Origin of the sequence: Actinacidiphila acidipaludis, assembly GCF_019890725.1 — a bacterium.
Taxonomy (GTDB): domain Bacteria; phylum Actinomycetota; class Actinomycetes; order Streptomycetales; family Streptomycetaceae; genus Actinacidiphila; species Actinacidiphila acidipaludis.
The window spans coordinates 1-86,938 of the sequence record NZ_JAINZZ010000030.1 but is presented as its reverse complement, the minus strand read 5'-3'; the positions used below and the strand labels follow the sequence as shown (position 1 = coordinate 86,938).

Here is an 86,938-nt window from a genome sequence, read left to right as displayed (position 1 = left end):
CACCGTACCCGATCCCCCGACCGATTCATAATCGGCCCCATCGAATTGAATTTCGGCGCACCAAAAAACAACCCGATGATCGGGAAGACGTAGGGTAGTGGGTGGCCGCTCGTTCGGCGGGGGCTGGTGTGAACCTGTCCCACCGTTTCAGCGGCTCGATCTACATTACGCAGGAGCGGTGGCCGAGTCAAGCTCGACCGCCGCTCAAACGTGGATTTCCGGCCGCGTCCGCTGCCGGCAGGGTCCGCTGGGCTCAGCCGGCGGTGAGTTCGACCGCACCGAGGTTGCGCTTGCCCCGCCGCAGCACCAGCCAGCGGCCGTGCAGCAGGTCGGATGCGGCGGGTACCGCGTCCTCGCTCTCCACCTTGGCGTTGTTGAGGTAGGCCCCGCCCTCCTTGATGGTGCGGCGGGCGGCCGACTTGCTGGGGACCAGCTCGGTGGCGGCCAACAGGTCGGCGACCGGCGCCAGTTCGCTGACCTGCGCCTTCGGCAGCTCGCTCAGGGCGGCCGCCAGCGTGCGCTCGTCCAGCTCGGCGAGGTCGCCCTGGCCGAAAAGTGCTCTGGACGCGGCGACGACCGCCGCACACTGGTCGGCGCCGTGCACCAGCGTTGTCAGCTCCTCCGCGAGCGCGCGCTGCGCCGCGCGGGCCTGCGGGCGCTCGGCCGTCGAGCGCTCCAGCTCCTCGATCTCCTCGCGGGACTTGAAGCTGAAGATCCGGACGAAGTTCGAGATGTCACGGTCGTCGGCGTTCAGCCAGAACTGGTAGAAGGCGTACGGCGTGGTCATCTCGGGGTCGAGCCAGATCGCGCCGCCCTCGGTCTTGCCGAACTTGGTGCCGTCCGCCTTGGTGATCAGCGGGGTGGCCAGGGCGTGCACCGAGACGCCCTCGACGCGGTGGATCAGGTCGATGCCCGCGGTGAGGTTGCCCCACTGGTCGCTGCCGCCGGTCTGCATGGTGCAGCCGTGCCGCCGGTACAGCTCCAGGAAGTCCATGCCCTGCAGGATCTGGTAGCTGAACTCCGTGTAGCTGATGCCCTGGTCGGAGTTGAGCCGCCGGGACACCGCCTCCTTGGCGATCATCTTGTTCACCCGGAAGTGCTTGCCGATGTCGCGCAGGAACTCGATCGCCGACAGGCCCGACGTCCAGTCCAGGTTGTTGACCATGACAGCCGCGTTCGGCCCCTCGAAGGAGAGGAAGGGCTCGATCTGGGCGCGTACCCGGCCCACCCACTCGGCGACGACGGCGGGGTCGTTCAGCGTCCGCTCGGCGGTCGGCTTGGGGTCGCCGATCAGTCCGGTGGCGCCCCCGACCAGGCCCAGCGCCCGGTGTCCGGCCTGCTGGAGCCGGCGCAGGGTGAGGATCTGCACGAGGTTGCCGAGGTGGAGGCTGGGCGCGGTGGGGTCGAAGCCGCAATAGACCGTGACCGGGCCGTCCGCGAACGCCTTGCGCAGTGCGTCCTCGTCAGTGGATACGGCGATCAGCCCGCGCCACTGCAGCTCGTCGACGATGTCCGTCACGGTGTCGTGTCTCCTTGTACATCAGGGGTGGGTACAGCCTGGTCCGAGCCTACGCGGTCCCGGACCCCGGTCGCTCCCGGGTTTGGCCGCGCTTGCGGGGGGTGTGGGCGCGGTACGGGCTGACGGTGGGGTCGCCGTCGATCCAGTAGCGCCAGGGATGGGCCGCGCCCTCACCGCCGACGCCGGTGCGCGGGCCGGTGCGGACGGCATCAGGGGCGGCCGGGTTGCCGGTGAGCATGCGGAACGGCCCGGATCCGGCCGAGCAGGCGTCGGCGCCGTTGAGGGAGCGGTCCACCCGCAGGGCGGTGGCCAGCCGCGCGGGGCCCTGGGCGAGGTCGCTGTCCTTGCGGGAGGTGGGCCGGTGGACGCGGGCGAGGTCGGTGCCGGTGACGATCTCGCCGGCCCGGAGCAGCACCCCGCTGGGCCGTCCCTCGGGTCCGCACACCAGGTTCAGGCAGTACCACATGCCGTAGGTGAAGTAGACGTACGTGAATCCCGGCGGGCCGAACATCACGGCGTTGCGGTCGGTGCGGCCGCGGTAGGCGTGGGACCCCGGGTCGTTGGGGCCGTCGTACGCCTCGACCTCGGTGAGCCGCAGTTCGATCGGGCCGTCGTCGGTGTCCCGGACCAGGACGCGCCCGAGCAGGTCGGGGGCGATCTCCAGGACGGGCCGGTCGAAGAAGCTCCGGGGCAGGGGTGTCCTGTCGGGTGCGCTGATCACGGGGACCGAGCGTAGTGGAACCGCGTGGCCACGCCCCGCGTTCGTAGTGTTCACCGAGATCTGTGCGGGGAACGGCGAACCGAGAGGCAAGAGCATGGGGTTCAAGAAGCTGCTGGCGAGCCTGGGTGCGGGTGGGGCGTCGGTGGAGACCGAGCTCGCCCAGGCGGACGTGCTGCCCGGCGGCGTGGTCCACGGCGAGGTGCGGGTCGAGGGCGGCTCGGTCGAGCAGCGGATCCAGGGCCTGTCGGTGGGTCTGCAGGCCCGGGTCGAGGTGGAGCGGAAGGACGCCCAGGGCAACGACACCGAGTACCACCAGAACATCGAGTTCCACCGGCAGCAGATCGGCGGGGAGTTCGAGCTGCGGCCGGGGGCGGTGCACACCGTGCCGTTCACGTTGGAGATCCCGTGGGAGACGCCGGTGACCATGTTCCTGGGCCGTCATCTGACCGGGATGAACGTGGGGGTGACCACGGAGCTGCAGATCGCCCGGGCGGTGGACAAGGGCGACCTCGATCCGGTGAACGTGCATCCGCTGCCGGCGCAGGACGCTCTGCTGGACGCCTTCGGACGGCTCGGTTTCGCCTTCAAGGGCGCTGACCTGGAGAAGGGGCGGATCCACCACACCCGGCAGCGGCTGCCGTTCTACCAGGAGATCGAGTTCCGGGTGCCGGGCCGGTACCGCGGGCTCAGCGAGGTCGAGCTGACGTTCGTGGCGGACGGGAACGAGATGGACGTGGTGCTGGAGATGGACAAGAAGCCCGGGCTGTTCAGCACGGGCAGCGACACCCACCGGTCGTTCACGATGAGCCTGCACGCGTTCGAGCAGACGGACTGGGCCGGATATCTGCACCAGTGGCTCGCCGAGGTGGGCGGGAAGCGGAACTGGTTCTAGCGTCTAGGCTCGCAGTCGCAAGGCTTTGACGTGCGATCAGGAGGTGTCGAGGTGACCGAGCAACCGCGGCGGCCGCTCCCCCATGACTTCCACCCGCCGGTCCCGGCGTTCACGGTGGTCAGCGACGACGTGTCGCAGGGCGCGACGCTCAAGGACGATCAGGTGTTCGCGGCGGGCAACACCTCGCCGCAGCTTCGCTGGGAGGGCTTCCCGGCGGGGACCGGGAGCTTCGCGGTGACCTGCTACGACCCGGACGCGCCGACCGGCAGCGGCTTCTGGCACTGGACGGTGTTCGACATCCCGGCCTCCGTGACGGAGCTGCCGCGCGGCGCGGGTTCCGGGGACTTCGCCGGGCTGCCCGAGGGCGCGGTGCAGGTGCGGAACGACTACGGAACGCGGGACTTCGGCGGGGCGGCGCCGCCGCCCGGGGACGGCCCGCACCGGTATGTGTTCACGGTGTACGCGGTGGACCAGGAGAAGCTCGGCCCGGACGCGGACGCCTCACCGGCCGTGGTGGGCTTCAACCTGCGCTTCCACACCCTGGCCCGGGCCCAGCTCATCGGTGAGTACGAGGTGCCCGCGGGCGGCTGACGCCGGTGCGTGGTTAATCCGTTGCAGGGCGGTGCGGTGCGGCGCACAGTGGTGCGTGGCCCGGTGACCGGGCGGCCCCCGGAACATGCGCCCGGGCGGCTGCTGGTCCCGGGTGGCCGGCACCGCTGCGGCGGGGGCGGCGGTGCGTCGCGCGACGGGAGCCTTCCGTGCCCGCGTGGGCCGGCGGGCTCTGTCGCGTCCCGGCCGCCTGCCGGAGCCCTGGTCCGTCAACCGGGCGTCCGCGCCGGCTGACGCGCTCCGGGTGTCCGTCGCACGGGGGACGGCATCCGGAGCGCAGCCATGTTCGTTTTCACGCGGGGCCGCCGTACGGTCGTCGCCGTTCTCCTCCCGGGTCCTCTCGTTTCCCCCGGAACTTCGCCGGACTTTTTCCGGAATGCCGTGCCGCGCTCATGCGCCGTCCGCCGCGGGGAAATTGCGTTGTCCACCGAACAGCCCGCGGGCACAGTGGAGCCACTTCGCCCGCAGGGGGGCGATCGGGCCCGGGAGGTGGGCGGAGATGCGCGAGACGCTGGTGCTGAATGCGAGTTTCGAGCCGCTGTCGACGGTTTCGCTGCGGCGTGCCGTCGTCCTGGTGATGCAGGACAAGGCCGTGGTCGAGCAGGCGCATCCCGGGCTGCGGATCCGCGCGGCCGATGTCGAGGTCCCGGTGCCGCAGGTGATCCGGCTCAGCCGGTTCGTGCGGGTGCCGTTCCGACAACGGGCGCCGTGGTCGCGGCGGGGTGTGCTGGTGCGTGACCGGCACCGGTGCGCGTACTGCGGGCGGCGCGCGACGACCGTCGACCACGTGCAGCCCAAGTCCCGCGGGGGCGGCGACACCTGGCTGAACACGGTGGCGGCGTGCGCGGAGGACAACCAGCGCAAGGCGGACCGCACACCGGAGCAGGCGGGCATGCGGCTGCTGGTGCGGCCGTTCGAGCCGACGCCGGCGGACGCGCTGCTGCTGGCGCTGGGCGTCCGTGAGCGGGCGAACCTGCCGGAGTGGCTGGCCCTCCCGGCCTGACCGGCGGGGAGCAGGTTCCGGGCGGGCGGAACGTCCGTCGTTCCGTCCGCCCCTCACCTGAGGACGCCGACCGCGGACGCTACTTGAGGGCGAGCTGCACGATGGCGACGACGCCGACGACCACGATGAGGGCGCGCAGGGCGCTGGGCGGGAGGCGGCGGCCGACGCGGGCGCCGATCACGCCGCCGATGGTGGCGCCGGCGGCGACGAGCGCGACGGCCGCCCAGTCCATGTGCGCGACGAAGATGAAGACGAGGGCGGCGACGCCGTTGACTATCGCGGCGAGGACGTTCTTCAGTCCGTTGACGCGCTGCAGGCTCTCGTCGAGGAGCAGGCCCATCAGGGACAGGTAGATCACACCCTGAGCGGCGCCGAAGTAGCCGCCGTAGGCGCTGGCGATGAGCATCCCGGCCAGCAGGAGCGGGCCGCCGTCGGTGGGCGCGCCGCCGCCGTCCGCGTCCCGGCGGGCCTGCAGGATGCGGGCGAGCCGGGGCTGCAGGACCACGAGCACGAGCGCGGCGCCGATGAGCACGGGCACGATCGCGTCGAACGCCTTGGACGGCAGGGTGACCAGCAGCACCGCTCCGGCGACGCCGCCGATCAGGCACACCACGCCGAGGCGCAGCAGCCGGTGCCGCTGCCCCGCGAGTTCCTTGCGGTAGCCGATCGCTCCGGTCACCGAACCGGGCACCAGGCCCAGGGCGTTGGAGACGTTGGCGGTCACGGGCGGCAATCCGACGGCCAGCAGGACGGGGAAGGTGATCAGCGTCCCCGACCCGACGATGGTGTTGATCGTGCCCGCGCCCATGCCGGCCGCGAGAACGGCCACTGCTTCTGCTGGGGACATAGGGAATCTCCATGGTCGCTGTGCAGCCTCCCCGCCACCGGGGTCGAGGGGTGCGCAGTGATCATGTCAGCCGTACGGAGTCCTTGTCGACGGCGTCCGGCGCGTTCTTGCGCTCAGTCCTTGTCGAAGCGCGGCGACTCGCGGCGGGGCGCCGGCATGGCCGCCGAACCGCCGCCGCCGTTGCCGTTCCCGCCGCCCTGGCCGGGCACGCCCGGGATGTTGACGATGCCGCCCAGTCCCTTGAGGGCGTCGTTGAGCTCGCTGGGGATGATCCACAGCTTGTTGGCGTCGCCCTCGGCGATCTTCGGGAGCATCTGCAGGTACTGGTAGGCGAGCAGCTTCTGGTCCGGGTCGCCGGCGTGGATGGACTCGAAGACCGTGCGGATGGCCTGGGCCTCGCCCTCGGCGCGCAGGGCCGCGGCCTTGGCGTCACCTTCGGCGCGCAGGATGGAGGACTGCTTCTCGCCCTCCGCGGTGAGGATCTGCGACTGCCGGATGCCCTCGGCGGTGAGGATCGCGGCGCGCTTGTCGCGGTCGGCGCGCATCTGCTTCTCCATCGAGTCCTGGATGGAGGTGGGCGGTTCGATGGCCTTCAGCTCGACCCGGTTGACGCGGATGCCCCACTTGCCGGTGGCCTCGTCGAGGACGCCGCGCAGGGCCGCGTTGATCTCCTCGCGGGAGGTGAGGGTGCGTTCCAGGTCCATGCCGCCGATGATGTTGCGCAGTGTGGTGACGGTGAGCTGCTCGATGGCCTGGATGTAGCTGGCGACCTCGTAGGTCGCGGCCCGCGCGTCGGTGACCTGGTAGTAGATGACCGTGTCGATGTTCACCACCAGGTTGTCCTGGGTGATCACCGGCTGCGGCGGGAACGGCACGACCTGCTCGCGCAGGTCGATGCGGTTGCGGATGGTGTCGATGAACGGGACCACGATGTTCAGTCCGGCGCTCAGGGTCCTGGTGTACCGGCCGAACCGCTCCACGATCGCTGCGCTGGCCTGCGGGATCACCTGCACCGTCTTGATCAGCGCGATGAAGACGAGCACCACCAGGATGATGAGGACGATGATGATGGGCTGCATGGCCGCTCCCGCGCCGGTTGAGCCGGATCTGACACGTACGACGACATGATCAATTGTCGCAGACGGCTGGCGAGCCGCGCCCGGGGATCGGCGAATTCCCCTCGCGCGGCGGCCGGTTGCCCGCGGTCCCGCGCTACATGACGACGGCGGTCGCCCCGTCGATCTCCACCACGTCCACGTGCTGTCCGGGGTCGAAGACCTGGCCGCTCTCCAGTGCCCGGGCCGACCAGACCTCGCCGCCGAGCTTGATCCGGCCGCCGGCTCCGCCGTCCACCCGCTCCAGCACCACGGCCTGCCGGCCCTTGAGGGCGTCGACGCCGCTGCGCTGTTCGGGGCGCTGGCGGTTGCGGTAGGCGAGCGGGCGGACGAACACCAGCAGCGCCACCGACACCACGACGAAGACGATCACCTGCGCCACGATGCCGCCGCCGAGTCCCGCGGCGGCCGCGCCGGCCACCGCGCCGACCGCGAACATCCCGAATTCGGGCATTGCCGTGATCACCAGCGGGATGCCCAGTCCCACCGCGGCTATCAGCCACCACACCCATGCGTCCACGAGGTCAATCGTAGTCGCCAACTCCCCTGGTGGGGCAGGCCCTTTACGACAGGGGCAGCCCTGCGGCGGTCCAGCGGTCGCCGCGGCGCTCGACGACGAGCGGCAGGCCGAAGCAGACCGAGAGGTTGCGGGAGGTCAGTTCGTCGTCGATCGGGCCGGCGGCGACGACCTTGCCCTGACGGATCATCAGGACGTGGGTGAAGCCGGGGGCGATCTCCTCGACGTGGTGGGTGACCATGACCATGGAGGGCGCGATCGGATCGCGGGCCAGCCGGCCCAGGCGGCGCACCAGGTCCTCGCGGCCGCCGAGGTCGAGCCCGGCGGCGGGCTCGTCGAGCAGCAGCAGCTCGGGGTCCGACATCATCGCGCGGGCGATCAGGGTGCGCTTGCGCTCGCCCTCGGAGAGGGTGCCGAACTTCCGGTCCAGGAACTCGTTCATGCCCAGCCGGTCGAGGAAGGCGCGGGCGCGGTCCTCGTCGACCTTCTCGTAGCCCTCGTGCCAGGTGGCGGTCATCCCGTACGCCGCGGTGAGGACGGTCTCCAGCACGGTCTGCCGGCGCGGCATCTTCTCCGCCATGGCGGCGCCGGCCATGCCGATCCGCGGGCGCAGGTCGAAGACGTCGACGCCGCCGAGCTTGTCACCGAGGATCTGGACGGTGCCGGTGGTGGGGAAGACGTAGCTGGACGCGACGTTGAGCAGGGTGGTCTTGCCGGCTCCGTTGGGACCCAGGATGACCCAGCGCTCGCCCTCGGCCACCGACCACGAGACCTGGTCCACCAGAGCCCGTCCGTCGCGGACCACGGATACGTCCACCAGCTCCAGCACATCGCTCATGAGCGCGTTGTCTCCCATTGCAGTCTCGGCAGTCCGGTGTGCCCACGTCGGCACGGGCCAGAAGGAACCCCCGGGGAAAACTTACGCCACCGCGCACCACGTCCAGTCCATAGGCTGGGGGCATGCTTGATGAACCTCGCTCAGGTCGGCTGACGGCCTGGGGAAATGCCCTGCTTGCCGGACTTGCCGCACCGGATGACGTCGCCGGGCGGATCACGGCGGAGGACGCCGTCCACCGCATCGCCGGACTGCCCGGCGAGCACGCCCCGGTCGGTCTCACGCTGGGCCTCGGCCGCCTGCGGGCGCTGGGTGTGACGGGCCTGCGGCTGGCGCTGCCGGTGGCCGGGCACCCGCTGGGGCTGAGCGGGCCGCCGGAGTTCAACGCGCGGGCGATGGCGGCCGGTGAGGCGGTCGTCACCGTGGGGGCCGTGGCCCTGGGCCTGGTGCCGGACGTGCACGAGGCCGGGCCGGCGGGCGATCTCCATGTGGACGTCGAGTGGCAGTGCCTGCCGGTGCGGGACGCCCCGCCGGCCGACGTGCCCTCGCTGGGCGAGGCCGAGCGCGAGCTCGCCGAGGCGCTGCGGGACGCGACGGAGGCGCTGGCGAGCCTGGACGTGGCCGGTGCGGGCCCCGCGGCGCAGGCCGCGCTGGAGGCGTACCGTGCGCGGGCCGACCGGGGCCGCGAGGTGCTGGCCCCCGGGTATCCGCCGCGCGCGGTGCGGGTCCTGGAGCTCGCCCAGCGGGTGGCCGCGCTGGTGGCCATCGCCGCCGACGGGCACGGCGCGGCGGTCAGCGCCTCGCAGATCGCGGCGCGCTCGGAGCTGCTGCGGCCGGTGGAGCGGACCGCGCGGCGCGCGCAGGTGGCCGCGTACAACGCGTATGTCGAGGAGCGGGAGAAGGGCCGGCCCTGACGGCACCCGCAACGGGACTCCCTGAAGGAGCCCGCCCTTCCGGGAGAGCCGGGCCTCCCGGAGAGCCGGACCTGCCGGGCCCGGGGCGGCCCGGGCCCGGGATCGCGCGAGCGGCCGGGTCAGTGGACGCCGTTGCGGACCGCCCACAGGGCGGCCTGGGTGCGGTCGGCCAGGTCCAGCTTCATCAGGATGTTGGAGACGTGCGTCTTCACCGTCTTCTCGGACAGCACCAGGCTCCGTGCGATCTCCCGGTTGGACCGGCCGTCCGCGATCAGGCCCAGCACCTCGCGCTCCCGGTCGGTCAGCGTGCCCGCCCGGCCGCTGCCGGGTGATCCGTGGTCCTGGGAGAGCAGCGCGCCCGCGACCTCGGGCTGGAGCAGGACGTGTCCGGCGTGCACCGAGCGGATGGCGTCGGCGAGGGCGACCGGGTCGACGTCCTTGTAGACGTATCCGGCGGCGCCGGCCCGCAGCGCGGGGACGACGGTGCGCTGCTCGGTGAAGCTCGTCACGATCAGCACGCGCGCCTGGTTGCCGGCGTCGCGCAGCAGCTGCAGCGCCTCTATGCCGTCGGTGCCGGGCATCTTCACGTCCATGAGGATGACGTCGGGCCGCAGTTCCTGGGCGCGCTCGACGCCCTCGGCGCCGTCGCCCGCCTCGCCGACGACCTCGATGTCGCCCTGGACCTCGAGGAACGTGCGCAGGCCGCGACGCACCACCTGGTGGTCGTCGACCAGCAGGACGCGGATGACGTTGTCAGCCACCGGGCACCTCCATCTCGATGACGGTGCCCTTCCCGGGCTCCGATTCCACACTCAGCCGGCCGCCGACGCCGTCGGCGCGGTCCCGCATCGAGACCAGGCCCAGGTGCCGGCCCGCGCGCCGGACGGCCGTGGGGTCGAAGCCGCGGCCGTCGTCGCGGACCCGCAGCCGTGCGCCCTTGCCCTGTCCTTCGAGGGTGACGCTGACGGTCGCGGCGTGCGCGTGCCGCAGAGCGTTGTGCAGTGCCTCCTGGGCGACCCGCAGCAACGCCTCCTCCTGGGCGGCGGGCAGGGCGCGCACCGTGAAGGCGTGGAAGCTGACCCCGGCGCTGTGCACCCGGTCCAGCACCTCGGCCTGGGTGCGCAGGGTGGCGACCAGGCCGTCCTCGTCCAGCGCGGCGGGCCGCAGCTCCACCACCACCGCCCGCAGTTCGTCGGCGGCCTCCGCGGCGAGCGCGGCGACGTGCCGTATCTCCTCCTTGGCGCGGTCCGGGTGGCCGTCGACCAGGGCGGCGGCGGCCTGCGCGGTCAGCCGCAGCGAGAAGAGCTTCTGCGAGACCGCGTCGTGCAGCTCGTGCGCGATGCGGGCCCGCTCCCCCGCGAGCGTCAGCTCCCGGCTGCGTTCGTGCAGGCGGGCGTTGGTCAGGGCGATCGCGGCGTGGTCGGCGAGGATCCGCAGCAGGTCCTCGTCGTCCTGGGTGAAGCCGCAGACGCCGTCGGGGGGCCGGGTGCGGCACTGCTTGTTGGCCAGGAAGACGGCGCCGAGGATCTCGTCGCCGTCGGCGATCGGCATGCCGATGAAGTCCTTCATCACCGGGTGGGCGCGCGGCCAGCCGGCGAAGCTGTCGAAGTCGCGCACGTCGGCCAGGCGCTGCGGGGTGCCCTCGTGGAGCATGGCGGCCAGCACGCCGTGCTGGCGGGGCAGCGGCCCGATGGCCTTCCACTGCGCGTCGCTGACGCCGTCCACCACGAACTGGGCGAAGCCTCCGTGGTCGTCGGGCACGCCGAGAGCGGAGTACTCGGCGCCGAGCAGCTCACGGGCGGAGGCGACGATGGTCTGGAGCACCTCGCGCACCTCCAGCCGGCGGTTCATCGCCAGGACCGCGGCGCTGACCGCTTCGATTCCGCCTCTCGGCGTCCGGGGGGCCATACCCCCACCGTACCGGCGGCAGGTCACCGCACGTATGCGGCGTCGGACGGACCGTCCTCGTCCGTCGGACCTAGTCGGGGGCCTAGGCCCAAGTGCCCGCGCGACCTGGTGCGGCCGCCCGAGGCGCCGGGGCGTGCCGCGTTCCTACGGTGAGGCCAGGTGGCCCGGCGACGGTGCCGGGCACCGGGATGTGAGGCCGTGAGGCCGTGACAAGGAGGCGGATCATGCCGGTGGCGATCATCACGGGCGCGTCGCGGGGGCTGGGGCGGGCGCTGGCGGAGGGCCTGGCGGGCCGCGGCTGGGACCTCGTGCTCGACGGGCGGAACGCGGACGCGCTGCGGGCGGCCGTCGCGGAGCTGGAACGCGGGGCGCCGTCGGCGCGTGTCGAGGGACGTCCCGGGGACGTCACCGACCCCGGACACCGGGCGGAGCTGGCCGCGGCGGCCGGCGCGCTCGGCGGGGTGGACCTGCTGGTGAACAACGCCAGCGCGCTGGGCGCCGAGCCGCTGGTGCCGCTCGCCGAGCTGACCGACGAAGGTCTGCGCGAGGCGCTGGAGACCAACGTCACGGCGCCTCTGGCCCTGGTGCGCGCGGTGCTGCCGGCGCTGCGGGCGGCCGCGGGCGCGGTGGTCAACGTCAGCTCGGACGCCGCGGTGGAGCCGTACCCCACGTGGGGAGGGTACGGAGCCAGCAAGGCGGCCCTGGACCATCTGTCGGCGGTGCTGGCCGAGGAGGAGCCGGATGTGCGGGTGTGGTGGGTGGACCCGGGCGACCTGCGGACCGGCCTGTACGCGGCGGCGGTCCCGGACGACGCCGACTTCGCCGCGCGGCCGCTGCCCGAGGAGGTCGTGCCGGCCTTCCTGCGGCTGCTCGACGAGAAGGCCGCGAGCGGCCGCTACGTGGCGCCCGACCTGCTGGAGGCGCGATGACCGCGGTGATCACGTGCGAGACGTGCGACGAGCAGGCCGCGCGGGTGGACTCCGCGGGCCTCGGTGATCTGCGCCTGCCGCCGGAGCTGGTGGCCCGGGTCCCGGCGCCGCGGCGCGACGCGGTCCGGCTGCTGGTGGGCCGGCGGAGCGGCGGCGCGGTGACGCACCACGGCTTCCGTGAGCTGCCGCGGCTGCTGCGGGCCGGTGACGTCCTGGTGGTCAACACCTCGCGGACGCTGCCGGCGGCGGTCGACGGGCGGCTGCCGGGCGAGGACGTGGTGGTGCACTTCTCCACCCGCCGCGACGACGGCCGCTGGGTGGTGGAGGTGCGCACTCCCGACGGCCGGGGCTCCACCGTGCGCCGGGCGGGCGGTCCCGCGGGCGCGGTGATCCGGCTGCGCGGCGGCGCGGACCTGCGGCTGGAGACGCCGCTGGACGCCTCGGGTGACCGGCTCTGGGTGGCCGCGCCGTCCGTGCACGGCCTCCCCCGCTATCTGCACCGCCACGGCCGGCCCATCCGCTACTCCTACACCGAGCGCGACCAGCCGCTGTCGGCGTACCAGACGGTGTTCTCCACGGCCGCGCCCGACGGTGCGGGGTCGGCGGAGATGCCGAGCGCCGCGCGCCCCTTCACCTCCGCGCTGGTCACGGAGCTGGTCAGCAGGGGGGTGCAGGTCGCGCCGATCGTGCTGCACACCGGTGTGGCGTCCGCCGAGGCGCACGAGCCGCCGTACGCGGAGCCGTACACCGTGCCCGCGGCCACGGCCTGGCAGGTGAACGCGGCCCGCGCGGCGGGCGGCCGGGTGGTCGCCGTCGGCACCACGGCGGTCCGCGCCCTGGAGTCGGCAGCCGACCGGCGGGGCGTGGTGCGCCCGTCACATGGGTGGACGGAGCTGGTTGTGACCCCGGAGCGCGGGGTACGCGTGGTGGACGGACTGCTGACGGGGCTCCACGAACCGGAGGCCTCCCACCTGCTGATGCTGCGTGCGGTCTCCGGGGACGCGCTGCTGCGGGGCGTCTACGCCGAAGCCCTGCGGGAGCGGTACCTCTGGCACGAGTTCGGGGACGTCAACCTGCTGCTTCCCTGACATAAGAGGGGACTTGAGCGGGAACCGAAGGAAGTGCACGAACTGCGCACAATGTCCGATTCCCGGCTTTCCCACCGCTTTCCCCGTACTTTTCCCCTCTTCCCTTGCGTTCAGAAGCCTCTGAAAAAGCGTCACCTCCGGCACCCCCGTCGTCACCATGCGCGATAGCGGGGGTGCCGCCGTGTGACCTCACCTATAGGGCGTGGGTCACATACTAAGCCGCTTAGTGGAATATCCGTGCCCGGCCTCGGCGCGCTGACCGGCGGGATTCCCCGGGAAATCGCCCTCCGGCGTTCCCGTCCATCTACGAATGTCATTCGTAGAAATGCTCGTTGACCCCCGATTTGGGACCACCTAAAAATTCTCAGGTCCCGAACCGGAAGAGGTAACCAGCAATGCAGCTCCCCCAGATCCCCAAGATCGGCCGACTGTCGAAGAAGCACAAGATCACGGCGGCCGGCGCCGCCGCCGCGACCGCTGTCGTTCTCGCAGTGACCGGTCTGCAGGCGACCGGAGGGTCTTCGTCCGCTGCGGCCGTTGGTGACCCCACCGGCTACAAGGTCGCCACCGCCGACCAGACGAAGACGTCGTCCGCCCCGAAGACCGACTCCGCCTCCCAGAAGGCGCTGTCGGACCAGGCCGCCGCTCAGAAGAAGGCCGCTGCCGACGCCGCCGCCAAGAAGGCCGCCGCCGAGGCGCTGGCCAAGAAGAAGGCCGCTGCCGCCGAGGCCGCCAGGAAGACCGCCGAGCGCCGGGCCGCCGCCGAGGCCGCCGCCAAGCGGGCCGCCCACCAGGCCGCGGTCAAGCGCGCCGCCGAGAGGGCCGCCGCCAACCGCTCCACGCAGCGCGCGACGCTCAAGGTGGTCCCGGTGGCCGCCACCACCCCCGCCCCGGTCAAGACCTACACCAACGACCTGGACGGCTGGATCAAGCACTCGCTCGACATCATGGCCGCCGACCACATCCCCGGCAGCTACAACGGCATCTACCGCAACATCATCCGTGAGTCGAGCGGCAACCCGAACGCCATCAACCTGTGGGACTCGAACGCCGCCAAGGGCATTCCGTCCAAGGGCCTGCTCCAGGTGATCGACCCGACCTTCCAGGCGTACCACGTCGCCGGAACCTCGTGGAACATCTACGACCCGGTCGCGAACATCACCGCCGCGTGCAACTACGCGTACCACGTGTACGGTTCGATGGACAACGTGAACTCCGCCTACTGATCGGCCACCCATCTGCCACTGAGCGGCCACTGATCGGCCACTGATCGGCACGGAATTCACCGCACGCGTCAGCACGCGCGTCACCCATGCAAAAGGGCGGCGGGACACCATGTCCCACCGCCCTTTGCGCGTGCGGATTTCCGCTTTCCCGGCCCCTTCCGGGGCAGGGTCACGGCTACTTGCGCATGACCTCCGGCTCGTGCCGGCGCAGCAGGCGCGCGACGACGAACGCGCAGAGCACGCCGATCAGCAGCAGCACGCCGATGTCCAGCGTCCAGGTGCCGGCGGTGTGCTTCCACAGCGTGTCCACCGACTTGTGCGTCGGGTCCCACGGCAGCAGCACGTTGAGGTTCGCGGTGACGCCCGCGCCGGCCACCGCCCAGCGGGCCGGCATCAGCCACGACAGCTGCTCCACGCCGGGCTTCCCGTAGAGCTGGAAGAGTACGCCGGTGAAGACGATCTGCACGATGGCGAACATGACCAGCAGCGGCATGGTCTTCTCCGCGGTCTTCACCAGCGCGGAGATGATCAGCCCGACCATCATCGAGGTGAAGCCGAAGGCCATGATCACCAGCGCCATCTCGATGCCCGGATGGGCCTTGAGCACGACGCCCTCGGTGGGCATCGTGCGCGGCGCGAAGCCGATGCCGCAGATGATGGCGCCCTGCAGGGCGGTGATCAGCCCCAGCACGATGATCTTGGACATCAGGTAGGCGGAGCGGGACAGGCCGACCGCGCGTTCGCGCTCGTAGATCACCCGTTCCTTGATCAGCTCGCGGACGGAGTTGGCCGCGCCGGCGAAGCAGGCGCCCACCGCGAGGATCATCAGGATGGTGCCCGCGTCCTTGTTCTGGAGGTGGGCGCGCAGCGGACCGGGACCGAGGCCGCTGTCGGCCGGGATCAGCACGCTGACCACGCCCAGCACGGCGGGCAGCACCACCATCAGGCCGATGAAGCCCTTGTCGGAGATGATCACCGACAGATAGCGGCGGACCAGCGTCCACAGCTGTGAGCCCCAGCTCTGCGGCTTGGTCGGGCGGGCCGCCTGCTGCGGTATGTAGTGCGCCTGCTGCGGGGCGACGGAGTCCAGCTCGGCCGCGTACGTCTGGTAGTGCTGCGAGCCGCGCCAGCGACCGGACCAGTCGTAGTCCCGGTAGTTCTCGAACGCCGAGAACACGTCGGCCCAGGTCTCGTAGCCGAAGAAGGCCAGCGCCTCGTCCGGCGGCCCGAAGTAGGCCACGGAACCGCCGGGCGCCATGACCAGCAGCTTGTCGCAGAGCGCCAGTTCGGCCACCGAGTGGGTGACGACCAGCACCGTCCGGCCGTCGTCGGCGAGGCCGCGCAGCAGCTTCATGACGTCGCGGTCCATGCCCGGGTCCAGGCCGGAGGTGGGCTCGTCGAGGAAGATCAGCGACGGCTTGGTGAGCAGCTCGAGCGCCACCGACACCCGCTTGCGCTGACCACCGGAGAGCGAGGTGATCCGCTTGTCGGCGTGGATGTCCAGCTTGAGCTCGCGCAGCACCTCGTCGATCCGCGCCTCGCGCTCGGCGGGCGCGGTGTCGCCGGGGAAGCGGAGCTTGGCGGCGTACCGCAGGGCCGTCCTGACCTGGAGTTCCTTGTGCAGGATGTCGTCCTGCGGGACCAGGCCGATGCGCTGCCGGAGCTCGGCGAACTGCTTGTACAGGTTGCGGTTGTCGTACAGCACCTCGCCCTGGTCGGCCGGCCGGTAGCCGGTCAGCGCGCGCAGCAGCGTGGACTTGCCGGAGCCGGACGGGCCGATGACGCCGATCAGCGACTTCTCGGGCACCCCGAAGGAGACGTCCTTGAGGATCGTCTTCGTGGCCTTGCCCTGCGGCACCTGCACCGACAGACGGCGGGCGGAGAAGGAGACGGCGCCGTTGTCGACGAACTCCTCCAGCCGGTCCCCGACCAGCCGGAACGTGGAGTGGCCGACGCCGACGATGTCGTTCGGGCCGAGCAGGTGGCGCTGGATCGGCTGGCCGTTGACGTACGTGCCGTTGTGGCTGCCGAGGTCGACGATCTCGTAGCGGCCGTCGGGGTGCGCGCGGAACTCGGCGTGGTACCGGGAGACCTGCAGGTCGGAGACGACCAGCTCGTTCTCCAGGGCGCGGCCGATCTTCATCACGCGGCCCAGCGAGAGCTGGTGGAAAGTCGTCGGGCTGCGGTCGCTGTAGCCGGGTGCGCCGCCGGGCTGCTGCGGCGGCGGCTGCTGCATCTGCGGCTGCATCTGCTGCTGCTGCTGCGGGACCGGGGGCATGCCGTGCGGTGCCTGCGGGCCGCCCCAGCCGGGCTGCTGCTGCGGTACGGCCTGCGCGGGCGGCGCTCCCCACCCGCCGGCGCCCTGCTGCTGCGGTACCGCCTGCTGTTGCGGTACGGCCTGCGGCGGAGCCGCGTACGCGTGCGGCTGCTGGGCCGGAGCCTGGGCGGGCTGCCCCTGCGCCGGGGCGTAGGCCGGCTGCTGCTGGTGCGGCTGCGCGACCGGTGCGGCCTGCTGAGCCGGTGCGGCCTGAGCCGGTGTCGCCGCCTGCGTGGCGGTGAAGAGGAGCCGCGGGCCGTCCGTGGCGTTGCCGAGGTGGATCACCGACCCCGGGCCGACCTCGGTCTGCTGGACCCGCTGTCCCTGCACATAGGTGCCGTTGGTGCTGCCGAGATCCTCGAAGACCCAACTGCGGTCGCCGCGGCGGATGGTGGCGTGCCGCCACGAGACCCGGGCGTCTTCGAGAACAAGATCGCCCTGCGGGTCACGTCCCAGGCTGTACGAGCGGGACGCGTCGAGCGTCCAGGTCTTTCCGTTCAATTCGAGTACGAGTTCAGGCACCCCATGCCCCATTGGTTGTCCCCCGTGTAGTCCCCCTGCGGGGAGTCTAGGGATAGCGAACATCGGGAGGAACTATTGCAGGCCCCGGTCTCGTAACAGAAAGCCCCCTCGTGTGCGGGTTCCGTGTCCGGTGCGCGACAGCGCCGTCACACCCGCCCGGCCGGACTCCCCGGCGGTACGCGGGAATTGGCCGCGGTTACCGGAAATGCCCGTGACCTGGGGTGTCCGGCACGCGGGACGGATGACCGCCCGGACGCCCCGGCCGGTTAACGTGGGAGAACCATGGACATGGACGACGCCTCGCAGAGCCGGCCCCTCCGCCCCGGTGACGAGCCCGGAGCCGTACCGCCGGCCGACGTGCCCACCCTTCTGGTCAAGATCTTCGGCAAGGACCGGCCCGGCATCACCGCCGGCCTGTTCGACACGCTCGCCGCGTACACGGTGGACGTGATCGACATCGAGCAGGTCGTCACGCGGGGCCGGATCGTGCTCTGCGCGCTGGTGACCGCCCCGGCCCGCGGCGCCGAGGGCGACCTGCGGGCGACCGTGCACGGCTGGGCCGAGAGCATGAAGCTGCAGGCCGAGATCATCTCCGGCCGCGGCGACAACCGCCCGCGCGGTGAGGGCCGTTCGCATGTGACCGTCCTCGGCCAGCCGCTCACCGCGGAGTCCACGGCGGCCATAGCGGCACTGATCACCGGGGCCGGCGGCAACATCGACCGGATCTTCCGGCTCGCCAAGTACCCGGTGACGGCGGTGGAGTTCGCGGTTTCGGGCGCCGAGCCCGCGGTGCTGCGCTCGGCGCTGGCGCCGCAGGCCGCGGCCCGCGGCGTGGACGTGGCGGTGGTGCCGGCCGGGCTGCAGCGCCGGGCGCAGCGGCTGGTGGTGATGGACGTCGACTCCACGGTCATCCAGGACGAGGTCATCGAGCTGTTCGCGGCCCACGCGGGCTGCGAGGACGAGGTCGCCGAGGTGACGGCTGCGGCGATGCGCGGCGAGCTGGACTTCGAGCAGTCGCTGCACGCCCGGGTGGCCCTGCTGAAGGGTCTCGACGTCTCCGTCGTCGACAAGGTGCGCGCCGAGGTGCGGCTGACCCCGGGCGCCCGCACCCTGATCCGCACCCTCAAGCGCCTCGGCTACCAGGTGGGCGTGGTCTCCGGCGGATTCACGCAGGTGACCGACGACCTCAAGGAGCGGCTCGGCCTGGACTTCGCCGCCGCCAACACCCTGGAGGTCGCCGACGGGCGGCTGACCGGGCGGGTGACCGGGCCGATCGTGGACCGGGCAGGCAAGGCCCGGCTGCTGCGCGAGTTCGCCGCGCAGGCCGGGGTGCCGCTCAGCCAGACCGTGGCGGTCGGCGACGGCGCCAACGACCTGGACATGCTCAACGCCGCCGGGCTCGGGGTGGCCTTCAACGCCAAGCCGCTGGTACGCCAGGCCGCGGACACCGCGGTGAACGTGCCGTTCCTGGACACCGTGCTCTACCTGCTGGGGATCACCCGCGAGGAGGTCGAGGCGGCGGACGCGCTGGACGGCGTGCCGACCGGCGCCTGAGCCGGGCGCGACCCGGCCGGGGCACGCCCTGAGCCGGGTGGGATCTGAACCGGATGAGACCTGAACCGGGCGGCTCCGAGCCGGACGGCGGCGCGCGTCAGGCCTCGTGCGGCGCCCAGAACGCGGTGAGCCGGGCGACGCCGTGCTCGACGGACTTCCACGAGCCGTCGAAGGTCAGCACGGCGAACGCCGCCGTGGGAAAGCCGCGGGTCATCCGGGCGAGGGTGTCGCCCTCGGCCGAACCGGCCAGGGCGTCGGCGAGGGCGTGCATGCCGGGGTTGTGGCCGACCAGCAGAAGCGAGGACACCTCGTCGGACGTCTCGCCGACCAGTGCCAGCAGATCGCCGAGCGTGGCGTCGTACAGCCGCTCCTCGTAGACCGTCCTGGGCCGGTGCGTCATCTCGTGCGCGGCGAGTTTCCAGGTCTCACGGGTGCGGGTGGAGGTGGAGCACAGGGCGAGCTCGGGGCTGATGCCGTCGTCGACGAAACGGCGGCCCACGGCCGGGGCGTCCAGCCGGCCGCGGTCGGCCAGCGGCCGCTCGTGGTCCGGGACCTCGGGCCAGTCGGCCTTGGCGTGGCGGAGCAGAACGATGGTGCGGGGCGAATCGACGGTCATGCCCCTCAGCTTTCCAGAAAACCGGCGGTCAGGCGCGGGATGGCCGAAGGGCTGTGGACAACCGTCACAGCAGGTGGTGGAGGAGGCCGCCGATCGCTGCGGCGATGCGGCCGAAGGTGTCCGCACCGGGTGCGGCGCCCGAGGCGTCGGCGGACGCGGGGCCGCCGGCGATGAGGGCCAGCAGTGTCGCGAAGGCGATCGCGGGCAGGGCCACCGCCCACCACGGCAGCCGGGTCTGCACGGCGTTCTGCTGCCGCGTGCCGGTCCTGGCCGGCTGCTGCCGGGTGAACAGGTGCGGGGACTGCGTGGTCACGGTGACCGCCTCCGGGGAACCGTCGAAGTGCCGTATCTCTGAGTGCACTTCGACGCTACGGGGGCGCGCCGGCCGCTCCCATCCGGTCGTCCACCTACTTGACCCTGACCCTGACCCCCTAGGGATGGTGGGGTTGTCCCCACCCCGGCTTCGGGGTCGCCGGCCAGGGTGAGGCGGTCGCCGGGGTTCCGGCGAGGGGCGTCGCGGGTGCTCAGCCCATCCGGGCCGCGATGGTGGCGACGACCGCGACGATGGCGGGCACCCCCATCATCAGGCCGAAGATGATCAGCAGGCGCCGCTGGGGCTGCGGAGGATTCGGTTCGAGTACGGGCATGCGCTCAGTGTCGCACCGGACGCGGGGCGTTCGGCACCGGGGTCACAGTTCGTCCTCGATGTGCCGGTTCCGCCCGGCCAGGACGCCGCACACGACCTGGGGGACGACGAGCGCGAGCATCAGCGCGACGGGCACGCCCCAGCCGCCGCTGACCTGGTTGAGGGTACCGACCAGGATCGGGCCGGGGATGGAGATCAGATAGCCGGTGCTCTGTGCGAACGCCGACAGCCGCACCACACCGCCGCCGGTCCGCGAGCGCATCCCGATCATCGTCAGCACCAGCGGGAACGCGCAGTTGGCGACGCCGAGCAGCAGCGCCCAGATCCAGGGGGCGGCCGCGGGGGCGGCCCACAGCCCCGCGAAACCGGCGATCTGGAAGGCGCCGAGCACCACGACGATCGGCCCCTGGGAGCGCATCCGCGCGGCGAGCGGCGGCAGCACGAAGGACAGCGGCACGCCCATCACCATGGTGACGGCGAGCAGGACGCCCGCCTTGTCCGCGGAGATCCCGGCGTCCCGGAAGATCTGCGGCATCCAGCCCATGGTGACGTAGGCGGCAGTGCCCTGGAGGCCGAAGAAGCAGGCGAGCATCCAGGCGGTGCGGCTGCGGACGATGCTGCCGTGCTCGCCGCTGTCCTGCCGGTCGGCGGCCTGGTCACCGCCCTGCTCCCCGGCGGCGGGCTGGGGCCGGCGGACCCGGTGGACCGGCGTCGCCGAGCGGTCGCGGGCCAGCGGCAGCCAGGGGATGACGGCGACCGCCGCGAGGATCGCCCACACGCCCAGCCCCAGCCGCCAGCTCCCGCCCATGGCGTCGGTCAGCGGCACGGTGACGGCGGCGGCCACGGCGGTGCCCAGGGACAGGGCCATCGAGTAGACGCCCGTGACGGTGCCCACCCGGTCGGGGAAGTAGCGCTTGACGATCACCGGCATCAGCACGTTGGAGACGGCGATGCCCGCGAGGGCCAGGGCGCTGGCCGCCAGGAAGACCGGGGTGGTCCCGGCGAGCGGGCGCAGCAGGAGACCCGCGGTGATCGCCACCATGCCGGCCAGCACCACGGCTCCCGGGCCGTGGCGGCGGGCCAGCCGCGGCGCGGCGAAGCCGAACAGGGCGAAGCAGGCGGCGGGGACTGAGGTGAGCAGCCCGGCCGTGGTGCCGCTCATGCCGAGTCCGTCGCGCACCTCCTTGAGCAGCGCGCCCAGGCTCGTGATGGCCGGCCGCAGGTTGACCGCGGCCAGGACGAGCGCGACGACGACGAGGCGCCGCACCCAGGGGGCGACAGCCGCCTGGGGAGCGGCGGTCCCCGACGGCTCCGGGCCGGCGGTTTCCGCTGCCCGGCCGGAGGGAGGTGAGGAGGCGGCGGGCCGGGTGGCTTCCGGGTCGAGGGTGAGGGCTTCGTCGTCACGCATACCGACCATCATAGAATGATGGGATGAATCTCGAACCCCTGCCCCGGTCCGCGACGCTCGCCGACCGGGTGATCGCCCGCCTGCGGGCCGAGATCGCCTCGGGCGCCTGGCCGGTGGGCACCCGCATCCCCACCGAGCCGGAGCTGGTCGAACGGCTCGGCGTGGCCCGCAACACCGTGCGCGAGGCGGTGCGGGCGCTCGCCCACAACGGTCTGCTGGACATCCGGCAGGGCTCGGGCACCTATGTGGTGGCCACCAGCGAGCTGGCCGGTGTGATGCAGCGGCGCTTCGCGGACGCCGAGCCGCTGCACGTCGCGGAGCTGCGCGGCTCGCTGGAGGCGACGGCGGCGTCGCTGGCGGCGCAGCGCCGCACGGCGGCGGACCTGGCGCAGCTGGACACCCTGCTGGAACGGCGCGAGCACGCCTGGGAGTCCGGCGACACCGAGGCGTTCGTGCAGGCCGACGCGACACTGCACCTGGCGGTGGTGGCCGCCTCGCACAACTCGGTGCTCACCACGCTGTACGCGGACCTGGGCGAGGTGCTGCGCGACTACCTGCGGGCCGACATAGGCGGCGAGCTGCGTCCCGAGGACCACCTCGACCACGCCCGGCTGGTGGCCGCGATCCACGCGGGCGACGCGGACGCCGCCGCAGCCGAGGCCCGCGAGCACGCCTTCTTCTGCCGCTTCAGCAACGCGTAAGGGGCGCCCCACGAGGTGGGACGCCCCTTACCCGGGAAACCCGGGTCCCCGGGCAGGCGCCGGCTCAGGCGCCGATCGCGTGCAGACCGCCGTCGACGTGCACGATCTCGCCGGTGGTCTTGGGGAACCAGTCGGAGAGCAGGGCGACCACACCGCGGCCGGCCGGCTCCGGGTCGGACAGGTCCCACTCCAGCGGCGAGCGGTGGTTCCAGACGTCGGCCAGCTCGGTGAAGCCCGGGATCGACTTGGCGGCCATCGAGCCGATCGGGCCCGCGGAGACGAGGTTGCAGCGGATGTTCTGCTTGCCCAGGTCGCGCGCCAGGTAGCGGGAGGTGGCCTCCAGCGCGGCCTTCGCCGGGCCCATCCAGTCGTACTGCGGCCAGGCGTACTGCGCGTCGAAGGTCAGTCCGACGACCGAACCGCCGGAGTCGCCCGTCGCGTCGGGCGACGTCATCAGCGGAAGGCACGCCATGGTCAGCGACTTCAGCGAGTACGCGGAGACGTGCATCGCGGTGGCCACGGACTCGAACGGCGTGTTCAGGAAGTTGCCGCCGAGCGCGTCCTGCGGGGCGAAGCCGATGGAGTGGACCACGCCGTCGAGGCCGCCGAGCTCCTCGCGCACGATCTCGGCGAGGCCGTCCAGGTGCTCGGCGTTGGTGACGTCCAGCTCGACGACCTTGACCGGCTTGGGCAGCTTCTTGGCGATGCGCTGGGTCAGGGTCGGCCGCGGGAAGGCGGTGAGGATGATCTCCGCACCCTGCTCCTGGGCCAGCTTGGCGGTGTGGAAGGCGATGGAGGACTCCATCAGCACGCCGGTGATCAGGACGCGCTTGCCGTCGAGGATTCCGCTCATGGTGATCAGTGACCCATGCCCAATCCGCCGTCAACGGGGATGACGGCACCAGTGATGTACGAAGCGTCGTCGGAGGCGAGGAAGCGCACGGTGGCGGCGATCTCCTCCGGCTGGGCGTAACGGCCGAGCGGCACCTGGGCGACGATGCCCGCACGCTGCTCGTCGGTGAGCGCCCGGGTCATGTCGGTGTCCACGAATCCGGGGGCGACGACGTTGAAGGTGATGTTGCGCGAGCCCAGTTCGCGGGCCAGGGAGCGGGCGAAGCCCACCAGGCCGGCCTTGGAGGCGGCGTAGTTGGCCTGGCCGGCCGAGCCCAGCAGTCCGACGACGGAGGAGATCAGCACGACGCGGCCCTTCTTGGCCCGCAGCATGCCGCGGTTCGCGCGCTTGACCACGCGGAAGGTGCCGGTGAGGTTGGTCTCCAGGACGGACGTGAAGTCCTCCTCCGACATCCGCATCAGGAGCTGGTCGCGGGTGACGCCGGCGTTGGCGACGAGGACCTCGACGTTGCCGTGCGCCGCCTCGATCTCCTTGTACGCCTGCTCGACCTGCTCGGCGTCGGTGATGTCGCAGCGCACGGCGAGGACGCCGCGCGAGACGAGGTCGGCCGGGGGCTCACCCGACCGGTAGGTGATGGCGACCTTGTCGCCCGCGTCGGCGAACACGTGGGCGATGGCGAGGCCGATGCCCCGGTTTCCTCCGGTGACGAGAACCGAGCGGCTCAACGGATCACCCTCCCTGTAGACGTCTGGACGATAGGAAAACTATCGGTCCCGGCACCTTTACGGGGAATCGGCCTCGACAGGCTGACCAGCGGGTCCCTGTGGGTTTCCTACAGCCGCCGCGTCAGTCCCGGGCTCGCACGGCAGCCCTGCGGCGGCTCCAGAACAGCAGCCCGAGGGCCCCCGAGGCCAGCACCGCGCTGCCGGACAGGGCGGCCTCGAGGGTCGCGGTGGCGGGCCGGCCGGCGGCGGCGTCGCTGGTCGCGATGGTCTCGGTACCGCCGTGGCCGTGGTGGCTGACGGTGGACTTCGACTCGCCGGCGAGGATCTGCGCCTCGGTGGGCGCCTGGGGCGCGGCGGCCCGCGCCGCCGCGCCCGACTGGCCGAAGACGACATCCGCGCAGCCGTAGAACGCCTCCGGGCTGTCGGTGCGCTGCCACACCTGGTAGATCAACTGCCGGCCCGTCCTGGCCGGCAGGGTCGCGGTGAAGGTGTAGAAGCCGCTGGGCGCCGAGGCGACCGTGCTGTAGACCGCGATCGGGGTGTCGTCCAGGTCGGACCACTTCAGCGGCTTGGTCGGGTCGTAGCCCTGCTTGGTGATGTACAGCGTCATGGTGCCGCGGTGCGGGGCGGTGACCCGGAAGCTGACGCCGGTCTGGCCGGCGGCCACGGGCGTCGCGGGCCAGTCGGTCCTGGCCCAGTCCAGGGCGCGGTACTTGTCGCGGTTGGCCGAGCACAGGTGGCCGTCCGGGATGATCTGGCGGCTCTGGCCGTTGGCGTCGGCGATGTTGACCTCGTTCCAGTCGTACAGCGGCTGGGTGCCGCTGTCGGCCACGAGGTCCTTGCAGACCTGCGACTGCGGGTGCTCGGGGCCTTCCGCGTAGCAGGCGGCGATCCGGCTGACGGGGGTGTTCAGCGCGCCGTGGGCGCTGGCCGAGCCGGGGGTGAGGCCGGTGACGGCCAGGGCCGCGGCGCCGATGGCGCCGAGCGCGGCGGTGGTGCGACGTGCGGACATGTGGGGGGCTCCTTGTCGTGCGGGAGATGCTGCTCTGCGGACAAGAGAGGGCGGTTGCACGTGCTGTCGGGAGGGCGGTTGTCATGAGCATAGGGATTGGTCCAGACCAAACTCAAGAGGTGACGCGGGCTCAGGAACGCCCGCCCGCACGGCCGTCCGGGCCCAGGCGCGGACCCAGGCGCGGGCGGGAGGCGTGTCGTCCACAGGCCGGTGAGCGGGCGGCGGTTGTCCACAGGCCCGCGGGAATCCTCGCGCCCGGCGGCACCTGGTCGTGATTCACTGCGAGGACGCAGAGCGAAGGGGAGTCAGTCGTGCCTCATGAGGTCGATCAGTCGTTCCTGGCGTTGCCGTTGAGGGCACTCGCCGATGCCGCGCTGGCCCGCGCCCGGGCGCTGGGCGCCGAGCACGCGGACTTCCGGCTGGAGCGGGTGCGCAGCGCCGACTGGCGGCTGCGGGACGCACGCGTGGCGGGGAGTTCGGACACCACCGACCTCGGCTTCGCGGTCCGCGTGGTGCACGGCGGGGCCTGGGGGTTCGCGTCCGGCGTGGACCTGACGATGGACGCCGCCGCCAAGGTCGCCTCGCAGGCGGTGGCGATGGCGAAGCTCAGCGCCAAGGTGATCGCGGCCGCCGGGTCCGACGAGCGGGTGGAACTGGCCGACGAGCCGGTGCACGCCGACCGCACCTGGGTCTCCTCCTATGAGGTGAACCCGTTCGACGTGCCGGACGCCGAGAAGACCGCGCTGCTGGCGGAGTGGAGCAGCCGGCTGCTCGCCGCACAGGGCGTCTCGCACGCGGACGCCGCGCTGATGACCGTCCAGGAGAACAAGTTCTACGCCGACAGCGCCGGCACCACGACCACCCAGCAGCGGGTACGGCTGCACACCTCGCTCACCGCCGTCGCCGTCGACCCCGAGTCCGGCGAGTTCGACTCGATGCGCACCCTGGCGCCGCCCGTGGGCCGCGGCTGGGAGTACCTCACCGGCACCGGCTGGGACTGGGACGCCGAACTGGCCGGGATCCCGGAGCTGCTGGCGGAGAAGATGCGGGCGCCGTCGGTGGAGGCGGGCGCGTACGACCTGGTGGTCGACCCCTCGAACCTGTGGCTGACGATCCACGAGTCCATCGGCCACGCCACAGAACTGGACCGCGCGCTGGGCTACGAGGCGGCCTACGCCGGCACCTCCTTCGCGACCTTCGACCAGCTCGGCACCCTGAAGTACGGCTCCCCGCTGATGAACGTCACCGGCGACCGCACCGCTGAACACGGCCTGGCGACCGTCGGGTTCGACGACGAGGGCGTGGCCGCGCAGTCCTGGGACCTGGTCAGGGACGGCGTGCTGACCGGGTACCAGCTGGACCGGCGCATCGCCCGGCTCACCGGCTTCGAGCGGTCCAACGGCTGCGCGTTCGCCGACTCCCCCGGGCACGTCCCGGTGCAGCGCATGGCCAACGTCTCGCTGCGGCCCGACCCCGCGGGCCCCGGCACCGAGGGCCTGATCGGCGGAGTCGAGCGCGGCATCTACGTGGTCGGCGACCGGTCCTGGTCGATCGACATGCAGCGCTACAACTTCCAGTTCACCGGGCAGCGGTTCTTCCGCATCGAGAACGGCCGGCTGGCCGGACAGCTCAAGGACGTGGCCTACCAGGCCACGACCACGGACTTCTGGGGCTCCATGGAGGCCGTCGGCGGCCCCGAGACCTATGTGCTGGGCGGCGCCTTCAACTGCGGCAAGGCCCAGCCGGGCCAGGTCGCGGCCGTCAGCCACGGCTGCCCCTCGGCCCTGTTCCGGGGCGTCAGCATTCTCAACACCACGCAGGAGGCGGGACGATGACGAGCCGGACGAAGCCGCACGAGATCGTCGAGCGGGCCCTGGAGCTCTCCCGGGCGGACGGCTGCGTGGTCCTGGCCGACGAGGAGTCCAGTGCCAACCTGCGCTGGGCGGGCAACGCCCTGACGACCAACGGCGTCACCCGCGGCCGCACCCTGACCGTGATCGCCACGGTGGACGGCGCCCAGGGCACCGCCTCCGGCGTGGTCTCCCGCAGCGCGGTCACCGCCGACGACCTCGAACCCCTGGTCCGGGCGGCCGAGGCCGCGGCGCGCGACGCCGGGCCCGCCGAGGACGCCCAGCCGCTGGTGGGCGGGGCCGCACCGGCGGCGTCCTTCACCGAGGCGCCGGCCGAGACCTCCTCCGAGGTGTTCGCCGCGTTCGCGCCCGCCCTCGGTGAGGCGTTCGCCACCGCCCGGGCCGGCGGCCGCGAGCTGTACGGCTTCGCCTACCACGCGGTGACCTCGACGTACCTGGGCACCTCCACGGGCCTGCGGCTGCGCCACGACCAGCCCACCGGCACCCTGGAGCTGAACGCCAAGTCCACCGACCGGACCCGTTCGGCATGGGCCGGGGCGTCCACCCGGGACTTCACCGACGTCGACCCGCTGGCCATGGAGGGCGACCTGGCCCGGCAGCTCGGCTGGGCCGAGCGCCGCGTGGACCTGCCGGCCGGGCGCTACGAGACGCTGCTGCCGCCGTCCGCCGTGGCGGACCTGCTGATCTACCAGCTGTGGTCGTCCGGCGCGCGGGACGCGGCCGAGGGCCGCACCGTCTTCAGCAAGCCGGGCGGCGGGACGCGGATCGGGGAGAAGCTGACGCCCCTGCCGCTGACCCTGCGCAGCGACCCGGCGGAACCCGGCCTGGAGTGCGCGCCGTTCGTGATCGCCCACACCTCGGGCGACGACTCCTCGGTGTTCGACAACGGCCTGCCGGTCGGCCCGGTGGAGTGGATCCGCGAGGGCACCCTCCAGCAGCTCGCCAGCAGCCGCTACACCGCGGCTCTGACCGGGGTGCCGGTCGCCCCGTCCGGTGACAACCTGGTGCTGGACGGCGGAGGTGAGCGGTCCCTGGCGGACATGGTCGCGGACACCGAGCGCGGCCTGCTGCTGACCTGCCTGTGGTACATCCGCGAGGTCGACCCGGCGACGCTGCTGCTCACCGGGCTCACCCGGGACGGCGTCTACCTGGTGGAGAACGGCGAGGTCACCGGGGCGGTGAACAACTTCCGGTTCAACGAGTCACCGGTGGACGTGCTGGGCCGGGCCGTGGAGGCGGGCCGGACCGAGCGGACGCTGCCGCGGGAGTGGAGCGACTGGTTCACGCGGGCCGCGGCGCCGCCGCTGCGCGTCCCCGACTTCAACATGAGCTCGGTCAGCCAGGGGGTCTGACCGAGCGGACGAGGGGCCCGCGCGGGCCCGGGAAGTGGGGGGCATGCTCGACGAGAAGCGCACCGTGCGGATGTCGCGGTTCCTGTCCATGGTGCTGCGGCACCAGCCGGACAAGATCGGCATCACACTCGACGAGGGCGGCTGGGCCGACGTCGACGAGCTGATGGCGGCGTGCGGCCGTGCGGGGCGCCGCCTCACCCGCGCCGACCTGGACCACGTCGTCGCGACGAACGACAAGAAGCGGTTCGCCTTCTCCGAGGACGGCCGGCGGATCAGGGCCAGCCAGGGTCACTCCGTCGAGGTCGACCTGGGCCTGGTCCCCGCCGAGCCGCCGGGCGTGCTCTACCACGGCACGGCCGCCGCCACGCTCCCGCTGATCCTGCGGGAGGGGCTGCGGCCGATGTCCCGGCAGGACGTGCATCTGTCGGCCGACGCCGAGACGGCCGTGCGGGTGGGCTCACGGCACGGCCGGCCGGTGGTGCTGGAGGTGGACGCCGCCGGTCTGGTCGCCGCGGGCCACGTCTTCCGGGTCAGCGCCAACGGCGTGTGGCTCACCGACGGCGTTCCGCCCGGGTGGCTGCGAACGCTGCCGCGGTAGCGTCCCCGGCCGTCCGGTCGATCCCCGGATCCGCTGCCCCGCCGATGGCTCACCCCGCTCTGCTCCGCGGCCGGGGTCCGGCGTACCGTTGGTAGGGAGCCGGGCCGGGATGCTGTGACCGGCGATCGGCGGGTCCGGCAATCGAGCAGGCGGTGGGCGGAATGCGTAAGCAGGACGAGCCGGGGATCTACCGGATCACCGGGGCACGGACCGGCCTCACCGAGGACGTCCGGGGACGGCAGCGCCGCTACATCATCTCCATGTCCATCAGGACCGTGTCGGTGATCCTCACCGTGGTGCTGTGGAACGTGGAGCGGCCCCTGGCCTGGGCGACGCTCGTGCTGGGCGCGGTCCTCCCCTATGTGGCGGTGGTCGTCGCGAACGCCGGCCGGGAGAACACACCTCCGGCGATGCCGACCGTCGTCATCCCGCCGCCGGTCCGGCCGGCGCTGGAGGCCTCCCGGGTGGAGATGTCGGGCGAGCGGCGCGGCCAGGCGGCCGGACAGCCGGAGGCGGAACGCGGCGGGGAGCCGGAATCGGGACGTCCGGACGCCGACCAGCCGGAGCCGGAACGCTCCGCCTGACGGGCCTTGTCCCGCCCGCGCCGGGCCGGTGACCAGGCCGGTGACGGTGCCGCAGCGGGCCTCTGACGGACCCGCCGACCGCCGTTCCGAGGACCGCCTCGAACCTCAAGAAAAGCTCAGATCAATCATGGAGATACCTCTCCACGGCGGGGTACGCGCGTGACATACTGCGTAAGCGCTCCGCATCCCCCGTCGGAGCGACGGACCGACGCCGGGCGGCTCCCCCCGTGGCTGCCCGGCGTCGCCATGTCTGCCTCGGTCCGCCGCGGCCGACCGGGCCGCCCGGGTTCCGCCGGGGCCGTCCGCCTTCGGGGTGACCGGCCGGGCGTTGTTTACTGGGCCTCGTGAACGACGTGAACGCCCCGGACGACGAGACGCCGATCTGCTCCGCCAAGGACTGCCGTGCCCCCGCGGTGTGGGTCCTGGCGTGGAACAACCCCAAGCTGCACACCCCCGAGCGCCGCAAGACCTGGCTGGCGTGCGACGAGCACCGCGAGCATCTGTCCTCGTTCCTGGGGATGCGCGGCTTCCTCAAGGACGTGGTGACACTGCCGGAGTGGCAGGAGCGGGAGTCAGCCGCCGATCGCTGACATCGGGCGCTCGGGCTGCAGGAAAGCCGGGTCGTCGAGACCGGATCCGGCCTTCTTCCCCCACATCGCGGCCTTCCACAGCTCGGCGATCTCCGCGTCGCCCGCGTCCGAGCGCAGCGCGGTCCGCAGGTCGGACTCCTCGCGCGCGAACAGGCAGTTGCGCACCTGGCCGTCGGCGGTCAGCCGGGTCCGGTCGCAGGCCCGGCAGAACGGCCGGGTGACGGAGGCGATCACGCCGACCCGTCCCGGGCCGCCGTTCACCAGCCAGCGCTCCGCGGGCGCCGAGCCGCGCACCGTCTCCCCCTCCGGCGCCAGGTCGAACCGGCTCCGCAGGGCGGTGAGGATCTCGTCGGCGGTGACCATGCCGTCGCGCTGCCAGCCGTGCTGGGCGTCCAGCGGCATCTGCTCGATGAACCGCAGTTCGTAGGAGTGGTCGAGGGCCCACTGCAGCAGTTCGGGCGCCTCGTCGTCGTTGGTCCCGCGCATCAGCACGGTGTTGACCTTGATCGGGTCGAGTCCGGCGGCCCGCGCGGCGTCGAGGCCGGCGATGACGTCGTGATGGCGGTCGCGCCGGGTCAGCGTGCGGAAGACCTCCGGCCGCAGCGTGTCCAGGGAGACGTTGACCCGGTCCAGGCCCGCCGCACGCAGCGCCTGCGCGGTGCGCTGCAGGCCGAGGCCGTTGGTGGTCAGGGAGAGCTTCGGCCGCGGTTCCAGGGCGGCGCACCGCTCGACGATGCCGACCAGGCCGGGCCGGATCAGCGGTTCCCCGCCGGTGAAGCGCACGTCCTTCACGCCGAGCTCGGTGACCGCGATCCGCACCATCCGGACGATCTCGTCGTCGGTCAGCAGATCGGGCTTGGCCAGCCACTGCAGGCCCTCCTCGGGCATGCAGTAGGTGCACCGCAGGTTGCACCGGTCGGTGAGGGAGACGCGCAGGTCGGTTGCCACACGGCCATAGGTGTCGATGAGCACGGTCCGCCTCCCTCCGGTGCCCGAGGGCACCGCGTCGTCTCTCCCCTTCGTTCCACCCTAAACGGGTGACCGGTGTTCCGGCCCTGCCGACTGATCCGGGCGGATCGTGGTGGACGCCGGCAGCACCGGGCGGATCCCGGTGGATCCGGGTCGGGGATGCCCGCCGCAGCGTACGCGAAGACGGGCGCCGCGCAACAGTTTGTTGAAATCACGGGAGCTCGGTGGTGGCAGGGGCCGCCCACTCAGGGGCGGGTGGCGGCCCCGGCCACCACCGGGAAGTGCCTCCGCGCGCCCCCGGTCGTTGAACGGGTGTCAGCCCGTGCCCGCCCGATCGGGGTCCCGCCGTGACCGCCACTCCGCCGCCGTCCCAGCCGCCGCCCTCCGCCCCTCCCCCGCCCTCCGAACCGCCGGGCGGCGGGCCGGGAGGGCCGGGCCGCAGGCCCTTCGGGACTGTGGCGCTGCCGCACGCGGTGGCTCTGCCCGCTCCTCCGCCGGGCAGCCCGCGGCGGCCCCGGCCGCCGGAATGGACCGGCGACCGGGTCGACGTCCCGCTGCTGAGCGTCTCCGCCCTGCGGGCCGCCCGCGGGGACGGCTGAACCGCCGCTGCCGCGCGGGTGATCGGGCGTCAGGGCCTGACCAGTACCTTGAGCGCGGTGCGCTCGTCCATCGCCCGGTAGCCGTCCGGCACGCCGTCCAGTCCGACCGTCAGGTCGAAGACCGGCGCGGGGTCCACGCTGCCGTCGAGCACGCCGGGGAGCAGTTCGCCGATGTAGCTGCGGACGGGGGCGACACCGCCGCGCAGGGCGATGTTGCGGTCGAACATGTCGCCGAGGTCGAGCCCGGTGCCGCTGCCGTGCGGGACGCCGACGTAGCCGATCGCGCCGCCGTCGCGGGTGATGCCGACGGCGGTGCGCATCGACTGCTCGGTGCCGACCGCCTCGATGACGGCGTGCGCGCCCTGGCCGCCGGTGAGTTCGCGTACCGCGGCGACCGCCTCCTCGCCCCGGGCCGCGACCACGTCGGTGGCCCCGAAGGTCCGGGCGATGTCGGTGCGCACCTCGTGGCGGCCGAGGGCGATGATCCGCTCGGCGCCCAGCCGGCGCGCGGCCAGCACACCGCACAGGCCCACCGCGCCGTCGCCGACCACGGCCACGGTGCTGCCGGGCCGCACGCCCGCGCCGACCGCGGCGTGGTGTCCGGTGCCTAGTACGTCGGAGAGCGCCAGCAGGCCGGTCAGCAGGTGGTCGTCGGAGAGCGCCTCGGCAGGCAGCCTGACCAGGGTGGTGTCGGCGTACGGCACCCGCACCGCCTCGCCCTGGCCGCCGTCGGACGGGCCGTCGTCGCCGATCGAGCCCCAGAAGCCGCCGTTGACGCAGGAGGTGGTCAGGCCGTCGGCGCAGTAGCCGCAGACGCCGTCGGACCACACGAAGGGGGCGACGACCAGGTCACCGGCCCGCAGCCCGGTCACCTCGGCGCCGGTCTCCTCGACCACGCCCAGGAACTCGTGCCCGATCCGCTGCCCGGGCCTGCGCGCCGACTCCCCGCGGTACGCCCACAGGTCGCTGCCGCAGATGCAGGCCCGGACCACCCGGACCACCGCGTCGCCGGGCCGCCGGATCACCGGGTCCGGCACCTCCTCCACCCGGATGTCGTGGGGGGCCTGGATGACGGTGGCACGCATGAAGGGTCACTCCGTGGTGAGGGGCGGGGTGCGCGGCCGGTCGGCCGGCGCGTTCCCACCGTACGCGGCGGCGTCCCGCTCCGCGTTCCCCGGCACCCCCGGCTCCGCGGGCGTCTGCACCGCGCGGACCAGGCAGAACTGCGCGACCGCGTAGGTGAGCATGATCCACAGGTCGTGGGCGGGCGGTCGCGGCCAGTCCGCCAGGCCCGCGGCGATCATCCCGTCCGAGAGCAGGAACAGCAGACCGCCGGCCGCGCCGGTCCGGCCGAGGCCGAAGGCGCCGGCGGCCATCGCCGTGAGCAGCAGGCTGTAGACGGCCACCGGGACCCGCAGGCCGGCGTCCAGGCCGGGCCACAGCAGGACGACGAGCACCGCCCACACCACCGCGTACACCGCGCACCGGGCGCGGGCGCCGCGGAGGGCGCCGCGGGCGGCGAACAGCCGCAGGTAGCAGACGTGTCCGGCGGCGAAGCAGCCCATGCCCAGCAGGAACGCGACGGTGCCGCCGATCTCCAGCAGCACGTCGCCCGCCCAGCCGCAGGCGAGGGCTCCGAGCAGCAGTCGCGGGCCGCCGCGGGCGGCGGCGCAGGCCGCCAGCGCGGGGACGAGCAGCGGCTTGGTGGCCAGGCGCAGCGGGTCGATCCCGGCCCCGATCGCGACCAGGTGCAGCACGACGAGGGCCCAGAACACCCAGAGCGCGCGAACGGCCCGAGCGGCGCCGGGCGCACCGGCCACCCCGGTCGCCGTCCCCGGGTCGGTACGGGTCACGCCGCGGACCCGCGGGCGAGGGACCCGCCGTCCTGCACACCGGCCGCCGCGCCCGCGGGATCGGCCGCTCCCGCGGCACCGGCGCCGGCCGCTTCCGGAGCACCCGCGTCCGCGACTCCCGCCGCCGAGGCCGCGGCTGTCGCCGGAACCGCCTCGGGCCGCCACCCGGGTCCCAGCACGAGGTGCCGCGCCTTGTCCCCCCACCCGTCGGCCGCCGCCACGTCCCGGGCGATCGCGGCGTACTCGTGGGTGGCCACCCGCAGCGGGTTGTACGTGGTGATGTTCTTCGTCAGGCCGTACACCGGCCGCTCGGTCTCGGCCGTGAACGAGCCGAAGAGGCGGTCCCAGAGGATGAGGATCCCGCCGAAGTTGCGGTCCAGGTAGCCCCCCTGCGAGGCGTGGTGGACCCGGTGGTGCGAGGGGGTGTTGAGCACGAACTCCAGTGGCCGCGCCAGCTTGTCGACCCGCTCGGTGTGGATCCAGAACTGGTAGACGAGGTTGACCGAGGAACAGAAGGCCAGGGCCGCGGGGTGCACGCCGAGGGCGATCAGCGGCAGGTAGAACGGCCACGAGGTCAGGCTCGTCCAGGGCTGGCGCAGCGCCGTCGACAGGTTGAAGTTGCGGCTGGAGTGGTGCACGACGTGGCAGGCCCACAGGATGCGGATCACATGGTGGCCGCGGTGCGACCAGTAGTAGAAGAAGTCCTGCGCGAGCAGCATGAGCAGGACCGTCCACCAGTGCAGCGGAACGCGCAGCGGCGTGAGCGCGTACACCCCCGAGTAGATCGCCACGACCGGGATCTTCCACAGGGCGTCGGTGACCAGGCTGCCGAGCCCCATCGACAGGCTCGTCGCCGTGTCCCTGCCGGCGTACCCCGCGGCGTCCTCGTCGGGGTGAATCCGGTAGCTCACCATCTCCACGACGGTGAGCAGGACGAACGCGGGTATCGACCACAGCACGACATCGGGCAGTTGCGGCATGAGCGCACCATAAGGGCAGCCGAGCGGCGCCCGCTAGACGTTGTTACCGACTGGTATTCCGAGGAGCCGATGATCGCCTGTCGGCGGCGGCCCCTATCCTCGATGACCATGCTGGACGAACAGACCGAGCCTCCCCCCGCTTTGGGCGGCGGGCCGCTCCCGAGGGCGGGCGCTCCCGTGCCCGGAGCGGCCGGGCCCGCCGCGTGGCCGCAGGGGTACCCCGAGGGCTACGCGGTGGTCGACGTGGAGACCACCGGGCTCGGCCGGGACGACCGCATCGTGTCCGCCGCGGTCTACCAGCTCGACGCGCACGGCACCGTCCAGGACCACTGGTACTCGCCGGTGAACCCGCAGCGCGACCCGGGTCCGGTGTGGATCCACGGGCTGACGAGCGCGATGCTCGACGACGCCCCGCTGTTCCCGGAGATCGCCGACGCGCTCGCCGAACGCCTCGCGGGACGCGTGCTGGTGGCCCACAACGCGGTCTTCGACTGGTCGATGCTGGCCCGCGAGTACGCCCGCGCGCGGTCCGCCGCGCCGGTGGAGCACCGGCTGTGCACGATCGTGCTGTCCAAGGAGCTGGGGCTCCCGCTGGCCAACCACAAGCTGGCGTCGCTGGCCGCCCACTACGGCGTGGAGCAGCGCCGGGCCCACCACGCCCTGGACGACGCCCGGGTGCTGGCCGAGACCTTCCGGCCCAGCCTGCATCTGGCGGCGGCCGCGGAACTGCCGCTGCCGCTGCACGTGTGCCGTCCGCTCACCGAGTGGGTGGACGGTCCCGCGCCGGTGCCGGCCCCGCGGTACGGCCGGCTGTACGGATCGGGCCACCAGACCTGGCGGCCGGCCAGGAAGCGCCCGTCGTGCCCGTATCCCAACCCGGGCCGGCTGGAGCCGGACGGGCCGCTGGTGCAGGGCATGCGGGTGGCGTTCACCGGGGACACCGGCACCGACCGCGAACTGCTGGAGGACCGGGCGACGGAGGCGGGCCTGCACGTCGCGTCCTCGGTCAGCCGGCTGACCAGTGTGCTGGTCACCAACGACCCGGACTCCCCCACCACCAAGGCGGTCAGGGCCCGGCAGGTCGGCACCCCGGTGATCGACGAGCGGCGGTTCGCCGAGCTGCTCAAGGCCGTGCGGCCCGCGCCGGACGTCCACGGCTGACGGCGCCCCGGCGCCCCGATCCGGAAGCGGTCCGGCTATTCGGGTGGACCGGGGGCGACGCGCCCGGCCGCGCGTTGCCCGGCGGGGCCGCGGATCGCAGCCTGTGCCTCATGGCTCGATGTGAGGTTTGCGGAAACGACTATGCGATGAGCTTCGAGATCCGTGCCCAGGGCGCTGTGCACGTCTTCGACTGCTTCGAGTGCGCGATCCACCGGATGGCGCCGATCTGCGAGCACTGCCGGGTGCAGATCATCGGTCACGGCGTGGACGTCGACGGGCACTGGTACTGCAGCGCCCACTGCGCCAAGGCCGAGGGCGGCGGCGGCATCGTAGACCACGTCGGATCGGCGGCCGGCGCCTGACGGCACGCGGCGGCGACGGCGCCGCGGCGCCGTCGTGCCCCCGGTGCCGGTCCGGGCCCGGGGACGCCTTCCCCGGCTTCCCCGGCTTCGCCGACGTCGCCGACTTCCCCGACGCGCCGCCCGCTACCGGACCCCTCCGCGCGGACTGCCCGCGGCCGAGTTGTACCGTCGTGGGGTGTACCGCTTCCTGTTGTCCCGCCAGTGGGTGATCCTCACCCTTCTCGGCCTCGTGATGATCCCTGTGATGATCAGACTGGGCTTCTGGCAGCTGCACCGGCACGAACACCGGGTGGCGAACAACCGGATCATCGCGGCCGCGCTCAAGGCGACGCCCGTCCCGGTGGAGTCGGTGACCCACCCCGGCTTCAGCGTCCCGCACGAGGATCTCTACAAGGCCGTCTCCGCGCACGGCCACTTCGACACCGCGCACCAGGTGGTGGCCCGGCACCGCACCGCGGGCAACGGCGGGACCGACGACGAGGCCGGCGGCCAGCAGATCGGCTACCACGTCATCACGCCGTTCGTGCTGGACGACGGGCGCGCCGTGCTGGTCAACCGCGGCTGGATCGAGGGCCCGGACGACCCGACGAAGTTCCCGGTGATCCCCGCCCCGCCGTCCGGCGAGGTGACGGTCGTCGGCCGGCTGCGCCCGGACGAGACCACCGCGGCCACCGGCATCCGCGACCGCAAGGGCCTGCCGCCCCGTCAGATCATGCTGATCAGCAGCACCAAGGTCAGCGCGTACATGCCCGAGCACCTGGTCGGCGGCTATCTGGAGCTGGTGTCGATCTCCCCGGCGCCCAACGCCAAGCAGCCCGCGCTCATCCCCGAACCGGACCACAGCAGCATCGGCCCGCACCTGGCGTACGCCATCCAGTGGTGGCTGTTCTCCGCGATGGTGCCGGTCGGCTGGGTGGTGCTGCTGCGCCGGGAGCGCGCCGAGATCCTTGCCGGGCGCGCGAAGCAGGCCGAGGAGGCCTCCAGTGGCGGGGACAGCGGCGGGGACGGCGGTGACGGCGGCGGTCAGGACGACGACGCCGGTGACGGCGACGCGCCCGCAGGCATCAACCGTCCGTCCGGGGGAAGCGCTACCGTCGCGATCTGACTCTCCGGAGCACCGACACGAAGGGCGGCGAGGCAGGACGTGCCAGGACGCATCGAGGACTACGCGCTGATCGGCGATCTGCAGACGGCCGCGCTGATCGGCACGGACGGCAGCATCGACTGGCTGTGCCTGCCGCGCTTCGACTCCGCCTCGGTCTTCGCCGCCCTGCTCGGCGACCGGGACAACGGCAGGTGGCGGCTGGCCCCTACCGGGGCCGTGGTCTGTTCGAGCCGCGCCTACCGCGGTGACACCCTCGTCCTGGACACCGTCTGGGAGACCGAGGCCGGCTCGGTCAGGGTCACCGACTTCATGCCGCAGCGCGACAAGGCGCCCGACGTGGTCCGGATCGTCGAGGGCCTGTCGGGCGAGGTCCCGATGCAGAGCGAGCTGACGCTGCGGTTCGACTACGGCAGCGTGGTGCCCTGGGTGCGCCGCACCGACCACCACCGGGTGGCGACCGCCGGCCCGGACTCGGTGTGGCTGCGGAGCGAGCCGCCGCTGCCGATGTACGGGCGGGACATGCGCACCTACGCCGACTTCACGGTGGCCGAGGGCGACCGGATCGCGTTCGTGCTCACCTGGCACCCCTCGCACGAGCGGCGGCCCCGCCGGCTCCAGCCCTACGAGGCGCTGGAGCAGAGCCTGCAGGACTGGGAGCAGTGGTCGGCGCAGCTCACCTACGACGGCCCCTGGCGGTCGGCGGTGCTGCGCTCGCTGATCACGCTGAAGGCGCTCACCTACGCGCCCACCGGCGGCATCGCGGCGGCCGCGACCACCTCGCTGCCCGAGGAGATCGGCGGCGTCCGCAACTGGGACTACCGCTTCTGCTGGCTGCGGGACGCCACCCTGACCCTGAACGCGCTGCTGTCCTGCGGTTTCCTCGCCGAGGCCCACGCCTGGCGGGACTGGCTGCTGCGCGCGGCCGCCGGCAACCCGGCGGACCTGCAGATCATGTACGGCATCGCCGGTGAGCGGCGGCTGCCCGAGTACGAGGTGCCGTGGCTCAAGGGCTACGAGGGGTCCGCGCCGGTCCGGGTCGGCAACGCCGCGGCCGGGCAGCTCCAGCTGGACGTCTACGGCGAGGTGCTCGACTCGCTGCACCTGGCACGCGATCGGGGGCTGAAGGACGAGGCCCATGTGTGGAACCTCCAGCGCGCCCTGATGGACTTCCTGGAGACCAAGTGGCACGAGCCCGACGAGGGCCTGTGGGAGGTCCGCGGCCCGCGCCGCCACTTCGTGCACTCCAAGGTGATGGCGTGGGTGGCCGCGGACCGGGCGGTGCGCACCGTCGAGGCGGTGCCGCGGCTGCGCGGCGACCTCGAACGCTGGCGCTCGATGCGGGCGCAGGTGCACGCGGAGGTGTGCGAGAAGGGCTACGACGCCGAACGCAACACCTTCACCCAGTACTACGGCTCGTCCCAGCTCGACGCGGCCACGCTGCTGATCCCGCAGGTGGGTTTCCTGCCGGCCTCCGACCGGCGGGTGCTCGGCACGGTCGACGCGGTGTGGCGGGAGCTGGACCACGGCGGGTTCGTGCGGCGCTACAGCCCGGACTCCGGCGGGGTGGACGGCCTGCCCGGCAGCGAGGGCGCCTTCCTCGCCTGCTCGTTCTGGCTGGCCGACGCGCTGCACTCCACCGGGCGGCAGGACGAGGCGGCCACGCTGTTCGAGAAGCTGCTGGGGCTGCGCAACGACGTCGGCCTGCTGGCCGAGGAGTGGGATCCGGTGGGGGGCCGGCTGCTGGGCAACTACCCGCAGGCGTTCAGCCACATCGGTCTGGTCAACACGGCACTGACGCTCTCCGGGGCGCAGCGTGGAAGGGGCTGAAGAATGGACCTGGGGCTGAAGGACAAGGTGTTCGTGGTGACCGGCGCCGGGCGCGGGCTGGGGCTCGCCGCGGCCCGTACGCTCGCCGAGGAGGGCGCCCGCGTGGTGCTCTCGGCGCGCAACCAGCGGCAGCTCGATGACGTGGCCGCCGAACTCGGCGGCGGCGACCGGGCGTTGGCGGTGGCCGCCGACAACTCCGAGCCGCGGACCGCCGAGCGGCTGCTCGGCGCGGCACAGGACGCCTGGGGCCGGGTCGACGGTGTGCTGATCAGCGTCGGCGGGCCGCCCGCGGGTCCCGCGACGGGCGCGACCGACGAGCAGTGGCGGGGCGCGTTCGAGTCGGTGTTCCTCGGGGCGGTGCGGCTCGCGCGGGCCGCCGCCGAGGTGCTCGGCGAGGGCGGCGTCATCGGTTTCGTGCTCTCCGGGTCGGTGTACGAGCCGATCCCGGGGCTCGCGATCTCCAACGGGCTGCGGCCCGGGCTCGCCGGGTTCGCCAAGACCCTCGCCGCCGAGCTGGGCCCGCGCGGCATCCGCGTCGTGGGCCTGCTGCCGGCGCGCATCGACACCGACCGGGTCCGCGAACTCGACGCGCTGGGCGGTGACCCGGAGTCCGCCCGGGCCCGGCACGAGGCGTCGATCCCGCTGCGGCGGTACGGCAGCCCGGAGGAGTTCGGGCGCGCCGCGGCGTTCCTGCTCTCCCCCGCCGCGTCCTATCTGACCGGCCTCATGCTGCCGGTGGACGGCGGGGCGATGCACGGGTTCTGAGCGCGTCAGGCCTCCACCCGCCGCCTGTCGCCCGCCGCCTCAGCTGACGCGGCGGGCGCGGTGTCGCACCGCACGCAGCCTGGCCTCGGCGGGCAGCACGTCCAGGCCGGCGGAGGTGCGGGCGCGTTCCAGGACCTCGGCGTCCAGGCCGTTCACCACCTCCACGGGGGTGGCGTGCGGCGCGAGTCCCAGGATCAGCCGGGCCTCCGGTGTCCCGTGCTTGCGGATGAGCGCGGAACCGGCCCACTCCACACCCTCGTAGGCCTCGCACTCCGCGGCCACCACGTTCTCCACGGCGCGGCCGCGGACCAGCACGCCCTGCCCGTCGCCGCTGTCGATCCGCAGCTGGCGCAGCCGCCGGGTGCGGGCCTGGGCGAGCAGCCACCACAGGGCGCCGAGGAAGAGCACGCCGAGCCCGCCGAGGACCACGGGCCACCACCAGTCGCGCGAGCGGTACAGGGTGCGGTCGTGCGTGCTCAGCAGGACGTCCTTCGGGCCCTGGAACGGCCAGGAGGACGGCAGGGTGAAGTCCCAGTGGCGCTGCAGGTCGGTGCTGCCGATCAGCACGGCCAGTCCGAGGGCCAGCAGCACCAGGCCGACGAGGCCCAGCAGGACGCGGTTGATCGTGGTGCGCACGGCGCTCACGCCCCCTTCTCGACGCGCTGGAGGTGCACCCGCAGCCGCGGCGCGCGGGCCAGGCCGAGCTGCCGCACCGCGTCCTCCATGGCCTCGGTCAGATCCCTGCGGACGTCGTCGAGGTCGCGGAAGTGGGCGCCGGCCCGGATCTTGACGCGGCGCCGCTTCACCACGGCGCGGGCCGAGCGGATGCCGGACACCTCCATCGCCCGGTCGCGCAGCACGAGTTCGGCCGCGTGCCGGTCCAGCCCGCCCCGCACACCGTCCGGGCCGCGCCGGGCCATGGGCAGCACCGAGCGCTCGCCGGGCGTCACGGCGAGGACGATCAGCCACAGGCCGACCGCCGCGCAGACGCTCGCGCCGAGGATGATCCAGACGTCGTCGAGGTGCCGGGTGGCCAGTTCGTCGGCGAGCTTGGTCCGCCAGTACATCCCCTTGCGGCCGGCCCGCACCGAGGACAGGTCGTACAGGAACAGGCCGCTGAGGCCGAAGATCACCGCGGCGGTGACGGCGGCCGGGATGCGCCGGGACGACCAGAAGCGCCGGGCGCGGCCCCCGCCCGGCTCACCGGGTCCCGGTACGTGGCGCACCGCGCCGTGCTCGGGTCCGCCGGGGCCGGGGCCCGGATCGACGGCGGTGGGCAGGCGGACGGTCGGCTCCGGCTCCTCGCCGGCCGGGCCGGGCCCGGGCGTCCCGTGGCTCACCGGACCCTCCCCTCGCCCTTGCGCCGGACCGCGGCGGAGTGCAGCCGCTCGACCTCGACGGCCACCTCGGGCACCGTCATGCCCGTCAACGCCTCGACCCGGCTGGTGACGTGACGGCGCACCATGCCGCACACCGCGCCGATGTCCACGGGGTAGCCGAGTTCGAGGGTCAGGCGCAGCCGTGCCGCGTTCCTGGGGCCCTTGCGCACCGACACCGAGGCGTGCGGGGAGGCGTCCTTGGGCACGAGTTCGGCGCCGGGGGCGCCGGACAGCGCCTCACCGGCCGCCTGCGCGGCGATCCTTGCGATGACCCGGTCGGCGATCCGCAGGCTGCCGCGGTCGCCGGCCGGCAGCAGCTGCGCGGGGACGAGCGTCCCCATCAACGCCGCCGGTCGCGGTCACGGTCGCGTGTCCGGAAGAACTCCCCCGGTTCGATGTCGCCGTCGACGAACTTGCCCACCACGAAGCCGATCGCGCCCAGCGCCGCCACCAGCAGGAACGCCCCGAACCCGCCGAAGTATCCGGCGAATCCGAGCGCCATCCCGGCGACCAGGCCGATCACTGCCATGCTCATCCCGCGCACTCCGTCCCCTCATCCCACCGGGCAGCGTCTGCCGTGTCCCGGGCCGCCCGCGGGCGGCCGGTCCTGCCTCGGACCTCCTCGCACCTACTGCACCCTCGTCTCGCGCTCGTCCTCGTCCTCCTCGTCGGGGAGCTTCACGTCGCCGACCGCGACGTTGACCTCGACGACCTCCAGGCCGGTCATCCGCTCGACGGCCGCGATGACGTTCTCCCGCACCGCGCGGGCGACCTCCACGATGGACACGCCGTAGTCCACCACGATGTCGAGGTCCAGGGCCGTCTGGACCTCGCCGACCTCGGCCTTGACGCCGCGGCTGACGGAGCGTCCGCTGCCCGGGACGCGGTCGCGGACCGCGCCGAACGTCCGGGACAGGCCGGTCCCCATGGCGTGCACGCCCACCACGTCGCGGGCGGCAAGACCGGCGATCTTCTCCACGACGCCGTCGGCGATGGTGGTCCGGCCGCGGGTCGCCGGATCGCCCAGTGCCGCCCTGCGCGCGGCGCCGCCGGCATTCCCCTTCTCCAGCGTCCTGCCCTCGGACAGGTACGGGGAACCTTCGGTCTCGGACCTGCCCTGTGCGCTGTCGGTCATCGCGAGTCGTCCCTTCGTCTGGGCTGCTCCGTGCACCACACTAGGGGCGCATGCCCGTCTCCGCTGGGGGGATGCGGCCAGAGGGCACCGCCGGCCCCCCGATCGAGTGGTCGGCCAACGGAAGGCGGCGCGGGGACCATGGACCGGATCAGCATGACGGTTCGCGAGCAGGTGGCCCTCGGCCGGCTGCTTCCGCTGGGGGCCGCGGGCGATCCCCTGTGGATCACCGAGAGCGCGGTGGCGGACGTCCTGCGCCGCGCCGCGGCCCTGCCCGGCATCCGTCTGGGCGCCGTCCGGATACTCCTCGCCGACCCGGCCGCGCCGCCGGTGGCGGCGGGCCGGGAACCCGTGCGGGACGGCGTTGCTGACGGGGTGACGCCCGCGCGGGACGCCGACGGCGGAGGGGCCGCGTCCGGCGGAGGCGCGTTCGCCCAGGAGGGTGCGTCTGCCGGCGATGGGCCGTCCGTGGACGGCGGACCCGCGGACCGGCCGGGGCCTGAGGTGGTGGACGCGGCGCCGCTGGGGGCGCTGGCGCACGGCCCGTTGCGGATCGAGGCCGGGTTCGAGGCCACGATGGACAGCCCCCTCCCGGTGGCGGCCGCGCTGCTGCGGGACGCGCTGGCGGCGCGGGCCCGGGACGCGCTCGGCGCCACGGTGGCCGCGGTGGACCTGCGGATCACCGGAATCCTGGAGGAGCCGGACTCCGGCGGTGCGGAGGTGACGCCGGCCCCGGGCGGAGTCGACGGGACGGCGGTCCCGGCCGGGGCGGGCGGCACGCAGGTCCCGGACCGTCAGGCCGGGAGCGGTGAGGCGGCAGCGGCGGTGGCGGACGCGGTGCGGGCCGTGCCCGGCGTGCACGCCGTCACCGCGCGCCTCGCGGGCGCCGGTACCGGTGTTCGGGTCGTCGACCCCCACACCGGCGCGGGCGGCCGCCGGGTCCAGGTCCAGATCGCCGTCGCCGCCGGGCACCTTCCGCTGACGGTGGCCCGGGCGGTGGCCGTGGCGGCGACGGCGGCCGCCGCCACGGACGCTCCGGGCCCGGTGTCGACGGCCGTCGTCGTCACCGACGTCCACTGACCGGCCCGGCCGCCGAGGGTTGCGGGGTTGGCGCCGGCGGGCACGTGACGGCCGGACCCCCGCTCACCGGCGGGTGGTCAGTCGCCGATGCCCGCCAGGTCGCGGAAGCGGCGCGTCTGGGCGGCGCGTTCCGCGGCGTGCTGGGCCTCGGGGTCGAGGGAGACGGCTGAACGCAGCAGCGCCTTGGTCTCGTTGACGGCGCTGCGCGGGGGCGCCAGCAGCGCGGCGACGAGGTCGGCGACCGCGGCGTCGAGTTCGGCGGCGGGCACGACGAGATTGGCCAGGCCGGTGCGCTCGGCCTCCACGGCGTGCACGAAGCGTCCGGTGGCGCACATCTCCAGGGCGCGGGAGTACCCGACAAGTTCGACGAGGTTCTTGGTGCCGGTCAGGTCGGGGACCAGGCCCAGCGTGGTCTCGCGCATGGCGAACTGCACGTCGTCGGCGCAGACCCGCAGGTCGCAGGCGAGGGCGAGCTGGAAGCCGGCGCCGATCGCATGGCCCTGGACGGCGGCGACCGTGAGGAGATCGGTGCGCCGCCACCAGGTGAACGCCTTCTGGTACTCGGCGATGGTCGCGTCGAGATCCTCCTCAGGACCGCGCGCGAGATCCAGGAAGGAGGGTTCGCCGTCGATTCCCTCGGGCGTGAACGCCTTCCGGTCGAGGCCGGCCGAGAACGACACGCCCTCACCACGCAGCACCACGACCCGTACCTGCCCCGGCAGCAGCCGTCCCGCCTCGATCAGCGCCCGCCACAGGGCGGGAGACTGCACGTTGCGCTTGGCCGGATTGCACAGGGTGACTGTCGCGACGGTGTCGTCGACCGTGAGCCGGACTCCGTCACGTTCGAGCAGGGTGTTGACTTCGGACATCGGGGCACCTCCGTGCGCGCCGCGGGCATGATTACCGAAGAGTAACCACCCGCGGGGCCCGCGTGGTGCCGGGGTCAGGCCGCCGTGGCCGCCTTCTTGCCCCGCGTGGCGCCGCCGCGACCGCGCAGGGCCACGCCGGACTCGCTGAGCATGCGGTGCACGAACCCGTACGACCGGCCGGTCTCCTCGGCCAGCGCCCGGATGCTCGCACCTGAGTCGTACTTCTTCTTGAGGTCTGCCGCGAGCTTCTCGCGCGCCGGGCCGGTCACCCGGCTGCCCTTCTTCAGAGTCTCGGCCACCCGTTCCTCCTCCAGGGAAGTGCGCTATGGAACTCTCATGATCACCCCTAACCGCCCTCCTGGCCACCCATTCGACAAGGTCCATCACGGGACATGCGCAACGTGAATGCCGGGACAGCGCCGGAAGAACGCGTGCGGCGGGCAATTCCCACGCCGCCTATTCCGGCCGCGGAACGAGCGCCGGCGGATACCGGCAGGTCAGCCAGGGTCGGTCAGGAGTTCTCCGACGTCATGCCCCTGATCGCGGTCCGCCCGGCACACGTCGGCCCGATGACGGCGCAGGTACCAGCCCGACTCACGCAGATGAAGGATCAACGATGGGCCGAATGATCCAATCCACATGATCACCCGGCCCCCGAGAGGCTCCCGGCCGGTGGCCGGGGGCTGCGCGCGGGCGCGGCCGGGAGGGGTCAGGCGAGCGCCACCAGGTCCGCGTACTCCTGGCCCCACAGGTCCTCCACGCCGTCCGGCAGCAGGATGATCCGCTCGGGCTGGAGCGCCTCGACCGCGCCCTCGTCGTGGGTCACCAGGACCACGGCGCCGGTGAAGGTGTGCAGCGCGCCGAGGATCTCCGCGCGGCTGGCCGGGTCGAGGTTGTTGGTGGGCTCGTCGAGCAGCAGCACGTTGGCGCTGGAGACCACCAGCGAGGCGAGCGCGAGCCGGGTCTTCTCGCCGCCGGAGAGCACACCGGCCGGCTTGTCGACGTCGTCGCCGGAGAACAGGAACGAGCCGAGGATCTTGCGGATCTCCGCCAGGTCGGTGTCCGGGGCGGAAGAGCGCATGTTCTCCAGGACCGTGCGGTCCGGGTCGAGCGTCTCGTGCTCCTGCGCGTAGTAGCCGAGCTTCAGGCCGTGGCCCGGTGTCACCTCGCCGGTGTCGGGCGTCTCCACCCCGGCCAGCAGCCGCAGCAGCGTGGTCTTGCCGGCGCCGTTGAGGCCGAGGATGACCACCCGCGAGCCGCGGTCGATGGCCAGGTCGACGTCGGTGAAGATCTCCAGCGAGCCGTAGGACTTCGACAGGCCGGCGGCCATCAGCGGCGTCTTGCCGCAGGGCGCGGGGTCGGGGAAGCGCAGCTTGGCCACCTTGTCGGAGACCCGGACCTCCTCCAGCCCGGCCAGCAGCTTCTCGGCGCGGCGGGCCATGTTCTGCGCGGCGACGGTCTTGGTCGCCTTGGCCCGCATCTTGTCGGCCTGCGAGTTGAGCGCGGCGGCCTTCTTCTCCGCGTTGGCGCGCTCGCGCTTGCGCCGCTTCTCGTCGGCCTCGCGCTGCTGCTGGTACAGCTTCCATCCCATGTTGTAGACGTCGATCTGGGACCGGTTGGCGTCCAGGTAGAAGACCTTGTTGACGACCGTCTCGATGAGGTTCACGTCGTGGGAGATGACGATGAACCCGCCGCGGTACGTCTTCAGGTAGTCGCGCAGCCAGGCGATGGAGTCGGCGTCAAGGTGGTTCGTCGGCTCGTCGAGCAGCAGGGTGTCGGCGTCGGAGAACAGGATCCGGGCCAGCTCGACCCGGCGGCGCTGACCACCGGAGAGGGTGTGCAGCTGCTGGCCGAGAATCCGGTCGGGCAGACCGAGCGCGGCGGCGATCGTCGCGGCCTCGGCCTCGGCGGCGTAACCGCCCTTGGTGAGGAATTCCGTTTCCAGGCGCGCGTATTTCTTCATCGCGTTGTCGCGGGTGGCGCCCTTTCCGTTCGCCATCCGCTCCTCGTTCTCCCGCATTTTGCGCAGCACGGTGTCGAGGCCGCGCGCGGACAGGATGCGGTCGCGGGCGAGCGTGTCGAGATCGCCGGTGCGCGGGTCCTGCGGCAGATAGCCGACCTCACCGGAGCGGGTGACGCTGCCGGCCGCGGGCTGGCCCTCGCCGGCCAGCACCTTGGTGAGGGTGGTCTTGCCGGCGCCGTTGCGCCCGACCAGGCCGATGCGGTCGCCCTTGGCGACGCGGAACGAGGCGGTTTCGATGAGAACGCGGGCGCCGGCACGCAGTTCGAGGCCGGTGGCAGTGATCACGGGAAGAGCTCCAGGCGGGACGGACGACGGTTCAGCGGGCGATGAGGTCGTACGCCGCGGCTAATCGAGGAGGAAAACTGCCATGCGCCCAGTCTACTGGGGGCAGTCGGACCCTTTTCCCGGACTGCGGGGGCACATGTGGGGCACATCACACATACTCGACAGACGGGGGCCCACGCGAGCGAGAGGATGACCTCCATGGCCGAGCCGCTCACCGTCTGCCCGGGGTTGCGCTACCACGACGCCCAGGCCGCGCTCTCCCTGCTGCGGGACACCTTCGGCTTCACCGAGGTGGTCCGGTACGAGAACGAGGACGGTTCGATCGCGCACGCCGAACTGGCCTACGGCAACGGCATGGTGATGCTCGGCTCGGTCCGTGACGAACCCGACACCGCCTACGGCCGGGCCCGCGCCCAGCTCGGGCCCGCCTCGCTCTACGTGGTGGTGCAGGACGTCGACGCGCACCACGACCGGTCGGTGGCCTCCGGCGCGGCCGTCCTCGCGCCGCCCGCCGACCAGGACTACGGCTCCCGCGAGTACACCGTGCGGGACCCGGAGGGGAATCTGTGGACCTTCGGCACCTACGTGCCGCAGCCCCCCTCCGGCTGAACCCCCCGGACGCCTTCCCGCGGCTCAGGCCTCGCCGGTGTGCACCTGGAACGCCGCCCGCCGCATCGCCTTGGCGAGGGCGGGGTCGGGATGCGCGGCGGCGAGCGCGACCAGCACCTGCACGGTGCGGGGGTGGCCGACGCCGCGCACCTCCTCCAGCAGGCCGGGCAGCGAACCCTGCACCGCGGTCTCCAGATGGCTGACCAGCAGATGTCCCTCGCCGTGGTCGACGACCGCGGCCGCGGTGTCGACCCACAGCCAGGTCGCCTCCTCGCGGCTGAGCAGCGCCATCGCGGCGTCCGGGTCCCCGCCGTCGAGCTCGGCCAGCCACAGCACCGCGTAGGGGCGCAGCACCGGTTCGTCGACGACCGCGCGGACCGCGGGCTCGGCCCCGTCGCCAACCACCCGCAGCGCCTCGAAGGCCAGGCCGCGCAGCAGCGCGTCGTCGCCGCGGGCGGTCTCCAGCAGCTCGGCGACGGCGCCGCCCACCGGGCGGGCGGCGAGCCAGGCGCGGTACTCGGCACGAGCGGGACCCGGCGAGAGCCGGGCGCAGGCGCGCAGCATGGTCGCGGCGGACTGCTCCATGTGCCCCTCGGGGCCCTGCGCGGCGACGCAGATCTGCTCCAGCTTCACCCACACCGCCCAACTGCCCAGCGGGGTCAGCACGACCTCGTCCGGGCGCTGCGGGTCGCGCGGGCGGAGCGCTCCCACCCTGGCGGCGGCGTCCAGCGTCCAGTCGAGCAGGGCCGGCATCGGGTCGCTCATCGCCTCGGCGGGCGGCTCGTGCCGCTCGGTGCGCAGTTCCGCGACGCGCTGGCGCAGCAGGTCCAGCAGGGTGTCGATCGGCACCGGCCCGTTGGACAGGTGCAGCAGCGACATCAACTGCGGTGCCGCCTCGACGACTTCGGCCACCAGGGCCGGGTCGGGGCCGGTGGTCTCGCCGGGCAGGAACGGATGCGCGAGGGACCAGGCGTCGAACAGCGCGACCCAGCCGCGCAGCACCGCGGTGTCGTCGTCGTCCCAGGCCCGCAACCGCCAGCCGGGGCGGGCGGCGCCGCCGTGCAGTTCGATCAGTCCGGCGAGCCGGGCGCGGTCCCACGCGGTGCGGATCTGGCCGGGAGTCAGCCCGAGGTCGTCGGCGGCCCGGCGGACCGCGGGCTCGGCCAGTATCCCGGTCCGGCCCGCCGTGCCGGGCCCGGTGCCCGCCCAGCGGGCGACCCGGGCCGCGGTGGCGAGTTCGGTCCGCGCGAGGCGGGCGAGTTCGGGGACTGAGGGGGTGCCCTCAGGGGGGCGCGGAGGTCTGGACCTGCGCGTCGTGGCGGTCCTCCGGGCAGCGGTGAGCGGCCGGCGGGGGACGAGTCAGAGCGGAGTGTCTCGCGGGCTACGGGACGTCACCGGATCAGTCTCGCCGTTGAGCGCCCAGAATCCCAATCGGAGCCTCGCAGCAGGGCGGTAAGCGCTCACATGAGCGGTGTCAGGAACCGCCTCAGGGTCTCCTCGTAGCCGTCCGGGTCGGCGTTCCACATGGCGGCGTGGGGCGCGTCGGGCACGGTGTGCAGGGTCACGACGTCCGGCCGCTGCTCGGCCAGGCGGTGCGAGGCCGAGTAGGGGGCGAAGTGGTCGTCGGGACCGTGCACGATCAGGGTGGGGACGGTGAGCCGCTCGGGTTCGAGGGCCTCGGTGTGGCGGGCCGCGTGCAGCCCGGTCCGGCCCTCGACGGTGCGCTCGGCGAGCGGGCTGACCACGGCGGGCAGCCCGCGGGTGCGGACCGAGGCACGGACCGTGGACCGCCAGTCCAGCACCGGGGAGTCGAGCACCAGGCCGCTGACCCTGCCGCGGACGGTGGACTGCGACAGGGCCCGCAGCGCCATCGTGGCGCCGGTGGACCAGCCGTAGAGGACGATGTGCTCGGCGCCCTGGTCGACGGCGTGACGCATGGCGGAGTCCAGGTCGCTCCACTCGGTGTCGCCGAGGTGGGCGATGCCGTCGGGCGACGGCGGCGCGCCGGGGTCGTTGCGGTAGGACGGCACGAGCACCGGGAAGCGGAAGCGGTGCAGCGCGGGCAGCACGGGCAGCGCCTGCTCGCGGGTGGCGCCGACGCCGTGCACGCAGATCACCCAGGTGCGGCGGGCGCCCGGCAGGAACCAGGCGGGCATCGGGCCGAGCTCCCCGGGGACCTGCACGTCCGCGAAGTCGAGGTCGCGGGCGCTGCGGGGGTCGCCCTCGTAGGCCTGGGAGGTCATCCGCACGAAGCCGCCGGCGCCGAGGGCGCCGCGGTCCACGCGCAGCAGCCTGCGGGTGACGGAGTAGGCGTCCTGCCCGGCGACCGGTCCGACCGTGGCGTGCAGTTTGGTGCCGGACAGCCCGTAGACGCCGGGCCGGGCGGAGGCGGTGGTGCGGGTGAGCACCACCCAGTCGCCGTCGACGGCATGGACGGTGATCAGCCCCTCCGGGGCGGGACCCGCCACTGAGGGCTTCAGGGCGAAGCCGGACCCGTACCGGCCGACCGCCAGTGCGGCCGTCCCGGCACCCACCGCTGCTGTGGCCGCCAGGACCACTCCTGTACGTAGGCGCATCCTCTCCAGTGTGGGCAAAGTCGCCGCCGTGTGCCAGGGGGCCGCTGTCGAGTGGGTGACATTCCAGCCCTTTTCCGGGGTTTCCGGGGCGCGTTCGGGCAGCGTCACGGCTGCTTCGGATCGGTCCGGGCCGGTCTGGGGCCGGTTCGGGCCGGTCCGGGGCCCGTTCGAGCCCGGTTCAGGCCGGCGGCGCCTGCTGTCCGTAGCCCTTGAGCTTCTCGGTGACCCGGTCCAGTTGCCGTCCGGTCAGGGTGCGCGGCATGCCCGCGTCCTTCGCCGAGCGGGCCAGCAGCCACACCCGGCACATCCACTCCAGCTGCGCGGTGCGGTCGTACGCCTCGTCGAGGGTGTCGCCGTACGTCAGGGTGCCGTGGTTGCGCATCAGGCAGCCGGTGCGGTCCTCGCGCAGCGCCCCGAGCACCTCGTCCGCCAGTGCGTCGCTGCCGTAGAGCTCGTAGCCGGCCACCAGGACCTGGCCGCCGAGCGCCGCCGCCATGTAGTGGATCAGGGGGAGTTCGGTGACCAGCGTGGAGACCGCGGTGGCGTGCGGCGCGTGGGTGTGCACGATCGCGCGGGCCGGGGTGGCACGGTAGACCGCCAGGTGCATCTGCAGTTCGCTGGTGGGCCGCAGCGCGCCGCGCACCTGCCGTCCGTCGGCCAGGTCCACCGCCACGGCGTCGTCCGGTCCGAGCCGGTCGTACGGCACGCCGGTGGGGGTGACGAGCACGAGGTCGCCCACCCGCGCCGAGACGTTGCCCGACCTTCCGACGACCAGGCCGTCCGCCACGCTCCTGCGGGCCGTCTCCACCACGTCCGACCAGGCTTCTTCCACAGTGTCACGCACGTCGCGTCCTTACGCCGGGTGCTTACACGTTGTCCGTTGCCGGGCCTCGGACGGGCGCAGTAGCGTCCCGCACACCACCCACCGAGCACACGGATTGCAGGGGCATTATGACCACCGTCAACGGCGGTATCTCCTTCTGGTACGCGGGGACGGGCATCCCGGTGCCGCGTGAGCCGCTGCCCGGGGACGGCGACGCGGACGTGGTGATCGTCGGCGGCGGCTACACGGGCCTGTGGACCGCCTACTACCTGAAGAAGGCGGCGCCGTTCCTGCGCATCACCGTGCTGGAGGCGCGGTTCTGCGGCTACGGCGCGTCCGGGCGCAACGGCGGCTGGCTGTACAACGGCATCGCCGGCCGCGACCGGTACGCCCGGCTGCACGGCCACGACGCGGCGGTCGCACTGCAGCGGGCGATGAACGACACGGTCGGCGAGGTGGTCGCGGTGGCCGCCCGGGAGGGCATCGACGCCGACATCCACCAGGGCGGCGTCCTCGAAGTGGCCTGCAGCCCGGCACAGTTGGCACGCCTGAAGGCCTATCACGAGGCGGAGACGGCGTTCGGCGAGAAGGACCGGGTCCTGCTGGGCGCGGCCGAGTCGGCGCGCCGGGTACGAGTGGCGGGCACGGTCGGCGGCACCTGGACGCCGCACGGCGCGCGGGTGCACCCGGTCAAGCTGGTGCAGGGGCTGGCCGCGGCGGTCGAACGGCTCGGGGTGACGCTGCACGAGTCGACGCCGGTGACCGAGATCCGGCCCCGGCACGCGGTCACGCCCTACGGCACGGTCCGGGCGCCGTACATCCTGCGCTGCACCGAGGGCTTCACCGCCTCCCTGCGGGGACAGCGGCGCACCTGGCTGCCGATGAACTCCTCCATGATCGCCACCGAACCGCTGCCGCCCGAGGTGTGGGCGACGATCGGCTGGGACGGCGCGGAGACGCTGGGCGACATGGCGCACGCCTACATGTACGCGCAGCGCACCGCCGACGGCCGGATCGCGCTGGGCGGGCGCGGGGTGCCGTACCGGTTCGGCTCGCGCACCGACAGCGACGGGCGGACCTCGGCGGCGACGGTGGCGGCGCTGCGGGAGATCCTGGTCCGCCTCTTCCCCGCGACGGCCGGGGCGGCGATCGACCACGCCTGGTCGGGCGTGCTGGGGGTGCCGCGCGACTGGTGCGCGAGCGTCCAGCTCGACCGGACCACGGGCCTGGGCTGGGCGGGCGGTTACGTCGGCAGCGGGGTGGCCACCTCCAACCTGGCGGCGCGCACCCTGTGCGACCTGGTCCGGCTGGACTCCGGGCAGGGGCAGCGGACCGCGCTCACCGGCCTGCCGTGGGTGGGGCACCGGGTGCGGCGCTGGGAGCCGGAGCCGTTCCGCTGGGCGGGGGTGCACGGGCTCTACGCCGCCTACCGCGCCGCGGACCGCAGGGAACGGGCGGCCCGCAGCACGCGCACCGACGTCCTGGCCCGCTGGGCCGACCGCCTGGCCGGGCGCCACTGACCGCCCCCCCTGACGCACCCACGCCCCCACATCCCGCCGCCCCCACGCCCCGCCGCCCCGCCGTCCCGGCGCTGGCGGCGGGCTCGTCGCGCGCGGCTCCGAACACGAGCGGTAACCTGTGAGTCACTGACGATTCCAAGATCGTTAACGCCGAATTCATGTCAGCACCCCATGTCTGTGCGCAGTTCACCTTCCGTTCACCATGGCTCCGTACGGTCGGCTCGCCACTGTCCGATCGAACGAATGCCTGGGTCCATGGAACACATCACGCTCCTGATCGGAATCGTGATCGCCACCGCACTCGTGTTCGACTTCACGAACGGATTCCACGACACCGCCAACGCGATGGCCACCACCATCTCGACCGGTGCGCTCAAGCCCAAGACGGCGGTGGCCATGTCCGCCGCACTCAACCTCGTCGGCGCGTTCCTCTCGGTCGCCGTCGCCAAGACCATCTCCGGCGGCATCATCGACGAGTCCGCCGGGATCAAGCCCGAAGTGATCTTCGCCGGCCTGGTCGGCGCGATCCTGTGGAACATGATCACCTGGCTGGCCGGGTTGCCCTCCAGTTCCTCGCACGCCCTGTTCGGCGGCCTCATCGGCGCGGTCCTGGTGGCCGCCGGCACCCACGGCATCCACGGCGACGCGGTGGTGATGAAGGTCCTGATCCCGGCCGCGGCCGCACCCGTCGTGGCCGGCCTGGCCTCGACGCTCGCCACCCGCGTGTCCTACCGGGTCGGACGCAGGACCGACCCGAAGGCCACGGCACGCGGGTACCGGGCCGGGCAGATCGCCTCGGCCGGCCTGGTCTCGCTCGCCCACGGCACCAGCGACGGGCAGAAGACCATGGGTGTGATCACCCTCACCCTGATCACCGGCAACGCCCTCGCCCCGCACTCCGACCCGCCGCTGTGGGTGATCGTCTCCGCCGGCGCCGCCATGGCGATGGGCACCTACCTCGGCGGCTGGCGGATCATCCGCACCATGGGGCGCGGCCTGACCGACATCCAGCCGCAGCAGGGCTTCGCCGCCCAGACCGGCGCGGCGGCCACCATCCTCGCCTCGTCCCACCTCGGCTTCGCGCTGTCCACCACGCAGGTCTGCTCCGGCGCGGTGATGGGCGCGGGCCTGGGTCGCAGCGGCGCGGTGGTGCGCTGGAGCACCGCCGGCCGGATGGTCGCGGCCTGGGTGCTGACCCTGCCGGGCGCGGGCCTGGTCGCGGCGGGCGCCGCGCTGCTGGCCGACCAGGGCAAGTGGGGAGTCACCGTGGTCGCGGTGCTCGCCCTCGCGGCCTGCGCGGCCATCCGCACCGCCTCGCGGCGCCGGCCGGTCACCAGCGCCAACGTCAACGAGACCGACACGGCGGAGCCGCAGGGCGCCGTCACCGCGGCCATCGCCGCCGTCGCCCCGCCGCCCCCGGCCCCGGCCGCCGGCACGGCCGCCTGAAGCCCCGCGAGAAGGACCTCCCATGAGCATCGACTGGCACGCCCTGTTCACGGTCTTCGCCGTCACGCTGCTGTCCACCGTCGGCCTGGTCGGCGTCTTCACCCTAGGCGTGGTGGGCCTGTCCCGCCGCGAGGGCGGAGCCGCCGCGCTCTCCCGCACCGGCGCGTACGTGTGCTTCGCCGCCTGCGCGGCGGCCGTCGCGTGGGGCATCTACCTGATCGTCTCGAAGTAGCACCCCGCGCGAACCCGTGAACCTCGTGCGCCGGCGGCGTGTGGACCTCACCACACTCCGTCGGCGCAGGTCAACGGGGAGTTGACCGGGTATCGCTCACGTGGTGAACTGCCGGAAGCCATGCGGCGGCAGGAGAGGAAGTCCGGTGTGAATCCGGCGCGGTCCCGCCACTGTCACCGGGGAGTGCACTCCCAACCCGTACGTCACGGCCGGCTTGCCGGCTGGAAGACCGGGAGTGCGTTGATCCGGGAGCCAGGAGACTCTCACCGCCGGTCACGTCGAACCAGGGCGCGGACCCTGAGTGAGGACTCCCTGCCATGCCCGGCACCCGTTCCGTCACCACCCCAGGCACACCACCCTGTTCGCCCCCGCGGAGCGTGACGGCGGGCTGAGCCGATGCCCGCCCCGCGTGCCCGACGCGTCTTCGCGTACGGCGCCACGCTCGGCTTCCTGTGCGACCTCGCCCTGGGCGACCCGCGTCGCGGCCATCCGGTCGCCGGCTTCGGGCGCGCGGCGGCGGCGCTGGAACGCCGGCTGTGGCGCGACGACCGTGCGACCGGCACGGTCCACACGGCGCTGTGCGCCGGAGGTGCGGTGGCTGCCGCCCTACTGGCCCGGCGGGCCGTGCGCTCCTCCCCCGCGCTGCACGTCGCGCTGACCGCCGCCGCCACCTGGACGGTGCTGGGCGGCACGTCGCTGGCCCGTGAGGCGTCCGCGATCGGCGCCGCGCTGGAGGCCGGGGACCTGGCGGCGGCCCGGGAGCGGCTGCCCCACCTGTGCGGGCGCGACCCGCAGCGGCTCGACGCGGACGGCATCGCGCGCGCCGTGGTCGAGTCCGTCGCCGAGAACACCTCCGACGCCGTGGTCGGCGCGCTGGTGTGGGGCGGCCTGGCCGGGGTGCCGGGCCTGGCCGGCTTCCGGGCCGTCAACACCCTGGACGCCATGGTCGGTCACCGCTCGCCGCGGTACCTGCGGTTCGGCTGGGCGTCGGCCCGGCTGGACGACGCCGCCGGATGGCCCGGCGCCCGGCTGACCGCGGCGCTGGCCGTGCTGGCGGGGCCCGACCCGCGTTCCGCGCTGCGCGTCTGGCGCCGCGACGCCCGCCTCCACCCCAGCCCCAACGCCGGCCCTGTGGAGGCCGCGTTCGCCGGCGCCCTGCGGCTGCGTCTGGGCGGCACCCTGGCCTACGGCGGCCGCGTCGAGCACCGGCCGGTGCTGGGCGGGGAGTTCGCCGCCCCGGGCCCGGCGGACATCCGGCGGGCGATCCGCCTCTCGCGCCGGGTGAGCGCGCTGGCGCTGGGCGCGTCCCTGCTGCTGTCCGCGGCAGGCAACCGCGGTGTCCGGCCTGACGAGTCCGGGACCGTACGGCTCCCGATCGCGCGGCCGAGGGCTTCGCGGCGCACCCGGGCGAAGGCCGGGCCGGCGGAGTTCGGGTCCGCACGGCGCACATCCGCAGGGCGCACGTCCGCACGGCGCACGTCCGCAGGTACGAAGGGGGCGCGGTGAACGGCACGGCGAACGGCGGCGGAGGCGGTCCGGCGAGGGCGGCCGAGTCCCCGCGGGTGAAGGGGCTGCTGGTCGCCGGGACGCACTCCGACGCCGGCAAGAGCGTGGTCACCGCCGGGATCTGCCGGTGGCTGGTCCGGCAGGGCGTGCGCGTCGCCCCCTTCAAGGGGCAGAACATGTCGCTCAACTCCTTCGTCACGCGGGACGGCGCCGAGATCGGCCGCGCGCAGGCGATGCAGGCGCAGGCCGCCCGCGTCGAGCCATCGGCGCTGATGAACCCGGTCCTCCTCAAGCCGGGCGGCGACAGCAGCAGCCAGGTGATCGTCCTCGGGCGCGCGGTGGGCGAGTTGAGCGCCCGCGGCTACCACGGCGGTCGCCAGCGGGAGTTGCTGGACACCGTCGTGGGCTGCCTGGAGGAGCTCGGCCGCACCCACGACGCGGTGATCTGCGAGGGCGCGGGCAGCCCGGCCGAGATCAACCTGCGGCGCACCGACATCGTCAACATGGCGCTGGCCCGCCGCGCGTCGCTGCCGGCGCTGGTGGTCGGCGACATCGACCGCGGCGGGGTGTTCGCGTCCTTCTTCGGCACCACCGCGCTGCTCGGCCCCGAGGACCAGGCGCTGGTCTGCGGTTACCTGGTCAACAAGTTCCGCGGCGACGTGACGCTGCTGCAACCCGGCCTGGACATGCTGAACAAGCTGACCGGCCGCCCGGCGCTCGGCGTGCTGCCGTTCGCGCACGGCCTGGGCATCGACGAGGAGGACGGGCTGCGGGCCCGCGAGTCGAAGGCCGCCGGGGCGCCGCTGGGCGAGGAGGTGCTGCGCGTCGCCGTCGCCGCCGTGCCGCTGATGTCCAACTTCACCGACGTGGACGCGCTCGCCGCCGAACCCGGCGTGGTGGTGCGGTTCGTGGACCGGCCGGAGGAGATCGCGGACGCCGACCTGGTGGTGCTGCCGGGTACCCGCGGCACGGTCCGGGCACTGCGCTGGCTGCACGAGCGCGGGCTGGCCGACGCGGTCCGCCGCCGTGCCGCGGAGGGCCGGCCGGTGCTGGGCGTCTGCGGCGGCTTCCAGATGCTGGGCGAGCGCATCGAGGACGACGTGGAGTCCCGCGCGGGCACGGTGGCGGGCCTGGGCCTGCTGCCGGTCCGGGTGCGGTTCGCCGCCGACAAGACCCTCGCGCGGCCCGAGGGACGCGCGCTGGGCGAACCGGTCAGCGGCTACGAGATCCACCACGGGGTGGCCGAACTCCTCGGCGGCGACGAGGAGTTCCTCGACGGCTGCCGGGTCGGCGCGGTGTGGGGCACGCACTGGCACGGCTCGCTGGAGAGCGACGGCTTCCGCCGGGAGTTCCTGCGGCGGGTCGCGGCCCAGGCGGGCCGCCGCTTCGTGCCGGCGCCCGGCACCTCGTTCGCCGCCCTGCGCGAGGCCCAGCTCGACCGCCTCGCCGACCTGATCGACGCCCACATGGACACCGCCGCGCTGCTGCGGCTCATCGAGGACGGCGCACCCGCCGGCCTCCCGTTCCTGCCTCCGGGAGCACCATGACCACCGTTCTGCTGCTGTCCACCGCGGACACCGACCTGCTCGCGGCCCGCGCCGCCTCCGCCACCGGGGAATCCGGGACGTCCGGGACGTCCGGCTCCTCAGCCCCGGCGGCCACGTACCGCATCGGCAACCCCGCGCGGGTCGACCCGGACGCGGACCTGCCGGGGCTCCTGGCGGGCGCGGACGTGGCCGTCGTCCGGCTGCTCGGCGGGCGCCGGGTGTGGGAGCGCGGGCTGGAGGTGCTGGCCGCCTCGGGCGTGCCCGCGGTCCTGCTGGGCGGCGAGTCCGTGCCGGACGCCGAGCTGATGGCGATGTCGTCGGTGCCCGCCGGTGTCGTCGCGGAGTCGCTGCGCTACCTGGTGGAAGGCGGCCCGGACAACCTCGCCGAGCTGGCCCGCTTCCTGTCCGACACCGTGCTGATGAGCGGCGAGGGCTTCGAGGCGCCGCGCCCCATGCCGGAGTTCGGCGTGCACGGCGCGTACCCGCGGCAGGCGGACCGCCCGACCGTGGCGGTGCTCTTCTACCGCGCCCACGAGCTGTCCGGGAACACCGGTTTCGTGGACACCCTCTGTGCGGCGATCGCGGCCCGGGGCGCCAACCCGCTGCCCGTGTACTGCGGTTCGCTGCGCGGCGCCGGGGAGGGGCTGTACGCGCTGCTGGGGCAGGCCGACGCGATCGTGGCCACGGTGCTGGCGGCGGGGGGCACGGTGGCGTCGCAGGCGAGCGCGGGCGGCGACGACGAGGCCTGGGACGTCGGCGCGCTGGCCGCGCTGGACGTGCCCGTCCTGCAGGGCCTGTGCCTGACGTCCTCGCGCGCCGCCTGGCTGGAGTCCGACGCGGCGCTGGTCCCGATGGACGCGGCGATGCAGGTGGCCATCCCGGAGTTCGACGGGCGGCTGATCACCGTGCCGTTCTCGTTCAAGGAGACCGGCGAGGGCGACGTGCCGGTGTACGTCGCCGACCCCGAGCGGGCCGCGCGGGTCGCCGGGATCGCGGTGCGGCACGCGGCGCTGCGGCACAAGCCGAACCAGGACAAGCGGCTGGCCCTGGTCTTCACCGCCTACCCCACCAAGCACTCCCGGGTCGGCAACGCCGTCGGTCTGGACACCCCCGCCTCCGCCGTGCGGCTGCTGCGCGCCCTGGGCGAGGCCGGTTACCGCACCGGCGACCACCCGGAGGAGGGCGACGAGCTGATCCACCGGCTGATCGCGGCGGGAGGTCACGACGTGGAGTGGCTGACCGAGGAGCAGCTCGCGTCCGCGCCGGCGCGGGTGCCGCTGAAGGACTACCAGGAGTGGTTCGGCACGCTGGACCCGCGGCTGCGGAAGGCGATGACCGAGCACTGGGGCGAACCGCCGGGCGGCCTGTACGTGGACGAGCAGGGCGGCGAGCCGGAGATCGTGCTGGCGTCCCTGCGGTTCGGCAACGTCGTGGTGATGATCCAGCCGCCGCGCGGTTTCGGCGAGAACCCGATCGCGATCTACCACGACCCGGACATGCCGCCCTCCCACCACTACCTGGCGGCCTACCGCTGGCTGGAGAACACCTTCGGCGCCGACGCGGTGGTGCACCTGGGCAAGCACGGCACGATGGAGTGGCTGCCGGGCAAGGGCCTCGGGCTGTCCGCGGGCTGCGCGCCGGACGCGGTACTGGGCGAACTCCCGCTCGTCTACCCGTTCATCGTCAACGACCCGGGTGAGGGCACGCAGGCCAAGCGGCGCGGCCACGCGACGGTGGTCGACCACCTGGTGCCGCCGATGGCCCGCGCCGACTCCTACGGCGACCTGGCCAAATTGGAGCAACTCCTCGACGAGTACGCCCTGGTGAACGACCTGGACCCGGCGAAGGCGCCGGCGGTGCGCAGCCAGATCTGGACGCTGGTGCGGGCCGCGGAGCTCCACCACGACCTGCACGTGGACGAACAGCCCGGCGAGGACGCCTTCGACGACTTCGTGCTGCACGTGGACGGCTGGCTGTGCGAGATCAAGGACGTCCAGATCCGCGACGGTCTGCACGTGCTGGGCGCGGGCCCGGTCGGCGAGCCGCGGGTCAACCTCGTGCTGGCGGTGCTGCGTTCGGCGCAGGTGTGGGGCGGCGTCGGGGGCGCGCTGCCGGGTCTGCGGGCGGCGCTCGCGGCCTCCTTCGGGCTGGTCGAGAAGGACCTGCTGGCGCGGCCCGGCGCGCGCCTGGAGGTTCCGCGGTCGCTGACCGCGCTCGCCGCGGGCCCGGCCCGCACCGGCTCGGACACGGTGGACCTGCTGGAGCACCTGGCCCGGCGCCTGGTGGAGGCCATGGAGGACGGCGGCTGGGCGCCGGACGCCGCACCGGCGGTGGTGCGCGACGTGCTCGGCGGACGGGAGGTGCCGGACGCGGTGCGGGTGCTGGAGTTCGCGGCGGCCGAGGTGGTGCCGCGACTGGTCCGCACCACAGACGAGATCGGCAACATCCTGCGGGCGCTGCGCGGCGGTTACGTGCCGGCCGGGCCGTCGGGATCGCCCACCCGCGGCCTGGTCAACGTCCTGCCGACCGGCCGCAACTTCTACTCCGTGGACCCCAAGGCCATTCCCTCGCGCTTGGCCTGGGACGTCGGGACCGCGCTCGCCGACTCGCTGCTGGCCCGGCACCTCGCCGACACCGGCGCCTATCCCGCCTCGGTGGGCCTGACGGTGTGGGGCACCTCGTGCATGCGCACCCAGGGCGACGACATCGCGGAGATCCTCGCGCTGCTGGGCTGCCGCCCGGTGTGGGACGACGCCTCGCGCCGCGTCACCGGCTTCGCGGTGGTGCCGGCCGACGAGCTGGGCCGGCCGCGGATCGACGTGACCGTGCGCATCTCCGGCTTCTTCCGGGACGCCTTCCCGCACGTGGTGGCGCTGGTGGACGACGCGGTCCGGGCGGTCGCCGAACTCGACGAGCCCGCGGACGTCAACTACGTGCGCGCGCACGCCGACGAGGACACCGCCGAGCACGGGGACCGGCGCCGTGCGACCGCGCGGATCTTCGGGTCCAAGCCGGGCGCGTACGGCGCCGGCCTGCTGCCGCTGATCGACGCCCGCAACTGGCGGTCCGACGCCGACCTCGCCGAGGTCTACGCGGTGTGGGGCGGCTACGCCTACGGCCGCGGCCTGGACGGGCGGGCCGCGCGCGGCGACATGGAGACGGCGTTCCGGCGCATCCAGGTGGCGGCCAAGAACGTCGACACCCGCGAGCACGACCTCGTCGACGCCGACGACTACTTCCAGTACCACGGCGGCATGGTGGCCATGGTCCGCCACCTCACCGGCTCCTCGCCGCAGGCGTACGTCGGCGACAGCGCGCTGGCCGACCAGGTCAGAACGCGCACGCTGGGCGAGGAGACGCACCGCGTCTTCCGCGCCCGGGTGGTCAACCCCCGCTGGACGGCGGCGATGCGGCGGCACGGCTACAAGGGCGCGTTCGAGATGGCCGCCACCGTCGACTACCTCTTCGGCTACGACGCGACCGCGGGCGTGGTGGACGACTGGATGTACCAGTCGCTGGCCGCCACCTACGTCTTCGAGCCGGAGAACCAGGAGTTCATGCGGCGCTCCAACCCGTGGGCGCTGCGCGGCATCACCGAGCGGCTGCTGGAGGCGGCCGACCGCGGCCTGTGGGCCGAACCCGACCCGGAGACGCTGGCGCGGCTGCGGGAGACCTATCTGGCGCTGGAAGGCGACCTGGAGGGCGACGCGTGAACACTCCCTATCCGTTCAGTGCCCTGGTGGGCCAGCAGGACCTGCGGCTGGCGCTGCTGCTCAACGCGGTGTCGCCGGCCGTCGGCGGCGTGCTGGTCCGCGGCGAGAAGGGCACCGCCAAGTCCACGGCGGTGCGCGCCCTTTCGGCGCTGCTGCCGGCCGTGGACGTGGTGGCCGGCTGCCGGTTCGGCTGCGACCCGGCGGGCCCCGACCTGAGGTGCCCGGACGGCCCGCACGACCCGTCGGCCGACGGCCTCACCCGCCCCGCGCGGATGGTTGAACTGCCCGTCGGGGCGTCCGAGGACCGGCTGGTCGGCGCCCTGGACATCGAACGCGCCCTCGCCGAGGGCGTGAAGGCCTTCGAGCCGGGACTGCTCGCGGCGGCCCACCGCGGCATCCTCTACGTCGACGAGGTCAACCTGCTCCACGACCACCTGGTCGACCTGCTGCTGGACGCGGCGGCGATGGGCGCCAGCCACGTCGAGCGCGAGGGCGTCTCGGTGCGGCACGCCGCCCGTTTCCTGCTCGTGGGCACGATGAACCCCGAAGAGGGCGAGCTGCGCCCGCAGTTGCTGGACCGCTTCGGCCTGACCGTGGAGGTCGCGGCCTCCCGGGAGACCGACGAGCGGGTCGAGGTGGTGCGCCGCCGTCTGGCCTACGACGCCGACCCGGAGGCCTTCGCGGCGCGGTGGGCCGTGCAGGAGCTGGAGCTGTGCGAGCGCATCGCCGCCGCGCGCGCCCTGCTGCCCGAGGTCCGTCTCGGCGACGGCGCGCTGCGGCAGATCGCCGCGACCTGCGCCGCGTTCGAGGTGGACGGCATGCGCGCCGACATCGTGACGGCCAGGACCGCGACGGCGCTGGCCGCCTGGGCGGGACGCACGGTGGTGCTCGCCGAGGACATCCGGCAGGCCGCCCTGCTGGCCCTCCCCCACCGGCGACGCCGCAACCCGTTCGACGCGCCGGGCCTGGACGAGGACAAGCTCGACGAGACGCTGGAGCAAGCCCGCGGCGCGGGTGACGACGGCCCGGAAGACCCTGACGACGGCCCCGGCGGGCCGGACGGCGGCGGTGGCGGCCGCCCGCCGCAGGACGCTCCCGGCGACGGCGACAGCCACCGCGAAGGCGACAGCGGCGATCCCGGCGGCCGGGCCGAGCCGGAGCAGCGGGACACCGCGCCCGGCGAGGACCCGGACCGCGCGGGCGCGCCCGGTCCTGCGGCCGCCGAGCGGCAGCCGGCCGCGCCCGCGGACCCGTACCGGATCCGGCCGCTGACCGTGCCGGGCCTCGGCGACGGCGCCGCGGGCCGCCGGTCCCGGGCCCGTACCGCGCACGGCCGCACCACCGGCGCCCGGCGGCCCGACGGCCCGCTGACCCGCCTGCACCTGGCCGCGACCGTGCAGGCCGCCGCCCCGCACCAGCGCGCCCGCGGTCGCGGCGGGCCCGGTCTGGTCCTCCGCCGGGACGACCTGCGGCAGGCCGTGCGCGAGGGCCGGGAGGGTAACCTCGTGCTGTTCGTGGTGGACGCCTCGGGCTCGATGGCGGCGCGGCAGCGGATGAGCGCGGTCAAGGGCGCGGTGCTGTCGCTGCTGCTCGACGCCTACCAGCGACGCGACAAGGTCGGGCTGATCACCTTCCGCGGCACCGGCGCCGAACTGGCCCTGCCGCCCACGTCGTCGGTGGACACCGGCGCCGCCCGGCTGGCGACCCTGCCGACCGGCGGCCGCACCCCGCTGGCCGCCGGTCTGCTCAGGGCGCACGAGGTCCTGCGGGTGGAGCGGCTGCGGGACCCCGCACGGCGGCCGCTGCTGGTCGTCGTCACCGACGGGCGCGCCACCGGCGGCCCCGAGCCGGTGGCGCTCGCGGCCCGCTCTGCGCGGCTGCTGGCCGCCGCCCAGGTGGCCTCGGTGGTCGTGGACTGCGAGGCCGGCCCGGTGCGGCTGGGCCTCGCGCCCGCCCTCGCCCAGGAGCTGGGCGGCGTCGCGGTGACGCTGGAGGAACTGCGGGCGGACACCGTGTCCGCCCTCGTCAAGGACGTACGGAGGGCCGCCTGATGCCGCAGGGACAGCCGAGCGTCGTGCCGGACGACGGCCTGACGACCCGTCAGCGGCGCAACCGCCCGCTGACGATCGTGCACACCGGGATCGGCAAGGGGAAGTCGACGGCCGCCTTCGGCCTCGCGCTGCGCGCGTGGAACCAGGGCTGGCCGGTCGGGGTGTTCCAGTTCGTCAAGTCCGCGAAGTGGCGGGTCGGCGAGGAACGGGCGCTGCGGGTCCTCGGCGACTCCGGCGAGGGCGGCACCGTCGCCTGGCACAAGATGGGCGAGGGCTGGTCGTGGGTGCAGCGCTCCCCCGAGTCCAACGAGGAGGCCGCGCGCGAGGGCTGGGCGCAGGTCCGGCGCGACCTGGCCGCCGAGACCTACCGGCTGTATGTGCTCGACGAGTTCGCGTACCCGCTGCACTGGGGCTGGGTGGACACCGCCGAGGTGGTCGAGGTGCTGCGCGACCGGCCCGGCGTCCAGCACGTGGTCGTCACCGGGCGCAACGCCCCGGCCGCCCTCGTCGACGCCGCCGACCTGGTCACCGACATGTCCAAGGTCAAGCACCCCATGGACGTCGGCCAGAAGGGCCAGAAGGGCATCGAGTGGTGACGTCCGTCCCCCGTCTCGTCGTGGCCGCGCCGGCCTCCGGCAGCGGCAAGACCACCGTCGCCACCGGGCTGATGGCGGCGTTCGCCGCACGCGGCCTGTCGGTCTCCCCGCACAAGGTCGGCCCCGACTACATCGACCCCGGCTACCACGCGCTGGCCACCGGACGGCCGGGCCGCAACCTCGACCCTTTCCTGTCCGGCGAGCAGCGCGTCGCACCGCTGTTCCTGCACGGCGCCGCCGGATGCGAACTGGCCGTCGTGGAGGGCGTGATGGGCCTGTTCGACGGCGTCTCCGGGCGCGGCGAACTGGGCTCCACGGCACAGGTCGCCAAGCTGCTGAGGGCGCCCGTGGTGCTGGTCGTCGACGCGGCGTCGCAGGCGCGGTCGGTGGCCGCGCTGGTGCACGGCTTCGCGTCCTGGGACACCGGTGTCCGCATCGGCGGCGTGATCCTCAACCGCGTGGGCTCGGACCGGCACGAGGCGGTGCTGCGCGAGGCGCTGGACGAGGCCGGGGTGCCGGTGCTCGGCGCGCTGCGGCGCGACGACGCGTTGCGGGTGCCGTCCCGGCACCTGGGCCTGGTCCCGGCCGCGGAGCGGCGGGCCGAGGCCGCCGTGTGGATCGGCGCGGCCGCCGAGCGGGTCCGCGCCGGGTGCGACCTGGCCGCGCTGTGGGCGCTGGCGCGATCCGCGCCGCCGCTGGAGGCGGAGGCGTGGAGTGCGGCGGAGGCGCTGGACGCGGCTTCCGGGGACGGGCCCCTGCCGGATGGGGACCCGGCTTCCGGGGACGGGCCTCGGGCCGGGAGGGACGTGGCCGCGGCCAACGGGCGGCGGCCGGTGGTCGCCGTGGCCGCCGGCGCCGCGTTCAGCTTCGCCTACCCGGAGAACACCGAACTGCTGGCGGCGGCCGGCGCCGACGTCGTGCACTTCGACCCGCTCGCCGACGAGGACCTGCCCGAGGACACCGCGGGGATCGTCGTGGGGGGCGGCTTCCCCGAGGTGCACGCCCCGGCCCTGTCGGCGAACGCGCCGCTGCGCGCCCGGATCGCCGCCTTCCGCGGTCCCGTCGCCGCCGAGTGCGCCGGGCTGCTCTACCTCGTCCGCGACCTGGACGGCGCCGGGATGTGCGGGGTGCTCGACGCCACGGCCACGATGACCGACCGCCTCACCCTCGGCTACCGCGAGGCCGTCGCTCTCGGCGACAGCGTCCTGACCGCCGAGGGCGGCCGGATCCGCGGCCACGAGTTCCACCGCACCCAGGTGCGGCCCGGCCCGTCCGCCGCCCCTCCCGCGTGGGGCTTCACCCACCCCGAACGCCGCACGGAGGGCTTCGCGGTCGGCAACCTGCACGCCTCGTACCTCCACCTGCACTGGTCCGCCGATCCCTCGCTGGCACGGCGCTTCGTCGAAAGGTGTGCCGCATGGGCATGCGTCTGACGGGAGTCGGGGTCGGCCCCGGCGACCCCGAACTGGTCACCGTGAAGGGCGTGAACGCGCTGCGCGCCGCCGCCGTGGTCGTGGTACCGGTCATGGACGGCGGCGAGACGGGACGCGCCGAGGCCACCGTCCTGCACTACGTCGGCGCGTCCCGCGTCGTCCGCGTCGTCTTCGCCCTGAACGAGCGCTCCGACCGGGCACGCCGGGAGGCCGCGTGGGACGCGGCGGGGGAGCGCGTCGCCGAACTGCTGCGGGAGCACGGCACGGTGGCCTTCGCGACCATCGGCGACCCCAACGTCTACTCGACGTTCACGTACCTCGCGCACACCGTCGCCGGGCTCCTGCCGGAGGTCGCCGTCGCGACGGTCCCCGGCATCACGGCGATGCAGGACCTGGCCGCCCGCAGCGGAGCCGTCCTCACCGAGGGCACCGAGCCGCTGACGCTCGTCCCGGTGACGGCGGGGTCCGCGGTCCTCAAGGACGCCCTGGAGGGGCCCGGGACGGTCGTGGCGTACAAGTTCGGCCGCCAGGCCGAGGAGGTGGCCGCGGCGCTGCGCGCGACCGGCCGCACCGAGGGGGCGGTGTGGGGCAGTTCCCTGGGGCTGCCCGAGGAGTCCATCCGTCCCGCCGCCCTGCTGCTGGACGGTCCGCTGCCCTATCTGTCGACCCTCATCGCGCCCGCGCGCCGGGACGGCGGCCGCGGCGGCAAGCTCGGCACGGGAAACACTGGAGGTGGGCTGTGAGCGGGCAGGACGAGGGGGCGGCCGTGGGAGCGGGGGTTGCCGGCCCGGGGCCGGGTTCGGGCACGGGGCCGGCGCGTCCGGGCCCGGCGGGCTCGGACGCGCGGCCGGGTTCGGCCGAGGCGGTGGGCGCCGCTGGGCCCGGTTCCGGCGTGGGCAGGGTGACGATCGTGGGCGCCGGTCCCGGCGCCGCCGACCTGCTGACGTTCCGGGCGGCCCGCGCCATCGCGGAGGCGGACGTCGTCATCTGGGCGGCGAGCCTGGTGCAGGCCGAGGTGCTGCAGCACGCCCGCGAGGGCGCGGAGATCATGGACTCGGCAGCCATGTCCCTGGAGGACGTGGTGGCCGTCTACCGGCGGGCGCGGGACGAGGGCCTGCGGGTGGCGAGGATCCACTCCGGCGACCCGTCACTGTGGGGCGGCACGCAGGAGCAGGTCGACCGGTGCGCGGAGCTGGGCATCGAGGTGGAGATCGTGCCCGGCGTCTCGTCGTTCTCGGCCGTCGCGGCGCTGGCCGGGCGGGAGCTGACCATCCCGGAGGTCGCCCAGTCGGTCATCCTGACCCGGCTCGGCGGCGGGAAGACGCCGATGCCGCCGGGTGAGGAGGTGCGGGAGTTCGCCCGCCACGGCACCACGATGGCGGTGTTCCTGTCGGCCGCGCGGTCCGGCCAGCTCGCCGGGGAGCTGCTGGAGGGCGGCTACCCGACGGACACGCCGGTGGTGGTCGCGTACCAGGTGACCTGGCCGGAGGAGCTGCTGCTGCGCTGCACGGTCGGCACGCTGGAGGAGACCGTGAAGGCCCACAAGCTGTGGAAGCACACCCTCTTCCTGGTGGGCCCCGCCCTGGGCGCCGCCGGCACCCGCTCGCACCTCTACCACCCCGGCCACTTCCACGGCTTCCGCCGCGCCGACCCCTCCGCCCGCCGCACCCTCCGAGCCTCCCGTGGCTGACGCGGTGATCACCGTCATCGGCACCGGGACGCATCCCGCCTCCGGCGCGGTGGCGGTGCGGGCTTCGCGCCCGGGCGCCGGGTCGGACACCGGGTCGGACGCCGGCGCCGAGGCCGGTCTCGTGGTGGGAGCGGCCAGGCATCTGGAGGCGGCGCGTGTCCCCGCGGGTGTGCGGCAGGTGGTCCTGGGGCCGCTGGCGCCCGCACTGGACGTCATCGCGGAGTACCTGGCCGAGGAGCGGCCGGTGACCGTGCTGGCCTCCGGCGACCCGGGGTTCTTCGGGATCGTGCGGGCGCTGGGTGAGCGCTTCGGGCCGTCCGCGCTGGATGTCCGCCCGTCCTCGCCGTCGGTCGCCGTCGCGTTCGCGCGCCTGGGGCTGTCGTGGGACGACGCGGTCGTCGTGAGCGCCCACGGGCGCGGCCTGCGGACGGCGGTGAACGTGTGCCGGGCCCACCCGAAAGCGGCCGTCCTCACCGGTCCCGGTGCCGGACCCGCCGAACTGGGCGCGGAACTGGCCGCCGCGGGCCCCGAACGCACCCTCGTGGTCGCCACGGCCCTCGGCACGGACGAGGAGTCCGTCGTCCGCGTCAGCCCCGGCGAGGCGGCCGCACGCGACTGGCCCGCGGCGGTCTCCGTCGTGCTGAGCCTCGCCCCCGGTGCGCAACGGCCCGGCGACCGCGCCCGGACCGTCGCCGGCCCGGCACCCGCGCCCGCCGGATGGGCGCTGCCCGAGGAGGAGTTCGCGCACCGCGACTCGATGGTCACCAAGTCCGAGGTGCGGGCCCTGGTGCTGGCCCGGCTCGGGCCACGCCTGGGCGAGCTGGTGTGGGACGTGGGTGCCGGATCGGGGTCCGTCGCCGTGGAGTGCGCGCGGTTCGGAGCGGCCGTCGTCGCCGTCGAACGTGACGCGGACGGTGTGGCGCGGATCCGGGCGAACGCGGCCGCGCACGGCGTGGACGTCCAGACGGTCCACGGCACAGCGCCGGGCGCGCTGGCCGAACTCCCCACCCCCGACGCGGTCTTCGTCGGAGGCGGCGGCTCCGGTCTCCCGGCGATCGTGACGCACTGCGCCCGGCGCGCCCGCCGCACCGTCGTGGTCACCCTCGCGGCCGTCGACCGTGTGCCCGCGGTCCGTTCGGCCCTCCTCGACGCCGGGCTGGTCCCCGACGGCGTCCTCCTGCACTCCTCCCGCCTCGCCCCGCTCCCCGACGGTTCCACCCGCCTCTCCCCCACCAACCCCGTCTTCATCCTCTGGGCCACCCGCCCATGACCCCCACCAGCAACCGGCCTTGCGCCGAGCCCGGATGGAGGCGCGGGGTCCCCCAGGCCTCCCCCGGGAGGTGCCCCCAGCGCGCCCAGCCACAACCGGGCAGCACACGGCACAGCACCCCGCGGGGCGCAACGCACCCCGCACCACACCCCGCGAGGCGGAACGCTCCCGCGCGTACCGCCGCCCGAAGGGGTGCCCCACCGCAGCGCAACCGGGCGCAGCTCGGCGCAGCGCCGAACGCAGGACGAGGAGACAAGGACGTGAGGACGTGATCGGGCTGGTGGCGGCGACGGCCGCGGGACGACGGGGGTGCGAACGGCTGGCCACCGCGTGGCCCGGCCGCACCCGGACCTACGAGGGCCCCGTGAGCCGCAGCATCGGCGCCGCGTTCCGGGAGTGCGACCAGCTCGTCGTGTTCCTGGCGACCGGCGCCACCGTACGGCTGCTCGCCCCGCTGCTGGCGGACAAGGCGACGGACCCGGGCGTGGTGACCGTCGACGAGGCGCACCGGCACGCCGTCGCCCTGCTCGGCGGCCACGCGGGCGGAGCGAACGACCTGGCCGAGGCCGTGTCCGCGGAGCTCGGTTCGGCGCCGGTCGTGACGACCGCCACCGACGCGGTCGCCCTCTCCGCCCTGGACGGCCTGCCCTGCCCCGCGGAGGGCGCCGTAGCGGCAGTGACCCGCGCGCTGCTCGACGGGGACCCCGTCCTGCTGCGCGCGGCCCCGGCCTGGCCGCTCCCGGCGCTGCCCGCGCGGCCCTGGCCGGACACCGACGAGGACCCCGGACTCCCGGCCGTGTGGGTGACGGACCGGGTGGAGCCGCCGCGCGAGGCCACCGTGTTCGTGCGGCCGCCGTCGCTCGTCGTGGGCGTCGGGGCCAGCAGTGGCGTGACGGCCGGGGAAGTGCTGGGCCTGGTGCGCGGGACGCTGCGGGACGCGAGGCTGGCCGAGGCGAGCGTCACGGCCCTGGCCACCGTGGACGCGAAGGCGTCGGAGGCCGGCATCGTCGAGGCGGCGGCCGAACTCGACGTGGAACTGGTGACGTTCGCCGCCCCGGACCTCGCGCGGATCCCCGTGCCGAACCCGTCCGCGGCGCCGCTGCGGGCCGTGGGCACGCCCTCCGTGGCCGAAGCCGCCGCGCTGCTGGCCGCGGGCCACTCCGCCGCCGCCCCGGCCCAGGACGCCGGGACCGGCCCTGCGCCCGAACTCGTCGTGTCCAAGCGGAAGTCGGCGATGGCGACGGTGGCCGTCGCCCGCCGCCGGCCCCGCGGCCGGCTGGCCGTGGTGGGGCTGGGTCCGGGCGCGCGCGATCTGTTGACCCCCCGGGCCACGGCGGAACTGCGCCGCGCCTCGGTCGTCGTGGGCCTGGACCAGTACGTGACGCAGATCCGCGATCTGCTGCGGCCCGGCACTCGGGTGCTGGAGTCCGGTCTGGGCGCCGAGGAGGAGCGGGCGCGGACCGCGGTGGCCGAGGCGCGGGCCGGTCACGCGGTCGCGCTCATCGGCAGCGGCGACGCCGGCGTGTACGCGATGGCCTCGCCCGCGCTCGCCGAGGCCGCCGACGACATCGACGTCGTGGGGGTGCCCGGGGTGACCGCCGCCCTGGCCGCCGCCGCCCTGCTGGGGGCGCCGCTCGGTCACGACCATGTGTCCGTCAGCCTGTCCGACCTGCACACGCCGTGGGAGGTGATCGAGCGCCGGGTGCGGGCCGCCGCGGAGTCCGACCTGGTCGTGACGTTCTACAACCCGCGCAGCCGCGGCCGGGACTGGCAGTTGCCGAAGGCCCTGGCGATCCTCGCGGAGCACCGCACCCCGGGCACACCGGTCGGTGTGGTGCACGCCGCGTCCCGCCCGGACGAGCGCGCCGAGGTGACCACGCTGGCCGCCCTGGACGTCACGACGGTGGACATGGTGACGGTCGTGACCGTCGGCAACACGGCCACCCGTACCGTCGCCGGCCGGATGGTCACCCCGCGCGGCTACCGGTGGCAGGCATGACCGGGGACGCGCGGACGGCCGGAGCCACGCGCACGACCGGCACCCGCACCGGAAGCGACCCCACGCCCTCGGCCCGGCCCCGGCCCCGGCCCCTGCCTCGGCCCCTCCCTCGCCCTCGACCGCAAGGAGCCCCGTGACCCGCACGGTCCACCCCATCGAGCAGGAGTCCTTCCGGATCCTGCGCTCGCGGCTCGACACCTCGCACCTGCCGCCGCTGCACCGGGCCGTGCTGGAACGGGTGATCCACTCCAGCGCCGATCTGTCGTACGCGGACGACCTGGTCACGGACGAGGACCAGCTGCGGTCGGCGCACGCGGCGTTGCACGCGGGCGCGCCCGTCGTGGCGGACGTGGAGATGGTCGCCGCGGGCATCACCGCGCGGCGGGCCGTCTGCCGGCTGCCGGACGCGTCGTCCTGCACGGGTCTGACCCGCAGCGCCCACGCGGTGCGCCTGGCCTACGCCGAGGTGGGGCCGGGCGCGGTCTGGGTGATCGGCTGCGCGCCGACCGCCCTGGAGGAACTGATCGCGCTGGACGCCGCGCCCGCCCTGGTGATCGGCATGCCCGTCGGTTTCGTGGGCGCCGCGGAGAGCAAGGCCCGGCTGCGCGCGTCGGGACTGCCCGCGGTGAGCAACGTCTCCGAGAAGGGCGGCTCCGCGGTCGCCGCCGCCGCCCTCAACGCCCTGCTGTACACGCACCATCCCCTGAAGGAGAACCACCGGTGAACCCGCCTGCACTGCTGCTCGTCGGCCATGGCACGCGCGATGCTGTCGGCGCCGAGGCGTTCCGCGCCTTCGTCGCGCAACTGGACGCGGCCGAACCCGGATTGGCGGTGGGCGGGGGGTTCATCGAGCTGTCCCCGCCGCCGCTCGCCGACGCGGTGGCCGCCATGGTGGACGGCGGGGTGCGGCACTTCGCCGCGGTGCCCCTGGTGCTGGTCTCCGCCGGGCACGCCAAGGGCGACATCCCGGCGGCGCTGGCGCGTGAGGAGCGGCGTCACCCCGGCACGTCCTTCGCCTACGGCCGGCCGCTCGGTCCGCACCCGAAGCTGCTGCAGGTCCTGGAACGGCGGCTGGACGAGGCCCTGGCCGGCGCGGACCGCGCGGACACGACCGTGCTGCTGGTGGGCCGCGGCTCGACGGATCCGGATGCCAACGCCGAGGTCTTCAAGGCGGCGCGGCTGCTGTGGGAGGGTCGCGGGCTGGCCGGTGTGGAGACCGCGTTCGTCTCGCTCGCGCAGCCGTCGGTGCCCGCCGGGCTGGACCGCTGCCGGGCGCTGGGGGCGCGCCGCGTCGTGGTGCTGCCGTACTTCCTGTTCCCCGGCGTGCTGCCGGACCGGGTGCGGGACCAGGCGCACGAGTGGGCCGCCGCGCACGACACGGAGGTGCGCTGCGCCGACGTGATCGGCCCGGAGCCGGAACTGGCCGAACTCGTCATGGAGCGCTACCGCGAGAGCCTGCGGGGCGACCTGCGCATGAACTGCGACTCGTGCGTGTACCGGATCAAGCTGCCCGGCTTCGAGGACCGGGTCGGCCGCCCGCAGCAGCCGCACCACCACCCGGACGACCCGGGCCACACGCACGGCCCGCACGGCCACGAGCCGCACCCCCACGAACCGCACGCACCGCACGGAGAGGGCCACCCGCATGCACCCGCCCGCTGAGGCCGGCAGGACGTACGACCTGCGGCACCACGGCGACGCGGAGGTCGGCGCGGGGCTGGTGGACCTGGCCGTCAACGTCCGTGCGGGGACGCCGCCTTCGTGGCTGGCCGACCGGATCGCCGCTTCGCTCAAGGGACTCGCCGCCTATCCCGACGCCGGTGCGGCCCGGAAGGCGGTGGCGGCGCGGCACGCCAGGCCCGAGTCCGAGGTGCTGCTCACCGCGGGCGCGGCCGAGGCGTTCGTGCTGCTCGCCCGGGTGCTGCGGCCGCGTCGCGCTGTGGTGGTGCATCCGCAGTTCACCGAGCCGGAGGCGGCCCTGCGTGCGGCCGGTCACGCCGTGGACCGGGTGCTGCTGGAGGCGGCGGACGGATTCCGGCTGCACCCGGCCGCGGTGCCCGAGGACGCCGATCTCGTCGTCCTCGGCAACCCGACGAACCCCACCTCGGTGCTCCATCCGGCCCCTCTGGTCGCGCGGTTGGCCCGGCCGGGGCGGACGCTGGTGGTGGACGAGGCGTTCATGGACGCGGTGCCGGGCGAGCGCGAGTCGCTGGCCGGGCCGGGCGGCGTTCCCGGTCTCGTGGTGCTGCGCAGCCTCACCAAGACCTGGGGGCTGGCGGGGCTGCGGATCGGCTATCTGCTGGCGGGCGCCGACGTCGTGCGGAGCCTGCAGGCCGCTCAGCCGCTGTGGGCGGTGTCCACGCCGGCGCTCGTCGCGGCCGAGGCGTGCATGGCGCCCGAGGCGCTGGCGGAGGCGGCGGAGGCGGCCCGCACGGTCACCGCCGACCGGGCCTATCTGGTGGACCGTCTGGGCGGGGTGCCCGGCGTCGAGGTCGCGGGCACGTCCCCGGCGGGCCCGTTCGTGCTGCTGCGGCTGCCCGGCGCGGCCGACGTACGGCTGCGGCTGCGGGCGATTGGGTACGCGGTGCGCCGCGCCGACACGTTCCCGGGTCTCGGTCCGGACTGGCTCCGGGTCGCGGTCCGGGACCGGCGGACCACCGACGGCTTCGCGAACGCGCTGGCGACCGCGACCGTCGATCTCCCGGACCCGCCGGGTCCCGCCGGCCCTCCCGGCCGGCCCGGTGTCACCGGCCGCACGTCGGCGGCCGTGCCGGGGGCGGGAGGGCCCTGAACCGGCGGGCGGTGCGGCGGCCGGACTCCCCGGACCCCGTCCCCGCACCGCGCACCGCCGTCAGTGCCGCGGGCCGCCGCCGTCCGTGACGCACCCCCTGATGCGCGTCCGGCCGCAGCGGCGTACCGCGACTATTCGCCGTCGCGCGCGGCGGCGCGGCGGCGACGGCCGGCCAGCACCACGCCACCCGCGCCGAGCGCGACGAGGACGGCGGCGCCGCCCACCAGGTAGGGCGTGGTCGAACTCGCGCCGGTCTCGGCCAGGTTGCCGGTGTCGGCGACCGTCTGGGCGCGGGTGCTGCCGGACGTACCGCCGGACGTGGTGGAGCCCGACGTGGTGGACCCCGTCGAGCCGGTGGCGCCCGAACTGCCGGACGTGCCGCCGGAGGTGGCCGAGCCGGTGGTCGAACCACCGCTGGTGGCGCTGCCGGTGGTCGACCCGCCGGTGGTCGAACCGGTCGTGCCGCCGGAGGTGTGGCCGCCGGACGTTCCGCCGTTGTCCGCACCGCCGTTGTCCGAGCCGCCGTCGTCGGAACCGCCGCTGGTCCAGCCGCCGTCCGAACCGCCGCTCGAACCGCCGGAGTGCGGCATGCGGCAGGTGGCCTGGGCGAGGGTGACGTCGCCGCTGACCTCGGCCACGCCCAGGCTCAGCGGGTTGACGTGCACCCTCAGCCGCAGGGCGGTCGCGGCGGCGCTGCTGGACGTGGTGACGGTGTTCGTGAGGTCGAGGCTGACCCGGCCCACGCCCGGCACGTTCAGGTCCGTCCTGCCGCTCGCGTCGAGCGCGATGTGGCGGCCCAGGACGCTGACGCCGACCAGGTGCGAGGACGCGGTCGGGTGGTGGCCCAGGGCGCAGGTGGCCTTGGAGGTGATCGCGTCCAGCTTGACGAGGGAGAGCAGCGGCAGACCGGGCAGGTGGACCTGCGCGTTGACGATGTTCGCGTAGCCCTCGGCCTCGTGGTGGTCGGCGGTGGCCTTCGCGGTGGCCACCGCCGCCCGCAGGAGGGTCACCGGATGACCGTGCTCCACGCCGTGGCCGACGTTCACGGTCAGCGCCGTCTCCCGGGCGTCGCCGGGTGCCCGTACGTCGTTCAGCGCGACGTTGACGGGCACGTCGACGGACCTGTTCAGCAGCGAGACGTCCAGGCCGGCGCGGAGCACCGTCGCGGTGGACGAGCCCTCGCCGCCGCCGTGGCTGTCGGCGGGAACGGCCTGCACGGCCGGCGCGAAGGCGGCGGAACCGGCCGCGAGGACGACGGCCGCTCCGATCACGGCGGCGGAACGGCGGGCCGAACGGGCGGTGGATACGGAGAAGTTGATAGTGCGGTACACGGTAGGCGAACCCCTGTGGCTGGCATGGCATCCCCGGCGTGCGCTGATAAGGGGACAGCCCGCCGGGGATTTCGACCCGGCCATGTTTACGCACTGAGGGTGAACCGGCGGCTACACGGCGCGAGTTCACCCTGACGGGTGGTTTCCACGTGGATGTTCGATTGCTGCCCGTACGGTCGTTCTCTCCCATCACCCCTGTCACGGGATGAACACCGCACCGCTGTTGACGTGCCCGCGCGTACGCCGAGGTGCTCAACGCGCCGGGCCGTGCGCGCGTCACGGCCCGTCAACGCCCGGCCGGTCCGCCGCTGGTGATGGTGGCGGTGGTGATGAAGATGATGAGGGCGTCGGCGCCGAACCCTGAGTCGGGCCGCGCGGCCCTCACGCCACGACGGCGCCGCGCAGCACCACCCGGCGGGGCGCGCGCAGCACCCGCACGTCCTCCCTCGGGTCGGCCTCGTAGACCACCAGGTCGGCGGACGCGCCCTCGGTGAGGCCGGCCCGGCCCAGCCACTTGCGGGCGCCCCAGGTCGTCGCGGACAGGGCCGCGGTCACCGGTAGTCCGGCCCGCACGAGTTCGGCCACCTCGTCGGCGATCAGGCCGTGCGCGAGACTGCCGCCCGCGTCCGTCCCGGCGAAGACCGCGATGCCCGCGTCGTAGGCGTTGCGCACGGTGTCGTACCGCCGGGCGTGCAGCCGGCTCAAGTGGGCCGCCCACCGCGGGTACTTGGCCGCGCCCCCGGCCGCGATCCCCGGGAAGGTCGCGATGTTGACCAGCGTCGGCACGATGGCGACCCCGTGCTCGGCGAACAGCGGAATCGTGGCGTCGGTCAGACCGGTGGCGTGCTCGATGCAGTCGATGCCCGCGGTGACCAGATCGGCCAGCGAGTCCTCGGCGAAGCAGTGCGCGGTGACCCGGGCGCCCTCCTGGTGCGCGGCGGCGATCGCCTCGGCCAGCGCGTCCTTGGGCCAGCAGGCCGCGAGGTCGCCCGCGTCGCGGTCGATCCAGTCGCCGACGAGCTTGACCCAGCCGTCGCCGCGCCGCGCCTCCCGGCGCACGTACGCGGCCAGGTCACCGGGCTCGATCTCGTGGGCGTAGTTGCGGATGTAGCGGCGGGTGCGGGCGATGTGACGGCCGGCGCGGATGATCCGCGGCAGGTCGTCCCGGCCGTCGATCCACCGCGTGTCGCTGGGCGAACCCGCGTCCCGGGCCAGCAGCATCCCCGCCTCGCGCTCGGTGAGCGCCTGCTTCTCTGCGGCGTCGCGGTCGACGGCGCCGTGTGCGTCGAGCCCGATGTGGCAGTGCGCGTCGACCAGGCCGGGCAGCACCCACCCGTCGACCGTCGCGTCCGGCGCGGCGGCGGGCCGGGTGTACGTGACGCGGCCGCCGACGACCCACAGCTCGTCGTGGACCTCCTCCGGTCCGGCCAGGATCCGGCCCCTGATGTGCAACACCTCGCGATCAGCCATGCAGGGCACTGTACGAGGCGGCGGTTAGGGTCGGAACGTACGGCCCTGATCTTCCCGAGGAGCACCGCTGTGTCCGACCCCTCCCCTGCGTCGCACCCCCACGCCGGCCTGCTCGGCCTGCCGCCGCTGACCGCCGCGGACTTCGCGGCGATCGAGCGCCGGGTGGCGGCCCTGCTGTCCACCGGGCAGGACGTCGTCATCACGCAGGGCGAGGCCCTGCTGCCGCTCGAGGCGTGCATCCGCGGCGCGGCCCGGCCCGGGTCCACGGCGCTGAACGTGGTCACCGGCCCCTACGGCAACACCTTCGGCGGCTGGCTGCGGGACGCCGGCGCCAAGGTCGTGGACCTGCTGGTGCCGTTCGACTCCGCGGTGAGCGCGGACCAGGTCGCGCGGGCGCTGGAGGAGCACCCGGAGATCGACTTCGTGTCCCTGGTCCACGCCGAGGCGGCCACCGGCAACACCAATCCCGTCGCGGAGATCGGCGAGGCCGTGCGGGGCAGCGGCGCGCTGTTCATGCTCGACGCCGTGGCGTCGGTCGCCGCCGAGCCGCTGCTGCCGGACGCGTGGGGCGTGGACCTGTGCGTGATCGGCGGCCAGAAGGCGATGGGCGGGCCGGCCGGGGTGTCGGCGGTCGCGGTCAGTGAACGCGCGTGGCAGCGGATGGCGGACAACGCGGCGGCGCCGCGGCACTCGTACCTGTCGCTCCTGGACTGGAAGGAGCGGTGGATCGACGGCGGGCGGAAGGCGCTGCTGCACGCGCCCGCGCAGCTGGAGATCCTGGCGCTGGACGCGTGCCTGGACGCGATCGAGCGGGAGGGGCTCGACGCGGTCATGGCGCGGCACCGGGACGCGGCGGCGGCCGCCCGCGAGGGTGCGCTGGACCTCGGGCTGACCCCGTTCGTGACGGAGGCGGCGCACGCGGCGCCGGTCGCGACGACGATGCGCACGCCGCAGGGCATGCACGCCGGTGAGCTGGTCGCGGCGGCGCTGGCCGCGGATCCGGGTGCGGCGCTCGCGGCGGGCGGCGGGGCGCTGGCCGCGGAGATGCTCCGTGTCAACCATTACGGGATGGATGCCACGGATGCGGCGGTCGCCCGGGCGCTGAGTGCGTTGAGCGCGGCCCTCCACCGCTAGCCCCCTGCGGGGGAGGCTCGCCCGGAACGTACTGGGGTTCGCCCCCCCTTCGGCATCCGGGGTGCTCCGGGGCGCCGTCGCCGTCCAACGGTGCGTTGCGGCTCGTCGCGCCGGGGGCAGCCCGACGGCCGGACAGGGGAAGCTGCGGGCAGCGCACCCCCGCAGGCCGGGCCCGAGGTTCCGGAAGCCCAGCAGCAGGCGCCGCCTCAGAGCTGCTGGACGCCGTCCACCCTGCGGGGCAGCCCCAGCGGGTTCCCGTCCCGCAGTTCGGGGGGGAGCAGGGCCGGCGGCGTGTCCTGGTAGGCGACCGGCCGCAGCCAGCGCTCGATGGCGGTGGCGCCCACGGACGTGGACGTCGAGGTGGTGGCGGGGTACGGCCCGCCGTGGTGCTGGGCGCCGGTCACGGCCACGCCGGTGGGCCAGCCGTTGACGAGGACCCGGCCGGCGAGCGCGGTGAGGCGGCGCAGCAGGTCGGCGGCCGGGCCGCCCTCCTCGCCGGCCTCGGCCGCACCGAGGTGGGCGGTGGCGGTGAGGTTGCCGGGCAGCCGGTCGAGCACCGCGCCGAGCGCGGCGGCGTCGGCGTACCGCACGATCACCGTCAGCGGCCCGAAGCACTCCTCCAGCAGCAGGTCGTAGGCGCCCTGTTCGGAGAGGTCGGCGGCGTCGACGACGACGTACCCGGCGCGGACGCGCTGTTCGGAGAGGTCGTCGGCGGCGCCGGGGGCGACGGGGGTGGTGACGCCGGGCAGGGCCACCCGGGCCGCGGCGCCCTTGACGAAGTTGTCCCGCATGCGGGAGTCGAGCAGCACGCCGGCCGCCGCCTGCTCGGCCGCGCCGGTGAGCGCCCGCACCAGCCGGTCGCCGTCCTCACCGGAGGGGGCCAGGACCAGGCCGGGCTTGGTGCAGAACTGCCCGTTGCCGAGGGTGAACGAGCCCGCGAGCCCGGTGCCGATCTGCTCGGCGCGCTCGGCCGCAGCGGCCTCGGTGACGACGACCGGGTTGAGGCTGCCCAGCTCGCCGTGGAAGGGGATCGGCCGGGGGCGGGCGGCGGCCGCGTCGAACAGGGCGCGTCCGCCGGGGATGGACCCCGTGAAGCCGGCGGCGGACACGAGCGGGTGGCGCACCAGGTCGACGCCCGCCTGGAAGCCGTGCAGCAGCACGACCGTGTCCTCGGGCAGCCCGGCCGCGACCGCGGCGCGGCGCAGCGCCCGTGCGCACAGCTCGGAGGTCGCCGGGTGGTCGGGGTGGGCCTTGACGACGACGGGGCAGCCGGCGGCCAGCGCGCTGGCGGTGTCGCCGCCGGGCACGGAGAAGGCGAGCGGGAAGTTGCTCGCCGCGTAGACGGCCACCACGCCCAGCGGGATCTTGTAGCGCCGCAGGTCGGGGCGCGGGATGGGCTTCGCGTCGGGGTCGGGGTGGTCGATGATCACGTCGAGGAACGCGCCCTCGTCGACGACGTCGGCGAACGTGCGCAACTGGAAGGCGGTGCGCGCCAGTTCACCGGTGAGCCGGGGGACGCCCAGCGCGGTCTCGGCGTCCGCGGTGGCGATGATCTCCTCGGCCGACTCCTCCAGGAGCCCGGCGGCGCCGCGCAGCAGCGCGGCGCGGGCGGGGCGGTCGGCGAGCGCGGGCAGGGCGGCGGCCGCGGCCCGCACGGCGGCGTCGACCTGGTCGGCGGTGGCCTCGGTGGCGACCGGGCCGGCGGCGGGACCGGCCTCGGCCCGCTGCTTCCCGGTTCGGGGGTCGACGCTCCAGACTGGTACTGCCACCGAAACTAACCTCCACGTATCCACGCCCGCGACCTGTGACGGTACGGTCGGAGGCCGGTCCGGGGGTGACCGGAGCCCGCCGCGGCCCCGGCGATCCTGCCGCCGCGACTGCCGCCGTACCGCGCCCACACGATCCGCGGTTCTCTATACTGAACAACGTCTTCACATGTGAACCTATCTCGGGAGCCTACGTCCACGCCTCCCGGGCGAACAAGAGGGGTCTAAGGCGATGGCTGCTGCCGAGGGAGCCGGTTCCCAGGTCAAGTCCGCGGTCCGCACCGTGGAGCTGCTGGAGTTCTTCGCCAACAGCCCCGGCATGCACAGCCTGGCCGCGGTCCAGGAGTCCGTCGGCTACCCCAAGTCCAGCCTCTACATGCTGCTGCGCACGCTGGTGGAACTCGGCTGGATCGAGACCGACGCCACGGGCACCCGGTACGGCATCGGCGTACGAGCGCTGCTGGTCGGCACCTCCTACATCGACGGCGACGAGGTGGTGGCCGCCGCCCGGCCGACCCTGGACCGCCTGTCGGACGACACCAGTGAGACCATCCACCTGGCGCGGCTGGACGGCACGAACGTGGTGTACCTGGCCACCCGGCAGTCGCAGCACTACCTGCGGCCGTTCACCCGGGTCGGCCGCCGGCTGCCGGCGCATTCCACCTCGCTCGGCAAGGCGCTGCTGGCCACGTACACCGACGAGCAGGTCCGCAAGCTGCTGCCGGAGACGCTGGAGCCGCTGACCGAGCACACCCACACCGACCGCGAGAAGCTCATCGAGGAGCTGGCCCAGATCCGCGAGCAGGGCTACGCCGTGGACCGCGAGGAGAACACACTGGGCCTGCGCTGCTTCGGCATCGCCATCCCCTACCGCACGCCCGCGCGGGACGCGGTGAGCTGCTCGGTGCCGGTGGCCCGGCTCACCCCGGGGCACGAGCAGATGATCAAGGACACGCTGTTCGACGCCCGGGACCGCCTGCTGCTGGCCACCCGCCGCCTGTGACGGCCCGCGGTGCGTAGGGTCGCTGCCATGGCCACCGATCGCGGACCCGCGCCGCGCACCTCAGCCCAGCAGCCCCACGACCCGAGCCGGCAGCCCGGCGATCCCGCCCTGCGCGCCCGGCGCGCCTCGTCCTTCGGGGCCGAGGCCGCCGCGTACGCCGAACACCGGCCCGACTACCCCCGGGACGGGGTGAACTGGGCGCTCGCCCCGGTGCTGTCGGCGCCGGGCCCGACCGCGGGGACGGCCCTGGACATCCTCGACCTGGGCGCGGGCACCGGCAAGCTGACCGCCGTGCTCACCGGGCTCGGCCACCGCGTGACGGCCGTGGAGCCCGATCCCGCGATGCTCGGCGAGCTGCGCGTCCGGGTGCCGGAGGTGCGGGCGCTGCCCGGGGGCGCCGAGGACATCCCGCTGCCCGACGCCTCGGTCGACGCGGTGCTGGTGGGGCAGGCGTTCCACTGGTTCGACCAGGAGAAGGCGCTGCCGGAGATCGCCCGGGTGCTGCGGCCCGGCGGGGTGCTGGCGGCCCTGTGGAACAGCGACGACGACCGGGTGGGCTGGATCGCCGAGCTGGGCCGGATCTCCAGCAGCCGGGTGTCGTTCGTGGAGTGGCCGACGACCCACGGCATCACCGCGCACCCCGCGTTCTCGCCGGTGGAGAGCACCCACGTGCCGCACTTCCAGCAGCGCACCGCCGAATCCCTGGTCGCCAACGTGGCCACGCACTCGTCGATCCTGCTCCTGGAGCCCCGCGAGCGCGACGAAGTCCTCGACCGTGTGCGGGAGTTCCTGGCCTCCCGCGCGGACACCGCGTCCGGGTCCTTCGACTTCCCGATGGTCACCCGGGTCGAGCGCTGCGTGCGCGTCGCGGACTGACCGGCCGAGGCCCGGCGCCGCCGGCGGCCGCCCGGCTCACCGGTGGCGCAACACCGCCGCCGGCCCCGGGAATTCACTGATTCCCGACCTCTGCCCAGGGCGTTTCCCCGCTGCTACGCTCACGCCGCGCCGTGGCGGGAGGTCCGGGCAGGAAGAGGTGACGGTGGGCACAGTCGTCGACGACGATACGGCCGCGTTCCACGCGTTCTTCGAACGGCACTACGCCGAACTGGCCCGGCTGGCGCACCTGTTGACCGGCGAGGCGGACGCGGCGGACGACCTCGCGGCCGACGCGCTGGTGGCGCTGTGGCGCCGCTGGGACCGGGTGCGGGACGCCGAGAACCCGGTCGCGTACGCCCGCGGCGTGGTGGCCAACCTGGCCCGCTCACGCATCCGCAGCGCGGTGCGCGAGCGGCGGCGGGTCGCGCTGTTCTGGTCGCAGCGCAGCGAACGCGTCGACGACCCGGACGTGCCCGCCGTGCTGGACCTGCGGGAGGCGCTGCAGCGGCTGCCGTTCCGCAAGCGCGCGTGCGTGGTGCTGCGGCACGCCTTCGACCTCTCGGAGCGCGACACGGCGGCGGCCCTGGGCATCTCGGTGGGCACCGTCAAGAGCCAGACCTCCCGCGGAGTGGCCGAGTTGGAGCGACTGCTGGCGCCGCGGGCGGCCGAGCCCGATACGGTTCCGGCGGTACCGCGCGCGGGCGGACAGGACCCGGGCACGGCACGGATCCTGGGTGCGCCCGCCTCTCCGGCGCGTGCCCGTACGCGTACGGGACGGGGAGTGTGATGGCCGAACTGCCGGAACGGTTGCGGGAGGCAGCCGCCGCGCACCGGCCCGACCGGGAACGCATCCTCGCCCGGGTCGAGCAGGCGATGGCCGCTCCCGACGGGCAGGGCCCCGCCGGGGAGCGGGAGCGCTCCCCGCGGGACAGCCGGCCGGCGCCCTGGATGCGGGTGGCGGCGGTGGCCGCCGCGGTGGCCGGGGCCGTGGGCCTGGGCGGGCTCGCGGTCGGCGCCGTCACCGGGAGCACGGGCACGCCCGGCCGGAGTGTGGTCTCGACGGCCGGCGACTCCGGCGCCCCTCCGCCTGTCACCGCTTCGGGCACGGCGAGCGGCCCGCCGCACTCCCCCACGCACCCGGTCTCGACCGCCCCGGTGGAGCCGGGCCGGGGCTCGGAGCACGCGTCGGGGCGCGTTCCGGTGCCGCCGGCCTCCGGGACGCCGGCGGGCACGGCGACACCGGCGGCACCGTCCGGCGGCACCCCGTCCAAGGGCGCGCCGCCCGCCACGTCCGGGTCGTCCTCCGGAGTGTCGTGCGTGGGGTCGGTCGACTCCGCCAGCAACGACTACTGGACGCAGAGCGACGTACGGCTGACGGTCGGCCGCCCGCTGACCTCGCTCCACATCGAGCTGCGCATCGCCAGGACGACGGGCGTCAGCAGCACGGGGTCCTTCGACTCGGTGTCGGGGCAGACCGCCGCGTCCGTCGCCGTCGAGGGCGACTACCTGGTCTACCGGTGGGACCTGGACGCCGGGCAGACGCTGGCCGCCGGCACCTACACCTTCGCGGGCCAGTTCAACCACGCGGGCGGCGACCGCGACACCAGCGGGGACCGGTACACGGCCGTGGCGAACGGGCCCGGCGGAGCGGTCACGCTGGGCGGCAGCTACTGACCGGCAACACGCGTGCCGTCAAAGAGGGGTGGCCCGGCCCTACCGCCTGGTAACCTCCCGGAAAAATTGCCCGTCGCCACGGCAACCTCCTGAGTCCCGGTGGCGACTTGGGTATGCACGGCCCTCCCGCCGACGGGCGGGCAGCACCGGGGCGCGGCGGTACCCCCATGATCGCCGCTCCCCGGGTGCCCGGCCCGGTGGCGTCCCCGGCCGCCGGGCCGTTCGGGTCATGTCTCCCCCTCCTCACGGCAGTCCGGGTCGCCGAAGGGCCGACTCGCGGTTCCAGCACCGTCGTTCGGGCTGCGGAACAAGCCGACTTCCCGCCCACCACAGCCGTCCGGGCCGCCCGGGATCAGAGCCCGGCCAGTGCCTCGCGGACCGCCGCCAGGTCGGCCTCGGACGCCAGGCCCGCGTGGTAGAGGCGGAGTTCGGTGGCGCCCAGGGCCGCGGCGTGCGCGGCGTCGGCGGCGAGTTCGCCCGGACGCCCGCCCATTCCGCCGACCACCGTGAAGTTGGCGGCGAGCACGGAGCCGGGCCGGGCGTGGGGCACGGTCGGGGTGAGCATCGCCTCGCGGACGGCCGGACCGCCGGTGCAGGGCAGCACGAGCCCGTCGGTGTGGCCGAGGATGTGCGCCGGGTCCACACCGGCGTTCGCCCCGCAGTGGTACGGCGCCGGGTCGGCGTGCATCAGCACCTGGAACCCGGCCGGCGCGGCGGCGCGCACCGCGGCGACAGCCTGCTCCTGGAGCGAACGGGCCCGGTTCAGACGCCAGGTGAGGGCCACGTCGGCCGACTCGGCGCCGAGCAGCTTCTCGACGGCCGGCAGGCCCGCGTCGGTGCTGCCCTGCGCCCAGGCGGGGGCCAGCGCCTGCCGCACGGCGGCGGCCAGGCGCTCGGGATCCGCCCCCAGGCTCGCGTAGCCGGCGCGGCAGTACGCGCAGAAGCACAGCGACATCAGGTACTGGGCGGCGTCACCGAGCGGCACTCCGCCGATCTTGTCGTGCGCGTGCAGGTGCGCCAGGCCGTACCAGCCGAGGGACTCCAGCTCGGTCCCGCGGGCGCCAGGGCGTACGGCGGCCTCGGCTGCCAGGTCGACGAGGTAGCGGCGCACCTCCGGGTGCGCGATGCACGGCGCCCACGGGTAGCGGTCGCCGTGGGCGTTGACCACGTTGGTGTCCGGGTGCTCCTCGCCCAGGCGGGAGTTGTGCGCCAGCACCACCCAGGTGTGCACCTCCAGTCCGGCGGCCTCCAGCGCGGCGGCCGCCGTCCCGTACGCGTCGGGCCCGTCCACCCAGCTGCCGGCCGGCCTCGGGCGCAACGTCCGTCCCCGCCAGCGCTGTTCGTCCGGCGGGTAGAGCACGGCCGCGTACTCGGCGGTGACGACGCGGCGGCGGGGGTGGCGCGGGGTCAGGGCCCGCGTCGAGTGGTACGCGGAGGCGAGCGTGACCTGCCGGACGCCGAGGTCCGCGACGCGGGACGCGGCGGCCGGGTCGCCGGCCACGTCCCAGGGGTAGAGGAAGGCGGAGCTCTTCATGACGGCTGCCCTCGCGCGGCGGTCAGTGGTCGCCGAGCAGGGCGAGGCCGCGTTCGATGAGTTCGCCGAGTTCCTTGACGTGCGCGGCGGCCGGCTCCGACAGCGGCGGCCGGACCTCGCCGACGTCCAGCCCGCGCAGCCGGACCCCCGCCTTCACGAGCGAGACCGCGTAGCCGCGGCCCTGGTTGCGCAGGTCGACCAACGGCCGGTAGAAGCCGTCGAGCAGCCGGTTGACGGTCGCGTCGTCGCCGCGCGCGAGCGCACTGTGGAAGGCGAGGGCGATCTCGGGCGAGAAGGCGTACACGGCCGAGGAGTAGAGGCTGACGCCGATGCCGCGGTAGGCCAGGCCGGTGAGTTCGGCGGTGGGCAGGCCGTTGAAGTACAGGAAGTTCCGGCCGGGCAGCTCGGTGCGGACCGCGCTGATGATCCGCTGCATCAGATCGAGGTCGCCGTGACCGTCCTTGAGGCCGATGATGTTGGGGACCTGGGCGAGCGCGACGACCGTCTCGGGCGTGAACACCGCGTTGTCGCGCTGGTAGACGATGACGTCGAGGCCGGTGCCCTGGGCGAGCGCGGTGTAGTGGCGCAGCAGGCCCTGCTGGTCGGCGACCACCAGGTAGGGCGGCATGGCGAGCAGGCCGTCGGCGCCGGCCTCCTCGGCGATCCTGGCGTACCGCAGGGCCAGTACGGTGCCGTATCCGGCGCCCGCCACCACCGGCACGCGGCCCGCGGTCTCCTCGACGGCCGCGGCCACGCAGGCGCCGAACTCCTCGGGGGACAGGGCGTGGAACTCGCCCGTGCCGCAGCAGGCGAACACCGCTGCCGCACCCGCTTCCACCCCCGCGCGCACGTGCGCGCGGAAGGCGTCGAGGTCGAGGCCGCCGTCCGGGCCGAAGGCCGTCACGGGGAAGAACAGCAGGCCGTCGAGACGCTCGGCGAGTGCGGGTGAGGTCATCGTGGTCCCCTCTGCGTGAGGCGCGTGATGTGCGCTCATCTGATCCACGTCCATATTCATGAACGCTGCCACGCTAGGCGAGGTCACCGGCACGGGTCAAGCCGACGAGCGGCCTCCGGCGCGGCGTCACCCGGCGCTTCATCGTCCACGTACATGAACCCCATCCATGGATATACTCGGCGGGTCGTCCGGTACCGAGGAGGCCCCTGGAATGCCCGCTCCCCGCACCATCCTGCTCACCGGCGCCGCCGGCGGGCTCGGCACCCTGATGCGCGGCCTGCTGCCGTCCTACGGCTACGAGCTGCGGCTCTTCGACGTCCGCCCGATCCCCGACGCGCCCGACGCGATCGTCGCCGACCTGGCCGACCGCGACGCGCTGCGTGAAGCGGTCCGCGGCGCCGACGCGGTGCTGCACCTGGCGGGCATCTCGCTGGAGTCGACGTTCGACAAGATCCTGCGGGCCAACATCGAGGGCACCCACAACCTCTACGAGGCGGTGCGCGAGGAGGGCGTGCGGCGGGTCGTCTTCGCCTCCAGCAACCACGCCGTGGGCTTCACCCCCCGCCCGGAAGGGGCGTACCCGCTGCCCCCGGAGGCGCTCATCCCGATCGACACGCCGCTCCGGCCCGACACCTACTACGGCCTGTCCAAGTGTTTCGGCGAGGACCTCGCCCAGCTCTACGCCGACCTGCACGGCGTCGACACCGTCTCGGTGCGCATCGGCTCCTGCTTCCCCGAGCCGACCACGGTGCGCATGCTGTCGGTGTGGATGAGCCCCGCCGACGGCGCACGGCTCTTCCACGCCGCGCTCACCGCCGACGTCACCGGCCACACCGTGGTCTACGGCTCGTCCGCCAACACGCGGCTGTGGTGGGACCTGGCGCCCGCACGGGCCCTCGGCTACGAACCGCGGGACGACTCCGAGCCGTTCGCGGCGAAGCTGGTCGCCGAGCAGGGCGAACTGGACCCGGACGAGCCGGCGCACGCCAACCTCGGCGGCGCGTTCTGCACGACGCCGCCGGTCTGGCCGTACTGAGGGGATGCCCGCGAGGCCTGCGGGGTCGGCGCGGGACGGCGCCCTCCCACCGCGGGCCCGCGGGGTCTGCTACGAATGACCCCGCGGGGCAGGCCCGCGGAAGTGGGGTGCACGGTGGCCGCTGAGCGCACGTACCAGGGCGTCGTGGTGCGGCGGCCCGCCGGCCGGCCGGAGGCCGCGGTGCTGGTGCTGCACGGCGGCTCGGAGAACGGCCTGCGGCGGCCGGCCCCGCTCAACGCGCCCTCGTGGCGGATGCGGCCCTTCGTCCGGGCCCTGGACCGCGCCGCCGGACCGCGGGCCCTGCTGATCGCCGAGGCCCGCTACCGGCACCGCGGCTGGAACGGCGAGCGCGCCGACGCCGCCCGGGACGCGACGGCGGCCCTGGCGGAACTGTCCAAGCTGACCGGCGGCGTCCCCACCGTGCTGCTCGGCCATTCGATGGGCGGCCGGGCCGCGCTGCGCGCCGCGGGCGCCGACGACGTCGCCGGGGTGGTGGCCCTCGCGCCGTGGTGCCCGCCCGGCGAGCCGGTGGACCATCTCACGGGCCGGCGCCTGGTGTTCGTCCACGCGCGGGCCGACCGCGTCACCTCGCCCGACGGTTCGCTGTCGATGGCCGGGCGCGCGCGCTCGGCAGGGGCCCAGGTGTGCCGCTACGAGCTGGCCGGGGGCGACCACGCCATGCTGCGGGAGGCGTCGGTGTGGCACTCGCTGACCGCCGAGTCGGTGGGCGCGCTGCTCGGCTTCGCGCCGCTGCCCGCCGAGACCGCCGCCGCGTTCGCCCTGCCGGCCGTCTCCACCGAGGGCCTGGCCCTGCCGGTCCGCGGGACCGCGCTGCGCGCCGCGTGGACGTGACAGGCCGCAGACGGACGCAGACGGACGCCCGGGCGGTGGGCCGTCCGAGGTGGGCGGTGGAGCGGTCGGTGGGCCGTCCGGCCGGGGCCGTCACCCGTCCGCGGGGGTAATGGAACCGCAAAGCAAGGCCGGTCGTTACCCGGACATGACCGCAATGACGCCCGGCTCGAATGTGCCGCTGTCCGTGCCGCGGGTGACGGTGGAGGTCACCGCTCCCGTGCGGCTCGACGTCTCGAGCCTGCTCCTGACCGCTGACGGCAAGGTGCGCTCCGACGACGACTTCGTCTTCTACAACCAGCCCCAGGGGCCCGGCGTGTCGTACCGCGGGGGCGGGGGCTCCGCCCCCGACGCGATCACCGTGGACACCGCCGCGGTGCCGCCCGCGATCGAGAAGATCGTGGTGACCGCCAGCATCGACGGCGGCGGGGCGTTCTCCGGGACGACCCCCACCGCGACGGTGCGCAGCGCGGACGACGGAGCCGAGATCGCCACCTTCGCCCCCACCGGCCTCGGGCCCGAGACGGCGCTGGTCGTCGTCGAGGTGTACCGGCGCGGCGGCGCGTGGAAGGTCCGCGCCGTGGGCCAGGGGTACGCCGACGGGCTGGCGGGGATCGCCACCGACTTCGGGGTGAGCGTCGAGGAACCGGCCGCGCCCGCCGCCCCGCAGCCGCCGGCCTCGGTGCCCGCGACCGTGCCGCCGCCCCCGCCCGCCGCGTTCCCGCCGCCGGGCGCCGCCGCACCCACCGGCCCGGCCGCCACCCACCTCCCGCCGCCGCCCGCGGCCCCTCCCGCTCCCCCGGCGGCCGCACCGGCGCCCGGCCGGATCAACCTGGACAAGGGCCGCGTCAACCTGCGCAAGAACGAGACGGTCTCCCTGGTCAAGGGCGGCAAGCCGCTGCTGTCCTCGGTGCGGATGGGACTGGGCTGGGAGCCCGCGTTCGGCGGCCGCGCCATCGACCTGGACGCCTCCGTCATCGCCTACGGACCGCAGCGGAACGCCATCGCCACCTGCTACTTCGGCAAGCTGATGGTGCTCGACGGCGCCATCCAGCACTCCGGCGACAACCTCACCGGCGAGGGCTCGGGCGACGACGAGGCGATCACCGTCCACCTCGGCGGCCTCCCGGCGGACGTCACCGGCCTGGTCTTCACCGTCAACTCCTACTCGGGCCAGAAGTTCAACAAGGTGGCCAAGGCCTACTGCCGCCTGATGGACGCCGCGACCGGCGAGGAGCTGGTCCGCTTCGACCTCACCAACGGCGAGGCCCGCACCGGCGTCCTGATGGCCAAACTCATCAAGCAGTACTCGGGAGAATGGGAGATGACGGCCCTCGGCTCCTTCGTCGACTCCCGCACCGCCCGCGGCATGGAGAAGCCGGGAGCCGCCGCGCTGTAGCCCGCGGTGCAGCGCGTGCTCGCCACCACGTGGTCGGCCCGGACCCCGCAAGGAGCCTCCGGGCCGGCTGCCCGACCCCGCACAGGCGGTGGCGGTGGCGGATGAGACCGTCGCGAGCGCTCCGGAGGCAGGGCCGGCCGTTCCCGGTCCCGGGCGCCGGGGCGTCGTGGCGGCGGGGCGCGGTCAGGCGGTGAGCCGGTCGGCGAGTTCCGTCAGGGAGTCGACGCGCCAGTCGGCCGTCAGGGCCA

The 86,938-nt window shown here is 74.1% G+C and carries 81 protein-coding genes, 1 pseudogene and 1 riboswitch; of the genes and pseudogenes, 46 read left to right on the top strand and 36 right to left on the bottom strand.

Going from position 1 to position 86,938, the window contains the following annotated elements:
* Window positions 1–253 precede the first annotated feature (253 nt).
* On the bottom strand, window positions 254–1,519 hold the full coding sequence (tyrS, locus tag K7862_RS22555; protein ID WP_222965368.1) for a tyrosine--tRNA ligase: 1,266 nt from the start codon (window positions 1,517–1,519) through the stop codon (window positions 254–256).
* 49 nt (window positions 1,520–1,568) lie between these two features.
* Window positions 1,569–2,240, bottom strand: a complete 672-nt coding sequence (locus K7862_RS22550; RefSeq protein WP_222965366.1) for a DNA-3-methyladenine glycosylase — start codon at window positions 2,238–2,240, stop codon at window positions 1,569–1,571.
* Window positions 2,241–2,334: 94 nt separating this feature from the next.
* Here K7862_RS22550 and K7862_RS22545 point away from each other — a divergent pair, with 94 nt between their 5' ends.
* The 3 genes from K7862_RS22545 (at window position 2,335) to K7862_RS22535 (ending at window position 4,744) form a co-directional block, all read left to right on the top strand.
* Window positions 2,335–3,132, top strand: a complete 798-nt coding sequence (locus K7862_RS22545; protein ID WP_222965364.1) for a sporulation protein — start codon at window positions 2,335–2,337, stop codon at window positions 3,130–3,132.
* A 51-nt stretch (window positions 3,133–3,183) separates the two neighbouring features.
* Entirely contained in the window at window positions 3,184–3,723 is a 540-nt protein-coding gene (locus tag K7862_RS22540; protein ID WP_222965362.1) for a YbhB/YbcL family Raf kinase inhibitor-like protein, read from the top strand.
* A 517-nt stretch (window positions 3,724–4,240) separates the two neighbouring features.
* A complete protein-coding gene (locus K7862_RS22535; RefSeq protein ID WP_222965360.1) occupies window positions 4,241–4,744 on the top strand; it encodes an HNH endonuclease in 504 nt (167 codons plus the stop codon).
* Between the two features lie 79 nt (window positions 4,745–4,823).
* Here K7862_RS22535 and K7862_RS22530 read toward each other — a convergent pair whose 3' ends face one another.
* From K7862_RS22530 to K7862_RS22515, 4 genes are all read right to left on the bottom strand, one after another.
* The gene (locus K7862_RS22530; protein ID WP_222965358.1) at window positions 4,824–5,591 is read right to left on the bottom strand and encodes a sulfite exporter TauE/SafE family protein; all 768 of its coding nucleotides are present in this window, start codon (window positions 5,589–5,591) and stop codon (window positions 4,824–4,826) included.
* Window positions 5,592–5,704: 113 nt separating this feature from the next.
* Complete coding sequence (locus tag K7862_RS22525; RefSeq protein ID WP_222965356.1) at window positions 5,705–6,670, bottom strand: SPFH domain-containing protein; 966 nt, start codon at window positions 6,668–6,670, stop codon at window positions 5,705–5,707.
* A 133-nt stretch (window positions 6,671–6,803) separates the two neighbouring features.
* Window positions 6,804–7,235: an NfeD family protein gene (locus K7862_RS22520; protein WP_222965384.1), complete on the bottom strand. Its 432-nt coding sequence runs from the start codon at window positions 7,233–7,235 to the stop codon at window positions 6,804–6,806.
* Window positions 7,236–7,269: 34 nt separating this feature from the next.
* Window positions 7,270–8,061 carry an ABC transporter ATP-binding protein gene (locus K7862_RS22515; RefSeq protein WP_222965354.1) on the bottom strand — a complete coding sequence of 264 codons (792 nt, stop codon included), beginning with the start codon at window positions 8,059–8,061 and terminating at the stop codon, window positions 7,270–7,272.
* A gap of 122 nt (window positions 8,062–8,183) precedes the next feature.
* Between K7862_RS22515 and K7862_RS22510 the strand changes: the two genes are divergently transcribed.
* Window positions 8,184–8,972 (top strand): Rv1486c family protein, encoded by a 789-nt coding sequence (locus tag K7862_RS22510; RefSeq protein ID WP_222965352.1) that lies wholly within the window; start codon window positions 8,184–8,186, stop codon window positions 8,970–8,972.
* 119 nt (window positions 8,973–9,091) lie between these two features.
* Here K7862_RS22510 and K7862_RS22505 read toward each other — a convergent pair whose 3' ends face one another.
* Together K7862_RS22505 and K7862_RS22500 are read right to left on the bottom strand one after the other, a co-directional pair.
* Window positions 9,092–9,733 carry a response regulator gene (locus K7862_RS22505; protein WP_222965350.1) on the bottom strand — a complete coding sequence of 214 codons (642 nt, stop codon included), beginning with the start codon at window positions 9,731–9,733 and terminating at the stop codon, window positions 9,092–9,094.
* Window positions 9,726–10,880 (bottom strand): GAF domain-containing sensor histidine kinase, encoded by a 1,155-nt coding sequence (locus K7862_RS22500; protein ID WP_222965349.1) that lies wholly within the window; start codon window positions 10,878–10,880, stop codon window positions 9,726–9,728. Before K7862_RS22500 ends, K7862_RS22505 begins: the two co-directional genes overlap by 8 nt.
* A 224-nt stretch (window positions 10,881–11,104) precedes the next feature.
* Here K7862_RS22500 and K7862_RS22495 point away from each other — a divergent pair, with 224 nt between their 5' ends.
* The 3 genes from K7862_RS22495 to K7862_RS22485 all read left to right on the top strand — a co-directional run bounded on the left by K7862_RS22495 (window position 11,105) and on the right by K7862_RS22485 (window position 14,123).
* Window positions 11,105–11,809: an SDR family NAD(P)-dependent oxidoreductase gene (locus tag K7862_RS22495; protein WP_222965347.1), complete on the top strand. Its 705-nt coding sequence runs from the start codon at window positions 11,105–11,107 to the stop codon at window positions 11,807–11,809.
* Window positions 11,806–12,897: an S-adenosylmethionine:tRNA ribosyltransferase-isomerase gene (locus K7862_RS22490; RefSeq protein WP_222965344.1), complete on the top strand. Its 1,092-nt coding sequence runs from the start codon at window positions 11,806–11,808 to the stop codon at window positions 12,895–12,897. Before K7862_RS22495 ends, K7862_RS22490 begins: the two co-directional genes overlap by 4 nt.
* Before the next feature lie 395 nt (window positions 12,898–13,292).
* Window positions 13,293–14,123 (top strand): transglycosylase SLT domain-containing protein, encoded by an 831-nt coding sequence (locus K7862_RS22485; RefSeq protein ID WP_222965342.1) that lies wholly within the window; start codon window positions 13,293–13,295, stop codon window positions 14,121–14,123.
* A 175-nt stretch (window positions 14,124–14,298) separates the two neighbouring features.
* On the opposite strand, the gene K7862_RS22480 is transcribed toward K7862_RS22485, so the two are convergent.
* Window positions 14,299–16,974: an FHA domain-containing protein gene (locus K7862_RS22480; RefSeq protein WP_222965340.1), complete on the bottom strand. Its 2,676-nt coding sequence runs from the start codon at window positions 16,972–16,974 to the stop codon at window positions 14,299–14,301.
* Between the two features lie 276 nt (window positions 16,975–17,250).
* On the opposite strand from K7862_RS22480, the gene serB reads away from it, so the two are divergent.
* Window positions 17,251–18,516, top strand: coding sequence for a phosphoserine phosphatase SerB (gene serB / locus K7862_RS22475; protein WP_222965382.1), 1,266 nt, complete (start codon window positions 17,251–17,253; stop codon window positions 18,514–18,516).
* Between the two features lie 97 nt (window positions 18,517–18,613).
* Here the strand turns inward: serB and K7862_RS22470 are convergent, their stop codons facing one another.
* The 4 genes from K7862_RS22470 to K7862_RS22460 form a co-directional block, all read right to left on the bottom strand.
* Complete coding sequence (locus K7862_RS22470) at window positions 18,614–19,132, bottom strand: SixA phosphatase family protein (RefSeq protein ID WP_222965338.1); 519 nt, start codon at window positions 19,130–19,132, stop codon at window positions 18,614–18,616.
* A gap of 64 nt (window positions 19,133–19,196) precedes the next feature.
* Window positions 19,197–19,493 (bottom strand): hypothetical protein, encoded by a 297-nt coding sequence (locus K7862_RS22465; RefSeq protein WP_372461630.1) that lies wholly within the window; start codon window positions 19,491–19,493, stop codon window positions 19,197–19,199.
* A 163-nt stretch (window positions 19,494–19,656) separates the two neighbouring features.
* Complete coding sequence (locus K7862_RS37740; RefSeq protein ID WP_262413603.1) at window positions 19,657–19,779, bottom strand: SGM_5486 family transporter-associated protein; 123 nt, start codon at window positions 19,777–19,779, stop codon at window positions 19,657–19,659.
* A gap of 42 nt (window positions 19,780–19,821) precedes the next feature.
* Window positions 19,822–21,186 (bottom strand): CynX/NimT family MFS transporter, encoded by a 1,365-nt coding sequence (locus K7862_RS22460; protein WP_372461629.1) that lies wholly within the window; start codon window positions 21,184–21,186, stop codon window positions 19,822–19,824.
* 23 nt (window positions 21,187–21,209) lie between these two features.
* Here K7862_RS22460 and K7862_RS22455 point away from each other — a divergent pair, with 23 nt between their 5' ends.
* On the top strand, window positions 21,210–21,887 hold the full coding sequence (locus tag K7862_RS22455) for a FadR/GntR family transcriptional regulator (RefSeq protein ID WP_222965334.1): 678 nt from the start codon (window positions 21,210–21,212) through the stop codon (window positions 21,885–21,887).
* Between the two features lie 64 nt (window positions 21,888–21,951).
* Here the strand turns inward: K7862_RS22455 and fabI are convergent, their stop codons facing one another.
* The 3 genes from fabI to K7862_RS22440 all read right to left on the bottom strand — a co-directional run bounded on the left by fabI (window position 21,952) and on the right by K7862_RS22440 (window position 24,477).
* Window positions 21,952–22,740: an enoyl-ACP reductase FabI gene (gene fabI / locus K7862_RS22450; RefSeq protein WP_222965332.1), complete on the bottom strand. Its 789-nt coding sequence runs from the start codon at window positions 22,738–22,740 to the stop codon at window positions 21,952–21,954.
* A 5-nt stretch (window positions 22,741–22,745) separates the two neighbouring features.
* A complete protein-coding gene (fabG, locus tag K7862_RS22445; RefSeq protein WP_222965330.1) occupies window positions 22,746–23,465 on the bottom strand; it encodes a 3-oxoacyl-[acyl-carrier-protein] reductase in 720 nt (239 codons plus the stop codon).
* Window positions 23,466–23,586: 121 nt separating this feature from the next.
* Complete coding sequence (locus K7862_RS22440) at window positions 23,587–24,477, bottom strand: lytic polysaccharide monooxygenase auxiliary activity family 9 protein (RefSeq protein ID WP_222965328.1); 891 nt, start codon at window positions 24,475–24,477, stop codon at window positions 23,587–23,589.
* Between the two features lie 311 nt (window positions 24,478–24,788).
* Here K7862_RS22440 and K7862_RS22435 point away from each other — a divergent pair, with 311 nt between their 5' ends.
* The 5 genes from K7862_RS22435 to K7862_RS22415 all read left to right on the top strand — a co-directional run bounded on the left by K7862_RS22435 (window position 24,789) and on the right by K7862_RS22415 (window position 29,472).
* Window positions 24,789–26,312, top strand: coding sequence for a TldD/PmbA family protein (locus K7862_RS22435; protein WP_222965326.1), 1,524 nt, complete (start codon window positions 24,789–24,791; stop codon window positions 26,310–26,312).
* Window positions 26,309–27,700 (top strand): metallopeptidase TldD-related protein, encoded by a 1,392-nt coding sequence (locus tag K7862_RS22430; RefSeq protein ID WP_222965324.1) that lies wholly within the window; start codon window positions 26,309–26,311, stop codon window positions 27,698–27,700. Before K7862_RS22435 ends, K7862_RS22430 begins: the two co-directional genes overlap by 4 nt.
* A gap of 43 nt (window positions 27,701–27,743) precedes the next feature.
* Window positions 27,744–28,298, top strand: a complete 555-nt coding sequence (locus K7862_RS22425) for an RNA 2'-phosphotransferase (protein ID WP_222965322.1) — start codon at window positions 27,744–27,746, stop codon at window positions 28,296–28,298.
* 161 nt (window positions 28,299–28,459) lie between these two features.
* Window positions 28,460–28,882, top strand: a complete 423-nt coding sequence (locus tag K7862_RS22420; RefSeq protein ID WP_222965320.1) for a DUF3099 domain-containing protein — start codon at window positions 28,460–28,462, stop codon at window positions 28,880–28,882.
* Window positions 28,883–29,235: 353 nt separating this feature from the next.
* Window positions 29,236–29,472 carry a hypothetical protein gene (locus tag K7862_RS22415; RefSeq protein ID WP_372461631.1) on the top strand — a complete coding sequence of 79 codons (237 nt, stop codon included), beginning with the start codon at window positions 29,236–29,238 and terminating at the stop codon, window positions 29,470–29,472.
* Here K7862_RS22415 and moaA read toward each other — a convergent pair.
* Window positions 29,455–30,444 (bottom strand): GTP 3',8-cyclase MoaA, encoded by a 990-nt coding sequence (gene moaA, locus K7862_RS22410; protein ID WP_222965316.1) that lies wholly within the window; start codon window positions 30,442–30,444, stop codon window positions 29,455–29,457. The two genes, K7862_RS22415 and moaA, sit on opposite strands and share 18 nt — an antisense overlap.
* Window positions 30,445–30,896: 452 nt before the next feature.
* Between moaA and K7862_RS22405 the strand changes: the two genes are divergently transcribed.
* A complete protein-coding gene (locus K7862_RS22405; RefSeq protein WP_222965314.1) occupies window positions 30,897–31,040 on the top strand; it encodes a hypothetical protein in 144 nt (47 codons plus the stop codon).
* Window positions 31,041–31,069: 29 nt separating this feature from the next.
* Here the strand turns inward: K7862_RS22405 and K7862_RS22400 are convergent, their stop codons facing one another.
* Genes K7862_RS22400 through K7862_RS22390 form a run of 3 tightly spaced genes read right to left on the bottom strand, consistent with a single transcriptional unit; the run spans window position 31,070 to window position 33,873 of the window.
* Entirely contained in the window at window positions 31,070–32,125 is a 1,056-nt protein-coding gene (locus tag K7862_RS22400; RefSeq protein WP_222965312.1) for a zinc-dependent alcohol dehydrogenase family protein, read from the bottom strand.
* A 6-nt stretch (window positions 32,126–32,131) separates the two neighbouring features.
* Entirely contained in the window at window positions 32,132–32,893 is a 762-nt protein-coding gene (locus K7862_RS22395) for a lysoplasmalogenase (protein ID WP_308012116.1), read from the bottom strand.
* Complete coding sequence (locus tag K7862_RS22390) at window positions 32,890–33,873, bottom strand: sterol desaturase family protein (protein WP_222965310.1); 984 nt, start codon at window positions 33,871–33,873, stop codon at window positions 32,890–32,892. Before K7862_RS22390 ends, K7862_RS22395 begins: the two co-directional genes overlap by 4 nt.
* 102 nt (window positions 33,874–33,975) lie before the next feature.
* Between K7862_RS22390 and K7862_RS22385 the strand changes: the two genes are divergently transcribed.
* From K7862_RS22385 to K7862_RS22365, 5 genes are all read left to right on the top strand, one after another.
* Window positions 33,976–35,034, top strand: coding sequence for a DEDDh family exonuclease (locus tag K7862_RS22385; RefSeq protein WP_222965308.1), 1,059 nt, complete (start codon window positions 33,976–33,978; stop codon window positions 35,032–35,034).
* A gap of 110 nt (window positions 35,035–35,144) precedes the next feature.
* Window positions 35,145–35,396, top strand: a complete 252-nt coding sequence (locus tag K7862_RS22380) for a metallothionein (protein ID WP_222965306.1) — start codon at window positions 35,145–35,147, stop codon at window positions 35,394–35,396.
* 175 nt (window positions 35,397–35,571) lie between these two features.
* The gene (locus K7862_RS22375; RefSeq protein WP_222965304.1) at window positions 35,572–36,501 is read left to right on the top strand and encodes an SURF1 family cytochrome oxidase biogenesis protein; all 930 of its coding nucleotides are present in this window, start codon (window positions 35,572–35,574) and stop codon (window positions 36,499–36,501) included.
* Between the two features lie 39 nt (window positions 36,502–36,540).
* Window positions 36,541–38,328, top strand: coding sequence for a glycoside hydrolase family 15 protein (locus tag K7862_RS22370; RefSeq protein WP_222965302.1), 1,788 nt, complete (start codon window positions 36,541–36,543; stop codon window positions 38,326–38,328).
* A 3-nt stretch (window positions 38,329–38,331) separates the two neighbouring features.
* Entirely contained in the window at window positions 38,332–39,093 is a 762-nt protein-coding gene (locus K7862_RS22365; RefSeq protein WP_222965300.1) for an SDR family oxidoreductase, read from the top strand.
* 39 nt (window positions 39,094–39,132) lie between these two features.
* Here K7862_RS22365 and amaP read toward each other — a convergent pair whose 3' ends face one another.
* The 5 genes from amaP to K7862_RS22340 all read right to left on the bottom strand — a co-directional run bounded on the left by amaP (window position 39,133) and on the right by K7862_RS22340 (window position 41,607).
* Window positions 39,133–39,738, bottom strand: a complete 606-nt coding sequence (gene amaP / locus K7862_RS22360; RefSeq protein ID WP_308012115.1) for an alkaline shock response membrane anchor protein AmaP — start codon at window positions 39,736–39,738, stop codon at window positions 39,133–39,135.
* Complete coding sequence (locus K7862_RS22355; RefSeq protein WP_222965298.1) at window positions 39,735–40,433, bottom strand: DUF6286 domain-containing protein; 699 nt, start codon at window positions 40,431–40,433, stop codon at window positions 39,735–39,737. Before K7862_RS22355 ends, amaP begins: the two co-directional genes overlap by 4 nt.
* Window positions 40,430–40,813, bottom strand: coding sequence for an Asp23/Gls24 family envelope stress response protein (locus K7862_RS22350; RefSeq protein ID WP_222965296.1), 384 nt, complete (start codon window positions 40,811–40,813; stop codon window positions 40,430–40,432). Before K7862_RS22350 ends, K7862_RS22355 begins: the two co-directional genes overlap by 4 nt.
* Window positions 40,813–41,007, bottom strand: coding sequence for a hypothetical protein (locus K7862_RS22345; RefSeq protein ID WP_222965294.1), 195 nt, complete (start codon window positions 41,005–41,007; stop codon window positions 40,813–40,815). Before K7862_RS22345 ends, K7862_RS22350 begins: the two co-directional genes overlap by 1 nt.
* A gap of 93 nt (window positions 41,008–41,100) precedes the next feature.
* A complete protein-coding gene (locus tag K7862_RS22340) occupies window positions 41,101–41,607 on the bottom strand; it encodes an Asp23/Gls24 family envelope stress response protein (protein WP_222965292.1) in 507 nt (168 codons plus the stop codon).
* 153 nt (window positions 41,608–41,760) lie between these two features.
* Here K7862_RS22340 and K7862_RS22335 point away from each other — a divergent pair, with 153 nt between their 5' ends.
* Window positions 41,761–42,684: a hypothetical protein gene (locus K7862_RS22335; RefSeq protein WP_262413601.1), complete on the top strand. Its 924-nt coding sequence runs from the start codon at window positions 41,761–41,763 to the stop codon at window positions 42,682–42,684.
* 77 nt (window positions 42,685–42,761) lie between these two features.
* Here the strand turns inward: K7862_RS22335 and K7862_RS22330 are convergent, their stop codons facing one another.
* The 3 genes from K7862_RS22330 to K7862_RS22320 form a co-directional block, all read right to left on the bottom strand.
* Complete coding sequence (locus K7862_RS22330) at window positions 42,762–43,553, bottom strand: enoyl-CoA hydratase/isomerase family protein (RefSeq protein WP_222965288.1); 792 nt, start codon at window positions 43,551–43,553, stop codon at window positions 42,762–42,764.
* A gap of 74 nt (window positions 43,554–43,627) precedes the next feature.
* Complete coding sequence (locus K7862_RS22325; protein ID WP_222965286.1) at window positions 43,628–43,852, bottom strand: helix-turn-helix domain-containing protein; 225 nt, start codon at window positions 43,850–43,852, stop codon at window positions 43,628–43,630.
* 410 nt (window positions 43,853–44,262) lie between these two features.
* Window positions 44,263–45,861, bottom strand: a complete 1,599-nt coding sequence (locus K7862_RS22320) for an ABC-F family ATP-binding cassette domain-containing protein (protein WP_222965284.1) — start codon at window positions 45,859–45,861, stop codon at window positions 44,263–44,265.
* A 198-nt stretch (window positions 45,862–46,059) separates the two neighbouring features.
* Between K7862_RS22320 and K7862_RS22315 the strand changes: the two genes are divergently transcribed.
* Complete coding sequence (locus tag K7862_RS22315) at window positions 46,060–46,470, top strand: VOC family protein (RefSeq protein WP_308012114.1); 411 nt, start codon at window positions 46,060–46,062, stop codon at window positions 46,468–46,470.
* A 24-nt stretch (window positions 46,471–46,494) separates the two neighbouring features.
* Here K7862_RS22315 and K7862_RS22310 read toward each other — a convergent pair.
* The 3 genes and pseudogenes from K7862_RS22310 to K7862_RS22300 form a co-directional block, all read right to left on the bottom strand.
* A pseudogene (locus tag K7862_RS22310) lies at window positions 46,495–47,802 on the bottom strand (hypothetical protein); the annotation flags it as partial.
* A 128-nt stretch (window positions 47,803–47,930) separates the two neighbouring features.
* Window positions 47,931–49,046 (bottom strand): alpha/beta hydrolase, encoded by a 1,116-nt coding sequence (locus K7862_RS22305; RefSeq protein ID WP_222965280.1) that lies wholly within the window; start codon window positions 49,044–49,046, stop codon window positions 47,931–47,933.
* Window positions 49,047–49,224: 178 nt separating this feature from the next.
* On the bottom strand, window positions 49,225–49,890 hold the full coding sequence (locus tag K7862_RS22300) for a class II aldolase/adducin family protein (RefSeq protein ID WP_222965278.1): 666 nt from the start codon (window positions 49,888–49,890) through the stop codon (window positions 49,225–49,227).
* 107 nt (window positions 49,891–49,997) lie between these two features.
* On the opposite strand from K7862_RS22300, the gene K7862_RS22295 reads away from it, so the two are divergent.
* The 16 genes from K7862_RS22295 (at window position 49,998) to cobC (ending at window position 71,663) form a co-directional block, all read left to right on the top strand.
* Window positions 49,998–51,389 carry an NAD(P)/FAD-dependent oxidoreductase gene (locus K7862_RS22295; RefSeq protein ID WP_222965276.1) on the top strand — a complete coding sequence of 464 codons (1,392 nt, stop codon included), beginning with the start codon at window positions 49,998–50,000 and terminating at the stop codon, window positions 51,387–51,389.
* 255 nt (window positions 51,390–51,644) lie between these two features.
* Entirely contained in the window at window positions 51,645–52,835 is a 1,191-nt protein-coding gene (locus K7862_RS22290; protein WP_222965274.1) for an inorganic phosphate transporter, read from the top strand.
* A gap of 22 nt (window positions 52,836–52,857) precedes the next feature.
* Window positions 52,858–53,067 (top strand): hypothetical protein, encoded by a 210-nt coding sequence (locus tag K7862_RS22285; RefSeq protein WP_222965272.1) that lies wholly within the window; start codon window positions 52,858–52,860, stop codon window positions 53,065–53,067.
* Between the two features lie 87 nt (window positions 53,068–53,154).
* Window positions 53,155–53,349: riboswitch (cobalamin riboswitch) on the top strand.
* Between the two features lie 114 nt (window positions 53,350–53,463).
* Window positions 53,464–54,573, top strand: a complete 1,110-nt coding sequence (locus tag K7862_RS22280; RefSeq protein WP_222965269.1) for a cobalamin biosynthesis protein — start codon at window positions 53,464–53,466, stop codon at window positions 54,571–54,573.
* A gap of 56 nt (window positions 54,574–54,629) precedes the next feature.
* A complete protein-coding gene (locus K7862_RS22275) occupies window positions 54,630–56,120 on the top strand; it encodes a cobyric acid synthase (RefSeq protein WP_308012119.1) in 1,491 nt (496 codons plus the stop codon).
* Window positions 56,117–59,833 (top strand): cobaltochelatase subunit CobN, encoded by a 3,717-nt coding sequence (cobN, locus tag K7862_RS22270; protein WP_222965265.1) that lies wholly within the window; start codon window positions 56,117–56,119, stop codon window positions 59,831–59,833. The genes K7862_RS22275 and cobN overlap by 4 nt, the downstream gene beginning before the upstream one ends.
* The gene (locus K7862_RS22265; RefSeq protein ID WP_222965263.1) at window positions 59,830–61,884 is read left to right on the top strand and encodes a putative cobaltochelatase; all 2,055 of its coding nucleotides are present in this window, start codon (window positions 59,830–59,832) and stop codon (window positions 61,882–61,884) included. The genes cobN and K7862_RS22265 overlap by 4 nt, the downstream gene beginning before the upstream one ends.
* Complete coding sequence (gene cobO, locus K7862_RS22260) at window positions 61,884–62,480, top strand: cob(I)yrinic acid a,c-diamide adenosyltransferase (protein ID WP_222965261.1); 597 nt, start codon at window positions 61,884–61,886, stop codon at window positions 62,478–62,480. The genes K7862_RS22265 and cobO overlap by 1 nt, the downstream gene beginning before the upstream one ends.
* A complete protein-coding gene (locus K7862_RS22255; RefSeq protein WP_222965259.1) occupies window positions 62,477–63,913 on the top strand; it encodes a cobyrinic acid a,c-diamide synthase CobB in 1,437 nt (478 codons plus the stop codon). The genes cobO and K7862_RS22255 overlap by 4 nt, the downstream gene beginning before the upstream one ends.
* The gene (cobI, locus tag K7862_RS22250) at window positions 63,898–64,656 is read left to right on the top strand and encodes a precorrin-2 C(20)-methyltransferase (RefSeq protein ID WP_222965257.1); all 759 of its coding nucleotides are present in this window, start codon (window positions 63,898–63,900) and stop codon (window positions 64,654–64,656) included. The genes K7862_RS22255 and cobI overlap by 16 nt, the downstream gene beginning before the upstream one ends.
* 149 nt (window positions 64,657–64,805) lie before the next feature.
* Window positions 64,806–65,603 (top strand): precorrin-4 C(11)-methyltransferase, encoded by a 798-nt coding sequence (gene cobM, locus K7862_RS22245; protein ID WP_222965255.1) that lies wholly within the window; start codon window positions 64,806–64,808, stop codon window positions 65,601–65,603.
* A 4-nt stretch (window positions 65,604–65,607) separates the two neighbouring features.
* Window positions 65,608–66,873 (top strand): precorrin-6y C5,15-methyltransferase (decarboxylating) subunit CbiE, encoded by a 1,266-nt coding sequence (cbiE, locus tag K7862_RS22240; protein ID WP_222965374.1) that lies wholly within the window; start codon window positions 65,608–65,610, stop codon window positions 66,871–66,873.
* Between the two features lie 268 nt (window positions 66,874–67,141).
* Complete coding sequence (cobJ, locus tag K7862_RS22235) at window positions 67,142–68,872, top strand: precorrin-3B C(17)-methyltransferase (RefSeq protein ID WP_222965253.1); 1,731 nt, start codon at window positions 67,142–67,144, stop codon at window positions 68,870–68,872.
* A gap of 133 nt (window positions 68,873–69,005) precedes the next feature.
* A complete protein-coding gene (locus K7862_RS22230) occupies window positions 69,006–69,596 on the top strand; it encodes a precorrin-8X methylmutase (protein WP_222965251.1) in 591 nt (196 codons plus the stop codon).
* Complete coding sequence (locus tag K7862_RS22225; RefSeq protein WP_222965249.1) at window positions 69,593–70,534, top strand: sirohydrochlorin chelatase; 942 nt, start codon at window positions 69,593–69,595, stop codon at window positions 70,532–70,534. Before K7862_RS22230 ends, K7862_RS22225 begins: the two co-directional genes overlap by 4 nt.
* Window positions 70,518–71,663: an Rv2231c family histidinol phosphate aminotransferase CobC gene (gene cobC / locus K7862_RS22220; protein ID WP_222965247.1), complete on the top strand. Its 1,146-nt coding sequence runs from the start codon at window positions 70,518–70,520 to the stop codon at window positions 71,661–71,663. The genes K7862_RS22225 and cobC overlap by 17 nt, the downstream gene beginning before the upstream one ends.
* A 131-nt stretch (window positions 71,664–71,794) precedes the next feature.
* Here the strand turns inward: cobC and K7862_RS22215 are convergent, their stop codons facing one another.
* Window positions 71,795–72,994, bottom strand: a complete 1,200-nt coding sequence (locus K7862_RS22215; RefSeq protein ID WP_262413599.1) for an SCO1860 family LAETG-anchored protein — start codon at window positions 72,992–72,994, stop codon at window positions 71,795–71,797.
* Window positions 72,995–73,375: 381 nt separating this feature from the next.
* On the bottom strand, window positions 73,376–74,464 hold the full coding sequence (locus K7862_RS22210) for an amidohydrolase family protein (RefSeq protein ID WP_222965245.1): 1,089 nt from the start codon (window positions 74,462–74,464) through the stop codon (window positions 73,376–73,378).
* 69 nt (window positions 74,465–74,533) lie between these two features.
* Between K7862_RS22210 and K7862_RS22205 the strand changes: the two genes are divergently transcribed.
* Window positions 74,534–75,598, top strand: a complete 1,065-nt coding sequence (locus tag K7862_RS22205; RefSeq protein WP_222965243.1) for an aminotransferase class V-fold PLP-dependent enzyme — start codon at window positions 74,534–74,536, stop codon at window positions 75,596–75,598.
* A 206-nt stretch (window positions 75,599–75,804) separates the two neighbouring features.
* Here K7862_RS22205 and K7862_RS22200 read toward each other — a convergent pair whose 3' ends face one another.
* On the bottom strand, window positions 75,805–77,367 hold the full coding sequence (locus tag K7862_RS22200; RefSeq protein ID WP_222965241.1) for an aldehyde dehydrogenase (NADP(+)): 1,563 nt from the start codon (window positions 77,365–77,367) through the stop codon (window positions 75,805–75,807).
* A 229-nt stretch (window positions 77,368–77,596) separates the two neighbouring features.
* On the opposite strand from K7862_RS22200, the gene K7862_RS22195 reads away from it, so the two are divergent.
* From K7862_RS22195 to K7862_RS22180, 4 genes are all read left to right on the top strand, one after another.
* Complete coding sequence (locus tag K7862_RS22195) at window positions 77,597–78,367, top strand: IclR family transcriptional regulator (protein WP_069462429.1); 771 nt, start codon at window positions 77,597–77,599, stop codon at window positions 78,365–78,367.
* A 27-nt stretch (window positions 78,368–78,394) separates the two neighbouring features.
* Window positions 78,395–79,243: a class I SAM-dependent methyltransferase gene (locus K7862_RS22190; RefSeq protein ID WP_222965239.1), complete on the top strand. Its 849-nt coding sequence runs from the start codon at window positions 78,395–78,397 to the stop codon at window positions 79,241–79,243.
* A 163-nt stretch (window positions 79,244–79,406) separates the two neighbouring features.
* Window positions 79,407–80,030, top strand: coding sequence for a SigE family RNA polymerase sigma factor (locus K7862_RS22185; protein ID WP_222965237.1), 624 nt, complete (start codon window positions 79,407–79,409; stop codon window positions 80,028–80,030).
* Window positions 80,030–80,917, top strand: coding sequence for a hypothetical protein (locus tag K7862_RS22180; RefSeq protein WP_222965235.1), 888 nt, complete (start codon window positions 80,030–80,032; stop codon window positions 80,915–80,917). Before K7862_RS22185 ends, K7862_RS22180 begins: the two co-directional genes overlap by 1 nt.
* A 352-nt stretch (window positions 80,918–81,269) precedes the next feature.
* Here the strand turns inward: K7862_RS22180 and K7862_RS22175 are convergent, their stop codons facing one another.
* Window positions 81,270–82,451 carry a hypothetical protein gene (locus K7862_RS22175; protein WP_222965233.1) on the bottom strand — a complete coding sequence of 394 codons (1,182 nt, stop codon included), beginning with the start codon at window positions 82,449–82,451 and terminating at the stop codon, window positions 81,270–81,272.
* A 22-nt stretch (window positions 82,452–82,473) separates the two neighbouring features.
* Window positions 82,474–83,406, bottom strand: coding sequence for a 5-dehydro-4-deoxyglucarate dehydratase (locus K7862_RS22170; protein ID WP_222965231.1), 933 nt, complete (start codon window positions 83,404–83,406; stop codon window positions 82,474–82,476).
* A 211-nt stretch (window positions 83,407–83,617) separates the two neighbouring features.
* Between K7862_RS22170 and K7862_RS22165 the strand changes: the two genes are divergently transcribed.
* The 3 genes from K7862_RS22165 to K7862_RS22155 all read left to right on the top strand — a co-directional run bounded on the left by K7862_RS22165 (window position 83,618) and on the right by K7862_RS22155 (window position 86,690).
* Window positions 83,618–84,442: an NAD-dependent epimerase/dehydratase family protein gene (locus tag K7862_RS22165; protein ID WP_222965229.1), complete on the top strand. Its 825-nt coding sequence runs from the start codon at window positions 83,618–83,620 to the stop codon at window positions 84,440–84,442.
* A 114-nt stretch (window positions 84,443–84,556) separates the two neighbouring features.
* Complete coding sequence (locus K7862_RS22160) at window positions 84,557–85,294, top strand: alpha/beta fold hydrolase (protein ID WP_308012113.1); 738 nt, start codon at window positions 84,557–84,559, stop codon at window positions 85,292–85,294.
* A 154-nt stretch (window positions 85,295–85,448) separates the two neighbouring features.
* Window positions 85,449–86,690: a TerD family protein gene (locus tag K7862_RS22155; protein WP_222965370.1), complete on the top strand. Its 1,242-nt coding sequence runs from the start codon at window positions 85,449–85,451 to the stop codon at window positions 86,688–86,690.
* Window positions 86,691–86,938: the final 248 nt, after the last annotated feature.

What these genes read in the sequence shown, in the direction of transcription:
- K7862_RS22390 (WP_222965310.1), bottom strand. Translation starts at nt 33,873, where the DNA reads ATGCCGCAACTGCCCGATGTCGTGCTGTGGTCGATACCCGCGTTCGTC.
- K7862_RS22170 (WP_222965231.1), bottom strand. Translation starts at nt 83,406, where the DNA reads ATGACCTCACCCGCACTCGCCGAGCGTCTCGACGGCCTGCTGTTCTTC.
- K7862_RS22315 (WP_308012114.1), top strand. Translation starts at nt 46,060, where the DNA reads ATGGCCGAGCCGCTCACCGTCTGCCCGGGGTTGCGCTACCACGACGCC.
- K7862_RS22510 (WP_222965352.1), top strand. Translation starts at nt 8,184, where the DNA reads ATGCTTGATGAACCTCGCTCAGGTCGGCTGACGGCCTGGGGAAATGCC.
- K7862_RS22285 (WP_222965272.1), top strand. Translation starts at nt 52,858, where the DNA reads ATGAGCATCGACTGGCACGCCCTGTTCACGGTCTTCGCCGTCACGCTG.
- K7862_RS22460 (WP_372461629.1), bottom strand. Translation starts at nt 21,186, where the DNA reads ATGCGTGACGACGAAGCCCTCACCCTCGACCCGGAAGCCACCCGGCCC.
- K7862_RS22515 (WP_222965354.1), bottom strand. Translation starts at nt 8,061, where the DNA reads ATGAGCGATGTGCTGGAGCTGGTGGACGTATCCGTGGTCCGCGACGGA.
- K7862_RS22500 (WP_222965349.1), bottom strand. Translation starts at nt 10,880, where the DNA reads ATGGCCCCCCGGACGCCGAGAGGCGGAATCGAAGCGGTCAGCGCCGCG.
- K7862_RS22400 (WP_222965312.1), bottom strand. Translation starts at nt 32,125, where the DNA reads ATGCGTGCCACCGTCATCCAGGCCCCCCACGACATCCGGGTGGAGGAG.
- K7862_RS22365 (WP_222965300.1), top strand. Translation starts at nt 38,332, where the DNA reads ATGGACCTGGGGCTGAAGGACAAGGTGTTCGTGGTGACCGGCGCCGGG.
- K7862_RS22425 (WP_222965322.1), top strand. Translation starts at nt 27,744, where the DNA reads ATGCTCGACGAGAAGCGCACCGTGCGGATGTCGCGGTTCCTGTCCATG.
- K7862_RS22175 (WP_222965233.1), bottom strand. Translation starts at nt 82,451, where the DNA reads ATGAAGAGCTCCGCCTTCCTCTACCCCTGGGACGTGGCCGGCGACCCG.
- K7862_RS37740 (WP_262413603.1), bottom strand. Translation starts at nt 19,779, where the DNA reads ATGCCCGTACTCGAACCGAATCCTCCGCAGCCCCAGCGGCGCCTGCTG.
- K7862_RS22420 (WP_222965320.1), top strand. Translation starts at nt 28,460, where the DNA reads ATGCGTAAGCAGGACGAGCCGGGGATCTACCGGATCACCGGGGCACGG.
- K7862_RS22165 (WP_222965229.1), top strand. Translation starts at nt 83,618, where the DNA reads ATGCCCGCTCCCCGCACCATCCTGCTCACCGGCGCCGCCGGCGGGCTC.
- K7862_RS22430 (WP_222965324.1), top strand. Translation starts at nt 26,309, where the DNA reads ATGACGAGCCGGACGAAGCCGCACGAGATCGTCGAGCGGGCCCTGGAG.
- K7862_RS22480 (WP_222965340.1), bottom strand. Translation starts at nt 16,974, where the DNA reads ATGGGGCATGGGGTGCCTGAACTCGTACTCGAATTGAACGGAAAGACC.
- K7862_RS22485 (WP_222965342.1), top strand. Translation starts at nt 13,293, where the DNA reads ATGCAGCTCCCCCAGATCCCCAAGATCGGCCGACTGTCGAAGAAGCAC.
- K7862_RS22455 (WP_222965334.1), top strand. Translation starts at nt 21,210, where the DNA reads ATGAATCTCGAACCCCTGCCCCGGTCCGCGACGCTCGCCGACCGGGTG.
- K7862_RS22545 (WP_222965364.1), top strand. Translation starts at nt 2,335, where the DNA reads ATGGGGTTCAAGAAGCTGCTGGCGAGCCTGGGTGCGGGTGGGGCGTCG.
- K7862_RS22525 (WP_222965356.1), bottom strand. Translation starts at nt 6,670, where the DNA reads ATGCAGCCCATCATCATCGTCCTCATCATCCTGGTGGTGCTCGTCTTC.
- K7862_RS22305 (WP_222965280.1), bottom strand. Translation starts at nt 49,046, where the DNA reads ATGCGCCTACGTACAGGAGTGGTCCTGGCGGCCACAGCAGCGGTGGGT.
- serB (WP_222965382.1), top strand. Translation starts at nt 17,251, where the DNA reads ATGGACGACGCCTCGCAGAGCCGGCCCCTCCGCCCCGGTGACGAGCCC.
- K7862_RS22470 (WP_222965338.1), bottom strand. Translation starts at nt 19,132, where the DNA reads ATGACCGTCGATTCGCCCCGCACCATCGTTCTGCTCCGCCACGCCAAG.
- K7862_RS22195 (WP_069462429.1), top strand. Translation starts at nt 77,597, where the DNA reads ATGGCTGCTGCCGAGGGAGCCGGTTCCCAGGTCAAGTCCGCGGTCCGC.
- K7862_RS22340 (WP_222965292.1), bottom strand. Translation starts at nt 41,607, where the DNA reads ATGACCGACAGCGCACAGGGCAGGTCCGAGACCGAAGGTTCCCCGTAC.
- K7862_RS22295 (WP_222965276.1), top strand. Translation starts at nt 49,998, where the DNA reads ATGACCACCGTCAACGGCGGTATCTCCTTCTGGTACGCGGGGACGGGC.
- K7862_RS22440 (WP_222965328.1), bottom strand. Translation starts at nt 24,477, where the DNA reads ATGTCCGCACGTCGCACCACCGCCGCGCTCGGCGCCATCGGCGCCGCG.
- K7862_RS22350 (WP_222965296.1), bottom strand. Translation starts at nt 40,813, where the DNA reads ATGGGGACGCTCGTCCCCGCGCAGCTGCTGCCGGCCGGCGACCGCGGC.
- K7862_RS22335 (WP_262413601.1), top strand. Translation starts at nt 41,761, where the DNA reads ATGACGGTTCGCGAGCAGGTGGCCCTCGGCCGGCTGCTTCCGCTGGGG.
- K7862_RS22180 (WP_222965235.1), top strand. Translation starts at nt 80,030, where the DNA reads ATGGCCGAACTGCCGGAACGGTTGCGGGAGGCAGCCGCCGCGCACCGG.
- K7862_RS22535 (WP_222965360.1), top strand. Translation starts at nt 4,241, where the DNA reads ATGCGCGAGACGCTGGTGCTGAATGCGAGTTTCGAGCCGCTGTCGACG.
- K7862_RS22155 (WP_222965370.1), top strand. Translation starts at nt 85,449, where the DNA reads ATGACGCCCGGCTCGAATGTGCCGCTGTCCGTGCCGCGGGTGACGGTG.
- cobO (WP_222965261.1), top strand. Translation starts at nt 61,884, where the DNA reads ATGCCGCAGGGACAGCCGAGCGTCGTGCCGGACGACGGCCTGACGACC.
- K7862_RS22495 (WP_222965347.1), top strand. Translation starts at nt 11,105, where the DNA reads ATGCCGGTGGCGATCATCACGGGCGCGTCGCGGGGGCTGGGGCGGGCG.
- K7862_RS22380 (WP_222965306.1), top strand. Translation starts at nt 35,145, where the DNA reads ATGGCTCGATGTGAGGTTTGCGGAAACGACTATGCGATGAGCTTCGAG.
- cobI (WP_222965257.1), top strand. Translation starts at nt 63,898, where the DNA reads ATGGGCATGCGTCTGACGGGAGTCGGGGTCGGCCCCGGCGACCCCGAA.
- K7862_RS22490 (WP_222965344.1), top strand. Translation starts at nt 11,806, where the DNA reads ATGACCGCGGTGATCACGTGCGAGACGTGCGACGAGCAGGCCGCGCGG.
- K7862_RS22280 (WP_222965269.1), top strand. Translation starts at nt 53,464, where the DNA reads ATGCCCGCCCCGCGTGCCCGACGCGTCTTCGCGTACGGCGCCACGCTC.
- K7862_RS22345 (WP_222965294.1), bottom strand. Translation starts at nt 41,007, where the DNA reads ATGAGCATGGCAGTGATCGGCCTGGTCGCCGGGATGGCGCTCGGATTC.
- K7862_RS22190 (WP_222965239.1), top strand. Translation starts at nt 78,395, where the DNA reads ATGGCCACCGATCGCGGACCCGCGCCGCGCACCTCAGCCCAGCAGCCC.
- K7862_RS22290 (WP_222965274.1), top strand. Translation starts at nt 51,645, where the DNA reads ATGGAACACATCACGCTCCTGATCGGAATCGTGATCGCCACCGCACTC.
- fabI (WP_222965332.1), bottom strand. Translation starts at nt 22,740, where the DNA reads ATGAGCGGAATCCTCGACGGCAAGCGCGTCCTGATCACCGGCGTGCTG.
- K7862_RS22530 (WP_222965358.1), bottom strand. Translation starts at nt 5,591, where the DNA reads ATGTCCCCAGCAGAAGCAGTGGCCGTTCTCGCGGCCGGCATGGGCGCG.
- cobC (WP_222965247.1), top strand. Translation starts at nt 70,518, where the DNA reads ATGCACCCGCCCGCTGAGGCCGGCAGGACGTACGACCTGCGGCACCAC.
- K7862_RS22385 (WP_222965308.1), top strand. Translation starts at nt 33,976, where the DNA reads ATGACCATGCTGGACGAACAGACCGAGCCTCCCCCCGCTTTGGGCGGC.
- K7862_RS22330 (WP_222965288.1), bottom strand. Translation starts at nt 43,553, where the DNA reads ATGTCCGAAGTCAACACCCTGCTCGAACGTGACGGAGTCCGGCTCACG.
- K7862_RS22210 (WP_222965245.1), bottom strand. Translation starts at nt 74,464, where the DNA reads ATGGCTGATCGCGAGGTGTTGCACATCAGGGGCCGGATCCTGGCCGGA.
- cobN (WP_222965265.1), top strand. Translation starts at nt 56,117, where the DNA reads ATGACCACCGTTCTGCTGCTGTCCACCGCGGACACCGACCTGCTCGCG.